The sequence below is a fragment of the Terrimonas alba genome (assembly GCF_042434975.1).
Lineage (GTDB): Bacteria > Bacteroidota > Bacteroidia > Chitinophagales > Chitinophagaceae > Terrimonas_B > Terrimonas_B alba.
Genome location: NZ_JBHMQM010000001.1, coordinates 548,653 through 663,995 on the forward strand (window position 1 = coordinate 548,653; position 115,343 = coordinate 663,995).

At 40.7% G+C, this 115,343-nt stretch carries 75 protein-coding genes and 1 tRNA gene (2 of these 76 only partly in view); 19 read left to right on the forward strand and 57 right to left on the reverse strand.

The features are described 5' to 3' along the window. Positions 1 to 358: the 3' portion of a DUF4254 domain-containing protein gene (locus ACFEL9_RS02305; RefSeq protein ID WP_385885774.1), read on the forward strand. Its footprint begins 257 nt before the window's first position; the window shows 358 of its 615 coding nt (coding positions 258-615); its start codon lies beyond the left edge, outside the window; the stop codon is at positions 356 to 358. Further along, positions 348 to 1,373 carry a glycosyltransferase family 9 protein gene (locus ACFEL9_RS02310; RefSeq protein WP_385885776.1) on the forward strand — a complete coding sequence of 342 codons (1,026 nt, stop codon included), beginning with the start codon at positions 348 to 350 and terminating at the stop codon, positions 1,371 to 1,373. Before ACFEL9_RS02305 ends, ACFEL9_RS02310 begins: the two co-directional genes overlap by 11 nt. Before the next feature lie 91 nt (positions 1,374 to 1,464). On the opposite strand, the gene ACFEL9_RS02315 is transcribed toward ACFEL9_RS02310, so the two are convergent. From ACFEL9_RS02315 to ACFEL9_RS02325, 3 genes are read right to left on the reverse strand one after another with little or no spacing between them, the layout of a single operon-like run. Next, positions 1,465 to 2,700 (reverse strand): MFS transporter, encoded by a 1,236-nt coding sequence (locus ACFEL9_RS02315; protein ID WP_385885778.1) that lies wholly within the window; start codon positions 2,698 to 2,700, stop codon positions 1,465 to 1,467. Positions 2,701 to 2,706: 6 nt separating this feature from the next. Then, positions 2,707 to 3,438, reverse strand: a complete 732-nt coding sequence (locus tag ACFEL9_RS02320) for a DedA family protein (RefSeq protein ID WP_385885780.1) — start codon at positions 3,436 to 3,438, stop codon at positions 2,707 to 2,709. Between the two features lie 17 nt (positions 3,439 to 3,455). Further along, positions 3,456 to 4,856 (reverse strand): dicarboxylate/amino acid:cation symporter, encoded by a 1,401-nt coding sequence (locus ACFEL9_RS02325; protein ID WP_385885781.1) that lies wholly within the window; start codon positions 4,854 to 4,856, stop codon positions 3,456 to 3,458. Between the two features lie 181 nt (positions 4,857 to 5,037). Here ACFEL9_RS02325 and ACFEL9_RS02330 point away from each other — a divergent pair, with 181 nt between their 5' ends. The 3 genes from ACFEL9_RS02330 to ACFEL9_RS02340 all read left to right on the forward strand — a co-directional run bounded on the left by ACFEL9_RS02330 (position 5,038) and on the right by ACFEL9_RS02340 (position 7,994). Continuing rightward, positions 5,038 to 6,690 carry an amino acid permease gene (locus tag ACFEL9_RS02330; RefSeq protein WP_385885783.1) on the forward strand — a complete coding sequence of 551 codons (1,653 nt, stop codon included), beginning with the start codon at positions 5,038 to 5,040 and terminating at the stop codon, positions 6,688 to 6,690. 139 nt (positions 6,691 to 6,829) lie between these two features. Next, positions 6,830 to 7,552 carry a YebC/PmpR family DNA-binding transcriptional regulator gene (locus tag ACFEL9_RS02335; RefSeq protein WP_385885785.1) on the forward strand — a complete coding sequence of 241 codons (723 nt, stop codon included), beginning with the start codon at positions 6,830 to 6,832 and terminating at the stop codon, positions 7,550 to 7,552. Positions 7,553 to 7,589: 37 nt separating this feature from the next. Next, complete coding sequence (locus tag ACFEL9_RS02340) at positions 7,590 to 7,994, forward strand: thiol-disulfide oxidoreductase DCC family protein (protein ID WP_385885787.1); 405 nt, start codon at positions 7,590 to 7,592, stop codon at positions 7,992 to 7,994. Between the two features lie 108 nt (positions 7,995 to 8,102). Here ACFEL9_RS02340 and ACFEL9_RS02345 read toward each other — a convergent pair whose 3' ends face one another. From ACFEL9_RS02345 to ACFEL9_RS02360, 4 genes are all read right to left on the reverse strand, one after another. Further along, positions 8,103 to 8,921 carry a PhzF family protein gene (locus ACFEL9_RS02345; protein ID WP_385885789.1) on the reverse strand — a complete coding sequence of 273 codons (819 nt, stop codon included), beginning with the start codon at positions 8,919 to 8,921 and terminating at the stop codon, positions 8,103 to 8,105. Then, on the reverse strand, positions 8,918 to 9,544 hold the full coding sequence (locus ACFEL9_RS02350; RefSeq protein WP_385885790.1) for a trimeric intracellular cation channel family protein: 627 nt from the start codon (positions 9,542 to 9,544) through the stop codon (positions 8,918 to 8,920). Before ACFEL9_RS02350 ends, ACFEL9_RS02345 begins: the two co-directional genes overlap by 4 nt. 55 nt (positions 9,545 to 9,599) lie before the next feature. Beyond that, positions 9,600 to 9,965 carry a four helix bundle protein gene (locus tag ACFEL9_RS02355; RefSeq protein WP_385885792.1) on the reverse strand — a complete coding sequence of 122 codons (366 nt, stop codon included), beginning with the start codon at positions 9,963 to 9,965 and terminating at the stop codon, positions 9,600 to 9,602. 66 nt (positions 9,966 to 10,031) lie between these two features. Continuing rightward, positions 10,032 to 12,425 carry an alpha-ketoacid dehydrogenase subunit alpha/beta gene (locus ACFEL9_RS02360; RefSeq protein ID WP_385885794.1) on the reverse strand — a complete coding sequence of 798 codons (2,394 nt, stop codon included), beginning with the start codon at positions 12,423 to 12,425 and terminating at the stop codon, positions 10,032 to 10,034. 122 nt (positions 12,426 to 12,547) lie between these two features. Between ACFEL9_RS02360 and ACFEL9_RS02365 the strand changes: the two genes are divergently transcribed. The 3 genes from ACFEL9_RS02365 (at position 12,548) to ACFEL9_RS02375 (ending at position 14,060) form a co-directional block, all read left to right on the forward strand. Continuing rightward, positions 12,548 to 12,988, forward strand: coding sequence for a DUF1573 domain-containing protein (locus ACFEL9_RS02365; protein WP_385885796.1), 441 nt, complete (start codon positions 12,548 to 12,550; stop codon positions 12,986 to 12,988). A 12-nt stretch (positions 12,989 to 13,000) separates the two neighbouring features. Beyond that, positions 13,001 to 13,402 carry a DUF1573 domain-containing protein gene (locus tag ACFEL9_RS02370; protein ID WP_385885797.1) on the forward strand — a complete coding sequence of 134 codons (402 nt, stop codon included), beginning with the start codon at positions 13,001 to 13,003 and terminating at the stop codon, positions 13,400 to 13,402. Between the two features lie 346 nt (positions 13,403 to 13,748). Further along, positions 13,749 to 14,060 carry a hypothetical protein gene (locus ACFEL9_RS02375; RefSeq protein ID WP_385885799.1) on the forward strand — a complete coding sequence of 104 codons (312 nt, stop codon included), beginning with the start codon at positions 13,749 to 13,751 and terminating at the stop codon, positions 14,058 to 14,060. Between the two features lie 58 nt (positions 14,061 to 14,118). On the opposite strand, the gene ACFEL9_RS02380 is transcribed toward ACFEL9_RS02375, so the two are convergent. From ACFEL9_RS02380 to ACFEL9_RS02395, 4 genes are all read right to left on the reverse strand, one after another. Continuing rightward, positions 14,119 to 19,359, reverse strand: a complete 5,241-nt coding sequence (locus tag ACFEL9_RS02380) for a hypothetical protein (protein ID WP_385885801.1) — start codon at positions 19,357 to 19,359, stop codon at positions 14,119 to 14,121. A gap of 5 nt (positions 19,360 to 19,364) precedes the next feature. Continuing rightward, complete coding sequence (locus tag ACFEL9_RS02385; protein WP_385885803.1) at positions 19,365 to 20,393, reverse strand: hypothetical protein; 1,029 nt, start codon at positions 20,391 to 20,393, stop codon at positions 19,365 to 19,367. A gap of 49 nt (positions 20,394 to 20,442) precedes the next feature. Next, the gene (locus tag ACFEL9_RS02390; RefSeq protein WP_385885805.1) at positions 20,443 to 22,821 is read right to left on the reverse strand and encodes a hypothetical protein; all 2,379 of its coding nucleotides are present in this window, start codon (positions 22,819 to 22,821) and stop codon (positions 20,443 to 20,445) included. 136 nt (positions 22,822 to 22,957) lie between these two features. Continuing rightward, on the reverse strand, positions 22,958 to 23,797 hold the full coding sequence (locus ACFEL9_RS02395; protein ID WP_385885807.1) for a hypothetical protein: 840 nt from the start codon (positions 23,795 to 23,797) through the stop codon (positions 22,958 to 22,960). Between the two features lie 248 nt (positions 23,798 to 24,045). Between ACFEL9_RS02395 and ACFEL9_RS02400 the strand changes: the two genes are divergently transcribed. Beyond that, positions 24,046 to 25,272, forward strand: coding sequence for a pyridoxal phosphate-dependent aminotransferase (locus tag ACFEL9_RS02400; RefSeq protein WP_385885809.1), 1,227 nt, complete (start codon positions 24,046 to 24,048; stop codon positions 25,270 to 25,272). Between the two features lie 230 nt (positions 25,273 to 25,502). Then, entirely contained in the window at positions 25,503 to 28,352 is a 2,850-nt protein-coding gene (locus ACFEL9_RS02405; RefSeq protein ID WP_385885810.1) for a TonB-dependent receptor, read from the forward strand. Between the two features lie 27 nt (positions 28,353 to 28,379). On the opposite strand, the gene ACFEL9_RS02410 is transcribed toward ACFEL9_RS02405, so the two are convergent. Then, positions 28,380 to 28,973, reverse strand: a complete 594-nt coding sequence (locus ACFEL9_RS02410) for an arsinothricin resistance N-acetyltransferase ArsN1 family B (protein WP_385885812.1) — start codon at positions 28,971 to 28,973, stop codon at positions 28,380 to 28,382. 185 nt (positions 28,974 to 29,158) lie between these two features. Between ACFEL9_RS02410 and ACFEL9_RS02415 the strand changes: the two genes are divergently transcribed. Beyond that, a tRNA-Met gene (locus ACFEL9_RS02415) sits at positions 29,159 to 29,232 on the forward strand. A 34-nt stretch (positions 29,233 to 29,266) separates the two neighbouring features. After that, positions 29,267 to 29,509 (forward strand): GIY-YIG nuclease family protein, encoded by a 243-nt coding sequence (locus ACFEL9_RS02420; protein ID WP_385885813.1) that lies wholly within the window; start codon positions 29,267 to 29,269, stop codon positions 29,507 to 29,509. A gap of 687 nt (positions 29,510 to 30,196) precedes the next feature. On the opposite strand, the gene ACFEL9_RS02425 is transcribed toward ACFEL9_RS02420, so the two are convergent. From ACFEL9_RS02425 to ACFEL9_RS02455, 7 genes are all read right to left on the reverse strand, one after another. After that, entirely contained in the window at positions 30,197 to 31,549 is a 1,353-nt protein-coding gene (locus ACFEL9_RS02425; protein ID WP_385885814.1) for an alpha-L-fucosidase, read from the reverse strand. A gap of 205 nt (positions 31,550 to 31,754) precedes the next feature. Continuing rightward, the gene (locus tag ACFEL9_RS02430; RefSeq protein WP_385885816.1) at positions 31,755 to 32,969 is read right to left on the reverse strand and encodes a DUF4998 domain-containing protein; all 1,215 of its coding nucleotides are present in this window, start codon (positions 32,967 to 32,969) and stop codon (positions 31,755 to 31,757) included. A gap of 18 nt (positions 32,970 to 32,987) precedes the next feature. Continuing rightward, on the reverse strand, positions 32,988 to 34,187 hold the full coding sequence (locus ACFEL9_RS02435; RefSeq protein WP_385885818.1) for a DUF5000 domain-containing lipoprotein: 1,200 nt from the start codon (positions 34,185 to 34,187) through the stop codon (positions 32,988 to 32,990). A 22-nt stretch (positions 34,188 to 34,209) separates the two neighbouring features. Beyond that, entirely contained in the window at positions 34,210 to 36,147 is a 1,938-nt protein-coding gene (locus ACFEL9_RS02440; protein ID WP_385885820.1) for a RagB/SusD family nutrient uptake outer membrane protein, read from the reverse strand. Positions 36,148 to 36,287: 140 nt separating this feature from the next. Next, a complete protein-coding gene (locus ACFEL9_RS02445; RefSeq protein ID WP_385885822.1) occupies positions 36,288 to 39,692 on the reverse strand; it encodes a TonB-dependent receptor in 3,405 nt (1,134 codons plus the stop codon). 207 nt (positions 39,693 to 39,899) lie between these two features. Beyond that, complete coding sequence (locus tag ACFEL9_RS02450) at positions 39,900 to 41,009, reverse strand: FecR family protein (RefSeq protein ID WP_385885824.1); 1,110 nt, start codon at positions 41,007 to 41,009, stop codon at positions 39,900 to 39,902. A 71-nt stretch (positions 41,010 to 41,080) separates the two neighbouring features. Then, the gene (locus tag ACFEL9_RS02455) at positions 41,081 to 41,647 is read right to left on the reverse strand and encodes an RNA polymerase sigma factor (protein ID WP_385885826.1); all 567 of its coding nucleotides are present in this window, start codon (positions 41,645 to 41,647) and stop codon (positions 41,081 to 41,083) included. 391 nt (positions 41,648 to 42,038) lie between these two features. Here ACFEL9_RS02455 and ACFEL9_RS02460 point away from each other — a divergent pair, with 391 nt between their 5' ends. The 3 genes from ACFEL9_RS02460 to ACFEL9_RS02470 are packed head-to-tail and all read left to right on the forward strand — an operon-like array spanning position 42,039 to position 43,311. Then, positions 42,039 to 42,371 (forward strand): hypothetical protein, encoded by a 333-nt coding sequence (locus ACFEL9_RS02460; protein ID WP_385885827.1) that lies wholly within the window; start codon positions 42,039 to 42,041, stop codon positions 42,369 to 42,371. After that, complete coding sequence (locus tag ACFEL9_RS02465) at positions 42,361 to 42,672, forward strand: PAS domain-containing protein (protein WP_385885828.1); 312 nt, start codon at positions 42,361 to 42,363, stop codon at positions 42,670 to 42,672. The genes ACFEL9_RS02460 and ACFEL9_RS02465 overlap by 11 nt, the downstream gene beginning before the upstream one ends. Before the next feature lie 33 nt (positions 42,673 to 42,705). Next, the gene (locus tag ACFEL9_RS02470) at positions 42,706 to 43,311 is read left to right on the forward strand and encodes a sensor histidine kinase (protein ID WP_385886602.1); all 606 of its coding nucleotides are present in this window, start codon (positions 42,706 to 42,708) and stop codon (positions 43,309 to 43,311) included. Between the two features lie 11 nt (positions 43,312 to 43,322). Here the strand turns inward: ACFEL9_RS02470 and ACFEL9_RS02475 are convergent, their stop codons facing one another. The 27 genes from ACFEL9_RS02475 to ACFEL9_RS02605 form a co-directional block, all read right to left on the reverse strand. Continuing rightward, a complete protein-coding gene (locus ACFEL9_RS02475; RefSeq protein WP_385885830.1) occupies positions 43,323 to 44,741 on the reverse strand; it encodes a TolC family protein in 1,419 nt (472 codons plus the stop codon). Positions 44,742 to 44,961: 220 nt separating this feature from the next. Further along, a complete protein-coding gene (locus ACFEL9_RS02480; protein ID WP_385885832.1) occupies positions 44,962 to 45,648 on the reverse strand; it encodes an ABC transporter ATP-binding protein in 687 nt (228 codons plus the stop codon). Positions 45,649 to 45,658: 10 nt separating this feature from the next. Beyond that, on the reverse strand, positions 45,659 to 48,007 hold the full coding sequence (locus ACFEL9_RS02485) for an ABC transporter permease (protein ID WP_385885834.1): 2,349 nt from the start codon (positions 48,005 to 48,007) through the stop codon (positions 45,659 to 45,661). Between the two features lie 7 nt (positions 48,008 to 48,014). Beyond that, the gene (locus ACFEL9_RS02490) at positions 48,015 to 50,480 is read right to left on the reverse strand and encodes an ABC transporter permease (RefSeq protein ID WP_385885835.1); all 2,466 of its coding nucleotides are present in this window, start codon (positions 50,478 to 50,480) and stop codon (positions 48,015 to 48,017) included. A 166-nt stretch (positions 50,481 to 50,646) separates the two neighbouring features. Then, positions 50,647 to 51,657 (reverse strand): carboxylesterase family protein, encoded by a 1,011-nt coding sequence (locus tag ACFEL9_RS02495; protein ID WP_385885837.1) that lies wholly within the window; start codon positions 51,655 to 51,657, stop codon positions 50,647 to 50,649. Positions 51,658 to 51,762: 105 nt separating this feature from the next. Then, on the reverse strand, positions 51,763 to 54,135 hold the full coding sequence (locus ACFEL9_RS02500; RefSeq protein ID WP_385885839.1) for an ABC transporter permease: 2,373 nt from the start codon (positions 54,133 to 54,135) through the stop codon (positions 51,763 to 51,765). Between the two features lie 72 nt (positions 54,136 to 54,207). Continuing rightward, a complete protein-coding gene (locus tag ACFEL9_RS02505) occupies positions 54,208 to 56,601 on the reverse strand; it encodes an ABC transporter permease (protein WP_385885841.1) in 2,394 nt (797 codons plus the stop codon). Positions 56,602 to 56,783: 182 nt separating this feature from the next. Further along, positions 56,784 to 59,189, reverse strand: a complete 2,406-nt coding sequence (locus tag ACFEL9_RS02510) for an ABC transporter permease (RefSeq protein ID WP_385885843.1) — start codon at positions 59,187 to 59,189, stop codon at positions 56,784 to 56,786. Positions 59,190 to 59,272: 83 nt separating this feature from the next. Further along, positions 59,273 to 61,633: an ABC transporter permease gene (locus tag ACFEL9_RS02515; RefSeq protein WP_385885845.1), complete on the reverse strand. Its 2,361-nt coding sequence runs from the start codon at positions 61,631 to 61,633 to the stop codon at positions 59,273 to 59,275. 66 nt (positions 61,634 to 61,699) lie between these two features. Next, positions 61,700 to 64,078 carry an ABC transporter permease gene (locus ACFEL9_RS02520; protein WP_385885847.1) on the reverse strand — a complete coding sequence of 793 codons (2,379 nt, stop codon included), beginning with the start codon at positions 64,076 to 64,078 and terminating at the stop codon, positions 61,700 to 61,702. Between the two features lie 128 nt (positions 64,079 to 64,206). Beyond that, a complete protein-coding gene (locus ACFEL9_RS02525) occupies positions 64,207 to 66,585 on the reverse strand; it encodes an ABC transporter permease (RefSeq protein ID WP_385885848.1) in 2,379 nt (792 codons plus the stop codon). A gap of 72 nt (positions 66,586 to 66,657) precedes the next feature. Beyond that, positions 66,658 to 69,078: an ABC transporter permease gene (locus tag ACFEL9_RS02530; RefSeq protein ID WP_385885850.1), complete on the reverse strand. Its 2,421-nt coding sequence runs from the start codon at positions 69,076 to 69,078 to the stop codon at positions 66,658 to 66,660. A gap of 47 nt (positions 69,079 to 69,125) precedes the next feature. After that, positions 69,126 to 71,525, reverse strand: a complete 2,400-nt coding sequence (locus tag ACFEL9_RS02535) for an ABC transporter permease (RefSeq protein ID WP_385885852.1) — start codon at positions 71,523 to 71,525, stop codon at positions 69,126 to 69,128. A gap of 93 nt (positions 71,526 to 71,618) precedes the next feature. Next, on the reverse strand, positions 71,619 to 72,176 hold the full coding sequence (locus ACFEL9_RS02540; protein ID WP_385885854.1) for an ABC transporter permease: 558 nt from the start codon (positions 72,174 to 72,176) through the stop codon (positions 71,619 to 71,621). Between the two features lie 129 nt (positions 72,177 to 72,305). After that, positions 72,306 to 73,352, reverse strand: a complete 1,047-nt coding sequence (locus tag ACFEL9_RS02545; RefSeq protein ID WP_385885856.1) for a DUF4097 family beta strand repeat-containing protein — start codon at positions 73,350 to 73,352, stop codon at positions 72,306 to 72,308. Positions 73,353 to 73,434: 82 nt separating this feature from the next. After that, a complete protein-coding gene (locus tag ACFEL9_RS02550) occupies positions 73,435 to 75,864 on the reverse strand; it encodes an ABC transporter permease (protein WP_385885857.1) in 2,430 nt (809 codons plus the stop codon). Positions 75,865 to 75,933: 69 nt separating this feature from the next. After that, positions 75,934 to 78,315, reverse strand: a complete 2,382-nt coding sequence (locus ACFEL9_RS02555) for an ABC transporter permease (RefSeq protein ID WP_385885859.1) — start codon at positions 78,313 to 78,315, stop codon at positions 75,934 to 75,936. 93 nt (positions 78,316 to 78,408) lie between these two features. After that, positions 78,409 to 80,775 (reverse strand): ABC transporter permease, encoded by a 2,367-nt coding sequence (locus ACFEL9_RS02560; RefSeq protein WP_385885861.1) that lies wholly within the window; start codon positions 80,773 to 80,775, stop codon positions 78,409 to 78,411. A gap of 27 nt (positions 80,776 to 80,802) precedes the next feature. After that, positions 80,803 to 81,093 (reverse strand): hypothetical protein, encoded by a 291-nt coding sequence (locus tag ACFEL9_RS02565; protein ID WP_385885862.1) that lies wholly within the window; start codon positions 81,091 to 81,093, stop codon positions 80,803 to 80,805. 61 nt (positions 81,094 to 81,154) lie between these two features. Beyond that, positions 81,155 to 83,551, reverse strand: coding sequence for an ABC transporter permease (locus ACFEL9_RS02570; protein ID WP_385885863.1), 2,397 nt, complete (start codon positions 83,549 to 83,551; stop codon positions 81,155 to 81,157). A gap of 85 nt (positions 83,552 to 83,636) precedes the next feature. Beyond that, complete coding sequence (locus ACFEL9_RS02575) at positions 83,637 to 86,042, reverse strand: ABC transporter permease (RefSeq protein ID WP_385885865.1); 2,406 nt, start codon at positions 86,040 to 86,042, stop codon at positions 83,637 to 83,639. A gap of 55 nt (positions 86,043 to 86,097) precedes the next feature. After that, positions 86,098 to 88,554, reverse strand: a complete 2,457-nt coding sequence (locus tag ACFEL9_RS02580; RefSeq protein ID WP_385885867.1) for an ABC transporter permease — start codon at positions 88,552 to 88,554, stop codon at positions 86,098 to 86,100. Positions 88,555 to 88,585: 31 nt separating this feature from the next. Next, complete coding sequence (locus ACFEL9_RS02585) at positions 88,586 to 90,970, reverse strand: ABC transporter permease (protein WP_385885869.1); 2,385 nt, start codon at positions 90,968 to 90,970, stop codon at positions 88,586 to 88,588. 292 nt (positions 90,971 to 91,262) lie between these two features. Next, positions 91,263 to 93,656: an ABC transporter permease gene (locus tag ACFEL9_RS02590; protein WP_385885871.1), complete on the reverse strand. Its 2,394-nt coding sequence runs from the start codon at positions 93,654 to 93,656 to the stop codon at positions 91,263 to 91,265. Positions 93,657 to 93,682: 26 nt separating this feature from the next. Further along, the gene (locus tag ACFEL9_RS02595; protein ID WP_385885873.1) at positions 93,683 to 96,097 is read right to left on the reverse strand and encodes an ABC transporter permease; all 2,415 of its coding nucleotides are present in this window, start codon (positions 96,095 to 96,097) and stop codon (positions 93,683 to 93,685) included. A 224-nt stretch (positions 96,098 to 96,321) separates the two neighbouring features. Then, positions 96,322 to 96,999: an ABC transporter ATP-binding protein gene (locus tag ACFEL9_RS02600; protein WP_385885874.1), complete on the reverse strand. Its 678-nt coding sequence runs from the start codon at positions 96,997 to 96,999 to the stop codon at positions 96,322 to 96,324. Between the two features lie 524 nt (positions 97,000 to 97,523). After that, positions 97,524 to 98,777: an efflux RND transporter periplasmic adaptor subunit gene (locus ACFEL9_RS02605; protein WP_385885876.1), complete on the reverse strand. Its 1,254-nt coding sequence runs from the start codon at positions 98,775 to 98,777 to the stop codon at positions 97,524 to 97,526. 467 nt (positions 98,778 to 99,244) lie between these two features. Here ACFEL9_RS02605 and ACFEL9_RS02610 point away from each other — a divergent pair, with 467 nt between their 5' ends. Beyond that, on the forward strand, positions 99,245 to 100,603 hold the full coding sequence (locus ACFEL9_RS02610) for a sigma-54-dependent transcriptional regulator (protein WP_385885877.1): 1,359 nt from the start codon (positions 99,245 to 99,247) through the stop codon (positions 100,601 to 100,603). 108 nt (positions 100,604 to 100,711) lie between these two features. Continuing rightward, a complete protein-coding gene (locus ACFEL9_RS02615) occupies positions 100,712 to 102,055 on the forward strand; it encodes a sensor histidine kinase (RefSeq protein WP_385885879.1) in 1,344 nt (447 codons plus the stop codon). Positions 102,056 to 102,131: 76 nt separating this feature from the next. Here the strand turns inward: ACFEL9_RS02615 and ACFEL9_RS02620 are convergent, their stop codons facing one another. The 8 genes from ACFEL9_RS02620 to ACFEL9_RS02655 form a co-directional block, all read right to left on the reverse strand. Further along, on the reverse strand, positions 102,132 to 104,528 hold the full coding sequence (locus tag ACFEL9_RS02620; RefSeq protein WP_385885880.1) for a TonB-dependent receptor: 2,397 nt from the start codon (positions 104,526 to 104,528) through the stop codon (positions 102,132 to 102,134). An 81-nt stretch (positions 104,529 to 104,609) separates the two neighbouring features. Next, on the reverse strand, positions 104,610 to 104,969 hold the full coding sequence (locus tag ACFEL9_RS02625) for a hypothetical protein (RefSeq protein WP_385885881.1): 360 nt from the start codon (positions 104,967 to 104,969) through the stop codon (positions 104,610 to 104,612). Positions 104,970 to 105,082: 113 nt separating this feature from the next. Next, positions 105,083 to 107,149 (reverse strand): alpha-ketoacid dehydrogenase subunit alpha/beta, encoded by a 2,067-nt coding sequence (locus ACFEL9_RS02630; RefSeq protein ID WP_385885882.1) that lies wholly within the window; start codon positions 107,147 to 107,149, stop codon positions 105,083 to 105,085. Between the two features lie 156 nt (positions 107,150 to 107,305). Continuing rightward, entirely contained in the window at positions 107,306 to 107,917 is a 612-nt protein-coding gene (locus ACFEL9_RS02635) for a fumarylacetoacetate hydrolase family protein (RefSeq protein ID WP_385885884.1), read from the reverse strand. A 149-nt stretch (positions 107,918 to 108,066) separates the two neighbouring features. Then, on the reverse strand, positions 108,067 to 108,636 hold the full coding sequence (gene pth, locus ACFEL9_RS02640; RefSeq protein ID WP_385885886.1) for an aminoacyl-tRNA hydrolase: 570 nt from the start codon (positions 108,634 to 108,636) through the stop codon (positions 108,067 to 108,069). Between the two features lie 131 nt (positions 108,637 to 108,767). Continuing rightward, positions 108,768 to 109,388, reverse strand: coding sequence for a 50S ribosomal protein L25 (locus tag ACFEL9_RS02645; RefSeq protein WP_385885887.1), 621 nt, complete (start codon positions 109,386 to 109,388; stop codon positions 108,768 to 108,770). Positions 109,389 to 109,429: 41 nt separating this feature from the next. After that, positions 109,430 to 110,377, reverse strand: coding sequence for a ribose-phosphate diphosphokinase (locus tag ACFEL9_RS02650; RefSeq protein ID WP_385885888.1), 948 nt, complete (start codon positions 110,375 to 110,377; stop codon positions 109,430 to 109,432). A gap of 82 nt (positions 110,378 to 110,459) precedes the next feature. Further along, entirely contained in the window at positions 110,460 to 110,678 is a 219-nt protein-coding gene (locus ACFEL9_RS02655; RefSeq protein ID WP_385885890.1) for a hypothetical protein, read from the reverse strand. 107 nt (positions 110,679 to 110,785) lie between these two features. On the opposite strand from ACFEL9_RS02655, the gene radC reads away from it, so the two are divergent. Beyond that, a complete protein-coding gene (gene radC / locus ACFEL9_RS02660; protein WP_385885892.1) occupies positions 110,786 to 111,478 on the forward strand; it encodes a RadC family protein in 693 nt (230 codons plus the stop codon). Positions 111,479 to 111,545: 67 nt separating this feature from the next. After that, the gene (locus ACFEL9_RS02665) at positions 111,546 to 111,908 is read left to right on the forward strand and encodes a four helix bundle protein (RefSeq protein WP_385885894.1); all 363 of its coding nucleotides are present in this window, start codon (positions 111,546 to 111,548) and stop codon (positions 111,906 to 111,908) included. A 46-nt stretch (positions 111,909 to 111,954) separates the two neighbouring features. On the opposite strand, the gene ACFEL9_RS02670 is transcribed toward ACFEL9_RS02665, so the two are convergent. The 3 genes from ACFEL9_RS02670 to ACFEL9_RS02680 form a co-directional block, all read right to left on the reverse strand. Then, the gene (locus ACFEL9_RS02670) at positions 111,955 to 112,266 is read right to left on the reverse strand and encodes a DUF3467 domain-containing protein (RefSeq protein ID WP_385885896.1); all 312 of its coding nucleotides are present in this window, start codon (positions 112,264 to 112,266) and stop codon (positions 111,955 to 111,957) included. Between the two features lie 84 nt (positions 112,267 to 112,350). Further along, positions 112,351 to 113,799, reverse strand: a complete 1,449-nt coding sequence (locus ACFEL9_RS02675; protein WP_385885897.1) for a SusD/RagB family nutrient-binding outer membrane lipoprotein — start codon at positions 113,797 to 113,799, stop codon at positions 112,351 to 112,353. 29 nt (positions 113,800 to 113,828) lie between these two features. Next, on the reverse strand, positions 113,829 to 115,343 hold the final stretch of the coding sequence (locus tag ACFEL9_RS02680) for a SusC/RagA family TonB-linked outer membrane protein (protein ID WP_385885899.1). The gene runs 1,686 nt beyond the window's last position; only the last 1,515 of its 3,201 coding nucleotides appear in the window; its start codon lies off the right edge, out of view; its stop codon occupies positions 113,829 to 113,831.

The window sequence follows — 115,343 nt, forward strand, 5'->3', positions numbered from 1 at the left end:
ATATATCGACAGTTATTTCCTCGGACAATATAAAAACGTCACTCCTTTAAAGGATGCATCCATCAACACGGAGAGTCCAGCCTGGGCTATCGACAGGCTGTCAATACTTGCATTAAAAATATACCACATGAAAGCAGAGGCAGAACGAAAGGAGGCCTCTGTTGAACACATTGCCAGTTGCCAGCTTAAACTTTCCATCCTACTCGAACAGCGCAAGGACCTCTCACAGGCCATTGACGAACTGCTGAAGGATATTGCCGAAGGCAAAAAATACATGAAAGTGTATAAGCAAATGAAAATGTACAATGATCCTTCTTTAAACCCGGTTCTATACCAGCAGCAAGCCAATGAAGCTTAAGCACATACTTGTTATTCGCTTGTCTGCGATGGGTGATGTTGCGATGACCGTCCCTGTTTTACAACAGTTGTTACAGCAAAATCCCGATCTGCAAATCACCGTATTGACTCAAAATTTGTTTGCTCCTCTTTTTGAACCGCTGGAAAGAACCAACATTTATGTAGCAGAAACAAAAGGGCGACACAAAGGATTAGGTGGGCTTTTCACGTTGTTTAAAGAACTAAAAAAACGATATCATTTTGATGCGGTAGCCGATCTCCACAATGTATTGCGTTCAAAACTGATCAGTTTTTTCTTCCGGGCATCCGGAATTAAAACGGCTACCATTGACAAGGGACGCCAGGAAAAAAAACTGCTCACCCGAAAGAAAAACAAAAAACTGGTTCAGCTAAAAACATCTTTTCAACGTTATGCCGATGTTTTCACTCAATTAGGCTTGTCTCTCACCTTAAATCCACAACAGGTTTTTCCAAAACAAAATCTCCCCCCCGCTGCTGTTCAGCTATTGTCAGCAACAAAAAAAAATATCTGCATTGCTCCTTTTGCAAAACATAAGGAAAAAATGTATCCGCTGGAAAAAATGAAAACAGTATTAAAAAATTTATCCTCTCAAAATAATCTGCAGCTTTTTTTCCTGGGTGGTGGTAAGGCAGAAACAGAAATACTCGCTGATTTAGAAAAAGAATTCCCCGGTAGCATTAATCTTGCCGGTAAATTTTCTTTTAAGGAAGAGCTAGCCATCATCAGCAACATGGATGCCTTGGTAAGCATGGATTCTGCTAATATGCATTTAGCGTCGTTATTTGGTGTGCCGGTAGTATCTGTATGGGGAGCCACTCATCCTTTTGCCGGTTTTTATGGATGGAATCAACCAGCAGATAATGCAATACAAATTGACCTGTATTGCCGGCCCTGTTCCGTATTTGGAAACAAACCTTGTTACAGGGGAGATCATGCATGCATGCAGCAATTGGCAGAAGAAAAAATTATTGAAAAAATCAGAGCCACGATTTGATGGATGATAAGGATTATTAGAAAATAATATCCTTCATAGGAGCTTAATCATCGAATAATTTTCGGCTTTTTAAAGCCTGGCATTTTAAAATTTACCTTTCTACAAAATTCAAATCTTTATTGAAGGTCTCTTTGGTTAATAAAGCTGCGACAATTGTTATTGCCATCAGAATTATTGCAGAATAAATGCCTCCATTTACATAGCCGACTCCCTCCATTTCACGCAACCATTTGAATAAAGGAAGGATCAAAATAGCCAACATGCCTCTTACCATGTTCGGAATAGTAGTGGCGGCAGTAGCCCGGAGGTTGGTGCCAAACTGTTCGGCCCCCATGGTAACAAAGATGGCCCAAAAGCCCGTACCAAAGCCAAGTCCGGCTGATATCCAATACATTTTTTCCGCAGAGCCATTCCATTGTATGGTAAAAAACAGCACCATAAATAAAGCAGTGATTCCATAAAAGAGGAACAATGCTTTCTTTCTGCTTTTGAACCACTGGCTTACAAAGCCAATTAGAATATCACCTACTGAGATAGCTGCATACGCATACATGATCGCCTTGCCCGGATCAATGGACTCTTTTATGCCAAAGCGTTTACCAAATTCACTGGAAAATGTTACCAATACACCGATCACAAACCATGTTGGTAGTCCTATTAAAATGCTGCAGAGATACTTTTTAAACCTTTCGGCATTATTAAAAAGCATGAAGAAGTTTCCTCGTTGCACATCCATTTTTTTTACGTCATGGAACATACCCGATTCAAAAACCGAGATGCGAAGAATCAGTAAGAGCATTCCCAAACCACCTCCGATAAAGTAACAAGTGCGCCAATGAAAATTTTCTTTCATTATAAAGGCCACTACGGCGCCGGTAAGACCAATGCCTGCAACAAGAGAAGTAGCAATACCTCTTTTTTCTTTGGCTGTCAGCTCAGAGACCAACGTAATACCAGCGCCCAATTCACCAGCAAGCCCGAGGCCTGCGATAAAACGAATCCACTTGTATTGATCAACTGTTTCAACAAATCCATTAGCGATATTAGCTAATGAGTATAATATGATAGAACCAAATAATACACTTAGCCTTCCCTTCCTGTCACCAATCACACCGGCGATGATGCCACCCAGCAAAAGTCCCCACATCTGCCATTGCAGTATTGCTTCACCGTCAGTTAGTATTTGTTGTTCGGAAAGGCCTAATGATCTAAGACTGGGAATTCGAATAATTCCAAACAATAACAGGTCATAGATATCTACAAAATAACCCAGGGCGGCAACAATCACAGCGATGTTGAAAATGGATTTGGATTTGGCTGGCTGCATAATTCGTTAGGAATTTACATTCGTATCGGTAGGTGTGGGAACAACCGGTTTTTTGGCAAAAAACAATTTATACAATACAGGCAATGTGGTTACCAGGATAATAACGATCGTAATAGGCTCGATATAATCCTGCAGGCTGAAACCGAATTCCCTCTGCACCCAACTGTTCAGAAAATATCCGCCCAGCATCATAGACGAAACCCAGGCAACGCTGCCGATAATATTATAGAAAATAAAATGAGCGGGGTTCATTCTTACAATACCGGCAACAATGGGCGCAAATGTGCGGATGATCGGGAGGAACTTTGCAAGAAAGATGGTTGCTTTGCCGTATCTATCATAAAACTCTTTGGCTCTTATCAAATGTTTTCTTTTGAAAAGCCAGGTGTCTTTTCTTTCAAAAAGTAAAGGCCCTGCTTTTTTACCAAACCAGTAGCCAGCCACATTTCCCAATACAGAAGCAAGCATTACCAATATTATGATGGTCATCCATTGATAAACCGGCACCGATGCATGATCAGGAATGTTCATATTGAAAAGCTTATTGGCAAGTTTATTCATATACACACCGGCAGCAAACAATAATGAATCGCCTGGAAAGAAAAAGCCAATGAATAAACCGGTTTCTGCAAATACAACCAGCAGGAGAACGTAAAATCCGCCGTTCTCAATTATCCACGTGATAAACGTATCTATAAACCCTCCCGACAATAAGTAGATATCCAACATCTCGGTCATAAATTTTATTCTTTTAATTATCCAATTATGGCATCAGCTTGCTTTTCATTAAAAGCCAATGCTTTCTTTTCATCAAACTCTCCCTCCCATCTTGCGATCACACAACTTGCCAGTGTATTTCCAATCACGTTTACGGACGTACGGGCCATGTCCATCAACTCGTCAATACCATAAATTGCCATGATGGGCCACAAAGGGAAATTAAACGTACTGGCCGTGGCGATCAAAATCACCAGCGATGCCCGTGGTACTGCTGCAACTCCTTTACTCGTCAACATCAGCGATAAACCGATCAGCAATTGCTCACCAAAAGAAAGATGCATGCCCGCTGCCTGCGCCACAAACACTGAGGCCAGTGAAAGATATAACGTAGTCCCATCGAGGTTAAATGTATAACCGGTAGGTATTACAAATGATACGATCTTTCTTGGCACCCCAAACTTCTCCATATTTTCCAGGGCCTTTGGCAAAGCAGAATCGGAACTGGTGGTTGCAAAGGCAATCGATACAGGTTCTCTTATCGCCTGCACAAATTTTTTGACCGGCACTTTTGCCACCCAAATAGCAATTGGCAACAACACCAATAGTATAAAAGCAAACAAGGCGAGATATAAAGTAAAGAGTAATAAAGCCAGATTCTTTAGAATATCAATGCCCAGGTGACCGACCGTTACGGCAATGGCTGCCCCCACGCCGAACGGGGCAAAGTACATGATGATATTTGTAAACCTGAACATAGTTTCCGCCAGGCTTTCTGTAAAATCAAGCATTGGCTTTTTCTTGTGTTCACTTAATAAGGCCAGAGCAATACCGAAGATCACACTAAAAACGACTATAGGCAGTACATTGCCTTCATAGATGGACTTAATGATATTCTCGGGGAATATATCAATAATGTGATCCTGCCAGCCTTTGACTTTTGCTTCGGGCAGTTCCTTCAAAAGATTCTCCGGTACAACGATACCGGTCCCGGCTTTTGTGAGATTAATAAAAATGAGACCAATGATTAACGCAATGGTAGTTACTACTTCAAAATACAAGAGCGATTTCCATCCCATTCTTCCTACCTGCTTCAGGTTGGAATGGCTGGCGATGCCGACCACCAATGTTGCGAATAATAATGGAGCAACAATTGTCTTGACCAGCCGAAGAAATATCTTACTTAAAAAGGAAAGGTTTTGCGAAAAGGCGGGAAAGTCTAACCCTATCTCCACACCTACCGCCATCGCTACTAATATCCAGGTGGTGAGAGATTTTTTATAAATGGCAAATAAAACAAGACTTGCCACCAATAACCATCGCAAACCGAAAAGTAAACTGCCTGAGAAGGTGACCAAATTTTCCCAATGCAAAAAATGAAAAATAGCTACTACGGTAAATAGAATAAGTGAGAGTAATCCGGCCTGGCGTTTATTCATATAGTGTGCTATAGTAAAGCGTCAAAACTAAAGGTTTACTTTCAAATATGGACAATTTCAACTGGTGAGTTTAGCGTTAACCGCCAATAAATCTTTTTGTTCATTTTTGGCAGAAATCATTATTTTTCCGCCTATTTTAAACAATCACATCAGAACACACTAAACATCAATCAATCTACTTATGAGTTTATTTGTCAGGAAACCCATGAATGCCCTGCTAAATGAAGCAAAGGAAACAGGTACTCATACATTAAAAAGAACGCTTGGAGCCGGAGGATTAGTTGCATTAGGTATCGGCGCTATTATCGGAGCCGGTTTGTTTTCGATCACAGGCATGGCGGCTGCTAATCATGCAGGGCCGGCCATCACTATCTCTTTTGTAGTAGCTGCACTTGGATGTCTTTTTGCCGGATTGTGCTATGCAGAATTTGCATCCATGATCCCTGTTGCAGGTAGTGCATACACGTATTCTTATGCCACCATGGGAGAATTTGTTGCCTGGATCATTGGCTGGGATCTTGTTCTTGAATACGCAGTGGGCGCCGCAACTGTTGGTATAAGCTGGAGCCGTTACCTTGTTAAGTTTCTTGAGGGATTTGATGTATATCTTCCGGTTGAATTAACAGTAGGCCCGTGGGATGGAGGCGTTATTAACCTGCCCGCGGTATTTATTATTGTATTGATGAGCTTACTGTTAATAAAAGGAACTAAAGAAAGCGCTTTTGTAAATGCGATCATCGTTGCGCTTAAGGTATCCGTAGTATTAGTATTTATTTTCTTAGGTTGGAAATATATCAACAACGATAATTACACACCCTACATTCCTGATAATACCGGCAAGTTTGGTGATTTTGGTTTTAGCGGTATTATTCGGGCTGCGGCCATAGTATTCTTTGCTTACATCGGATTTGATGCCGTAAGCACAGCAGCGCAGGAAGCAAAAAACCCAAAACGTGATATGCCAATAGGAATTTTAGGCTCACTGGCTATTTGTACAATATTATATATACTCTTTGCCCACGTTATGACGGGTGTTACCAGTTATACTACGTTTGCAGGTAAAGATGGTATTGCTCCTGTTGCCGTTGCTATTGAGCACATGGGCACACCGGGTGCCGCTGGTGTAATACAGCCGGACTATCCATGGTTGAACCGCGCAATTGTGGTAGCCATTCTTGCCGGTTATTCGTCTGTGATACTGGTGATGTTAATGGGACAAAGCCGTGTATTCTTCAGCATGAGTAAGGATGGCCTGATACCAAGAATTTTTTCGAGTGTAAATCCTAAATTTCAAACACCCGCCAAAAGCAATTTACTATTTATGCTTTTTGTAAGCATTTTTGCAGCATTTGTTCCAGCCAGGGTTGTCGGCGAAATGACCAGCATCGGAACATTGTTTGCTTTCATTCTTGTATGTATCGGGGTTTGGGTAATGCGCAAAAGAATGCCTGACTTGCCGAGAGCCTTTAGAACTCCGATGGTTCCGTTAGTCCCCATCCTTGGTATCGGTACCTGTTTATTCATGATGGTATTTCTGCCGATGGATACATGGATCCGCCTGCTTCTCTGGATGCTGATAGGTCTCGATATTTACCTGGTATATGGCGCTAAACATAGCCATCTGGGCAACGGTACTACCAGCAGAAAAGGAATGAGGATAGCACGTTTTACAGGTTTGGGCCTTTGCGTGCTGCTCGCTATTGCAGGTCTATTGCATCAATATGTAGTGGGTTTTGATACTAACAAAACCTTACTTTATATTTCAATTGCATTTGCTGCTATTCATTTAGTTGTATTTGGAAGGAAGTTGGGAAGAAAGGAACCTGCAAGTTAATTTGAGATAATTCTTTTTAACAAAAGCGACATTTTTCAGAAGTGTCGCTTTTCTTTTTCTAAGATTTTTCGTTTACCAGTATTGCCTTAATTTTGCTTCCCTTTTCAACCAGTCAACTTATCAACTAATTAACTATATAATGGGAAGGATTTTTGAAGTTCGTAAGTCTACCATGTTTGCCCGCTGGGACAGGATGGCCAAGCAGTTTACCCGCATCGGTAAAGAAATTGTGATCGCCGTAAAAGCCGGTGGACCTGATCCTGCCACCAATCCCGCCCTGCGCCGCTGTTTTCAGAATGCAAAGGCCGTGAACATGCCGAAGGACCGGGTGGAAGCTGCCATTAAGAGAGCATCGGGCAAGGAAATGGAGAACTATGAAGAGATATTGTACGAAGGCTATGGCCCCCACGGAGTTGCTATATTGGTAGAAACGGCTACCGACAACCATGTGAGAACAGTGGCGAATGTGAAATCTCATTTCAACAAAGGCGGTGGAGCTTTGGGTAATAGTGGCAGTGTGGCTTTCCAGTTTAAAAAAATGGGTGTATTCAAGCTAAAACCGGAAGGACTGAACGCAGAGGACCTGGAACTGGAGTTGATCGATTATGGACTGGAGGAGCTGGGAGAAGGAACCGGCGAAAATGGCGAAGAAGTATTGGTGATCCGTGTAGGCTTTACGGATTTTGGCAATATGCAAAAAGCATTGGAAGACAAAGGCATCACTCCTATTAGTGCTGAACTGGAGTGGATACCATCCACAACAGTTCCTGTTTCAGATACGCAGGCAGAAGATGTCAGCAAACTGATCGAACGATTAGAGCAGGATGATGACGTGCAAAAAGTATTTCATAATATGGGATAAAGCTTAACCAAGACCAACAATAAGTTGGTCTTTTTTTATGGAGGATTTGGCAACAAATATTGTTCTCTTTGACGGAGTGTGTAATTACTGCAATGCAATGGTAAATTTTGCTATCCGTCATGATAAAAAAGCGATCCTGAAATTTGCCCCGCTGCAGTCAGAAGCAGGAAGCCAGTTAAAAGAAAAGTATAAAATACCGGCTGAAATTGACAGTGTCATCTTTATTGAAAACAATATTGTGTACACCTATTCAGATGCAGCCATTCACATTGCAAAATATTTGAGATGGCCTGCAAAAATTTTATATGGCTTAATCATTATCCCCAAATTTATCCGCCAGCCCATTTATAAATGGATAGCAAAAAACCGCTACAAATGGTTTGGAAAAAAAGAAAGGTGTATGGTGCCTGATGCTGAAGTCAGGCAACGGTTTTTAGTTTAAGCCACGATGACGGAATTTATCTGCACAGCAAAAAAGGAAGGAACGGGTGCGTCCACTTTGTCTATCGGAGGTTACCAAAGTACGTTTGTCTGATTGACAACTGATGAGCTACTTGGTTTTGCTTTTTTTCGATGTGGGAACAATAAATTCCCCCTGCATATAAAATACGCACTGCCCACCCATGATCACCCGATCACCATGTTGCTCGCAATAAATATCGCCACCCCGCTGGGACAACTGTCTGGCCTGCATAATTTTTTTGCCAGTCTTTTCACTCCAAAAAGGAATAAGCTGAGAATGTGCAGAGCCTGTCACCGGGTCTTCATCTATACCTGCAACAGGTGCAAAAAATCTCGACACAAAATCGACCTTTTTGCCCGGAGCAGTAATAATCACTTTCAGCCCCATTTTCTTTAAGGCAGTAAAATCAGGATTGGCGTTTTGTACATCTTCTTCCCTGTTCAACTCCACCAGTATATCCCGGTGTTTATACACGGCTACTATTTCATTTACGCCGAGGGCTTCTTTTAAATCCGAAGGATAGTCGGTGATCATCTCAGGCTTCCAACTCGGAAAATCCATCAGCAACACATCTTTTTTCTTTTTCACAGTCAGCAAGCCGCTTTTGGAATTGAATGTAACAGACTTCTTCTTTTCCTTTAAAATATTAAACAACACAAATGCAGATGCCAGCGTAGCATGGCCACAAAGATTGATCTCTATGGCCGGTGTGAACCAACGGATATCATAATCCGCGTCTTTGCTATCAGAGGGCGCAAAAAAAACTGTTTCAGCCAGGTTATTTTCCATGGCCAGTTGTTGCATCATGTCATCGGACAGCCATTTTTTTAAAGGAACAACAGCGGCAGGATTACCACCAAATAATTTATCGGCAAATGCATCTACCTGGAATATTTTCAATTTCATGATTTATTTTTTTCAATATAAAATGCCGGCAATGAAAGTTTAAATCTGAATGCCAGCACACGAATGGTAAAAATAGCAATGATACAGATGATCCTGGCCAGGTCACCATCAACGTTTAAATATTTTAATAAAAAGTATAGCAGTCCGCCCGCAATACAGGCCATGGCATAAATCTCTTTTCGAAAAAGTAAGGGAACATTGTTAAGAAAAACATCACGGGTAACCCCACCGAAACAAGCAGTAATGGTGCCGATAGCAATACAGATACCCATGCTAAATTCCTTTTCAAAAGCCATTTCCAAACCAATAATAGTGAACAAGCCAAGCCCTAATGCGTCGAACAAAAATAAAGTAGTAGTGAATTGTTTTAGATAACGGCTAAAAAACATAGCCGCAACAGACGATGCAAAGATGACTATAGTAGCCGTTTCATTTCGAAGCCAACCTACCGGCAGGTTGCCAATCAGGATGTCCCGTAACGTACCGCCACCGATCGCTGTAACAAAAGAAAGAACCAGCACACCGAAAGGATCTAATCTTTTTTCCATGGCTGAAAAAGCGCCGGCAACAGCAAAAGCGAACGTACCCAGTATGTCAATGATATAAAGAAAATTGGTTGGCATGATTTAAAATAGACTTGCAATTGGCAATAGACAATGGGCAAAATGCAATCACCATTCAATATTTATCAGGATTATTAATCATGTGATTCAACAAACGACCCACTTCCGCATTTTTAGTAAGCAGTTCCGCATGTTTTATTTCAACAATATACTTACAGGCAAATGCGAAGTCAAGCCACCCCGAAGTCTCAGAATTTTCCATATCACTATCAGTAACTTTCGAGACAAAATGAGCCGGGTATCGCTTTTTACGATAAGCTTCAAGCAGACAAATACAAACACTGCTGGATGATCTTCGAATTTGATCAGTGAGAGAATAGGTTTCCGCTTTGGGAAAATCTTTTGAAATTTCATATATCTCCATAGCCAACTCAAATGCCAACCTATAAACCCTTGTTTCTTTAACATTCACGGCAGCCATGATTGTAATGCTCCTAATCGTTTAAGCTTTACCTATTGCTTATTGCCTATTGTCAATTGCCTGTCGTTATTCAGCCATCATTTCTTTAATGACTGCTTCAATTTCTTCTGCATTGGGCTTGCTGAAATAATCGCCATCGCTTCCGTAGGCGGGACGATGCGCCTTGCCGGTAATGGTTCTTGGGGCAATGTCGAGATATTTATAGCCGCCCTGTTCTTCCATTACCTTATTAAGCATATAAGCGGCTGCACCACCCGGTACGTCCTCGTCGATAAATACAATGCGGCTTGTCTTTTTCAGCGATTCGAGAATGCTATGATTAATATCAAAAGGAAGTAAGGTCTGCACGTCGATGACCTCACAACTGATGGCTTTCTTTTCCAGGGAAGTGACGGCTTCCTGTATAATCCGCAAGGTGGAACCGTATGAAACAATCGTAATATCATTACCCTCTTTTATCACTTCGGGAATACCAAGTGGCACTGTCATTTCTAACAAATTAGCCGGTAGTTTTTCCTTCAGCCTGTAGCCATTCAGGCATTCCACCATGATGGCTGGATCATTGCTTTGCAGCAACGTGTTATACATACCAGCTGCCTGTACCATGTTCCTGGGCACACAGACATACATGCCCCGGAGGGAATTGATCATCATCCCCATGGGAGAACCGCTATGCCAGATGCCCTCTAACCGGTGACCACGGGTTCTTACAATAATAGGACAGCTTTGCTGGCCATAGGTTCTGTAATGCAAACTGGCTACATCGTCGCTTAATGGCTGCAACCCATACAACAAATAATCCAGGTATTGTATTTCGGCAATTGGTCGCAGTCCCCGTAAAGCCAAACCAATGCCCTGCCCCATAATCGTTAATTCACGAATGCCCGTATCAAAAATTCTGTCGGCGCCATGTTTTGCCTGCAGACCACTGAAACCCTGGTTTACATCGCCTATCTGTCCAAGGTCTTCACCAAATGCAACCACTTTCTCATTGTTGGCAAAAAGCTGATCAAAATATTTGTTTAACACCTCGTATCCATTTATCGACCTGGCGTCGCTTTCGTACCGGGCTTTGACCTCTTGTACCTTTAAGGCACTCTTTACACCTTCATTGTATAAATGAGAATTATAAAACTCTTTATTTTCCTTGAGTAAGTCGTTATAGTAATCTTTTGTCCAAAATACTTTGTCGTTATTACCAGCTATGTCAATAGCATCATACAAAGCTTTCATGACATCCCTCCGCAGCGGTTCACGGTTCGTTGTAAGGTTTGATGCCACCCTTTTAATAGCCTGTGCCTGGTCAGGAATATTTTCGGCCAGACTGTTTAACAGATCTGAGGCTTTACTTACCTGCAGCTTGATAGGCGCCTGGTATTTTTGCCAGGCGAGATCGCGGCTCTGTTTCACATCTTGTTTCGCCTGCCGTTCTATTTGCGATACGGTTTCTTCATCACCCAAAGCATTTTCAATGATCCACTCCTTCATTTTTTTCAACCCATCCCATTCACGTTCCCACGCCAGCCTTTCCTGTGATTTGTAGCGTTCGTGACTACCGGATGTAGAATGGCCCTGTGGCTGTGTGATTTCTTCAACATGAAAAAGTACCGGAACATGTGTCTCTCTTGCAGTCCGGATACCTTCATCAAATACTTCGCACATGCCGGCATAATCCCATCCTTTTACTTTATAGATATGAATACCATTGGTATCATCCTCCTTTTGTAAGCCGGCCAGGGCTTCTGATATCGATCCTTTTGTGGTTTGCATTTTTTTGGGAACCGAAATTCCATAGCCATCATCCCAAACAAAAATCACCAGCGGCACCTGCAAAACGCCGGCTGCATTGACGGTTTCCCAAAAATGACCCTCTGAAGTTGAGGCATCACCAATCGTGCAGAAGCAAACCTCGTTTCCGTTATCAGAAAGGTGCTTCATTTTTTTTAGTTGTTCTACATTCCTGAACAGCTTTGACGCTAATGCCAGGCCGAGTGAACGCGGCATTTGAGCAGCAGTCGGCGCCATGTCGCTGGCTATGTTATGGCGGTTAACCAGGTCAACCCATTCGCCGTTCTCATCAGTAAGCGGGGTACAAAAATGGGACACCATTTGCCGCCCGGCATTATTGGGATCATTCTTGATATCCGGATCAGCGTATAATTGCGAGAAAAATTGCTCAACGGTAGACTGGCCTATGGCAAAATGAAAAGTCTGATCACGATAATAACCACTGCGGAAATCGCCGGGCTGAAAAAATTTGGCCATTGCCACCTGTGCGATCTCTTTGCCATCGCCAAAAATGCCAAACTTGGCTTTGCCGGTAAGCACTTCTTTACGGGCTAACAGGCTGGCTTCCCGACTGATGCAGGCAATACGGTAATCGCTAAGTACTTCTTCCCGAAATTTATCGAAAGATAATTTTATATCAACGGGGATCGTTAATGTAGTCGCATTATCCATGAGGCAAAAATAGGAGATTACGACCAGTTGTAAATTTTCTAAAAATTGCCTAAAAGCCCTGCAACCAATGTTTGCAATCCTCCATCTTTGGTGTAAATTTGGAGCTTCATAAAAACCTAATTATGAAAAAAATATCTACCCTCCTTGCCCTGTTGGCCGCCTTCTTTTTTGCCGGCGCACAAGGCACTTCCACCACAGAAGACCCCTTAAAGCTCAAACAAACAGAACATGATTTTGCCAAAATACCCCAGGGCAAACCCGTTTATTATAGTTTTGAAATAGTGAATTCAGGCAACCAACCGCTGAAACTGGATAATGTGCAAGCCAGTTGCGGTTGCACTACACCAGAATGGAGCCATGATGCAATTGCACCTGGCAGTACATCCAATATTAAGGTGGGTTACAATGCAGCAGCCGAAGGGTACTTTGAAAAAACTATCACCATCACTTACAACAGCAATCAAACTAAAGTATTAAAAATAAAAGGCACTGTTTGGAAAGCTCCTGAAGGATCTGCTCCCGCAAATGCCTCTGTTCAATTTTTAAAAAACCAAACACTTTAAAATTATACCACGATGAAGAAGATTTTCCTTTTTGCGTCTGCACTTGTATTCAGCGTAGCTGTAATGGCACAAACACAAATGAAAGCTGATGATGTTGTGAAGTTTACCAGCGAAAAACATGACTTTGGAAAGATCAAGCAAGGCGTGCCGGTTACGTATTTTTTTGAGTTCAAAAACATTAGTGATAAACCTGTTGTTGTAGAAAATGCTTCTGCAAGTTGTGGTTGCACAGTTCCCGAAAAACCTGAAAAGCCTATCGCTCCGGGCGCCACCGGCAAAATAAAAGTTCAATATAATGCTGCTGCCGTAGCCGTTTTCAATAAAGACGTTTACATTAAACTGGCAGGCATCGAGCAACCGAAGACCGTACATATCACCGGTGAAGTAGTAGCAGGAGATCCGGCAAAACAATAATTATCCCTTATAAACCATTGATAAAATCCCTTCAGCCAGCTGAAGGGATTTTTTTTAAAAAGGCGTTATTCCGTTCCTCAGCTATCTTATTTCACATGAATCTCACCGCTGTAGCAATATGGTGTTAACCTTAAAACAATCCGGCGAAAAGCTACCCGATGCCATCAAATGGGGATTATGGGAATGGGGAAAATAATGACCACCTGCCTGGCAGTTAAGATATCCCTTTAAGCCCCCTGCAAGCCTTTTTTCAATTCATTCTATTGAAATAAATGATTGTCAATCTTTCTCAACAGGCAATAAAAATCCGGCATGAATTTCTAAGCGTTATTATAAACTTGCCAACATGAAACAAGCCGAAACTTTAAGCAGGGAGACTGCTTTTTCTCTTTCCGAATTAAGAACGATTGCAGTTCTTCAACACAACTCCTTCAATTATAATAAAACTAAAACAGACCTGTACCTCCAAAATACAGTTAACAACTACCTTAAAACCCCGGAAGAAATGGATGCCGATTTTTTCCTTGAAATGAATTCACTGAAATCACATGCCAGGGATCAATACAATAAATTAGATACAACCCGACGGCCTTGGGATAGACATAATGAGTACATCCCCGATAACATTCATTCGGGATTTATGGAAGAGAACTATTAGTGCCTGTTATTAAAATATAAACTGATAGTAGCGGGGGCGGCTGAAGTTACAGCTGCCTTTATTTTGCTGAGGCGGCCATGTATCGGTTAAAAGCCGGCGATTGTTGAACATACCGGATAACCTCTGCCTGGAACTCTTCATTTTGCCTGGCCGGTCCGTTTTGAGAGGTAAAATAGATCGCATAAAACTTATTATTCCGAAAATTAAAGTTGGGGTCGGTGATATCCTTTGCCGAAATAACAACGATCAGCAATTTGGATTTGGTTTTTAATTCATCATCGCCGGTAGTACCGGTTTTTGCATAATAAAAATAAGGTTCGCCATTTTTCAACATACCACCAAGTCTTGCTGCTGTACCTGTAAATAGGGCTTCCTTCATTCCCTCAAACACATTGTCACGCATAATTGAAAGATAATGGTTATAAGAAATGCTATTATCAACATCAAAAGCCTTAAAGTCCACAGGTGCCGGATGCGGATTTAAAGTCAACGAATAGTTCCGGTTTTGACTGATCATTTTTCCAAAGGCATCCAGCATTTTAACCGGCGCCACCATTACCTGGCTACTCCCTTTTACGTGTCCCCGAAAGCAACTGGTAAATAAATCATATGGTACCCTATGATTGACGGTAGAGCCATGCTGATCAAATAATGAATATTCTGGTAAAATAAATCCGGATTTCTTTCCTGCTTTTAAAAACAGTAATGAATCATAGCCGGATGAGAACATATCAAAACTTTTATTGACGCTATGTGTGTAAATGCCATAGTTATTTAAAAGTCCGACTGTAGTAAATGAACTGTCAAGGCCAAAATCAGCTTTGCCATTCTTATAACCCGGCCAGTTTTGAAACCCATTCAGCCAATACTGTTTACCGGTATAAGTAAAATAAGGCCAATGCAAGCCGGCACCGGGTTTACTTTCCACGAAATAATTGGCAAGAATCTTTGAGGGGTCCTGTTTGGGATATGAACCCAATAGCAATACATTGGAATGATAATAATTATCAGAATATTTTAAATAATCCGCTACTCTTGTTATCCGGCCATTGTCCTTTTCAAAATCGTATTCAGGGACTTTTTCGCCGCCATAATAATTTTGCTTTTCCAAAAACCCTTCCGCACCAAACGAATCCCAGTCCCAGTTAAGCTGCGAAGCAATGGCAGAAAAAACGATCGGCTTAAAGGTAGAGCCCGGGCCAGGATTCATGCGAAGCAGGTTGATATTGCCAATTTGTTTCCTTAACAAGGATTGTGATACAAATCCGTTTTGTCCCCTGATCAGTTTATTGAAAGCAGGCTTATCATTCGGATCAGGACGCTGTGATTGACTGATAAAATCTGACAGTGCAATAATTCTTCCATCGCCATCGGCAATACAAACTCCGTATTCAGCTCCTTTCTTATACGCGGTGTCGCCAGCCATCATCGATTGAATTTTGGCGGACAAAGAATTCATGATTCCAAAATCAAGCGAAACAAAGGCATGTTGCTTCGCTTTATTGGCCGCATAATCGGCCGAAACAGCTTCCGCAAAATTTCTCGCCCAAATAAACTGTTCTTTCATCGGGTACACGTAATAGCGGCTTCCATTCACATAATAATTTTTCATGAATGCATCTGGCTCGACCGTTAATACCTGCCCGGCATTTACCGAAGTATCAGTAATGATGGCTCTGTATGGATTAGTCAATTTTATGCTGTCGTTGGTTTCCAGTAACCATTCAGCTGTCTCGTCTTTTAGCTGGAGAGGCATGCCCGACCTGTTGATGAGGTATAAATCATGGAAAAAATTATCACCCTGTGAAGATGCAAATGACAGTCGCAGATTCTTAGAAAGCATTTGCACCGGCTCACTGGTATAGTTACTCAAACTTTTTGAAACAACTGACCCATCAGCTGCATTCCACAATGAAACATTGTAAATGGTTGTATCACCATATACGTTTCCTGTCCAAAACTGCTGCAGGTGTGGCGGCGGCTCCACTCTAAAATAGTTTTCATTAACGGCCATCTGTGGATGTCCACTGTTTAAATCGAGGAATAACATATGCCGCTGATCTAAATGTTGCTGAAAACCGTTCCTCGTATACAAGTTAATCTCCCGTGCAAAAAACTTGTTGGCATCATCCAACATCCCGTTTTCTGCCATCCTGCGAAGTGAATCGCAAAACAGTCTATCTTTTTTGAAAACAGGCAGTCGCCTTGTTTTTGCAGCCGAATCAAAATAATTGAATACGGGTTGCAGTCTGACCTGGACGTAGTCATCCATTTCTTTTGCCAAATCAGCCACTGCAAACTCTTTATTCTTATTAAACCGGGGTTTGAATACAAAAAGAAGGCCCACCAATAAGATGAATACGACTGGTACCGGAACGAGTTTCCGGCGATTGGCATAACGTTCAACCGGAATTTGTTTAAACAACAACAAGGTTATGAGAATAAGCAAACCCGGAAATAAAATCGATTGCTTGCTTAGAATACTTCCAAACGGAAGGTCCTGTCCAAAGAAAATATACCGGCCTGTCGCAGCAAGAATCACCAGCAAAGCGGCGATCAGTAAATAATTGAAAACAGAAAAGCCTGTGACAACATTAGGATACTGATGATTGACACGACTGGTGAAGTCAGGATATAGTTTGTAAAATGAAATCAGTATTACGAAGGGTAACAACAATAAAGCCACATATAAAAGCACCACTGATTTTCCATGTTCGGCAATCAAAAATCGGCTCGTCACTAAATCTGTCGCCTGTGCATTATATTTTGCGCCTTTATTTTGCGGTGCATGTGGTAGCAAATGAAAGCCGGTATTTTGAACGTCCGGGTTGTTGCCCTCATAAATGAAAGTATTAATGAACCACTGGTTTTGAGCCGCCCTGATCACCGGTTCGTAAGTGGCACCTTCCTCATAGGCTCCAACAATTGCCTCATTCACCGGCGACGTCAGCACATCAATGCGGTACTTCGTCATAGCCGCCTTTTTCAAAATTTTTTCTTTGGGAAAAAAGAAAAATGCAATAAGAAAAAGGGAAACAACTGTCCCTAATCCAATGATCATTTTCTTTTTTTGTTCAAGGGCCGGTGATATTCGCAATACAAGCCAGGCGATAGCGAATGCAAATAATAAATAACCGGCTATATACATAGCCTGTGGCATGTTGAGCAGAAACCGGAATACAAACGGAGCAAAGAGAAGATTGAATACAAACAAGAGCAGGTAAACAATGCCTATTATTCCAAAAAGACCCGCATTTTTTTTATTTCCTGCAGACAAACCCGAAACGCCATAATTGATACATAAAAACGCTTCATTGAATAGTAAAAAATTTAAGAATACAATCGCAAATCCAATATCAATAAACAGAAATAACGCTAAGAGGCTTATTGATAAAATGATCTTGACGGGATTATTGATCAGCAGTTGAAATTTATTGTCCGTGCCAATTCGCCACCAGCTTTCTCCTGTAGCTACCACCAACGGGGACCGGCGATAAGAGATAAATAGAAAGAGAAAATAAGCGATCATCAACCCAATTGCAAGGTGCCGGCTCACACCCGGATCAAAATGATTAATGCCGGCAATAGCTCCGCAGGCTATCAACACAACGAACCATAGGATCATGAATTCTTTTAAACCATTTGAACCGACCATTGGAACTTTCATTCGCTGCAACCAGGCCAGGCTGTAGTCCGTTGAATTATCCCCGAATCGCTTTGCTGGCAGTCCTTTTAATGAATAGTAACAATAACGTAAGAAGCCAAATCCAAAAATGACTCCCAACAATATTATGGCGAAAACAATAATGGCGAAATTCGAAACACTTAACAACTGCTGTTGAGATGGCAGGTCCATTCCTTCAAACGGAGGAAAACTTTTATACCGCCAATAAAGAAAGAATCGGGTCGTCACCATTACTACCACAATACAGGAAAGTAATTGCCATAACCATTCTTGTTTTGCCGCAGGCTTGACAAGAGCAGTGCAAAAAACCAGCAAAATAAAAAGACCGAGACTGCCGAATAAGATGGACTGCCATTGCAAAAACGATAACTCAAAACCGGCAAACTCCCATTGAAAAGTATCCTTTATTGAAAACTTCCAATCAAACCCTCCGGCCCTGGCAGGAAGAAAAAAATTGCCGGCTTTTTGCGGAATAGCTTTCAACGGCTGATTCAATATACTAATCTTCAAATCCAACGGATCATTTCCGGGATTCTTATAATACGTAAGCAATACCGGGGCAAAACTTGCAGGCTTCTCCTCTGCTGAAAACATAAAGCCCTCTTTAAACACCGCGGGCAATTGGTGCATATCATTTGCATCCGCCATCAAAAATTTACTGACCACATGCGGTGACCAGCCAGTCCTGTTTTCTTCTGTCAACGGATAAGCGATGGGATAACGGCTGAGTAAAGAAAAGCTGTCATTCGCTCCATAGACTATTTTATATTGGTTTCGGTTGTTATCCAAAAAACCAATCCCCCAGGCTACATTAGCTTTATCAGGCAGGCTGACAGAAAAGGCCTGGTCTTTTCGAACTAAGTTTCTGCCTTCATATTTTACAGCACTGACTTCAGTAAAAAGCCTACCCGACAAAAAGAATTTCAAGTCCCTTCCTCCCTTTCGGGATACATCATCTCTTAACAAAAAGATATTTTTGAAGGCCGCAAGCAATTTCTCATTATCGAGGTGGTCTGAACTGATAAATGCATCATCGTCTTTGAAAAGATTCCATACAGAAATTCCTTTCTTTATGTCCATCTGTTTATTGAACACTTCCTCGTCGATCTTCAATTCAAACTGGTTTTCATCTTTGACCCTGATTGAAACAGATGCCTTACCTGTAACAAAAGAAACCATATGTCCTACCGCTGGATAATTAACAGACAGTATCCTGTACCTGTCCCCGGCATTTGCATACAGCGGATCTTCGGAATAAGCCGAATTGACAACTACTGATCCGGATTGCTTCCAAAACACAAAACTGTTTGTCGAATTATTCTCATAATTCACAGTATCACCTTTTCCCAGTTCTATTTTTTTCGTTACTGAAAAACCATCATGTTGCAGGAAATGATGATCCAGGTTACTAAACGTCTTCAATCGCAATGGTGCATGAAAGTTGATCCAGAGAAAAGCAACACATGCCATACTGATGGTGATAAAGATCCAGGGGAATCTCCTGCTTTGCCTGCCACCCTTTTCAAATTCACGATAGTAGGTAAAACCATATACCAGCAGTATCACTATGACCAACGTATAGAGAAAAGACAAACTTGTAAGGGTGTTGAGCATGGAGCTTAAGATAAATTCAGGTTTGTTTCATCAAAAACAGGATAAGACAAGTTTTGGATCGAAGATTTATCCAGTACCATTCGCAATACCAGTGCCCGGCTGCCATGCTCTGTATTCAATTCCTTTAGTGAAGCCGGATCGATTTGGTTTCCATTTTTCAGATTGCCGATTCGTTCCACTATTTTGCCGCCAATTGAAAGATCGCCGATGCGCAGGTATAAATATTCGCTATACAAAAGTGACAGGGAGATGAGCAGATTTAATAGTTTTTCCCGCTCTTCCGCATTGATCTTTGCAGGATTATTTTTGTTGGCATCGGCGATTGCTAATACCGGCTTTAAAAAATGTTCATAGGCATACAGGGCTACCGATCTTTCCGTATCCAACAAACTTCTTACAATTTCTGTTTCTGATTTTTCCTTGTTGAATCCCGGGTAATTCCTGATTTTATACACTTCCATCATCTGCTGCTTTACCAGGTCAAAGTCTTGCTTACTGTTTATATACCCAGCTAACTGTTCCTCCATCTCTTCTTTTTCTTTTACGGTAGCTTCCAATTGACTGGTCAAAGCTTGTATCTTTTTTTCCATCCCATTTACAGATAGCTTAGATTTTTTCCCCGTTACTGCATTATCATTCATATTTGCAGCGGCTATGTTCATCTCCAGGTGTTGTATCTGCCGGTTAAGCATCAAAACAGTGCGTCGAAATTTTTCCTGGCTCCTGAATAATTTATACAGAAAGAAAGCAACGACTAATAATACGGCCGAACCAATGATCAACAAGTACAAAGGCAATTCATTTTCCTGCGGTACCTGTTGTGTTGGTTCGTTTACTGCTTTTTGGGGCTGATTAGCCATATACAATTGGATCAACGAATCGAGCTCCGACCGCAACAAAACAGTATTATCACCGGCCTTCTCCTTTGCCGTTAATGTATCTGCAATGCGTAAGGTTCGTCTGGCGGGTTCTTGTCCAAACAGGAAAACCGTAAGCAAGCAAAATAAGAGTGATATTATGAGTTTTCTATACATCAGTATTATTTTTGGTTTGATATTCGTTTACTCATTTCTTCGGCTGCGCTCAGAATTGAAAAAATTGAAGAATCCCCGTTCTTTTCTTTTCCTGGCTGATTATACCCGATTCCTTTTCTTTCACCACATCATTGTACACGGTATTCACCGATGCCAGCTCGCCGCCATGCACCGGAAACATTGAGATCGCTCTTATATCCTGCAGGGACGAATACATTTCGCCAATCGAAACAAGGATGCTGTATAAAGATTTTACATCTTTTACTTTCTGATTTTCCATCAGTCGCAGGTAAATATTGTCGCGGGTGAAATAGATATCAACTGCTTTGTTTTTGAATACTTTGAGTTGCTGATTATTTCGCCTGACTACCGAGGTATTATAAAGAATGTCATTACCCGGCTGAATTTTAATCCCGCGATACAGGTAAAGATTATTATTCAACACATCATTGTTTCTCGACAGTCCTTCCTTCTCATCAATAGGGATACCAGTAAAATCGGTAATCTTGTAAGCTCCGCTAAAAGCGCCGTGTATGGCAATGTTTTTATTATTGAGTGCACGACCCGGCTGAACAGTATTGATTTTTACCGAGCCAAGTAAAGTTTTCAGCTCCGTTTCCAGCTTAGCTTTCAGGTCGTCAAAGTAAAAAGCCCTGCCGCTCAGCATTACCACCTTGATTCTTTTTTTGATGTCCTTTGTAATTACATCTTTTATACTGTTGATAATACTGAACACGATGCAATCTGTTGCTTTTTTTATAAGCCCTGTTAGTTCATCATCCCACCGGATATTCCTGTCTTTCAAAATTGCGTCGGCGTATTGCAGTAACATCGGCTGATCTTTATACAAAGTGCCTATTGTTCTTTCTGTACTTGCCGAATGTTCGGTCAAAGCAGCAAACTGGGTAATGCCAACGGCAGCCAATTGCTTGTACCGTTTCTTTTGGTTCTCGATAAGCTGGATAAAATTGAGCACATCCACCGTCAGGTTTTGATCCAGGATATGCCGGCTGATAAAATCTTTTACCGAAATTTCGTTGCTGCCTGGTATTGCCTTCAGAACAATTGTTAAAAAATCTTCCACGAAACCATACGACAGTACATTTCCTGCGCCTGCAAATCCTGTCCTGAAAAAACTGGAATAGTTTTCATTATCATCAGCCATTACCATCGAAATATCGGTAGTGCCTTTGCCGCAATCAATCACCAGCGCCATTTCACCGTTTGATAATTGCACATTGGATGGATTTGTTTGCTGGTAACCCATGAAAGCTGCATCGCTCTCAGAAATTGTTTCGTATTCAATATGCAACTCACCCGCATTGATATGCAAGGAAGATAAAAGGCTGGCTGTATGCTTTCTTAATTCATTCAACAATTCGAATACATCATGCTGGGTATAAATATTAGGAACCAGCAAGGTGACAATGATGCCTCCGTGTTGAAAATCCGGTTTGGTACTTATCATCAACCGCAACATTCTTAGCAAGACAGCACTAATCAATTCTTTTTTGTGCGAACGAATGCTATAATCTTCTGTGTAGTTATCCAAAACTAATTGCAGGCTTTTTTCAATTCCCAATTTCAGGTTAGGGATAATCTCATAATTATCCCTGAAAGCAAGTTGTGTGGCGCCTACTTCCTGTCTTGTGATAAACAAACGGACTTCGTCATTCAATGTATCATTGGTGAAATTGAAAGGAAAATTTGCTCTGTCCAGTCTTGTCATATTCTTCCTGACCGCATAAAAAGAACGATATAGCAGCGGTTGGCCCTGTTCATAATTTAAAAAATCTTCACGCCGCCAATTTCTTGAACTATCTCTTCTGTTCAGCTGGCTGATAATGTTTTCCAATATATCATATTGCATTACGGATGATTGCGGACCGCAGTTTTTATAGCCCACCTGGCTGGCTTCACTTCCAAAATCAATTACCACCCGCTGACATTCCCTGGAGCCGACAACTGTAAATTGAAACTTACAGGACCAGGTCTGCTGGTCTTCCATCACCAGGGTAATGTAAATATTAAAAGCAGCCTTCTCTACACGGTGCTTGTAATAATTCAAACAGATTCTTTTCTGGCTGTCGGAATAATCGAGCCTTATTCCTTTCTCCTGATCTGCGAAAGGCTGTAAAGAAAAGTTATTCGATTTTGTTATCAGTAATTCAACATCATTGCCTTTCTGCTGCAATGAAATATGACATTCCCTCAAGGGAATATCCTGTTGCTCGGACGGAGCCATTTGATTTAAAACGATCTTCCCCGGGTCTTCTATTGTCAATAAGGGTGTCACAACCCGATCATCAGCAGGAACTACAAAATTATATTCAGTTTCCTCCCTGTTACCAGTAAAAGCATCCTGATCCAGCTTGGCAATAAAATAACGATCGCTCCGGATCAACAAAGGAAGATAATAGAGTGCCATGTGTTTATTTTTAAATGAATTTGATAATGCTAAACGCTTAATGCGAAATGCTTGATGCCTAACGCCTGATCCCTGGTAACTAATGGAGCCCCGTTCTAACACATTTTCACTTCTCACCTTTCACTTTTCCCTTTCCTCAATCCCTGCAAAACCACCGGTCATTAAAATTTCCATAATTACTTTCCTTGTCGGATGCATAACAGAAATTAAACGCCTTCGCTTTCAGCGAAAGGAAAGAAACGGAAAGACTATCACCTCTATAGGCTGCATTAAGTTTTGATCTTACCGGTGCTGTATAATTGATATTGCTGAAATGAACCGTATCTGTATTAACAAGACTATTTTTTTTCCAGTTTTTCACTTCCACTGCAGCTTTATCAATGTTGTACCCGGTAGAATTATCTATCACCACTTCCAGGTTGAAAAACTTGCTGCCTGAAAGACTTGTGTCCCTGTCGGCATTCAACTTCAATTGCACCCTGCCGGGCCAACTATTGCGAATACGAAGATTAGTAGCAGTAACCTTATCCAATTTCTGCCCTCTTGTCATTTCAATCGTCCAAAGCAGGGAGTCAATATTCATAACAGGAACATTATCCGGATAGCCGGCTTCGATTGCCAGTGGAGAAGCATGACGCCATTTTTCCCGGGTAAAATTGTACACCAGGAATATGGCGCCTGCGGTAATGAGCATAATAAATAGCTTCAACGGCCATGCCGATTGCTTAGCCTTGGGTGGTTTATGAATGGCGACAGGTTCACTTTTCCGTTCAGCTTTTTCTGCTTTTTTTAATGGAGGATTGCTGGTAATGTTGTGTTTATTGAACTCAGCGAAAGATATCCACTCGCTGGTACTAAAAACCCAAATCCTTATCTTACCGGTATCGCCGGAAGCCCGTATTAATGATTGTAACTCTTCCTTTGACTGCACTTCCCTTACCACATTCGTTCCATCAGTGAACAAATATTTTTCCATCCAGGGATTATGTGTTTGGTTGTTTAATAGTAGAAAGCAGTCAAATAGGTTGTATTTTTTTAAAAAGTGGTAAAAAAATTTTGGAATGAAAAGATACATGCTTAAACAATCGGATGGCTTCAAAAATTGTATTACAACATTTTTTTATGATTTCACAAGCAGCGAAATGCAGTAAGTGCTTTTATTACATAAAATTTCACAGGGTCTACATACTAAAAGCAAATTCTTAATTCCTCTTACCTTTGGGCATGCTTACAATTTCAAAACGTGGTGAGCAGATGCCAGCCTCACCCATACGCAAACTGGTTCCTTTTGCGGAAGCCGCCAAAAAGAAAGGAACAAAAGTTTATCATCTTAATATTGGTCAACCGGATATAGAAACGCCGCCGGCCATTATGGATGCGGTGCGTCATACCAATATCAGGGTGTTGGAATACAGCCATAGTGCAGGTAATGAAAGTTATCGCCGCAAATTGGTGGAGTATTACAAGAAGGTAGGCTTCGATATCAATTATGACCAGATTATGATCACGACGGGTGGAAGTGAAGCCATTCTATTTGGATTTTTTACCTGCCTCGATCCCGGCGATGAAGTCATCATACCAGAACCCTTCTACGCCAACTATAATGGATTTGCCTGCGCCGCGGGAATCAACGTAGTACCGATCACCTCGTATATTGAAAACGGGTTTGCCTTACCTCCTATCGAAGATTTTGAAAAAGTGATTACCGCTAAGACAAAAGCTATTCTCATTTGCAGTCCTAACAATCCTACGGGTTATTTGTACAGCCGCAAAGAAATGGAAGAACTGAAAAATATTTGTCTTAAACATAATCTTTATCTTTTCAGTGATGAAGCTTACCGTGATTTTTGCTATGATGGTGATTATGTAAGTGCCATGCATTTGAAAGGACTGGAAGAGAACCTGGTGCTGATTGATACTATCAGTAAACGATACAGTGCCTGTGGTGCGAGAATCGGTGCATTGATTACAAAGAATAAAGCCTTGTATGATGCAGCAATGAAATTTGCCCAGGCGAGGTTAAGTCCTCCCGGCCTGGCACAAATTATGGGGGAAGCAGCAATTGATCTTCCCGATAGCTATTTTGCCGCACCAAAGGCCGAATATCTTTCCCGCAGAAATTTATTGGTAAGGAGGTTGAACGCAATGCCCGGCGTATATTGTCCCAATCCGGGGGGTGCGTTTTATGCCATCGCCAGGCTACCAATCGATGACTCAGATAAATTTTGTCAATGGCTGCTGGAAGAGTTTTCTTACAATAACCAAACAGTAATGCTGGCACCGGCCACAGGTTTTTATGGCACACCTGGCCTGGGCAAAAATGAAGTCCGCCTGGCTTATGTATTAAATCTTACCGCCATCAACGCAGCAATGGATTGCCTTGAAAAAGCATTGGAAGAATATCCCGGAAGAGTAGAAAAAGTAATGGAGAACGCAGCCATGGAAAAGTAATCTGCATTAACAACTTCCCATAACGATAAGGCCTGAATGAGATAAACTTCATTCAGGCCCTGTTTCTTTATCCCCTTGACGAACCTTATAATAACCTGCAAATTCCCGCATTAACTTATTTTTTTCTTAAATTGTATTGTCTTTTTTCTGCACCCAACACCACCGTCGACTGCCTGCCTAATTGGAAATTGAATGTCCCTTGAACGATTTTACTAACTAAAAAACTGTTTATGAGAAATCAACTGTTGTTACTTGCAGGATTACTTTTTTTCACTCTCACCGTGTTTTCACAACAAACTATCACAGGGAAAATAACTGACAGCAATGGACTACCCTTGTCCGGCGTCTCTGTAAAAGTAAAAGGGACCGGCCGCGGCACGCAGACCAGCAATGAAGGCAACTTCAGCATACAGGCCAATGCCGATGATGTTTTGGAACTATCAATTATTGGTTATAAAAAACAATCCCTGAAAGTTGGCTCAGGCAATAACTTATCCGTCACACTTGAATCAGAGATTACAGAGCTGGGTGAAATTGTATTTGTCGGTACACGTGGTAGCGGGAGAGCAAAAACAGAAACACCGGTGCCGGTAGACATTATCAAAATAAACCAACTTGGTTTACCCACCGCCAAAATGGATCTTACGTCTATTCTGAATGTTGCAGCACCTTCCTTTAATTACAACAAACAAAGTGGGGCTGATGGAGCTGATCATATTGATATAGGTACGTTGAGAGGCCTGGGACCTGACCATACATTGGTCTTAATTAATGGGAAAAGAAGGCATCCAACCGCTTTCGTTGGATTATTTGGCACAAGAGGACGCGGCGGTTCCGGAGTGGATATGAATGGATTTCCACAAGTAGCTGTAGACCGGATTGAAATTCTCAGGGATGGCGCTTCGGCCCAATATGGTTCTGATGCTATTGCAGGGGTGATCAATGTTATTTTGAAAAAAGATATCAATCATCTATCTGCTAATGCAGGATGGAGCGGTTATTACGATACAAAGTTTAATGCTGCCGACTTTAATGACAACAACGAGTACTATTCAGGAAACAAAATAGATGGTAACACATTTACTGCCACCTTAAACCATGGCGTCGGCCTTGGAAAAAACGGTGGGTTTATCAATTACTCTCTTGCTTTTTTAACGCAGGGAAAAACTTATCGCCAGGCTCCGGTTTCGGACGATTTATCCGATAAAGATGCATTGCCTGATGTGAATATTTATCGTCGCGGCTTTGGAGACGCATCACTCACTACAGCCGGAGTGATGTATAACCTGGAACTGCCTTCTGCTAATGCTAAAAAAACTGCTTTTTATTCTTTTGGCGGATACAATTACAAATCATCTGATGCATTTGCTTACACCCGCAACTGGGTAGATGATTGGTACACCCGGCCTAATCGCTTTCCGGTTAATTCAGATGGAACATTAATACCAACCCCATCCATTCTGCGATCGAATAGCACAGGAGTTATTTACTTTAACCCGCATATTCAAACACATATCCAGGATGCTTCATTGGCCGTGGGTTTACGTGGGGAAATGGGTAAGGATTGGAATTGGGATCTGAGCAATAATACCGGCTTTAATGATTTTCACTATTTCGGAGACAAAACTTTCAACGCATCACTGATCGGTCAAAACTATCCCAATCATTTCGACGACGGCGGCTTCAATCTTTTGCAAAACACCCTTAATCTTGACTTTACTAAAAGCATACCGTCTGTTGCCAGTGGACTCAACCTGGGTGTCGGCGCTGAATTCCGTTATGAACGATATAAGATTTATGAAGGCGAAGAAGCTTCCTGGAAATCTTATTATGCTGACCCCATCGTGTACGAAGTAGATGGCGAGACATACAATCCTGCGCCCGGCTCGCAGGGATTTCCTGGTTTTAGTCCCAATGATGAAGTAAACGCCAACCGCACCAATATCGGCGTTTATGTTGATGCGGCTTTAGATGTAACCAGTAAATGGTTGGTGGATGGAGCAGTTCGTTTCGAAAATTATTCTGACTTTGGATCCGTTATTACCGGAAAGCTGGCCACCCGGTTGAAAGCGGCAGATAATTTTAATATACGTGGATCTGTAAGCACCGGCTTCCGGGCTCCTTCACTGGCGCAAATCCATTTCAGCAATACGCTTACGTCTTTTAGCGGCGGTATACTTGTACAATCACTGATTGCACCCAACACCAATGCCATCACGAAAGCTGCAGGTATTCCTGATTTAAAGGAAGAAAAATCAGTTAACGCCAGTCTCGGCTTTACCTGGAAGCCTGCTAAATCATTTACTGTAACAATTGATGGCTATTGGGTAAAGATAGATGACAGGGTGGTGCTTTCGGGATTATTCAGCAAAGATGATCCAACACTTTCCCCGGCATTTACATCACAATTCCCGGCCGATGTGTCAACTGCGCAGTTTTTTGCAAATGCAGTAAGCACCACCAATTATGGAGTAGATATCGTTTTAGATTATGCAAAAAGATGGGGTAAAAACAACCTGAAACTTTTACTAGCCGGAAATCTGCAGGAAATGGAGATTGATGAAATACATGTTCCCACGGCATTGAGTGATACTAAACTCCACCAGAAAACATTTTATAGCGACCGGGAAGAAGCCTTCCTTGAAGCTTCGGCGCCAAATAGTAAATTTTCTCTTGGCATCAATTATAATTATGATAAGCTGGGCTTTAATGTCAACCTCACTTCTTTTGGTAAAATTGTTTTGATGGGCTTTGGTGATTCCGGTTCTCCAACGGGTGACAACCCTAATGCATCAGGCATCAATCCCCAGGTGCCAAGAGATGATGGTAATGGGTATGTTCCCGAAATATTTAATTATAAACATAAGATCACAACCGATCTTTCTGTTTCCTATGCATTCTCAAAAAAAATAACATTGTTTGTTGGGGCCGACAACCTATTCAATGTGCATCCTGACCTCGGCATAAACCCGTTGGCTAAATGGTGGTATGGTGATAATGAAACAGGCGGCGCCTGGGATTCCGTACAGATGGGCTTCAACGGCAGAAGACTATTTGCTAAGCTGGCCTTTAGCTTCTGATATTTTTGTTTGGATAAAACACTCAAATCAAAAATCTCCTTCCCCGGGAGATTTTTGATTTTCATCCAATATTTTTTTGATCACTTCATTGCTTAAGGCGTTAAACTTTACAGGCGCCGGCGGCTCGATGGTATAGTCATTTAATTGCAATTGCCACCAGCCAACATTTTTCCACTGACCCAACTTATACCCTACATTTTCATACGTAGCAAAATAGCGAAAACCCATTTTTTCATGAAAAGCCACACTTCGTTCGTTGGGAAGATTGATGACCGCATACACCGTCCTGAATCCCTGTTTCTTTAAGATTGCAAACAAGGCAGCATATAATTGGCTGGCAATTCCCGAACGCAGGTAATCATCATGAATATATACCGAACATTCGATGCTCCATTGATAAGCTTCCCTTTCACGGTACCTTGATGCATAAGCATATCCAACCACCTGGTCGTCTTTTTCATACACCAGCCAGGGCCAGTTTTCCATATAGGAGCGAATCCGGTTGGCAAAATCGGCCACGGCCGGTATAGCTGTTTCAAAAGTAATGGAGGTGCCACGGATATATGGTGTATAAATAGCAAGCAGGGCTGTAGCGTCAGTAGGATTTGCCAGGCGAATCATGGCTTAAAATTAAGACAGTCGTTGTTTCAAGAAAGTCTAAATTTGATTTTCCGTTTTAGGTCAGAATCTTTATTTTTGCCGCCCAATTGGATGCCGGGGTAGCTCAGCTAGTTAGAGCACAGGATTCATATCCGCCGCGGCGGACAGCAGTTAAGTCTGCTGTTCAATTAACGAATAAAATATTTGCCGGGGTAGCTCAGCTGGTTAGAGCACAGGATTCATAACCCTGAGGTCGGCAGTTCAAGTCTGCTCCCCGGTACTTACAAAGGTTCTGATTTCTCAGAGCCTTTTTTATGACCTATACCGTATACATATTGTTTACTCCCCAATTCAATAAACATTATACCGGCTTTACTTCAAATCTTTCCGAAAGAATGAAATCGCATAATGAATTGGGACACGACTGGACCGCTAAATACAGGCCGTGGAAACTTATCTATATCAAAGAATTTGAAACAAAAGCAGACGCACTGGCCTACGAGAAATGGTTAAAAACGGGAACTGGAAGAGATTTTATAAAAACTTTACCGCACTGACCAGGATTCATATCCGCCGCGGCGGACGGCAGTTCAAGTCTGCTCCCCGGTACTTACAAAGGTTCTGATTTCTCAGAGCCTTTTTTTATGACCTATACTGTCTATATATTATTCGCTGAGCAATTCAGCAAGCATTATACTAGCTTTACTTCAAACATTGATGAAAGATTGAAATAACATTACGAATCAGGCAAAGATTGGACAGCAAAATATAGACCCTGGAAACCGATTTACACTAAAGAATTTGAAACAAAAAAAGAAGCTATTCTTTATGAAAAATGGTTGAAGACTGGTATCGGAAGAGATTTTATTAAATCACTACCGCCTTGATAACAGATTTCATATAAATGGCGGCCTTTATTTTTACCGGGTGTACCAACCAGTCAGTTGTATTTAAATTTTCATGTTGCTTACTCCAAGGGTAAATATTATTATTCTGCGCAAAGCTTATATTGAATAATAAACCCGTTATTATCAAAAGTAAAATTCCTGAGTTATTGAACATTCTTTCTCATTAATCAATAAATATAAAGGAAGAAACTTATTCACTCCAGCGAAATATCCCTGCAGTATCATTGCATGTTTTTATTCAATTCTTTCTGACAAAAAGAACCCCACCGTGGCGGGTCTCTGCTGTTCTGCTTGCTCAAAACGATTGCCTCTTATGAGAAAAATATACCACCGGCTTTATTCAAGCATTAATTCAATTACCGGTATCTCTATGTTTGGTTTTTGCTCAGGCAGTAGAAGCACAATATCATTACCACTATCGCTCTTTTTTATTTTTATTTCGGAAGCATCATGCAAAAACTGTGCGTACTTCATTTTGTTTTTATAACCTCCCAGCGTTAAACTATGTGTTGCCGGATATTTCATCAGGTGTATATACAATCTTTTTGTTTTTGGATTGTATGTGAGTAAAGTATTTTCTGGAACATTAAAGCTTTCCGGTGCATCTTTACAACCATAAACAGAGCGGCTATTATACTTCATCCAAATGCTTAAACTGTCCAGGGCCAGCCGTGCCCGATAGTCGAAATCACCTCTTGCGGTTGGACCAACGTTCAAAATTAAGTTTCCATTTTTACTTACTGAGGTAATCAGCAGTGTCAATAACTGGTGATTGGTTTTCCATGAATGTTCGTCCCGGTAGTAACCCCATGATCCGGAAAATGTTTGGCAGGTTTCAAATGGCATTGCATCAGTTGTTTTTTTTAACTCGGAAGGTTTTACCTGCTCAGGCGATTTGAAATCAGCTCCGTCAGCATATTCACCCAGGTCGAGTCGGTCGTCCACAATAATACCCGGTTGTAATTTGCGGATCATTTTTAATAACTCAACTGAACCCCAATCGTTTTTCCCTTTTCCGTATTTACCCGGATAAGAAAAATCAAGCCACATGATATCTATTTTGCCGTAGTTGGTAAGTAATTCACGCACCTGGTTGTGTAAATAAGTTTTGTATTTGTTCCAGTCCTTCCCTTTGTTTAAACGGGCATAACCTGTATCGGAATTTTCTTTCAGTCTTTGGGGATGAGTGCCATCAATAGTAAAATCAGGGTGATGCCAGTCGATGAGTGAATAATAAAAGCCAACCTTAATACCTTCTGCTCTGAACGCAGCTATCCACTCTTTTATAAGGTCCTTTTTTATTGGCGTGTTGGTTGACTTGTAATCAGTATATTTTGAATCGAATAAACAAAAACCCTCATGGTGTTTGCTGGTAAGCACGGCATATTTCATTCCTGCGGCTTTTGCCATCTTCGCCCACTCTTTCGGATTGTACAAGTCGGGATTGAAATTGTCGAAATATTCCTGGTACTGTTCGTTTGTCAGTCTTTCATGCTGTTTTACCCATTCATGTCTTGCAGGCAGGGCATATAAACCCCAATGGATAAACATACCAAAACGGCTGTTTGTCCACCATTCCATTCGTTTTATTTTTTGTTCGGATGTTTCATTAAAAAGTTTTTTTGTTTGTGCCTGTACCAGCATTGTCTGAGACAGCAATACAGCTATTATCAATTTCAGTTTTTTCATATTGCTTGTTTAACAGATGATATAATATGTTAGATGTAGGTAATATTTTTTTTGGGTGCGGAGCTTGTTGAGTTCATAAAAATAACGGCAGCTCCGCATTACGTTGAAGTTCGTGTCAATTTATATTTGAGCTTGATTTTAAAAAGAGCCCCGCCGTGGCGGGGTCTCTGCTTGCTCAAAACTAACTGCTGCTTATGAGAAAGAGTTAAGGGTTATACCAAAATGAAATTTCACTCATATGAGATTCTGAATTATGATTATCTACCGTATGTAATACCCGTATACGGATATATCTGAATTTTTGCCCGGAAGGATTATTAAGGCTCCATTTCAGTCCCTCAATTCCATCATCAGTTCGGGTAATATTTGCCAGCAATGTCCATCCTTTGGCAATAGATTCATCCTTCCATCCGGCATCAGTGGAAGGCAATGTAGTAGCGGCCCCCGTAATATCGGCAATGCCCCACACTTCAAATTTATCCGGGTTATGGCATCCACAGTCTTGTCTTCCCCATTCAGCAAATTGAGTAAGATTATACAATTCTCCCAGGTCAATGGTAAAATGCTGTGGCATAGGGTCCCACCAACCGGAATGGTATATATTAGGATATCCCGCCGGGGAACCATCCCATATTTTTGAAAAGTTGGTTCCATAAGCATCTCCAGTAATATCATTGGGCAGGTTAAACTTTGTCCATCCTGCTTTGCTCACCGGCACATTTTTAACCATCACCGAATCTTCTGCATTGGTAATAAATGTATCAATAGCTATTGATACCGGTTTATAGGATGATCGTAAATAGATATAGGAGCCCAATTTATAGTTGGGAAGGTTAGTCGAAAAAGAATCAGCACTTACGGTTGTGGTTCGTATTGTATTGGTATTATCGGTGTACCGCACAACTGTTTCAATATTTATTGTGTCAGCTGCTATAAAATTTACAGTAACAGAACCATCACTATTAAGCACAGTAGCGTTGGATATATCAAGCCCCCGGTTATACAAGCTATTCTTATATAGGGAGCCATAAGCCTTGACAGGTGGTAGTATTGTTGAAACCGATTGATTTCCTGCATCATCCAGTGAATAGATAGTAAAATTATAGCTTGATTCCGCCAATTGATCGATGTATAGTTTTAAAGTGTCCCCGGTATTAAGTGATTTCGCATCAACTTCTTTAGAACCAGCCCCGTTATTCCAGGTGATTCGATATTTTTTTACCCGGTTATCAATTCCATGTATCCAGGCAACCAATACTCTGCCGTTGCCGGGAAATGATTGAGCGCCTACTACTGCACCGGGATATATTTTTTCACCCGCATCTGTATATTTTTTATAGTCATCAGGTTTTTGGCAGCACACTAACAGTATGGTGCTTACGAGCAGACCAATGATAGTATAATGATTTTTTCTTATCATAATTCTTGATATTTAATGTTATTGAGGATTCCCCCAAAAAGTAAGTTCGCAGGCATGAAAGAAATCAGTATTACTCCAGTTTTGATGTATCTCCATCCTGATATACCTGACAGCAGGGGCAGATAAAGGAAAAACAAATTCTTCTCCCATTCCATCAACACCCATTGCCTGTAGTTTGTCTTCTTCTGTAATTACTCCCGCAGGCTTGCCCGATGGTTTTATGGATTCACAATCCCTCAGTTTCATCCATCCATTCCAGCTTCCCGAAGCATCCGGTGTTGAGGCTGTGCCCCACATGGTCCACTTCCTCGGATTTCCGTGAGCAAATAACCACCCCCCCGGCCTTTGCATTATTTTAAACCGGCTCAATTTTGTTACCATACCCAAATCAAAAGTAAAGCGGTGTGGTTGTGGGGTAGATCCCTGCAATGTATGAAACCCCGGTTCGCCAAATTTACCATCCCACATATAATTCATTTCCCAACCCCATGCTGAGGCTTGATCATCGGGAAGCCTGTATTGCCGGAATTTTGTTTTATCTAATATTTTTTCTGCCATAGGCGTCACTGTTACAAACAACGTATCGGAATAGTTATTCCAGCGGTCTTTAATATAGGCGCCAAATATTCTTTCCGTGGTATCAAAGCCCCTTACCGAAAAAGAACCGTCTTTAATTTGCGTATAAAAAGTTTCCACCGGTACGAATTCATTATTGTGGTCTTTAGTTAAAATGACTAAGGCAATTTTGGCCTCATCCGGATTGTTGAACGTAACATTCACCCCGCCAAAATCTTCAGCTATCTGTAAGGAAGAAGCAATTATCCTGTACGGTGGGGTTGTAGGATTTACTTTTACGGTTACCGGCTCCGACCTGTTTTCACTCCTGTCAACCGCATATAAAGTGACGCTGTATTCACCAGCTTTATTAAAGCCATCAACCTGGATGGTATCACTATAGCGTGAAGTTTTTGCCTGTCTTGTTGTAGTGATGTTAATAGAGTATTCAGCCATCACATACTGCAGGTCGGCATCCTTTGGCAGGGTATAGGTAATAGAAGCGGCGCCGGGGAGGTTAGTTACTTGTACATTCGTAACCACACCGGGCTTGATACCGTCTTTTTCAATAGGTCCCTGCGTGTTCATGTCTGGTTTATTACAGCCGGCAATAACCGATGATGTAAGTATAAGAACCAGCAGATAATTAAATATTATTCGCATAAAAAAAATTTATCAGTAAAAATTACCATCCCGGGTTCTGCACCAGGTTTGGGTTAACAGTAATTGAATTTTCAGCTAAAGGCCACAAATAGTTTTTGGTGGTAAACAAAGGCGTAAAAATTTGTTTTACCCGGTAATAATTCTCGGCATTCTTTTGTTCAATATCCCATCCTTTTATAGGCATATTCAAATAGAGGTCTGCTTTTTTCCAACGCAGGATATCCCAGTAGCGTTTGCCTTCAAATACCAGTTCTATCATTTGTTCCCTTTGAATAATGTCACGCAAACCTTCTTTGGTAGTGGGTTTACCCGGGGTTTTTGAAAACCCTGCCCAGCTTTGTACCACTCCGTTTAAGCCAGCTCTGTTACGCACCATATCAATCCATTGATATGTTTCCCCCCCGGGCCCGTTGACTTCATTTAATGCTTCCGAATATAGAAGATATAATTCCGCAAGCCTTATCACCGGCCAGGGATAGTCACGCACATTATATCCTTCGGAGTTACCGCCAAAGTCGTTTTTATAATTCACCAATTTTTTGGGCCAATAGCCGGTAACTGAATACAAACCACCACCTAACCTGGCACCCAATTGTCCGCCTTTGGCTTGCAGGTACCAGGTTTTTGAATCATTATACAATCCGTGGCCATACCAGATACATCCGTCAAAACCCAGGTCAGCATAATAGCGGGGCTCCCGGTCAAAATTTAATTGTACCGTTTCATAATCTTTTTTAATATAATGCCTGTACTCATCGGTGCCAACTCTTAATTTGGTAAAGCGGTTTGCATAATCATAACTATTATCTTCTTCAATGGGTACACCATTGCTGCTGTAAAACATTTCAGCAATATGGAGCGGAGGTGCATACATGGACCGGATAGATTCATTGGTAGAAGGCGGTGTTCGAACGCTGGAGGGATCACCGGAAGTAAGCCTGGCCTGGCTCAACGCTTGTACCCACCACTGTGCGGTAGTATTTGACCCCCAAATAATTTCAGGGTTCCACTTTTCTGAAATAGCGCCACGTACATTCATGGTCACTTTAGTGGAGTCGGTCATTATTTCACCTGATGGGGTATCAAAATAAAATAGTTCTGCCCCTATCGCATGGGCCGCTTCAATAGCTGCTTTGCAGGCTTCGGCTGCTTTTTGCCATTTTTCAGCGGAATAGGTAGGATTAAATAACTGGACACCTGCCTTGTCTTTAAAATTGGCGTAATCAGGGTTTCCGTTAAACAGGGGGCTTGCTGCTGTAACCAACACCCGGGCTTTTATACTCAGCGCAATAGGTTTGGTAAGGCGCCCCAGTTCTGAAGACTCATTAAAAATTTTGTCAGGCAATTCAGGCAGGGCTTCATCTATTAATTGATCAATATAGCTTACCACGGTATCTATTGGCTCCCGTGAAGCCCTTACCTCTTCTATTGATGCGGATACCGGAAGGTTTTTGCGGATAACAGGGATAGGCCCATACATGCGCATCAGGAAAAAATGATAATAGGCTTTTAATACTTTAACCTCGGCCACCCATTTCTTTTTTTCAAAATCACTCAGATCAGGAACCTTATCCACATTTTCCAAAAAAATATTACACTCCCTTAGTGCCTGGAAATAAGGTTTGCCACCATTACTGCCGTCCCAATAGTTTGCAAACGGATTTACCACATTTTGTTCGCCCCTGGCAATCCTGTAAAGACCAGGATCAAAATAGAGACCCGGAGGATAAATAGTCGCCAGCTCGTCGCCGGTCATAAATCCCGGATCAGAACCCTCACGTCCGAATAAGGGCAAATTATTATAACAGGTAAATAAATATTTTTCGGCTTCAGTACGCATCCGGAAGGCATAGTCAATGGTGCCAATATTATCCGGAGCCACATCAAGGTATTTTTTGCATCCGGTAGCCGTAACGAGTATCACGAAACCGGTGATTAATATTCTTAGATACTTTTTCATGTGTTAATTTTTATTGTTCGTTGGTCACATGGAATCTTGCCTGTCGGCAGACAGGTTCAACATAAAAATTTTCATCGCTCCTGATATAAATTGCTCGAAAATTTTTATGCCTCATTTCATTAATGCAGTATTAAATGCTTTTAAAAATTAAGGTTTATGCCAAGGTTCACCACTTTCTGAACCGGGTAACCAAGCCCGTTGCCACCCATTTCAGGATCCCAAAGCTTAAACTTGCCAAACGTAAACAGGTTAGTACCGCTGAGGTAAACCCTGAAATTGGTAATCTTATACCTTTCCAATAATTTTTTAGGCAATGTATAACCGGCTTCTAAAGTTTTTACCCTCAAAAAGCTACCATCACGCATAAACCAGGTGCTGGTTTGATTATTGTTATTTATCGGTGTTACTGAAAGCCTTGGCCAGAGTGCATAAATGTTCCTGTTCTCTTCTGACCAATGGTTATCGGCATACGCCTTGAGCAGGGCATTTTCCCCAACTCTTCCGCCATTAATACCACCGCCGTCATAATTAACGAATGGTGCGGTAGCCCAGGGATCAATCCAAAAAGATTCCCTGGCCAATCCCTGCATGAAAATGGAAAAATCAAAATTTTTGTACCCTGCCGAAATGCCTCCGCCATAGGTAATTTCTGGTGTAGTAGGGTTGCCAATAGGCACCCTATCTAAATTGGTTATCTGCCCATCGCCATTTACATCACGATACTTGATATCGCCTGCCTGGTATAGCCCAAAATTCTGATGGGGAGAATTTTGAACGTCTTTTTCGTCAATGAACAAACGTTCCGCTATATACCCCCACGTCTGGCTTATAGACTGGCCTACATGCGATAAATATTTTTCAGCATAGTCCGGTTCTTCATATTTGGAAAACTCACCTCTTGCGTATGTGAGGCTAGCCCTTGCGGTAATCCATAAATTTTTGCCGAAATTTTGTGTATAATCCAATGAAAGATCAATACCCTGTGATTTGGCTTCGCCTACATTTGCCTGGGTTTCTACAGACAACCCCATCGTAGTGGGAATAGAAGCTCTGCGCATTAAGATGTTCTTCCGTTGCTGCTGATATACTTCCGCTACGATGTTAAATTTCCCCAGTAAGCTCAGCTCTATAGCCAGGTTGGTCTGGTACGATTTTTCCCAGGTTATATTGAGGTTGGGGTAACGGGAAATGGAGACACCGGGCCTGTTGTACCCGTTATCATATCCAAAAGAAGCGCCTCGGTCACTATTAACCAGGTTAACACTTGATAAATAAAAGAAACGGTCCTCGGATCGACCAATAGCGTCATTACCCACAAGGCCATACGAACCTCTTAGTTTTAACTTGTTGATAAAATTACTATTCCAGAACTTTTCATTGGAGACCACCCATCCCAGGCCGATGGTAGGAAAGAAACCGAATTGCTTGTCTTTATAAAATCTTTCTGAACCGTTATAACCAAAATTAAATTCACCAAAATACCGGTTGTCGTAAGAATAAGAAGCTCTTCCTGATAAACCTATGTTTCTGTGTGGCAAAGAAGATTGCAGATCCAGGTTTGTTGTAGTAGCAAGGCTTTGCTGCATGGTATAAACCAATGTGCCCCCTATATTATGTTTGCCATTGAATATACGGCTATAGTTCAGAGTAGCCTGGGCATATAGATTTGTATTCAGATTTCTGGCCCTGTTGCTTGGCAACTCCCTGATATCTTCGTGGGCTTCGGGGCCTTCGTTCTCGTTAAGCCATGACAAACTATACCTGTCAGCAGCATTATCATATATCCCTACATTATAATAATAAGGGCCATAAGCTCTGGATACCTCAAAATAGGAATACCTGTTGGTACTGAAGAGTCCCCGTAAGGTAAGACCTTTGGTAATGGCCGAAAGGTTCTGGTTTAATTCAAATTGTGCCAGCATCCTGGATTGGGAATATTCTTTGTACCCTCTTAGCATATCGGCATAAGGGTTCATATAAAAAAGATCTCCGGACCTGTAGTTACCAAATAAAATATGTTGTGCAGCAATATTGGCAGAATCGGCAGGATAAAACGGAGCAAACAGCGCCGGACTGGATCTTAAAGCTTTAAGATATACACCCGTTCCTCCATCTATAGGCCCCTTATAGTCATCAAAGGTTCCATACATTCTTATTACCAGCTCGGTCCTGGATGTCACCTGAATATTTACATTGGAACGCAACTGGTAACTGTTGAGCTTTACGTTGCTGTTGAAATTATTTCTTTTGTCAACGTTTAAAATACCATGGTCAATATTATAGGTTCCTGCCACATAATATTGAGCCACCTTACCGCCCCCGGTTAAACTCATATTAGCCCTTTGGTTGGAAGTACGTTCTTTAAACATCAGCTTAAACCAATCTGTGGTAGGATAGGCGTACTGGTTGTCTCCGGCAACGGTATGATCAATTTTATTTTGTGAATACAGAATACTGGCTAGGGGATCTCTTGTTAACTGGGCTTCGCTATACAACTGCATATGAGTGATAGGGTCAGCAATTTTGAGTTTTTGGGTAGGCGACGAAATGGAATTCTCTATCCGTATATTAAATTTCGCTTTGCCTTCTTTTCCATGCTTGGTAGTTATAAAAATCACCCCGTTGGCCCCCCTGGCGCCATACAGCGCTGTGGCGCTGGCATCTTTCAGAATTGAAAAACTTTCAATATCATCAGGTTGCAAACGGGCTAAATCAGTAGTGGTCAATTCAATATTGTCAATTAATATCAACGGGCTGCCGCTCCCATTTCCAAAAGTGGTAACACCTCTTATAAAGAATTGGGCATTGTCGGCACCCGGCTCTCCTGATCGCTGATAAGCTATCATACCGGCTATTTTGCCGGCGAAAGCGCTGGTAAGATTGCTGCTGGGGATTTTTAATTCTTTTGCAGAGATAGAAGTAACCGAACCAACAACAGCTTCCTTTCTTTGCTTTTGTCCATACGCTACTACTACCACATCTGATAAAGCTTCAGCCTCTACCAGCATGTTTACGTCTATGGTAGCATCATCACCGACTGTGACGGAGATGGTTTTATAACCCACCATCGAAAATTCCAGCACTTCACCACGGCTTGCTTCAATGATAAATAAACCGGCAGCATTGGTAGATGACCCCCGGTTTGTACCTCTTACGGTTACAGAGACATTGGCGATGCCCTTACCTGTGCTATCGGTTACTTTACCGGTAATATTTTTAAATATTTCCTTACTAATGGGTTCATCTGCCGTTGGAAAGGAAAGTATGACAAGGTTATTGTTACTTACTTTATACAAAATGCCGGTTCCTTCCAACAACCGCTTCATTATTTCATCCAGGCCGGCTTTCTGTATCCTGAGACTGATTTTCTTTTTCTCAAAAACAGGATTGTCATGATAAAGAAACCGGTAGTCCGAATTCTTTTCAATCATCGCCAGCACATTTCTCAACGGTTCCTTTTTGACCGATAAGGAAATGTCCTGGCTAAATGCCAACGCACTAAGGTGAAGGCTTAACGTGGTAGCGATAAGCAGCGAAACTCTCATAAAAAACAGCAATTTTGGGGATTGCCAAAACCTCATCTCATTGCAGTGAGTTTTGGATAAATTCATACTTTTATATTGTTAAGTTGAGCAATAGGGAACCTGGTTACAGCCTGTTCCCGGTTTACTTAGTAAGGGGGATGTTACAGCATCTCCCTTTTTCGTTGTTGTCAGATCATTAAATCATTTTCATTTTTGAGATTAACAATATTATTTGCTGATAAAAACTATTTTGTTTTCAATCTTATAATGAAAGGGAACCGAACTTCGCAAAGCTTCTAATGCTTCTGCCAATGTTTCATTTGAAAAAGAACCGGTAAAAATCAATTCACTGATAGTGGGATCAGTGAATTCGATTCTGATATTATAACGTCGTTCCATACTCCGGGCCAGGTCGGTAAATGCTTCGGAACGAAAGACCAGTTTGTTTTGCAGCCAGGCTGTTTCAGCATAACTGCTGTCAACCGGGTCTGGTTTCATGTTGTCAAGCGAAATTGTTTCTGCTTCATTTAGAACTTTTTTATCGTCCGGCAATTGCAGCAATTTATTATTGCCCTTTTTGCTGATAATTATTTTTTCATTGGGTCGTAACAGTATTTTTCTTTCCGGGTCTTTTTGCGAAATCAATTCGATAATACCTGTAAACAGGGCCGCCTCTATAGTAGAATCTTTCAGATAAGCTTTCACATTAAAGGTGGTTCCCTTTACCCAGATATCAACAGTTCCTGCATGAACTACCAGGGGCATATCAGGGTTCTTCCGGATATCAAAATAAGCTTCACCGGTTAGTTTGATCTCCCGTGAACTGATACCAAATTCCTTATTATAACTTAGCTTGCTACCTGCATTTAAAACGACAACAGAGCCATCGGGGAGATTGACCGTGGTTTTAGACCCGGCATCCGTTTTTATTTCGTTCATACTGGCCATCTCTTTACCATGTCCATTTTTTTTCCAGAAAGGAAACCATACGATTGTTACAAAAAGAAGAACAGATGCAAGTATTGCTACACCTATCCTTATTCCCTTTCTTCGGTTGCGAAATGATGTTTCCCTTTCATAATCGCTTATTATAGTTTCATTGCTATCTTGTTCGTCTCTGATACCAATAGTTTCTTTGATGGCATTTATACTTCTTCTCTTCATTGCCTCATCAGAAACAGGTTTGAACGGAAGCTCCCCAAAGCGGGACAACAACTCATTTAACTGGAAGGCGTCCCGGTTTTCACGTAATAGTAATTCCAGTTCTTCCAGCTCTTGTGATGAAATTTCGTTATTGAATTTCTTGGCTAACAGATCCCAGATGCGGTCTATAGACATTTTAGTATTCTTCCTTTCTATAAAGGAGTGAGAAGAAGTTGTTTTACCCCTAAACAGGAGAAAAAAAAATTTTAACGGGAAAATGCAGGAAGTAAAAAAGGAATGGATTGACTTAGTTTTTTCAGGGCGATACTCATTTGCGCCTCAACCGTTTTGACTGAAAGACCCAGTATCTCAGCTACTTCGCGGTACTTCAGGTTGTTTTCCTTTACCAATAAAAAAGTAAGCTTGCATTTAGGTGGCAGTTGCCGTATAGCAGCATTGATACGGGCTACCATTTCAGATGAGACCAGCATGTCTTCCGGTGTTCTTTCTATATGCAGGTCAAATTGCTGTATGTCTTCTATACTTGTAACCGGCGCTTTTATGGATTTAAGATAAGTAAAGGCTATGTTCCTGGCACAAACAAAAAGATATACTTCGGGATTTTCAACATTGCCTATTTTTTTTCGGCTTTGCCAAATTTGAACAAAAACATCATTAGTCAATTCTTCAGCCACTTCTTTGTGATGAGTTATAGAATAAATGAGTCTGTATAAGGGATGGAAAAAAAGGGCATGCAATTCCCATAAAGCAGATTCGTTTTCCACGCCAGTTAAACGCAGGAAGAGACCCCTGGCATTTTCTTTTTCTCTCATACGGCAGTTGTTGCAATCAGCTATTATCGATGTTAATTCACAATCCGGAGCAATTTTCCGTGTGCATTATAATAATACATCACAATATCAATTTTATACTTCAATCTTTTGCATGCCCTTTTATCCTATTATAATTCAATTTTAACTTTAGTTCTTTGTCTGCACCCACTACTTGATCTAAAACTATCATGCAGTCCTTTTGCCATTAACTGTTTCTTTATTAAGAATTCGAAACCCAAACGGACGAAAAACTTAGAAAATCAGACTCCGGTACGCAAAGGTTCTGATTTCTCAGAGCCTTTTTTTTATGCTCCCCTGTAATTCCATAAATTGCCATTGTAACCTGCAGTTTTTCATCTGCGTTGCCGCATAATTACGTAAACCCTTTCTTATGCTTTCCAAACTATCCCCTCCGGCAAGACTTGGACTTTACTACTTTCTCTTTGGCGCCATTTGGATAGTAGGCAGCGGCAAAGTGGCTGAATGGCTGGCCAACGATAATACAAACACTCTTCAGAAAATTGAAAATTATAAAGGACTGGCCTTTGTACTGGTGTCCTCGCTGTTTATTTATTCAGTAGCTTATAATATCTACAAAAAACTAATTCATTCACTGGAGACCAACCGGGACATGCTGAAAAAGTATAAAGCAGTGATGAATGCAACAAAAGATGGTATGTACGAATACGATATCCTGACTGAAACTGTCAAAAATGGGAAATAACATTGATGAGATTTTGGGAACTGAAGTATTACAAAACAAAAATGGAGTGTCTTACTGGGAAAACCATATTCACCCCGACGATAAACAACAGGTGATGGAAGGTATAAAAAGAGCCTATATGCCGGGACACCAGTTTTGGCAGGGAGAATACCGGTTTTTAATTCCGGGTAAAGGATACAGGGAAGTAATGCACCGCATTTATTTGCTGAAAGACAGTAACGATAAACCCTATAGCATTATTGGCGCCCTGCAGGATATCAGTGAGTACCGCCAGTTACAGCGTGAGTATCACAATCAATAGCTAAGAAGTAAAACTGAGATCACCCGAAATATCATAAAGGCTGAAGAACGAGAGCGAAACAGGTGGGCGGAAGAATTGCACGACAATATTGCTCAAACGCTGGGTGTGGTAAAATTACATGTTGGGATGATCGACAGCCATTCTGAAAATGAAAAAGAAATACTGAAAAAGACGACTGAGCTGATCCAGCAATCAATAACTGAGATCAGGCACCTCTCCGCCAACCTGAAGCCTCCTGTCTTCAAAGAGGAAGGGCTAAAAGAATCGATTCAAAATTTAATTGCCAATATCCGACGGGTAAAGGAATTGAAATTCTCGTTAATCGTGGATGATGAAAAAGTTAATCAATACCTGAATGATGAACAAAAATTAATGATCTATCGTGTAATACAGGAACAATTAAACAATATCATCAAGTATGCCGAAGCAAAAAATGTATTGATAAAAATAGACATAGACGCTCCGCAGGTGGAAATACAGATAAAGGATGACGGAGTTGGTTTTGATGCTGGTAATCTTGAAAGCGGTATCGGGTTAAAAAACATTCGCAGCAGGCTGAACCTTTTCAATGGCAAACTATCGGTTATCTCATCACCCGGTAAAGGATGTGAATTACGTTCCGAATTTTCAATGAATTAAGGAGTCAACCTTTACCACAATTGTTTCCCCTGGTAATAATCCAGGATTTTCGTTCTTAACACATAATCATATTTGGCAATGATAAGGTTGATGTTGGCCCTGTCCAGGTTGTTTTTGGCGGTAAGGTAATCAATTGAGTTGCCAACCCCTGAGTCAAACCGGATGCCCGCCGCCCTGAATGATTCATTGAATGCATTTACCTGCTCCAGGATCGTCTTATAACGGTCCGAAGCCGTATTCATATTGATATAAGCCTGGTCAATGGCCTGGCTTAGCTGTGTCTTTGTTGTGTTGGCAGACAGTTCACGGGTCTTATAAATGATCTGTGCCTGCTTAATGCGATTTCGCTGTTGCAAGAAGTTGAAGATAGGAATACGCAGGTTAAACCCAAATGAAGTATACAGGTTATTATTCAGCTGGTCATTATAATTGATTTTACTGCTGCTGAAATTATCCTGCTTGTAGATTACCGGCGATGGAGTTCCATTTATCATTACATAGTCATTGGAAGTTTTGTCGGTTGTATTCAGGTATTTACTCTGCATGGCTACACTTGAATAACTGGTGCTGACACCACCCTCGAATCGCAATACAGGGAAAAGCTGACCTCTTGCTACCTTGATAGCTTTTGCTGCGCTTTGCTTGCGCAATTCAGCGGCTTTGATCATCGCCAGTTGCTCCAATGCCGTTTGATAGATCTTATCCGGTGTCTCTTCATAACGATCAGCAAAAGATGCGGGATCTATCTTTTCCAAAGCAAGATCCTTGTTGTAAGGTATGTTCATCAACTGGCAGAGACTGATTTTTGCTGTCTCCAATAAATTTTGAATGCTGATAATTGATAACTGGTCACTGGCATACTGTCCTTTCAGATCAGAAAGATCAGATGGCTTGATGGCGCCTTCTTTGTTCAAAACTTCCAGCCGGTCTACCTGTTGCTTTGACAAAGCCGCCTGGTTTTTGGCCTGTTCCAATTGCTCTGCATTGCTCACCACCTGTAAATAAGCAAGGATAATATTAATAGTAAGATTATCTTTTTCCTGCTGCCAATCCATTTTGGACGCCTGGTAGGTTAATGAATTTTGCCTGATCGAATTCTGAATGGACAATCCATTGAACAAGGTAATACCACTACTCGCACCATAGTTTGACGAATTGAAAGATTGAGTAACGGGTGAATTGGTAAAAGGATCAATACTACGCCCCTGGTTAAAACTATGTCCTGCATTCGCATTGAGATCTGGAAAAATATTTAGCCTGGACTGCTTCCAGTTAGCTTCATCGCTTTGCAACTGCAATTCTCTTTGTCTTACATCAAAATTATTATTGATACCCGTCTCTACACATTGCTTAAGTGTCAGGGTGGTTTGACCCATGGCCTGCAATGAAAATGCTATTAATGCTAATCCTATAAACTTCTTTGTGTTCATTATCCCTGTTATTTAAAATCAATGGCTACTATTGGTGATACTTAATCAAATGCATACCAAGTTTCAGAGTTATTGAAAAATAACGTGTTAGTGAAATGCAGCGCCTTTCACCTGTCCGGTTTTGATACAGACATTGTTCGTTTTCGCAACGTTAACCGAAAAATTTTATGGTTTATCGATGATCTCAGGAAAAGTATTGATAGCATAGAACTGTCAACTGTCAACTGCCAACTGCCAACTCCACTCTCTTTTCCACCATACCATCCAGCAAGTGAATGATGCGTTTACCATAAGCTGCATTTTTTTCGGAGTGAGTAACCTGTATGATCGTTACGCCTTCTTCATTCAGTTGCTTAAAAAGATCCATGATCTCTTCACCTTGTTTGGAGTTGAGGTTGCCGGTAGGCTCATCGGCTAATAATAATTTGGGTTTCGCTATCAGTGCTCTTGCTATGCCCACTAATTGTTGCTGGCCACCGGAAAGCTGTGCGGGGAAAAGGTCCTTCTTCCCTACTATCTGAAACCTGTCAAGCATATCCGCCACCAAAGCTTTTCTTTCCGATGATTTTACATTTTGGTAAATAAGTGGAGTTTCAATGTTTTCATAAACCGTCAGTTCATCAATCAGGTGATAAGCCTGGAATACAAACCCGATGTATTGCTTGTACAGGGCTGATCGCTGTTTTTCTTTTAGTTTATGTACAGATTCATGCAAAAAGTTATATTCGCCTTCATTGAATTCATCCAGCATGCCGATCACATTCAATAAAGTTGATTTGCCTGAGCCTGATGGCCCCATAATAGAAATAAACTCCCCTTCTTTTACCGACAGGTTGATATCCTTCAAAAGAAATGTTCGGTTATTACCGGTATTTACCCATTTGTAGATATGTTTTAATTCGAGCATAATTTTATTTTTATTCAGTTCTTAATGATTTTACAGGGTTTACTGAGGCAGATCCAATAGTTTTTATCGCAATTGTAAACAACGCAATGAAAAATATCAGGCAAAAAAGAAAGATCATCAATCCAATATTTACTCCATTATTAAAGGCAAATAAATTTATAAAGAAATATCCCGCTACATAGCCTAACGGAATACAAATAGAAGCGGCAATCAAAATTAATTTTACAAAGCCTGCGGAAAGTTCCTTTACAATTGTTACAACAGAAGCACCCATCACTTTACGGATGCCGATTTCCTTAACACGTTTTTCTGTATTGTAGGTAACCATGCCGATCAAACCCATAATAGCAATTACAAAAATGATAAAGCAAACCATACCCATAAATTTCATATCTGCACCCGGATAATAACGTTCATACACTTCCTTTTCATAATTGGAAAAAGCAAGCTCTTCGTAAGGATTATATTTTTTCCATATCGCCTGCATTTTTGCTTTAAACGGCTGCTCTGCTACTGCACTTTTTGTTTTTATACTCAGCACATGAAACTGTGCCGGGTTATACTGCATTATTAAAGGCGATACCCGGAACTGGTAGAGGAAATAACAAAAATCTTTGACAACACCATTTATTATCACTTCTTTTGAATCATTCAAAATAATTTTTTTACTAATTGCTTCCCGTGGCGTGCCTAAGCCTAGAGCAAAGAGAGCCTGTTCATTAACTACTACAAAGTTTGAAGCAGAATCGCTGTTACTTTCAGGAAGATTTTTTCCTGCAACAAACTGCAGGTTCATATTGGCAATAAAATCAGCATTGGCTGCATAATAACTGGCAGAACTGTTGTTGCCCTGCTGATCATTTTTGACAGTACAGGTTGCACTTGTGCCTCCAAAAGGCGTTGAAACAAGCCCGACCCTTTCAACATCCTTATTATTTGAAATATCGTTTTTTAAAAGCTTGTAATTACCATTGGCAGATACATTGTAAATATTTCTGCGATTGAAGTTTTCATTATCGGTAGCCATGTATTTAAACTGGCTGTACAAATTTGCAATCAAAAAAATGAAACAAGCTGTAACCACAAACTGAATTACCACGAGACTTTTACGAAAATTTATCTTACCAAAAGAAGCCGGACTGACTGCTCCCTTCAGCACCTTTACGGGTTGAAATCTCGACAATATTCTTGCAGGAATTATACCCGCCAATACACCAATTAAAATGGCAAATAATATAAACACCACCCATAATATAAACTGATTGTCCACCTCCCAGGTGATCCAGTTTACATGCACAAACTGCTGCATAAATCTTAATACTACGAAACCCGTCACAAGCGATAACAATGCAATGAGTATAGCTTCACAAATAAACTGCCCGATTAATTGATGGCGCAATGCACCTGACACTTTGCGTATACCTACTTCTTTCGCCCTGCTTAAAGAACGGGCCAATGTAAGATTAGTATAATTAAACCCGGCCAATAAAATAATCGCCATTGCTATGGCCAGGTTAACTGATAGTTCCAGTACAGATTCTACTCCCATATTTCCCCTCAACTCCTCAAAGGCAGGCGATATTTTTGATAATTTCTGTCGCCGGAACTGAATTGTTTGTTTGGCCTCTGCATTCTCTTTGTTACTATTAGCAGCAAGTGTATTTATAGCAGCATCAAGGTTCCCGATTTTGGTGTTTTCTTTTAATAGAACATACGTGTAGCCAGGCAAATCTGTTTTGGAAACATTTCTATGCATCCGCTCATAAGTAGCCATTGAGATCATCGCATCTGTTTTGAGATGTGTGTTTTTCTTAAAGGGCTTTAATACACCGGTGACCTTTAGTTCCCCATAATCATGATGCGAAAGCGTTTTGCCAACAGGATCTGCATCGCCAAAAAATATTTCGGCCTTTTCGTGGGTAAGCACGATTGAATTCGGCGCTACCGGCAACGTGCCTTTTTCGAGATAGAACCCAAAAATGTCAAAGAAGGAAGGCTCCGTAAATAATACGTTTACCCTGATTGTCTTAATTCTGTTGGTAAGTTCCCATCCCATTTCCCCGATTACATTTGTTGATTGCTCAACAAACGGATAATCTGTTTTTAGCGTACGGGCTAATGCAAAAGGTGTAGCAGCATATTTTATTTTATTACCATTCGCATCTGTCACATCTGTTATTATCCTGTACGTTCTATCGGGATGCGGATGAAAGTTGTCATACTCATACACGTTCACTACCTGTATCAGTGAAAGCAAGGCGAATGGAATAGCTAAGCCCAACCCCATAATGTATATAAAGGAAAAAAGTTTATTCTTCCAGAGGTTGCGCCATGCAATTTTAAAATAACTTCTGATCATAAGTTTTTTATTCAGTCCTTAATGCCTTCACCGGGTTTTCAATTGCCGATCTTATCGTTCTTATACTTAATATCAGCATAGCTATCAGCAGCATGCCCGCACCGGTAACCGCGAATACCCACCAACTTAATGCTGTACGGTATGCAAAATCCTGCAACCAGTTGTGCATAGCCCACCAGGCCAGCGGCAAAGCAATCAAAAATGCAATTAATACAAGCGATAAAAAGTCTTTGGACAAAAGCGATACAATTTGCGCAACAGAAGCGCCTAACACTTTTCTTACACCAATCTCTTTGGTTCGGGTATTGGTGATATAAATAACCAAACCCAATAAACCGAGGCAACTGATAAAAATGCACAAACCAGCAGACCATCTTAATAAACTGGAAATATTTTGTTCTGTTTTATAAAATGAAGCGATGCTTTCATCGTAAAATTTATATTCAAAATCATCTTCAGGATAAATTTCTTTAAATGCTTTTTCCATTTTTGCTAAAGCTCTTTTCCAAAGCTCTGCATCTGCTCCACGAGGCTTTAAAGCAATGTGAAATGTGTAGCTGTTTTCAGCAGCGGCAGAATAAGCCAGTGGTTTGATGGGGTGACGGGTTGAGTTAGCATGAAAATCTCTTATCACTCCAATCACGGGAACAAAATGGTCTCTTTCGATCAGTTTGCCAACCGCATCAGCAGGGTTTTTAAAACCCAATAGTTTTACATACGTTTCATTGATCACAAACTCCTTAGCGGTATCACTTTGCTGAAGATTTTTACCCGCTAGCAATTTCATTTTATAAAGATCAAAATAAGCTGTGTCGGCATATTTTACTTCTACCATTGTTTCTATTAGTTTGTCCCCATTTTTATATTTCATCGTGGTAGTAGAAAAATTAGTTGACGCCGGAGATGAGCCTGCAAGACTTAGTTTTTCAATTTCCGGAATCGCTTTTAATTTTTCCTGTAAAACGAAACGGCGATTGTCCTTCTGATCAGAAAAGAAATTCCAGCGAGTATTAAAAAAAACAATGGCGTCACGCTTGTATCCCAAATCTTTGTTTAGTGAGTAATGTACCTGTTTACTTACCACCAGCGTTGCAATGATCAGGAATTGAGCTATTACAAATTGTGTAACCGTTAATGTTTTGCGCAGCCATGCCTTTCTTATTTGCGCTGTGCCTGAATAAGCCTGGTTTTTTAAAACCGTTACTGGTTTGAATTTCGTAAGCACCCATGCCGGATAAAAACCCGATAATAAAGTAACCAACAGCATCAGCAATACGAGAAATATCCAAACATGCAGCCGATTTAATGAAGCAAACGAAACCCCGGGCGGAATAAAATCGCTGAATACGTTCAGCAAACCAGGGGTAATGATCACTGATAAAATAGTAGCTAAAATTGTAAGTACAAATGTTTCACTGAGAAATTGAACTATCAGTTGTTTTTTTGCACCACCGATTGTTTTGCGAATGCCGATCTCTTTTGCCCTTGCTGATGCCTGTGCAGTGGTCAGGTTAATAAAATTGATACAACCCAGCAGCAATAAAAAAGAAGCCACGGCAAGCAAACCATAGAGAGAAGGCTTGCTTGCCTGGCGTTGGTTCATAGCATCATAATGAGGATTAAAATGTATATCGTTTACTGGTTGTAAAAAATGTTGGGTGTCGTCCTTCTCCGGTTCCTGCGGTCTTCTTTGCCTGTATTTATTACGAAGCGCTGCTAACTGTTTTTCTATTTGCGCCGGCTTTGTTCCCGATTTTAATTTTATAAACAATTGCGAAGCCGAATTAATACTTCCCCACTCTTCCCAACCCCAATGATTCTTAATGCCCGTGTTTTCTGCCGTTGCTCTTGATATAAATTCTTTAAAAGCAAAGTCTGTTGGTTTTGTTAAGTCCTTTACAACACCCACAACTGTTGCCTTGACAGAATCATCATAATAGATCGTTCTTCCAACAACATCATTCGGCGATAAGGTAGAAAAATAAGCTTTAAGCCTGCTTTCTGTTAATACCACCTGGAAAGGGTCCTTCATAGCTGTTTGCGCATGTCCTGCTAACCAATCATATTGAAATAGCGTAAAATATTCTTCATCGGCATAAATGATACCCTGTTGATTCTTAAAAACTGCTGGTGATTGAGCTCCGGCTAGAGGAACAGACACTTTAAAAGCGTTGCCAATAATAAAATTAGTAACAACATCAATACCTGTTGCTTCATTGCGAACGGCTTTTGCTGTAGGCACCGGCACACCGGAGTTATTAATGGTAAGATCAGGAAACTCGATCTTTGAAACGATGCGGTAAATTTTGTTGCCATCTTTATGAAAAGTATCAAAGCTGAATTCGTATTGAACGATGAGGTAAATAACCAATGCAGCGCTGATGCCAATGGCCAGTCCTGAAATATTGATCAGCGAAAAAATCTTATGGCGTTTTAAATTTCGAAAAGCGACGCTGAAATAATTTCTAAACATACATTCGGTGTATTCGGTCGGTTAGCAGTCACCAACAGGCATGCCAATAGATAAACTTATTAAAATCAACTGTTTGTATATACCCTATTAGTCAGGGTGTCCGGAAACGAACAGTTGCCATTCAAATCCGTACACTTCGTTCAGTATCACGTTGCAGACTCCTGATTCATTTTTGCTTTGTCTTTGCCGTTTTGTTCGCCGGCAATCTTCTGAACTCCACCTTTTCACCAGCCAACAATATGAAGCCTCCTACAACATCATTATTGGTCCGGGTAAACCGAACTTCGTCAATCGAATTATCGTCCCAATAAAAATTGTTATTAGCAGATGACTTTAGCTCTATTGAATTCTCTCCAGGTTTTGCAACCAACTTCTCATTTTCAACAACCATTTTTACCGTATCCTTATTCACATTATTGACATAAATACCTTCATATTCCTTTAGCAGGGATTGCGGCAGCGCCACAGGCTTAAATCGAAATCGTTTTTGGGCCACCAGCCACCTATAAAGGCTGTCATTGTTATACGTCACTTCCCAACTATTGTGATTAACATCAGGGTATAATGTAAACCGGACGTCGGAGTTATACTTTTTTAAAGCGTCTACCATTGTTTGTGATGCTGAAAGCGGCACTACGTCATCTTTAGCTCCATGAAAGCACCAAACCGGCATATGGCGCAATTTCCATACTTGCTCTGCATCACCTCCACCACAAATTGGCGCAATAGCTGCAAACTCTTCCGGATATTTCTCAGCGAGGTTCCAGGTACCATAGCCGCCCATGCTCAACCCGGTTAAATACACACGGTCATTATCCACCCGGTACTTTTTCTTCAGGTCGTCCAGCATTCCTTTTAATACTTCGGCTCTCCATCCGGTCTGCGGAGGCGCCTGCGGTGACACAACGATAAATGGAAATTTTCTTCCCTGCTCGATCAATTTAGGCGGACCGTGCACTTTTACTTTGTTTAAATCCGCTCCACTTTCACCCGACCCGTGCAGGAAAATTAATAATGGCCACTTTGTAGCGGTATCAGCAGCGTACTGCTCAGGTAGATAAAGCAGGTATTGCGTCTCCAGCACAAATTTCTCAGCGGTTTGCTGAGCTTTTGCTATGAAACCTGATACAACAAATAATATTGCCACAAGAATGTTCTTAAAAGGGGAATAGCTCATAAAGCTTATTTTAGTTTGCATGAAGTGAAAAGTTAATGATTAAAATCGCAAAGTGAATCATCTTGAATACAGGTTTGATACTATTTATTTCAGGGATCAATTAGTTTATTCGCTTCGTAAAGATTTAACAGGGTTAGCAATTGCCGCTTTAATGGCCTGGAAGCCTATAGTCATTATAGCAATCAGCACTGTGATGATGGCTGCCAAAAGAAAGATCCACCATTCCACAGAAATACGGTACGCAAATTCCTCCAACCACCTGTTCATAAAATACCAGGCAACAGGTGAAGCGATTATCACGGCAAGCAATACGAGAACCATAAACTCACCGGATAATAAACTGACAATATTTTGTACGGAGGCGCCAAGTGTCTTTCTTATTCCAATTTCCTTGGTTCGCTGTATCGCCATAAATGTTACCAGCCCAAACAAGCCAAGACAAGCAATAAAAATCGCCAGGCTGGTAAACAGTATTAACATTTGAGAAAGCCTGTCCTCAGCTTTATACAACTCATTAAAAGCATCATCCAAAATATAATAGTCAAAGGCCTTTTCGCTGTCGTATTTTTTATGGAGCTTTTTTAGTTGCTCCATCAACGAGGGAATATTGGTACCAGCATTGATTTTGGCAAATAAGCACCCTCCTTTTGCGGCCCACATAGATGTACTGTCTTCATCATTGGAAACGGATAAAATCAATCCCTCTATTTTATGCTGAAGCGACGACCAGTTAAAGTCTTTCAGCACGCCGGCAACTTCAAACTGATCAATTTTTTGATTGACCGGTTGCTGACCCAGATGTAATTTTTCAACCGCCGTTTCATTCAGGATAATGTTATTCTTTTTCTTATAAAAAAAAGATTCATCCGGCGGCAGTTTCCATTGCAACCCCAACAGCGGAATAAAATGCTGGTCCACATCCATCACCGGCATCAATACCATCTCTTTGCTACCCGGCGGCATCATGCCCATCATATCATATCCTTTAAACAGCGGATGCAATCCGAGACTGAATTGTTGAATGCCCGGAACAGATCGCAGTTCTTGTTTGAAAGCTGAATAATGTTTGGTAACACTCGTACCAAAAGGCATCATTACAATATTATCGCGGTTCATGCCCGTATCCCTGTGCCTGAAAAAATGCAGCTGCCTTTGCATTACAATACCACAGATAATAAATACAACAGCTATCGAAAACTGGATGACTGTAAAAAATCTTCTTATGCTAATGCCACCACTTTTCCCAAGCCTGCCATACAACACTAATACTGGCTTATAAGCCGACAGCAACAACGAAGGATAAGTGGCCGAAATAAGAATCGCGATCATGAACAATGCTGAAAATGCCAGTATCACCCATGGATGAAGAAGAAAGGACCGGTCAACACTAATCTGTAAAAAATTAAAAAAGAAGGGTTGGAAAAAAATACATAAAAAATAACCGAGTATAAAAGCGATGCCGGTGTACAATGCAGATTCAACGAAAAACTGAATGGCGATTATTTTACGACCGGCTCCAATTACCTTTCTCACGCCGATCTCTTTGGCCCGGACAGCAGAGCGGGCGGTGGACAGGCTCATATAATTAATCAGTGCCAACAACAAAACCAACGCAGCCACAAAGGGAAATATTTTGACGTATTTAAACCCGGAGATATCGGAGCTTGCTACCTTATGCAACTTTGTCAAAGGAGTGCTCACATAACGGAAACTAAGCTGTTCATCACCTTCCTGCATCCTGGCCAGCTGAAATAAAGCCGTTTCAATATGGGAAATCTGACCTTCCGGCTTTACCAGAAAATAGGTAGTGAAATCATTTTTTTCCTTCAACACCAGAGCCTGTTGTTCCTTAATTGCCCTCATGCTGGAAAGTGATGCCACAAAATCAAATTCGATTGTCGAATTAGAAGGAGTATTTGCTGCCACACCTGTTATGAGTAAGTCATCATTATTATTGTAGCGGATTGTTTTACCAACGGGATCATCGTTGCCAAAATATTTTTTCGCTGCATCCCGGGAAATAACAACAGACAACGGATTGCGAAGGACCTGCTCCTTACTTCCCTGTAAAAGTTGGAAAGAAAAGAAGCTAAAAAAATTGCTGTCGGCGAAAATAAATTTGCTTTCAGCAAACTTCAGGGAAGGTATAGCCGGATTTTGAATGATGGCATTTTGAGGATCTTTTCTCAGACGCAGATAACTTTCGACAGCCGGCTCCCGCTGGCTCACCATGGGCGCTGCAGAATAGTTTAAATAAGGCATGAAGACCGAATCAGTCCCGATTTTTAATTTGGTCTGCATCCAAAAAATTCCTTCGGCATTTTTATGAAAGCGGTCATAGCTTGCTTCGTGACCGGTATAAAGTACGATCAACATGCAAACCGCCAGCCCGACGGCGAGGCCTGCAATATTTATAAAGGAATAAATTTTATAACGCAACAAGTTTCTCCATGCAACAACCAGGTAATTTTTGATCATAATTTTATTTTACAATTGTTATAATAATTTATTCTGTTCGTACTGATTTCACCCCGACGCTATGGCTTGGACCTACTCGGTTCGTAAAGATTTCACCGGGTTGGCTATAGCCGCTTTTATTGCCTGGAGGCTTAAGGTAATCATGGCAATGATCAGTGAAATAATTCCGGCCAAAGCAAACATCCACCATTCCAAATGAATGCGGTAAGCAAAATCTTCCAGCCATTTATTCATCACCAACCAGGATACAGGTATAGCCACCAGCATAGAGAGCAACACCACTTTCAGCAGACTTCCTGTTAATAAAGAAATCATGCCGCTCACGCTGGCGCCGAGCACTTTTCGTATACCGATTTCTCTTACCCGCTTTCCAACCGTAAAGGTGATCAACCCAAACAAGCCCAGACAGGCAATAACTATGGTTAAAATGGTAAACCCAAGCAAAACCTGCCCCTGTTTTTCTTCTGCTCTATATTGGTCTGCGAAATTTTCATCCAGGAAACGAGAAACAAAAGGAGAAGCGGCATCAAATTTTCTGAATGTTTGCTCAACAAAGTCAAGTGATTGAGCGAGGTGATGTTCGTCCAACCGCACATACATGTCGTACTGATCTGTCGCCTTCCTGGGAAGTTCCATTATGAGGGTTTCTATTTTATGTTGCAAAGAATAAATATGGAAATCCTTTACCACGCCGATGATGTTGGCATAATGTATTTTGCCTGTGGAATCTGCCCCTCTGGAAATTCGTTTGCCCATAGCCGAAGCCCAGCCTTGTCGTTTCACAAATGTTTCATTCACCATTACCTGGCCACTGTCTGACGGAATATCTTTTGAAAAATTGCGTCCCTCCACCAGTTTGATCTGCATAGCAGGAATAAAATCAGCATCAATGGTTAAGCCATATGCAAGATTGCTGTGTTCATCCAGCACACCATTTTTTTCCACGCTGTAATCCATCATGCCAATATTGTTATTGCCAATGGGACTTCCTGCTGAAGCCACGGCCTTCACCATTGGGCTTTGCAGCAATGCTGTGCGCAACGCAGAGGCCCTTTGCCTCACCTCTCTTGAATCTAAATGAAAAGTCAGCATTTGTTTTTTATTAAACCCAAGATCGGTATTGAGTACATAATTGAGCTGGAGATAAATGATTAATGAAGCAGTGATCATTATCACGGTAACTGCGAACTGAAACATTACCAGCGACTTTCTGAAAAACGTTTGCCCTTTTACGTCACCCAACTGGTTTTTTAAAGCCGGTATGGTTTTAAATCTTGATAGGAAAAAAGCTGGATACCATCCACCAAGAAGTCCGGCAAGAATGGCAAAGCCCAGCATGTACGCAATGGTGCGGATAGTACCGAATTGCCAGACAAAAAATTGCTTTGCTGCAACCTCGTTGAACAAAGGCATGACAAGTGCTACTAACAGCATACTAATGCAGGCAGCAGAAAGTATGGTGATGACAGATTCCACAAGAAACAGCCCAACCAGGTTCTTTTTACTGGAGCCGATTATTTTTCTAACGGCCACTTCACGTAAGCGAACAGAAGCCCTTGCGGTGGTGATGTTGATGTAATTAATAAAGGCAATAATGAATATCAGCAATCCTACAATGGACAATACATAGATATATTTTACGTCACGGTTCTCACCCAATTCATAACTCAAATGAGAATTCAGATGAATAGAAGTTAACGGCTGTAGCTCAAGGGTAAATTGAATATTATTCCCTTTTACAGCTTCTATCATCATGTATTTGGTCACAAAGGCTGGCATCTTTGACCTCAATTGGTTGATATCGGCATTCTTTTTCAGCAGGATGTAGGTGAACATATTGAGACCGCCCCAGTCGCCTTTGTAATCAGCAGGTAAAGAACGGAATGCATTAAAACTAAAATGCGAGTTACGTGGAATATCTTCAATAACACCTGTTACAACAAGAGGAGTTTTGTCGATATATACTGTTTTGTCAACAGCCGAAACGGGATCGGGGAAAAGCTTTGCAGCAAGCGTTTTAGTAAGTACAATGCTGTTTGGTTTTTCTAAAGCATGTACATTACCTGAGAGGAAATGATAGGTAAATATAATAAAGAAGGAAGCATCGGAATAAAAGACCGCATCATCTTTTATTTTTTTATTGTCATACCTAATAACACCTCCTCCTCCTGGACTCATACGCACGGCATCCTCCACATCAGGAAAATCGCTTTTAAGCGCTGGTGCTGCAAGCCCCGATGTGCCGGTAATATCGAATCTCTGATCGCCCCATTTACCGTGTGTTGCCAACCGGTAAATTCTATTTTCTTTTTCATGATACCGGTCGTAGCTCAACTCATCCGCAATATAAAGTGCAATCAGCCAAACGGCAGTAAGACTCAATGCCAGCCCCGAAATATTGATGAAGGAAAAAACTTTTTGTCTTGTTAAGTTTCGCCAGGCGGTTTTGAAATAGTTTTTAAGCATGTTTATAATTTTCCGATTTGATAGTTGTCCGTAAATATGCAGACCTGTTCTTAGCATTTTGCCAAACGATTTCTCTCCTTAGGTGCAGATAGATATCTTGATATAATGGTTCAGCATATTGTTGAATTCATTCAGTTCTTAATGATTTCACCCCGACGCTGTGGTCGGGATTAAATCTTTACTCACTCTGTTCGTAAAGATTTAACAGGATTCTCCAATCCCGCTTTAATTGTTTGCAAAGCAATCAACATAATTGTTATTACTCCCAACCCTGCGATACTTATGATGAATGGCTGTGCGGTAAGACTGATACGATAGGCATAATCATTCAGCCAGCCTTGCATGATGAACCAGGCCAGCGGACAGGCAACGAAACCAGCCACGAGCATCACCCAAACAAATTCTTTCATAAAAAGAGAAATAATAGAAGAAACAGAAGCCCCCAATACTTTCCGGATCCCGATCTCCTTTGTTCGCTTTTGAATGCTTAATGAAACCAATCCCAATACCCCAAGCAAAACAATAATTAATGCCAGTACTGTTGATGTATAAGCCGCTTTCTTCAACTGCAGTTCCGATGCATACAATTTTTTCAATGTATCGTCCATAAATGTATATTCAAACGAACTGCCTGGCAGCAATTGCGACCATTTTTTTTGAATCGCGTCAATGGATGCATGAATATTTCCCGGTTTTAGTTTGAATGACAGGTAACGATAAAACGGCGAATAGCGAACATTGAAAAATAGCATCGGCGGAATTGCCTTTTGCATAGAACCAAAATGAAAATCTTTTGATACTCCTTTTATAGTGAATATGGTTGGATCACCAGGAATTCTTAATTGCTGACCTACCGCGTCTTCTGCATTTTTCCAACCCAATGCTGCCAATGCTTTTTCGTTGATCACCACTTTACCTGAATCAAGCCCCCTGTTATCGAAAAACCTTCCTGCTTTTAGCGGCACTTCATAAGTTGAAAGATAATTTTCATCTGTTTGGAGCAACTGCATGGACATAGCACCGGTTGAATCGCCGCCTGATTTGTAAACAGGCACCTGTCCTGCATTGGCGCCGTCCGGTATTTCATACGATAAAGATATACTGCTCACCTGCGGCATAGTAGCAAATTCATTTCGAACTGTTGCCATTTTCTTCACGCCGTCAATTGTCCAATCCCTCGGCACCTGCGATGAAACAATATATTCTTTGTTGTAGCCAAGTCCCTGGCCAAAAAAATAAGCTACCTGCCCGGCTACAACTGCAGCAGCCACCAATACTATAATAGCAATGGCAAACTGGAAACCTACCAATGATTTCCTCAATAGAAAATTCTGTTTTACCGTTTTCAGCTTTCCTTTTAATGAATCAACTGACCTTAATGAGGATAAAACAAAGGCGGGATATGACCCGGCAAGCAATCCAACAATAAAAACAATACCAACCGGCACCAAAACAAAATAGAGGGGAAAGGAAGATAATTCCGGGACTTGCTTACCCACTATCTGTTCGAACAATGGTTTCAGCAATGGATATGCAGCTATGGCCATTAACATGGCAATACATACCAACATGAGTGATTCGGAGAGAAACTGCAGGATCAATTGTTTTTTTAATCCGCCCAACACTTTCCTGATACCAATTTCTCTCATCCTGGCAGAAGAGCGGCTAATAGCAATATTGATAAAATTCACAATGGCCATCAGCAAAATAAAAAGCCCTGTAAAAGCCAGCGTATAAAGCATTCGTTTCACCAGGCCATTGTCCTGCTGCAAATGATAATCAGCCAATAAAACCGGTTTAACAGTGATCACTTTTTGCAATGCCGGGTTAGCATTTTGTTGTATCAATTGACTAATCGGCTTTTCAATGTCTTTGGCAGTTACGCCTTTTTTTAATTCAATATAAGAAGCGATAAATATATTGCTCCATGATTCCACATCCAATCTTCCGAAATAAGATATAGTGTTGAGGGGTATAAAAAAAGAATTCTTATAACCTTTCGCAAGTTCGGTGACGGTACTTTGCGGAATTTCTTTTAATACCGCTGCAATTTTGAAATCACGTTTGCTTCCCGAAAAGCTTTGTATAGTAATAGATTCTCCTACTACATCTGTTTTTCCAAAATACTTAATAGCCTTATCCGCAGTGATCACTACCGAATAAGGATCATTCAAGGCCGTTTTGGTATTACCATGCAAAGCTTCAAATCCGTACATGTTAAGCAAATTACTATCGCCTACCTGCAGGCCTTCCCGGAAATTCTTATCGGCTTTTGAAACCACTGATGTAATGCCATCATACCGGTAATAGTTCGCAACAAGATGAGGATAATCTTCTTTCAATCGTTTTGCCAACGGGCCAAATGTCGCCAGCTCATATCCAATGTTTGGATCTTTTGAAACAGTTGTTAGAATATATTGCCGCTGATGATTACGTAATTTTTTATTTACCTGCAGCTCGCCCCATATATAAGCGCCAATCAATAAAGTAAACAGAATACCGGTAAATAATCCCACGATATTTACAACAGAAAAGAAACGATGCCTGTTAATATTTCGCCAGGCGATTTTGATATAACTTTTTATCATAACCTTTAAATATTGTCTGACAGTTGAATTGTTTGATGGCTAACAATCATCCCGCTAGTTGTCGGAACAAACATTTAACCGTCTTATTCCGTCCTCAATGAATTCACCGGGTTAGTAATAGCCGCTCTTAATGCATTGATGACAATTACAAACAAAGTGATCAGCATCATAATAATGCCTACAATGCCAAACAACCAAAAACTGATTGCCGTGTGGTACTCATACCTGTCAAGCCAATTGTTCATAAACCACCATGCTACAGGAGTGGCGATTAAAAACGCAATGAAAACAAGCTTGACAAATTCTGCAGATACCAGCAATAACACTTGCGGGACAGAGGCACCAAGTACTTTGCGAATACCAATCTCCCTGATCCGTTTCTCAACCGTGAACGAAACAAGCCCCGCTAATCCAAGACAACAGATAAAAATCGCAAGACATGCAAAAATGTTAGTGATCCTGCTGATCAGTTCTTCGGTGGCGAACTTCTTTCCAAATTCCTCGTCAACAAACCTGTATTCGAATGGAACAGCAGGATTATTTTTTTTAAACACCGTCTCTACAGATTTCAAAGCATTGGATAAATTCACTTCCGGCTTTAATCTTATACTGATCGAGTATGTATTGCCGGGCATAAAACACATCACCATAGGCTCAACAGGATTGAAAGGCGAACCCATCACCACATTGTCAGTAACGCCGATAACAGTATAAGTCCTGTCGCCATATTTTAACTGTTTTCCAACAGGGTCTTTTAAACCCGTTGCTTCCACGGCAGCTTTATTCAGCAACAGCGAAGACGAATCGGAAGGCATACCTGAAAAATCTTTTCCCTGCAGCATCTTTACGCCAACGGTTTTGGCAAAATCAACATCGGTAGTGAGAACGGAAAATATGATATTCAGGTCTGCGGGCTTCCCATCCCAATTGGGAGCAGGAGATCGCCACCATACATCTGTGATGGGTGAAAATGTTCTTGTGATCGTTTCAACCATTCCCGTTTGTACCAACTCCTGTTTTATTACTCCAAAATTTTTCTGTGTGTCAGGTGATGTCGGTATCATAATAAGATTGTCAGGGTTGTAACCAATATCCCTGTTCTTGATATGATTGATCTGGCGATAAACAATAATGGTTGCTGAAATAAGCAATATGGAAATACTGAATTGCACTACCACCAGCATTCGCCGGGGAATAATACCCTTTTTGCCCGGCAAAAAAGTTCCTTTTAATACTTTTACCGCATTGAAAGAAGAAAGATATAACGCAGGATAACTACCTGCTACAATGCCGGTAAGAACGATTATACATGCTGCTACCAGCCAGAATAAAGGACTCGTAATATCCAATGAAAGATCTTTGCCTACAAGCGTATTGAATGAAGGAAGCAGTACATAAACAGCGGCAATAGCGAAGACAAAAGCAATCAACGCAAGTATTACCGACTCAAAGAAGAATTGCAATACTAATTGTTTTTTGTCAGAGCCCAATGTTTTTCTTACGCCGACTTCTTTTGCTCTTTTCTCTGACCGTGCCGTAGACAGGTTCATAAAGTTGACACAGGCAATCAATAAAATAATGAATGCAATAACGGTGAACAACCGAACGTATTCGATCATACCACCTGTATTTTTACCATCTTTGAAATCACTATACAAGCGCCATTTGCTCATGGGAAAAGCAAAATAGGTGCTTACCTTTTTATCATCTTTAGTATGACTGTGTTTTATTTCATTGATCTTTTTTTCAACCGCCTTCATGTTGGCGCCGGCGTTTAGATTAATATAAACATTCCAGGAAGAATTCTGCCAGTTGGTCATGGCTTGTTTAAGAAAATCATTGGAGTAGTTAAACGCATTGATAAAGTCGAACTGTAATGAGGAGTTGGCCGGCGCATCTTCCACTATAGCCGTGACTTTTGCGTCGTATTCGTTATCTACGCGTACTACTTTGTTCACCGGGTCATTATTGCCAAACAATGCCTTTGCTGTAGATTCTGTTAATACAATGGAATAGGCATCATGGAGAGCAGTAGCTGCATTGCCTTTGATAAATTTCCAGGTAAACATATCAAAGAAATGCTCACTTACGGTATAACCTTCCTGCTTCAATTTAAGATCTCCGTAAGTCAATACATGCGGCTGGGGATAGGTGGTGACCACAGCATTCTTTATTTCCGGTATTCCAGCTTGCAAAGCCCCGGCAAGTGGCAATACCATATTGCGATCAGTGAATATTTGATTTTTAAAATCACGGTGGGCCATTACCTGGTAAATGTTGCTGTAGTTTCTGTGAAATTTATTGTATGTCCTTTCATCTTTCACCCACAAAAGAATGAGAAGCGTACAGGTCATACCAATGGCAAGCCCCAAAACATTGGTGAAAGAAAAACCCTTGTTTCGGAATAAACTCCGGCAGGCGATTTTTATATAGTTTTTTATCATGATAATAATAAGTTAAGATTAAGGTTAAGCATCGTTCCCGGCTCCCAACTAACGACTCCCGACCATTTACTCCGTTCTCAGCGACTTCACCGGGTTGATCAATGCAGCTTTGATGCTTTGGTAACAAACCGTCAGCAAGGCGATTGCAAGAATCAGCAAGCCAGCCAAAGCAAACATCCACCACTCCATATTTATTTTATAAGCAAAATCAGCTAACCACTTATTCATGCTATACCAGGCAACCGGAAATGCGATAAGCATAGCAATCAAAACCGGTTTTAAGAAGTTGGCAGAAAGTAAGGAAACGATATTGGGAACCGATGCACCTAACACTTTTCTTACCCCTATTTCTTTATTCCGCTGCTCTGCAGTAAAAGTGGCGAGACCAAACAATCCGAGACAAGAGATAAACACGGCTAAAAAAGCGAAAATATTCGTCAGCTTGCTGACAACCTGTTCACTTTTGTAAAGTTTTACATACTCTGCATCTGAAAATTGATATGAAAAAGGAAATTTTGGGTTCAATGATTTCCAAATTTTCTCCAGGCTTGCGATAGCCTGATGCGTTTCGCCTGCAGTGGTACGAACTAAAATAGTACCCCAGTTCCAGTTTTCATCAAGCCGGATGATCAGCGGTTCAATGTCTTCATGCATGGAATTAAAATGAAAATCTTCTACAACACCAATCACGGTTCCCTTCCTGTTTCCCCATACTACCGGTTGACCAATGGGATCTTTAAAGCCAATTTTTTTCACGGCAGTCTCATTCAATATAAAGCTGGTAGAATCGTTGCCAAAGTCCTTAGAGAAATCACGGCCTTCTTTTAATTTAAGTTTCATGGTGCTCACAAAATCATAGCCTACTACAGCATCTGCAAAAGAAACACGTTGGTTGGGATCCTTTCCCGGCCACTCAATACTGCCCGTGTGATGTTCAATAAATGTTGGCGAATTTCTCATTTTCGAAATGGCTGTTATACTTGCTTCCTTACCAACCTGCTCTTTAAATAAGCCATAGTTTTTTAGCAACTCACCTTCGATAGGCAGATAAATAAGATTGTCCCGGTTGTAACCAAGATTCTTTGTTTGCACATATTTCATTTGCCGGTAAATAATAATCATACCAACGATGAGAATAATAGAAAGCGAAAACTGGAAAACCACTAAACCTTTTCGGAGAAAGATGGAGGACCAGGTGAATTTCAGTTTGCCTTTTAAAACACTTACCGGTTTTAATGATGAAAGAAAAAACGCCGGATAGCTACCTGCCACCAAACCGGTGACCAACATTAATCCAATAATAGTTGCATAAAAGACCGGCTGATCAACGGGAGCAGCTAAACTTTTTCCAGTAAGATTATTAAAGACAGGTAAAAGCAAAACAGCCAATAAAATTGCAATCATTACTGAAAAGAAAGTAAGCAATAATGCTTCTCCTGCAAACTGGATAATCAATGCTGACCTTTTAGCGCCTATTACTTTTCTTACGCCAACTTCTTTAGCTCTTTTTGCAGAACGGGCTGTCGCAAGATTCATAAAATTGATGCAGGCGATCAGCAAAATAAAGACGGCGACAATGCTAAAAAGACGCACATACTCTATGCGCCCACCATCAACATAGCCATTTTTGAAAGAAGAGTGAAGATATTTTTCAGGATATGATTGCAGTAATAGCTCAGTGTAAAAGCCTGCGCTTTTCTCCTGGTAACGGTAGATAAAATCCTTGATTTTCGCTCCGGTATTTGATACATCCGCATCAGCACGAAGCTGTATAAAAGTGGCCGGGCTTGTATTTCCCCAATTGTTTACCCAGTCATTTTGTGCCACAAAATCCGACCAGCTTCTCAGAAAATCAAATTGCTGCGAGGAATTGGCTGGCAAATTTTCGAAGACAGCCGTCACCAGCAAATCCTCTTTATTCTCAAAGCGAATTGTTTTATCCATCGCCTGGTCAACGCCTCCGAAAAAATATTCGGCCATCCGTCGTGAAATGGCAATACCACGCGGAGCGTTCAACGAGGTTTCTGCTTTACCTGTTAACAAAGGATAACTAAACATTTTAAAAAAATCAGCACCGGCAAACATGCCGCTCATCTTTCCCACTTTGGCACCGGCCTCAAAATTATTTTGCGTTCCGGGCGGAGCTGCATATTCAAGGCCACTCGCATATTGCACTTCCGGAACTACCCTTTTTAATTCCTGCGCCAGCAGCCCCTGCGTTGTATAACTTGCATCCACTTTACCATCATAATGATTTCGTTCGTATACCTGGAACAACTGCTTTCCATTACGATGAAATCTATCCACGCTACGCTCATCCTCCACCCACAACATAATCATCAGGCTACAGGTGAGACCCAGCGCCAATCCAGAAATATTGATAATTGAAAAAGCCTTGTTACGAAGCAGGTTTCTCCATGCGGTTTTAAAATAATTTTTGATCATGAGCTCTTCTTATTTTGATTTTTTGGGCTAACCATATACCAATACAAATTTTTTTTGCTTTTCAATCCTCTCCCACGGCTCTATTTTAAAAGTGTACAAACGGACAGATGTACATCGCACAGCGCCTTTTATTCTGTCCTCAAACTCCTCGCAGGATTTGCAATAGCGGCTCTTATCGATTTTACACTTACCGTTATCAATGCAATACCAAATGTTACCAGTGCAGCCAAAACAAAAACCCACCAGCTTACCGATGTTTTATAAGCGAAATCCTGCAGCCATTTATTCATGGCATAATAACCAACGGGCAATGCGATACACGTTGCTATCAATACAGGTTTCAATAAATCTTTTGCTAACAATACAACAATGCCCTGCACAGATGAGCCCAACACTTTTCTTACACCAATTTCTTTAAAGCGTTTGGTCGCAGTAAAAGATGCGAGTCCAAATAAACCAAGGCAAGCAACAAAAATGGCGAGCACGGCAAACACGGTTAATACAGTTTGCTGGTGAATATCTTTTTTGTATAACTCATCAAACTGCTGGTCTAAAAATTTGTATTCGAATGGATAAGATGGCGCTGCTTTATTGTAAGCATGTCTTATCAGCTCAACGCCAGCCTGTAAGCTGCCCGGTTTTAACTTTATCAATATCTGCCTTCTATCTTCCGCAGGTGAAATCACTAACGCATCAATATCTTGCTTTAATGATTGAAAGTTGAAATCATCAACCACGCCAATAATTCTTCTTTTATTTTTGTCGCGAACGGTGTTGAATATCCATTTGCCGATAGCTTCCTGTGGAGTCCATCCAAGTTTGGTCGCAGCAGTTTTGTTAATCAGCACTGCATCAGTTGTATCGATTGGAAATTGAGAAGAAAAATCCCTGCCTGCAATAATTTTTAAACCTAGTGTTTTTACAAATTCAAAGTCGGCAAATTCAGTTCTTGCATTCCATCGCTCTGCATGAGCCTCCACATCAAACATCTGTCCATCAAAAAAACCACCGGGCTCCCCGGACATTGCAGAAACGGACTGCACAGCAGTTTGGTTTTGCAGTTCGGTTTTAAAAGAATTCATGTTTTTGTAGAAGTCCCCGTTATCAATCGGCACAATAACCGTTTGCTCTTTGTTATAACCAAGTTGCTTATTCTTTACATAACTCATTTGTTTTGTAATGATGATGGTGCCAACAATTAAAAAAACAGATATGCTGAATTGAATCACTACTAATACCTGCCTGAATGATGCGCCGCCTTTGCCCAGTCTTAATTTGCCTTTTAATGCCTGTATTGGCGAGAATGCTGATAAGAAGAGTGCAGGATAACTGCCTGCTAAAAATCCAACAATGATGATAATACCAACAAGGAATAAATAAATGGGCAACGTATTCCATGATACATTTAATGAATAACCCAACAATTGATTATACCACGGCATTACCAACAACAACAAACAAACAGAAAGTATGCATGAAATGGTTGTAAGCAAAATGGATTCGCCGATAAACTGCCAAACAAGATTATTACGCAAAGCACCTAACACTTTGCGTAAGCCCACTTCTTTTGAACGCTCTGTTGCCCGGATAGTTGAAAGATTCATGAAATTGATACATGCGATAAGCAGTATTAGAATTGCAATGGAAAGAAAAATATAAACAACTGTTTTGTCCCCATGCTTTACATCGTCGCGCCCAATATTGTCAAAGTAAACGTCTTTTAATGGAGTTAATGACAAAGACCATTTAAAACCATATTTACGCAGTTCACTGCCCAGGTATTTTTCCACGAAAGCCGGCAATTGTTTTTCAACCTGTGCCTTTGATACATTTGGAGCAAGCTGTATATAGGTGTACACGCCATTGCTTATCCATGTAGTCATCCAACCTGCGTTTTTGTATCTTTCAAGAGAAGTAACGATGTCAAAATACAGGTGTGAATCAGAAGGAACATCTTTTGCGATACCTGTAACTTTCAGCGGCGTCTCTTTATTCAGTGTTATGATATTTCCCATGGCATTATCAACGCTTCCAAAATATTTTTTAGCAGTTGATTCGGTCAGCACAACACTGTTCAAATCGTTTAATACTGTTGCGGGTGTGCCTTTTATTAATGGAAATGAAAAGAGGCTGAAGAAACCAGGATCAACATCCAGTTCCTTTTTTTCATGAAAAGATTTTGTGCCAACTGTAAAAAGATTATCGTTTTGATTTACACGAACAGCGCTTACAATCTGCCCTTTAAAATCATTTAACAATGCAGGCGCATGCTGCCCTGATAAAAAAGCAACATTTATTGATTTAGCACCCACAGCTGCGCTACGCATTACACGATAAACCTGGTCTTTATTTTTATGAAAATTATCAACACTGAACTCATTCATGATGAATAAATAAATCATCATACAAACAGTAATGCCAATGGTTAAACCAAGAATGTTGATGAATGAAAAAACTTTATTCTTCATCAGATTGCGCCATGCTGTTTTGAAATAGCTTTTAAACATAGAAGTTAATTTTTGATACGATGATTTAATGCCGTCTAATTTGTTTATTCGGGATTCACGTCCCACGAAAAATCACTCTGTTCTCAGTGATTTTACCGGATTTGCAATTGCTGCTTTCACCGTCTGAAAACTTACAGTCAACAAGGCAATGATAACAATTATCAGAAACGGTATAATAAAATAACTCCATTGTATATTAATACGAAAGGCATAGCCCTGCAGCCAATTAGAAATGGTGAGCCAGGCCAATGGTGTTGCAATCAAAAAAGCTACTACCAGGAGAACTGCAAACTCCTGGTAAAGTAGCTTTAGGATTCCTGGAACAGAAGAACCCAACACTTTGCGTATACCGATTTCCTTGGTTCGCTGAAGTGTAGTGAACGATGCTAGCCCAAATAAACCAAGACAGGCAACAAATATGGCGAGCGAAGTAAACAAACCGAATACCTGCCCGAAACGCTGATCGGCTTTGTACTGCGCATCAAAATGATCGTCGAGATAAAAATATTCGAAAGTGTTTCCGGGAAAAAATTTGTTCCAGTTATTTTTCACCATACTGATAACCTGGCTGGCCTGGGAACCAGTAGATTTAACAGATAAATATCCTCTTACATCGGGAATCAACCGAAGTATCAAAGGTTCATACGCTTCACGCAATGATTGCTGGTGAAAATTATCCGTCACACCAACAACCGTATATTGCTGACCCCAGAAGTCAATTTTTTTTCCCAATGCTTCCTCCGGTTTATTGAATCCCAATTGCTCAATACCTTTCCTGTTAAAAATGACAGCATGATCATCGGTGCCAAAGTCTTTTGAAAAACTGCGCCCTGCGATCACTTTCAACCCATACATTTTTAGGTAATCATAATCAACGCCAATCACACGATATTGCTTTTGTGTTGACTCGTCGGTACCTACTAATTTTATTCCACCTGCATTCCAATCCACTGCCTGGCCGGGAATACTTGTTGAAATAGCTGCACTTTTTATAATAGTTTCCTGCTTTAATGACTCTTTAAAAGCAGTCATCCTTTGCAGATAAGTAGAATCAATGCCTACAACCGGCGGCCTTACCACCAGTGTCTGATCGATATTGAGACCCAGCGATTGCTTGCGCATGTATTGTATCTGCTTATAAACCGTCAATGTACCAATCAATAAAAAAAGAGAGGCAGCAAACTGAAATACTACTAAACTTTTTCTCATCAAGGAGCCTTGCCTTGTAGCAGTCATTTTTCCCTTTAACACTTCAATGGGTCTGAATCCTGATAAAACAAACGCCGGATATAGTCCTGAAAGAAATACACCTGCTACAAACAATCCCACTACACATAACCAAAAACTGCTTTCTCCCAATAATGAAAAAGAAAGTTGCTGGCCTGAAAGTTTATTAAAACCGGGAATAGAAAGCAACACGATCAATAAGGCAAGCACTAATGCTATCCCGTTTAATACAGCAGACTCCGAAAGAAATTGCATCACGAGCTGCCTTCTTTGCGAGCCAACCGTTTTACGAATGCCTACTTCTTTGGCCCTGCTGACAGCTCTTGCAGTGGCAAGATTAATATAGTTGACCCATGCAATAATTGCAATAAAAAATGCAATCCCCAACAGCAGGTAGGTTGTTTTACCATCACCATTCGGGGCCGGTTCGTTCATATAATGAGAATACAAATGAATATCTTCTAATGGCTGCAACCTGTAAGTAACAGATGCATTGAATCTTTTTAATAGCTCACCCACTCCCTTCTCTACGATAGGTGGAAATTTTGTTTCAACAACTGCCGGATTGGTTCCTTTCCGTAATAATAAATAAGTAAGGCATCCATCCCATGCCCATGCAGTTTCCGGATTATTATCAGGCCCCTGGAATTTCAAAAACGTAGCGTATGAAAGAAGGATATTCGGTTTAAGCTGCGTATTTACAGGTGCATCCTTGAATACCGCAGTAACAGTGTAATCGTTCTTTCCTCCGTTTATCTTAATCGTTTTACCCATCACATTTACATTGCCAAATAATGTACGTGCCGTTGTTTCGGAAATCGCTGCAGTGTAGGGCTCAGTTAATGCGGTTTTTTCATCCCCTGATAGTAATGGATAAGTGAATATGCGAAAGAAGGAACCGCTTGCAAAAAATGCCTTTTCAATTTTCAGCGGTTGATTATTGATCTCTGTAACAGCCTGGCCATGATTGACCAGTTTTACATAATCTTCTATTTCAGGTATTGACTCTTTAAATGAATTACCCACAGCATAAGCCCCTGCTGCCCACTGGGTACTTAACTTACCATTATCATACCTGTCTTGCTGTACACGGTAAATACGATCTTTATTAGCATGAAAATTTTCATAACTCAGCTCAAACCATACGTATTGCAGAATGAGAATACAAGCCGCAATGCCAATGGCCAGTCCTAAAATATTAATGGACGCATAGGCTTTTTGCCGCTTAATGTTTCGCCAGGCGATTTTGAAATAGTTCTTTAGCATACTATATGTTTTTAATTGAGACTTCTGAATTAATAATTTTGAATTGATCACTCCGTTCTCAAGCTCTTCACTGGGTTAGACAACGCCGCTTTTATACTTTGAAAACTCACCGTCAATAAGGTAATGATTAATGCCCCTGCACCAGCCGCTCCAAAAACCCACCATGCCATTTCTGTGCGGTATTCATATTTCTCTAACCACTCATGAAGGAAATAATAAGCTATAGGGACAGCTATGAAACAAGAGATGATAACCAAAACCACGAAATCTTTCGACAACATTCTCCAGAGATCAGCTACTGAGGCGCCCAATACTTTGCGGACACCTATTTCTTTTATACGTTGTTCTGCTACAAAAGAAGCAAGACCAAATAATCCCAGGCAACTGATAAGAATAGCTAATACAGCAAAGAAGCTGGCCAATTTAGCAATGCGTTCCTCGGCAGCAAATTTTTTGGCATATTCATCATTGGCAAATTTGTAATCAAAGGGAGCCGATGGAATAAGGTTTTTAAAGACAGCTTCTATTTTTGACAGTGCTTCGCCGACACTAGTAGCAGGATTTATTTTGATAAATATCCAATTCATATACCCCTGCAGGAAAAAGACCGTAGGATAAGCAGCTTTGTAAGGCGATTCCATCACCATGTCTTTGACAACTCCTATAATTTTATAACTGCCGCTTTTATACCATTCGTTTTTCCATGTTACTATTTCTCCAACAGGATTTTTTAACTCCATCAGTTTTGCCGCGGCTTCATTTATTACAAAGCCGGATGAATCGCTTGCAAATTCTCTTGAGAAATCTCTCCCGTCTGTAAATTGCCAGCCTATTGTTTTACCATATTCATGTGTGACAGAAAGCGTTCCGAAATTGGCATCCAACTTCGGGTCTTTTCCTTTCCAGTCAAAGCCGCCATTGCCTGACCATATACCAGTAACAGGGCTTGCTGATTCGGCCACTTCTGCTACAACGCCTGTATTTTTTAATTCGTTTCTTAATACATCATACTTTCCATAAAAATCAGGCGATGTCATTTGCAGCATCAACAAACCATCGTTGGAGTAGCCGATGGGCCGGCTTTTGGTGTATTGAATTTGCCGGTAAATAATTATGGTTCCTATGATCAAAGCAATGGAAACGGTGAATTGTAATACCACCAGTGCCTTACGGGGAATAGCCGCAAAACGCCCAACCCTGAAAGTGCCTTTGAGTGTTTTAACAGGATTGAAAGAGGATAAATAAAGGGCTGGATAACTTCCTGCGAGTATGCCCGTGAAGAATGTAAAGATTATACCCGTTAACCAAAACCATACATTTGTCCACAGAACGGAAATTTCTTTACCAGCAACATGGTTGAACCACGGTAAAATGAGTTGTACTTGGATTAGTGCCAACACAAATGCGAATACAGCAACCAATAATGATTCGCTGAAAAATTGCCAGATCAATTGCCGGCGTACTGATCCAACTGCTTTACGGATACCCACTTCCCTCGCCCGTTTTTCGGAACGGGCCGTACTCAGATTCATAAAATTGATACATGCCAGTATCAAAACGAAAACACCGATGATACCATAGAACCAAACAAACTTCAATGGCTCACTCATGACGGGTAATCCGTTTTCAAACTTCGAATACAGGTGCCATTTACTCATGGGATGAAGAAACACAACCGGTTTGCCAACAGCTTCTTCATTGCCGGCATTGTTCAGTTTCAAATCTTTTATTTTAGCCGAGACTTTTTCAAAATTGGTATTCGGAGCTAACTGAACCAGGATTTGCAGAAAATTATTGCTCCAATTATTTTGTTGATCCTTTATCCATTTATTCGAAGAAACATATAAATCCCAGGGAGCGGTAAAAGTTAAGTCTTTGAACTCCGTATTGTTGGGCAAATCCTTAAATACACCGGTAACTTTTACATCCAGGTTGTTATTTATCTTAACAATTTTATTAATTGGATCAGCATCGTCAAAGAGTTTTTTTGTCAATGTTTCTGAAAGCAAAATACTATTGGGTCCTTTAAGTCCATCGCGATTACCTTTCAGCATTTTCAGGGTCAGCATTTCAGGTCCTTCAGGTTGCATATAATTGCCTTTCTGCGTAAATTTCTTATCACCATATGAAATAATACTTTCTCCAATCCAGGTTGACATCACCACACGTTTAAAATCATCAACGTAAGAAGAACGTAACGCGGTACCCATCGGTAATGGTTGAGAATTGCCCTCCCCTGTTTCTCCATGCCATGTTTCCCGCCTTACCACACGGGCGATGCGATCATAATTTTGATGATATTTATCAAACGATAATTCATCATAAATCCATAAAGCAATTAATATCGCTACTGTCATGCCCACCGCTAATCCACCGATATTGATGAAAGAAGAAACTTTATTCTTAATCAAATTGCGCCAGGCAATTTTGAAATAATTCTTTAGCATACTATGTGTTTTTAATTCAGCATTCCAAATTCATAATTTTGAATTGACCACTCCGCTCGCAAGCTCTTCATCCCGATATGCATCGGGATTCCGTCACTCCGTTCGGAGTGACTTCACCGGGTTGGCAATCGCCGCTCTGATTGCCTGGTAAGCAATTGTCATCGCAGCTATAATAAACGATACGCCAATGGCTACCAGGAATATCTCAGCTTCAATATTTATTTTATATGCAAAACCTTCAAGCCAGCTATGCATAACATAATATGCAACCGGAGCAGCTATTACAAATGCAATAAAAATCAGCACGACAAATTCTTTACCGAATAAAGAAATTATGTTCAGCATGGAAGCTCCTAATACCTTGCGAATGCCTACTTCCTTTGTTCTTTGAGCAGCCGCAAAAGTTACAAGGCCATACAGCCCAAGATAACCGATAAGAATAGCAATGATGGAGAATAACCTGAAAGCTGTATAAGTTTTTTGCTCCTGCCTGTAAAAACTGGCAATGTGATCATCAAGAAATTGATACTGAAAAAGATCATTCGGAAAAAACGGCAACCACATTTTTTCAATTCCAACTATTTTGATAGCGGAAATACCCTTGTTTTTCCAAAGGTTGCGGAAGGCGCTTTTAAAATAATTCTTTATCATGACTATTTTTTACACGGTTCTTAAACTCTTCACCCCGACGCCGCGGTCGAGATTAAATCTTTACTCACTCTGTTCGTAAAGATTTTACAGGATTAGCTATCGCCGCTTTGATAGCCTACTCATTATTCATTACTTCAGTTTCAAATAAATCCTCCCGCTTCCTGCATTTACTTTCACCAATGACCCGCCTCCGTTTAATTTTCCTTCTACTTTATCATCTTCTATTTTTCCATTGAAGTTTTCCAGCTTATCCGTTTTGACCTTATCGGCAGAAAGCTCCAACTCGAGACCTTTGCTCTTAGGAAGTTCCAGATCAATGTTTCCGCCGGAATTGCTTATGCGTACGTATTTACCGGGCTCGTTCATTGCCACATCAATATTGCCGCCACTGGTAGAAGTTTCCAGGCTACAGAAAAGCGCTTCGAGATGAATATTACCCCCGCTGGTATGCGTTACTAATTCACCCGATACATTGCTTCCTTCAACATTGCCTCCGCTGGTAATTGCTTTGATATCGCCTTTCAGATCTTTAAGATGCAATGAGCCGCCGGATGTGGTGAGGCGAAGCTTGCCATCGCAATTTTTTGCATTTATGTCTCCGCCACTTGTGGTAAGTTCAGCATCATTTGATTTTGAATCCTTCAAATAAATATTGCCGCCCGATGTTCTTCCGTCCAGTTTGCCGTCCACGTTATCAATATTAAGATTCCCACCGCTGGTAGAAAATTTTTGGTCACCTGTCAAATTGGTAAGATCAATATTTCCGCCGCTGGTTGATAAATTGGCAGCAACATTTCCCGGAACATAAATTTTAAAAGAAAAACTCAGCGCTTTCCTCCAGTCCATCTTTTTATCCTTTGGCTTTGCAGTAGCTGTAAGCTTATTATTGCTCACATCGATTGTCAGCCTATAGTCGGCTTCTATTTTCTCCTTAATCTCGCTTTCAGATAGATTATTTTTCTTGTAATTATTTGGAACGGCATATACTTCAATCCTCGCCTCTGAAGCATTTACACCGGCGACAGAAATATTTCCACCGGAGGTTTCAGACAATATGTTTTTGATATTTTCCGAAGAAAGAGATTTGATAATAACCGGAGTCTTTTCTGCATTAAATTGAGCGTTGACTGAAACGGCCAGCGATGCAAGCATTAAAAAGAAAAATGTTTTTTTCATGACAAGGTGTTTATTGATAAAAAATTGTTTAATTGTTATTGTTTAATGTTTAACAATCCAGCCATCAAACCTTTTAACTATTTTATTCTGTTCGTAAACTTTTCACCGGGTTCGCAATTGCTGCTTTGATCGCCTGAAAACTCACGGTAACCAATGCAATGAACAAAGCAGCGACTCCCGCTACTACAAAAAAGCCCCAGCCAACAGGAATTCTATAGGCAAAATCCTGCAGCCATTTTACCATCGCCCACCATGCAATAGGTGAGGCAATCAGCATCGCTAACAGGATCAGTTTTAAAAAATCTTTTGACAACATTGCGGTGATGCTATTGACACTTGCACCCAAAACTTTTCGTATGCCTATTTCTTTTGTTCGCTGCTCAGCCATGAATGCAGACAAAGCGAATAAACCAAGACAGGCAATGATGATTGCCAATACGGCAAAACTGGTGAAGATGCCTCCGGTCCTTTGCACATCTGCATACATATTGGCAAAACTTTCATCGAGAAATGTGTAGCGGAAAGGCTGATCAGGCGAAAAACTTTTCCAAACAGATGCTATATAGCTGATAACATCTTTGGTATTGCCGCCGCTGATCTTTACAGAAACAATAGAAGAATTATATTTTCCCAACACAAGGCAAAGAGGCGTAACAATTTGCTTCATTGACTCAAAATTGAAATCTTCCAACACGCCTATCACCGTAAATTTTTGCCATCCGTTTTCAATGCGCTGGCCAACGGGGTTTTCTAATCCAAGCTTTGCCGCCATCGTTTTATTGATAACAGAGGCAGCCGAATCAGGCATATCTTTTGAAAAATATCTTCCTTCTGCAATATGCATACCCATTGTTTCCAGGTAATCATAATCCACTTCCCATTTTTGAGTAAAGAGGCCTATACCTTCATTCGTTTTTCCTTCTTTGTAAAAAGTATTACCGTTTCGCTTGGTTCCGGCAACAGGAAGAAAATCACCAATAGAAACTGTTTTTATCTCTGATGATTTCAATAATTCATTTTTGAAGGTCTCAATTTTATTTTCAAGTGTATTTGTGCCCTGCACCAACAGTACCTGGTCTTTGTCAAAACCAACTTTTCTGTTAAGCAAGTAATGTGTTTGGTTGTAAATAACGAGTGTTCCGATGATAAGAATAATAGAAGTAGTAAACTGGAATACAACCAATCCGTTTCGCAACATTGAGTTCTTACTTCCCCTGCTCACCTGCCCTTTTAAAACGCTGATTGGTTTAAAGGAGGATAAATAAAAAGAAGGATACAAACCTGCAACTATCCCAATGATAATTGCAGCACCGATCATTATGGGCAGCAGCCACCATGCAGTCCAGGGAGTGGTTAATGATTTTCCGGCCAATGTATTAAAATAAGGAAGTAATAATGCGGCAATCAATAATCCTAAAACAAAAGAAAGCACACTAAAGAACAATGACTCAGTAAGAAATTGTTTAACGAGGCTGAAACGATCTGAGCCAACTACTTTTCTTAAGCCAACTTCTTTTGCACGGTTAGCCGATTTTGCTGTAGAAAGATTGATAAAATTAATACAGGCAATAACGAGAATAAAAACAGCGACGGCCCCGAACAACCACACAAATTTTATATCACTCTTATCGAGACGATCATCAATATGTGACGAATAAAGATGTACATCGGTTATGGATTGGGCAAAAAGTTTTCCATTCTTTATAATAGTTTCTGCCTCCTTGATGCCATCCGCTTTTAAAGCAGGAAGATAATACCTAGTCATTATCAGCTTTAGCTTATCCTGAAATTGAGCAACATCGGCTCCCGGTTTCAATAAAACATAAGTCGGATAATTGCTCGCCATCCATGTTGCTTGTTCGCCATCCCAAAACTGATGGCCGGTCATTGTCAGGAAAAAATCATAATGAAGGTGTGAAGTGGTAGGGAAATCTTTCATCACGCCACCAACCTTATATGGATTCTTAGTATCATTATTCAGGATCATTATTTTCCCAACAGGATTTTGATTGGGAAAATATTTATCGGCTTTGCTTTTTGAAATAACCATGGTGCGTGGTTCGCTTAAAGCACGGGTCCTGTCGCCATAAACCATCGGAACCTGGAGTATGTCAAGCATGTCCTGGTCGGCAAAGCTGAATCCTTTTTCAAAACTGTTTTGCTTAACATCAGCAGGTCTCACCTGGTTACTACCTGCTTTGTCAAAAAGGGGAGCATCCATCAAACGACCTGCTCTTTCCACTTCGGGAAAATCTTCTCTCAACGCTTTTGCCATGGGCGCAGGCCAGTCTGCATTAGTTTCAATTTTGCCTTCATTATTGAATTCGCTTGTTATCCGGTAAATACGATCGGCCGTAGCCCAGTTTTTATCATAATTCAATTCATCTTTTATATACAACGCAATCAGCAAACAAGCGGCAATGCTCAATGCAAAACCGCCAATTTTTATTACTGAATACATTCTTTGTTTTATCAAATTGCGCCAGGCGATGATGAAATAATTTTTTATCATGACTCTTTCTTTTATGAGTGATCAGTGATGAGTAATGAGTAGGTGCACTCATCACTCATCACTCATTATTCATTCAGTTCTTAATGACTTCACCGGGTTCGCAATAGCCGCTTTGATTGCCTGGAAGCTGATCGTAATAATTGTTACAACGATTGCTACAATACCAGCCAAAACAAACACAACCGGATTTATATTAATTCTGTAGTCATATTGCTGTAGCCAATTTTGCAGGTAAAAAAAAGCAATGGGCGATGCAACAACACAGCTTATAATGACAAGTACAATAAATTCCTTTGAAAGCAATAACCATACTTCTGATACGGATGCCCCAAGCACTTTGCGTATGCCGATTTCTTTTTTTCGCTGCTCAGCCATGTATGCTGCAAGACCAAACAATCCCAGACAGGAAATAAAAATGGCGAGTGCTGAAAACAATGCTGCCAGTTTGCCGATAAGCATTTCTAAATTAAATTTTGCGGCATAGCTTTCATCCACAAAATGATATTCGAAAGGTGTATCAGGCCTGTACTTATCAAATATCGGTTTCAGCTTTGCCAGCGCAGACTGCGTGCTTACCGTTGGCACTAAGCGAAATGTTATATGGAACGTCCAATCGGGTTGATAAACGAACATCATTGGTTCAGCAGAAGAAAAAGGAGAATTGGTTAAAGCGTCATTAACCACACCTATTACCCGCAGGCGATTGGGCGCATTTGACAATGACCAGTTGATGATTTGGTTGATGGGCTCTTTAAAGCGCATGCGTTTTACCGCCGCTTCATTCAGTATTACACTCAGCGAATCCACAGCAAAATTGCCGGTGAAGTTTCTTCCTTCCTTTATTTTCATGCCCACCGTTTTAAAATAATCAGTGTCGGGTACACTGTTCATGGCCAGGGTCAACGGTTCATTAGGCAGCCTTCCCTCCCAGTCATCTATGTTGTTGCGTGAATAAATTTCTGTGACAGGGCTCATTGATTTCGTCATACTACTCACCACACCGGTTTGCAATACTTCCTGTTTAAGTGCATTATAATACCAGTTATTTCCTTCCGTTACCAGCAGCCGGTTAGGGTCATAACCTCTCGGCCGGGCCTTTGCATGTTGTATCTGCTGATAAACAATGATGGTACTTATTATCAGCGCTATAGAGCAGGAGAACTGCAGCACCACCAACGCCTTTCTTGGTAAAGTAGCCGACTTGCCCGTTTGCATTGCTCCCTTCAAAACCTTTATGGGTTGGAAAGAAGAAAGGTAAAAAGCTGGCCTGCTGCCTGCCAGTAAACCGGTGACTAAAACATAACCCAGCATAATAAACCAAAATGCAATGTTAGAAAAAGGAATGGTGATGGCTGCACCGGTAAGTGCGTTAAACCAGGGCAGTGATACTTGCACCAGCAGCAACGAAACCATGAATGCAGCAAATGTGATAACAAGAGATTCAATTAAAAATTGTACGACCAGGCTACTTCGCTGTGATCCTATTGTTTTGCGTATCCCTACTTCTTTTGCTCTTTTTTCACTCCGTGCAGTAGAAAGATTCATGAAATTGATGCAGGCAATTATCAAGACCAGCAAACCAATAATGCTGAACATTCTTACATAATCAATAAGTCCGCCAACCGCAACTCCATTTTTATAATCGGTATAGAAATGCCAGTCTTGTAAAGGTTGCAATGTTAGCTGTTGGTGGAAAGTATTATAGATTTCAGGCGCATACTTTTTTACAAGCATTTTTGATTTGGATGCTGCCTGCTCGTAACTGGCATTGGGTTTAAGGGCAATGTATAATCTAAAAAAATTGTGATTCCAGTTGGTGGTGGCTGCTTTTACCCAACCTCCGGAGGCAAAGGCGCTGAACGCTGTAATATAGTCGAACTGGAAGCTGGAGTTGCGGGGAACGTCTTTTAAAACAGCGGTTACTTTACGGTCTTCAGCATTATCAATACGGATGATTTTGTTGAGGGCATCTTCATTGCCAAACAAAGCTTTGGCTGTTGATTCAGTGAGCACGATGGAATAAGGGTCTTTCAAAGCGCCAGCGACATCGCCTTTAAATGCGGGGAATTGAAATATTTTCAGAAAGTCCTCGCCGCCTATTATTCCCCGGGGATGCACTTTTTTATCACCCAGCCCGAGGGTATTGGTTACCGTGCCAAAAGCAGGCGCCACCCATGCCACCTCGGGAATGTCGTTTTTTAGCACATCTGCTAATGGCAAACATACTTCGCTTTGTGTACGTATGTCTCCATCATTGTTATAGTTATACTTTACCTGGTAAGCCTGCCGATAGCCGGGAAGAAAACTATCGTAAGAGGATTGGTCATATACCCAAAGGCCAATCAGCAAAGCAACAGCCATACCTGTTGCCAGGCCAAAAATGTTTAATGCGCTAAAAACTTTGTTACGGGTCAAATTCCGCCAGGCAGTTTTGAAATAGTTTTTTATCATGTCTAATAAATTATTGCTTGCTTGTTGTCCCGATAGTCATCGGGATTATGGTCAATAATCCAACCATCAAACCATCTAACCATCTAATCAATCTTATTCTGTTCGCAACGATTTCACCGGATTAGCAATCGCTGCTTTAACAGCCTGGAAGCTAATGGTAAGCATTGCAATGCACAAAGCGATTAAAGCCGTAATCGCAAATACTGTCCACCCAATATCCGTTCTGTAAGCAAAATCCTGCAGCCATTTATTCATTGCCCACCATGCAACCGGGGATGCAATAAGAAAAGCAATTACAACCAGCACTAAAAAATTTTGTGAAAGCAACCCGACAATTCCTGAAACAGAAGCGCCTATTACTTTCCGGATGCCAATCTCTTTTCTACGCTGCTCTGCCATGAACATTGAAAGCCCGAATAGTCCCATACACGAAATGAAAATGGCAATAAAAGCAAATACACCGGAAAGCTGTCCTATTATCATCTCGCTATGATATTGTCTTTTCAGGTCATCATCCACAAATGAATAGCTAAAGGGATACTTAGAATTATATTTCTTTGAGACGGCTTCTATCGTTGCCAGCGTCTGTTTTATTTTATCCGGCCAGGTACGGATAATAGCGATACCATTTTCGGGTCCTGGAGCAAGATTAATAAACGCTGGTGCGATAGCATTGTGCAGCGAACGAAAATGATAATCTTTTACAAGCCCGATAATTTTTCCCTTCATATTGCCATGAGAAAACGAAGCCCCAACAGGATGCTGCATCTTCATGTATTTTGCTGCTGCCTCGTTTATGATGAAATTGGTTGAATCTGTAGGAAGCAATGGAGAAAAATCCCTGCCCTCAACAAGATCAATCTTCATTGTCTTCAGAAAGTCATAGCTAACCTCTACCTGCGCAAACAGTGTTTTATCCTCAGGGTCCTTTCCTTCCCATTGCATACCGGGTGACCACCATCCGACATTGGTTGGTTCTGTTCCGCAAAAAGAAATGTTTTCGATATGTCCGGATGACATCGATTCAAGTTTGAAATTTTCATAGTTCTTAACAAGATCACCTTCGACAGGCATATAGATAAGCCGGGAACGGTCAAGTCCAAGATTTTTTTTCTGTACGTAGTTCATCTGCTTATACACTACGATTGTACAAACGATCAACACGATTGATAAGGTGAATTGAAAAACAACCAGACCTTTGCGAAAAATTTTATCGGCGTTTTTAAACTTCAAACTTCCCTTCAAAACGGAAATGGGCTTTAAAGACGAAAGAAATAATGCCGGATAACTACCGGCAATAAATCCTGTGATCAATGTAAGTAAAAACAAGCTGATGATAAGTGAAGGATCACCGATATGCAAGGAAACGTTTTTTTCTGTAAGACGATTGAAGAATGGCAATAAAAGAACAACCAGCGCTATGGCGATTAATACAGACAAAAATGTGGTGATGATTGCTTCAAACACGAACTGCCTGAATAATGTGCCCTTCATGGCGCCTGCTACTTTTCTTACACCTACCTCTCTTGAACGTTTGACAGAACGAGCCGTAGCGAGATTCATAAAATTGATACATGCGATGAGCAGAATAAAAACGGCAATAATGGAAAACAACCGAACATATTCTATACGGCCTCCGTCGGCTACCCCGTTGGTGAATCGTGAATAGAGATATCTTTCCCTGAACAATTGTAATGAGATCACCTTATCATTAAGAACTTTATCCTGTTTATATAAAAAGTCTTTTAGTTTAGCATTTACGCTGGCCAGAGAAGCATCGTTGCGTAACGTCCCATAAGTGAACGGTCCAAAATGGTTCCAGCCATCAATCATCCAATGACTTTCTTCAAAACCGTGCTGAATGGGCATGACAAAATCAAATGTCAGCGTAGAGTTTCCCGGAACGTTGGCAACTATTCCACTTACCAGGTAATCTCTATTATCATTGATGCGGATAGTTTTACCGATGGGATCTTGTTTCCCAAAATATTTGTCAGCAATCTTCCGGGAAATCACAATATTATCCGGTGATGATAAAGCTGTGGCTTTATTTCCTTCCAGCAATGGGAAACTGAACAAACTAAAAAAATCAGTTCCAACATATCTTCCTTTTTCTTTACCAATCTTTTCGCCGACAGTAAATAAAAAATCATTTTCCCATATTACCGTGGCGGCCCCTGTTATTTCGGGAACCTGTTCCTTCAAAGCATCTGCCAGCAATCCCGGCGTATTGTCGTAACTATTAGTGAGGGCTCCGCTTTTGTCTTTATCGCTTACAATTACCTGGTAAAGACGTTCACTGTTTTCATGAAAATTGTCCTTGCTTTTTTCATCCTGTACCCATAGATAAATAAATAAACTTGCAGCGATGCCAAGACCTAAACCAATAATATTAATGAAGGAGAAAACTTTGTTTCTCACTAAATTTCGCCAGGCAGTTTTGAAATAATTTTTTATCATAATCTTTTCTTTTTCTTTTCATAGTTACTATGGCAAATGTTGTTTATCTTCTTCCGAAATGGCACGAAACAAACGATCTTTTGCAGTTGTGATCTCATCTTCCGTAACCTTCATTTCGATTACCGAAAGCAACAGTTCCAGGAAATACACAGCTTCATTGGCCAGTTGCTGATGTTCCGGGCTGGCAGCAATCCAGGCTTCCCATGATTTTATCGCCCTATTATCGGTCCTGTGATACCATGCCAGGAAACTATCCTCCATTAAAAGATCTTCGATCCCTCTATATTTCTTTTTGTCATTCATTTCCCAACTCTTCATTCTGACTTCCCAGATTTGCTTGTCCAATTAAAGCCTGCCGGCAAGGAGGCATTTAATCATCTTACTCCGTTTTGAGTGATTTCACAGGGTTGGTAATCGCAGCTTTTAAAGCCTGGAAACTTACCGTTAATAAGGTAATTACTAATGCACCTCCTATTGCCAGCGCAAACACGTGCCAGGTAATATCGGCACGGTATCTATAGTTATGCAACCATTCATTCATATAATAATAGGCCACCGGCACAGCTATACAACAGGAGATAATTACTAACAAGAAAAATTCTTTGGATAACAATTTCCAGAGATTAAATACCGATGCACCTATCACTTTTCTTATACCAATCTCTTTGGTACGTTGTTCTGCAACAAAGGATGCTAAACCAAAAAGACCCAGGCAGGAAATGAATATGGCCAGTATAGCAAAGAAAGCAGTCAGCTTGCTTAGCCGTTCTTCACTTTTAAACTTTTCGCCATAAGCTTCGTCGGCAAACCTGTAATCGAAAGGAGCAGCGGGAATTTGTTTTTTGAAAACAGCCTCTATTGCTGCAAGTGAAGTTTTCACCGGCTTTTTCGGATCGAGTTTCAAAATGATCCAGTTAGACATGTTATACTTCAAAAAATAAAAGGCCTGTCGTATAGGATCATAGGGTGATTCCATCAGCATGTCCTTTACTACTCCTACAATAGTGTATTTTTCCTTGTTCTGTTCGTTTTCCACCACTGTTCCGATGGGGTCCTTAAGGTTCATGAATTTCACCGCTGCTTCATTAATCACCAAGCCTGCTGAGTCTGTGGAAAAATCCCGGGAAAAATCGCGGCCCTGTGTAAACTGCCACCCCACTGTTTTTCCATATTCATGCGTTACCCAAATAGCAGAAAAATCAGCATCGGTATTCGGATCTTTACCGGGCCAGGTAAAACCGCCCCAGTTGCTCCATATCTGTGTCAACGGACTTGATGATTCTGCCATTTCAGTGACAATCCCTTTTCCTTTTAACTCATTTCGAAGCTGATCATACTTACCATTGAAATCAGGCGAACTCATCGGTATCATGATTACTCCCTTGTTATCATACCCTAAAGGCCTGTTTTTTGTATGTTGCATTTGCCGGTATACAAGAATAGTTCCGATGATCAGCGCAACGGAAACAGTAAACTGCAACACCACCAGCACCTTCCTGGGTACAGCTGCAAAACGTCCTACGCGGAATGTACCTTTTAAGACTTTTACCGGGTTGAACGATGATAAATAAAACGCCGGGTAGCTTCCGGCCAACAGGGCTGTAAGAAAAATAAATGCCAGGCTGGCTATCCAAAAAAACGTTTCATTGTACGGGAAGATCATTTCTTTGGTAGTAACCTGGTTGAACCAGGGTAAGAATAAATAAACAACCAGGCAAGCGACTAAAAATGCTAATAACACTACCAGCAACGACTCTCCAAAAAATTGCTTGATAATTTGCCAACGGACAGAACCGACAGCTTTGCGGATACCAACTTCTCTCGCTCTTTTTTCCGAACGGGCAGTGGCCAGGTTCATAAAATTGATACAAGCTAATAGCAATACAAAAATCCCCACGATGCCGAACATCCAGACATACTGGATCGGTCCGCCGGTTCTTATTCCCTCCTCCCAATTGGAACGCAGGTGCCAGTCGGCCATGGAATTAAGGAATATCTCGGCTTTGAACTTCTTTTCTTCGGCAGGCACCTCATCTTGCTTTACGTGAATGATCTTCGCATTTAATTTATTGATGTCTACATTATCTGCTACCTGCGCAAAAAGCTGGAAGGAATTATTACCCCATTGGTTTTGATCGCGGGTCTCCTGCACCCATTTTTCAGACGACACAAACAAATCCCAGGGAGCAATGAAATGAAGTTCGCTGAACCGGGTGGCGTGGGGAAGATCTGCATAAACACCCGTAACTTTTACATCAATGGTGTTTGAAATTTTCACCAGCTTATTCATCGCTTCTTCATTACCAAACAGCGCCTTTGCAATTGATGCGGAAAGAAGGATGGAATGAGGATCTTTTAATGCATCATAATTACCTTTTATCATATTCAATGTTAACATCCGTGCAACATCGCCCCCCATGAAATTGCCTTCCACCGTTAACTTCTTATCACCGGAAGACAGTATACGATCACCCTGCCACGAGGACATCACCAGGTATTTGAAATCGTTTCCATATTTGCTTTGTATGGCGGCTGTCAACGGAAATGGTATAGCGGTGCCGGTCACTTTCGTTCCATTGAAGGTCTGGTGTTGCATTACCTGCGCTATACGATCGTAATTCTTATGATATTTATTAAAGTTCAGCTCATCATAGATCCAAAATGCGATCAGCATGGCAACGGCCATACCCACCGCAAGCCCTCCGATGTTGATAGCGCTATAGCCTTTGCTCCTTACCATGTTGCGCCAGGCGATTTTGAAATAGTTTTTTATCATACCATTAAAGATTATTTTATGATGTTCAATGTCCATTGCTTAAGGACGACTCATGACTAACGACTCCCGACTCCTAACTCACGACTCACTCCGTTCTCAAACTTTTTACCGGGTTTGCAATCGCTGCTTTAATAGCCTGAAAGCTTACCGTAAATAATGCGATCAGCAGTGCAATGCCTGCAGCTGCGATAAACACCCACCAGCTTACCGGCACACGATAAGCAAAATCCTGCAGCCAGCGATTAACCCCTATCCAGGCAAGTGGCCAGGCGATGAGACTGGATACAAGTACCAACCTTATAAAATCTTTCGATAACATCGTTGTTATATTCTGAACTGATGCGCCCAACACTTTTCTTATACCAATTTCTTTTACTCTTCTTTCGGCGGAGTAGGAAGCTAGTCCAAACAAACCAAGACAGGATATCAGGATAGCCAGCCCTGCGAGTATTCCAACTACTTTACTTACCGCACGGTCTGCAGTGTACATTTCTGCAAAATGTTCATCAAGGAAACGATATTCAAAAGGAAGATCAGGATTCACTTTTTTCCATGAAGAGGAAATATGATTGATTGCATCCTGGACTTTGGCGCCGTTGATACGAACAGACACTTCGCCGTAACCCCAATCTTTCTGGCAAAAAATACTGAGTGTTTCTATCTTATGATGAAGTGAATTAAAATTAAAATCCCTAGCCACACCTGCAATAAAACCGGCTGAATCCATTCCTCCGAAACCATAATTTTTTCCAATCAATGTTTCGTACGATGCTTTAGGCTGATCTTTCAACAGCTCTTTCGCCATTGTTTCATTAATAATATACGCCCTTGCATTATCGGTAACATCTCTTGTAAAATTTCTGCCGGCAATAATGGGTATTTTATAAAGAGTAAGATAATCTGGATCAACAACTACCTGCGATGAAGTAAGCTGCCGGGCGGGACCTTCTCCATGAAATACCATACCCGCCTGGTGAAGGTTATTTCCAAGTGTTTGCTGCGATGCGGTAACCGCAGTTATTATTGTGTTCGTCAATAATTCCTGTTTCAACGTTTCATACTTTCCCGAGGCCACTCTATTAAGTGGTATGACCATTACCTGGTCACGATTGAAACCCGGATCTTTCGTTTGCATATACTGCAACTGCCTTATCGCAAACACAGTTCCTATTATCAATAATACCGCTCCGGTAAACTGTCCAATAACAAGAGCATTTCTAAATGTACTTTTACTTTTTCCAGTTTGAACCGATCCTTTCAATACACGAATAGGTCTGAAGGAAGAAAGATAACCGGCGGGATATAAACCTGCAAATATCCCAACGACAATATTTGCAACAAGTATTGATAACAATAAAGGCAGATCAGTAAGTGGCAATTCAAGTTGGCGCTGGCTAAGATTATTTATTACAGGCAAAGAAAGTTTAACAATCGAAATGGCAATTATCAAAGCCATCAAAGAAATCAAAACAGATTCACCTAAAAACTGACCGGCTAATTGGAAACGTCCTGCACCGACTGTTTTTCGTATCCCCACTTCACGGGCTCTTTCTGCCGACCTCGCAGTAGAGAGATTCATAAAATTGATGCAGGCAATCACCAGTATGACGATGGCAATAATGGAGAAAATATATGTGTATCTTTTATCAAACTTTTTATAGTTGACATAGTCATGTGTAATATCGGCAGAATCGTCATGCACTTTACTAAGCGGCTGCAGGAATAGCTCATAAAACTTCCACCCCTCGCCTTCCGCCATATACTTCTTCAGATATGCCGGAAACTTTTTCTCCAGTGCAGCTATGTTTGTGCCTTGCTGCAACTCGAGATAAGTGACCAGCCAATTGCCACCCCAGTTGTTCATATTGTCGGGACCTGCGATGGTGCTGAAGGATGCAAGACCGTCAAATTGCAGGTGAGAATTTTCCTCAACATCTTTCATAATACCAGTGACGGTAAACGTAATGGTGTCACCAACAAACTTGGTTACTGTTTTTCCGATAGGATCTTCGTTGCCAAAAAGTTTTTTGGCGCTCTTCTCGGTTAATGCAATGCTGTTAGGTTTTTCCAACAGTGATCTTTTATCGCCCTTTACAACTACAAAGTCGAACAATTGAAAAAAAGTTGAATCAACATAAAGTATAGTTGGAAAAAATATTCGTTTGTCCTTGTATGTAAGATCAAGTTTGTTTGCTTGCCTTACTCTTGTAAAATTTTTTATCTCCGGGAAATCGGCTGTTAGTGTTGGCCCCATCGGGTACATGGATAAAGCTACATTCTGCGGCTGCACCATGCCTTCAAACTTCTGTACTTCATCCAGCCGATAAATATTTTTAGTATGCATTCTGTCAAAGCTTTTTTCATAGAAAACAAAAAGCATGATCACAATACAGGCGGCCATTCCAATAGCCAAACCCAAAATATTGATAGCAGAAAAGCCTTTGCTCTTCCATAGGTTCCGCAATGCAACTTTGAAATAATTTTTAATCATGCCAATAGTTTTATTTAGTTCTTTTTTTCCTGCTTTGCTGCACCCGCAATGGCGCTTATTCTGTTCGCAATGACTTTACCGGGTTGGCAATGGCTGAACGTATTGTCTGAATACTCAACGTCAACAGGGTAATTATGATCATTGCTATACCGCTCAGCCCGAATATCCACCAGCTGATCGTAGTTCTGTATGCAAAATCTTCTAACCACTTATAAATAGCCCACCATGCTATCGGTGCAGCAATTACAAAAGCTATTAAGACTAATCGCACAAAATCTTTTGATAAAATGGAAACAATGCCGGCAACCGAAGCGCCTAAAATTTTTCTGATACCTATCTCTTTTGTGCGAACATTGGTTATATAAATTACTAGCCCAAGCAAGCCGAGACAACTGATAAGAATGGCGAGACCTGTTGCCCATTTCAACAGGCTTGATGTGTTTTGTTCACTCTCATAAAACTTTGCGATGGTCTCATCAAAAAATTTATAATTAAAATCTTCATCAGGATATATCTGTTTATACGTTTTTTTAATTTTACTGATAGCGCTTTGCCAAACGATACTACCCGTATTATTTGGTCTTAATCGTATATGAAAAGTGGAACCGCTTCTGCCTGCAAATACTATCGGGCCGATTGTTGCACGCAACGATTGCTCATGAAAGTCATTCATCACGCCTACTACCGGCATGCTTTTTCCATTAAAGTTTAGTTGCTTACCAAGTGCTTCTTCAGGTGATTGAAATCCCATTGCTTTTGCATACGTTTCATTAATTACAAATTCTTTCATAGTATCACTCTGTTCTACATTTCTTCCTGCCAGTATTTTTATCTGGTACACTCTCAGATAATTGGTATCGCCCCACCTGATTTGCACGTTAGGCTTTATTTCTTCTTTACCATTATGATAGGATATATTAGTAAAAGCAGCTCCCGCATCAGCCGGCGAAAAAAAGCCCCTGCTTGCTATTTCCACCTCAGAAATTGATTTTATTTCATTTAACAGCTGTTGACCATGACTTGCAGATGTATCAAAGGGCGTTTGAAAAGTTAGTATTGTATCTTTTCTGAATCCCAGATCTTTGTTCAGCGAATAATTAATTTGCTTACTTACCATTAACGTGGCGATGATAAAAAACTGCGCTATTACAAATTGTGACACGGTCAGTATTTTTCTTATCCCCGCACTGCGTGTTTGACCGGAATTTGTAAAAATCTGATTCTTCAGCACCAGCACAGGCTTATATCCTGATAATATCAATGCAGGATATAGGCCCGAAAGAAAACTGACAATTATTGTAAGCAATAATAAAAACAATATAAGGTAAGGTTGATGCAATAAATCAAAATGCAGGCCTGGTGGAATATAGTCGGCAAACATTTTCAGCAGCAGAGGCGTTAAGACAACCGATACAATTGTTGCGATAAGGGTAATAAAAAATGTTTCACTTAAAAATTGAAGGATCAATTGCTTTTTTGAACTGCCTATTGTTTTCCTTATACCGATTTCTTTTGCTCTTTGGGATGCCTGTGCCGATGTAAGATTAATAAAATTGATGCAACCTAATATTACCAGGAATGCTGCAATAGCAAGCAAACCATACAAAGTCGGTTTATGTGCTATTCTATAGCCAATGCCCTGGTAATTATTATTGAAATGCAGGTCGCTCAAAGGTTGCAGACGTAGCGTAATATTGTTGTTGTCGTCCTTATTGGCGTCTGGATTATATTTCTGCAATAAATTTTTTAATTGCGCCTCTGTTTTTTCTGCAGTATTGCCGTTGGATAATTTTACATACAATTGAGAATAGGCCATCCAGTCGTTCCACACATCCATCATAAACTGACTTTTCAGGCTTGTTTGTAAAATGGTAGACAGAGAGATAAATTCATCAGCAGTGAAGGCTGTATTCTCATTTAAATCTTTTACAACACCTGAAACAGTGGTTTTAATATCATCATTATAAGTAAGCTGCTTTCCGATAATATCCGCAGCAGGAACGGATGGAAAATATTGCTTAGCCCTGCTTTCGGTAAGCACTGTTGAAAACGGGTTTGCCAATGACGCCTGTGGTGAGCCCGCCAACCATTGATAAGGGAGCAAATAAAAATATTGTGGGTTGGTAAATACAATATCCGTTTGCTTCTTATAAATAACTGGCTTACTAGCATTATGCGTGCCCACAGCAACTTTGGCGGTTGCATCACCCTGGAACTGGAAAACGGGAACAGTTTGCTCAACACCTGTTACTTCATTTTGCATAGCAGCTCCTAAAGGTGCAGGTACGGCAGCACTATAACCCTGCGTGCCTGAAAATTTAGCGTCAAGAACGACTCGGTAAATTCTGTCGCCATCCTTTTCAAATTTATCAAAGCTGAATTCATAATAAACGATCAAAAAAATAACCAAAGCAGCACTGATGCCGATAGATAGCCCCAGTATATTAATAGTTGAGAAAACTTTATTTCGCCAGAAATTTCTGAAAGCGACGGCAAAATAATTTTTAAGCATAATTGTTATTTTATTCTGTTGGTAAATTGCCTCACTCTGTCCGCAATGACTTCACCGGATTAGCAATTGCCGCTTTTATAGCCTGGAAACTCACCGTAACTATAGTGATGATAAGCGCTACTACTGCAGCCAACACAAAAACAGGCCACCCTATCCTGATGCGATAATCGTAATTGGTAAGCCAATTATCGAGATAATACCAGGCAATGGGTGCAGCGATGACACAGGAAAAAATCACCAACAGTACAAACTCCGTGGAAAGTAAACGCCAGACATTGGCTACGCTTGCTCCAAGCACTTTGCGAATACCGATCTCCTTTGTCCTTTGTTCAGCTACAAAACTTGCCATACCAAACAAACCCAAACAGGAAATGAAAATGGCTAGTATCGCAAAATAAAAAGCAAGCTTTCCAATGCGTTCTTCATCCCTGAATTTGCTTCCGAATTCTTCATCTACAAATTTGTAATCAAAGGGAACTTCCGGTGTATATTTTTTTAAAACCTGGTCGATTTTACTCAATGACTGATTAGCATTTCTATTCGGGTTCAATTTTAATATCAGGTTGAACATACCATCCAATTCTCCAGTATGATAAAGCGTGGGCCGCACCGGATAGAATGGTGATTCCTGCATTACATCTTTTATAACACCAATAATAGTAAATCGCTGATCGTTCCATTTAAGCGTTTTACCTATTGGCTCCTTAAACCCTAAAAACTTCGCTGCTGATTCATTAATTATAAAGGCAGACGAATCTGTTGCAAACTCTCTGGAAAAATCTCGTCCTTCCTTAATTTGCCATCGAACAGTTTTACCAAATTCATACGACACGTTGTTATTGGGAAAGTCCACGCTGAGATTGGGGTCTTTGCCTTCCCAATCAAAACCGCCATTCGTATTCCATACTCCTGTCAATGGACTGTTGGAAGCCGCCATTTCTTCAATGGCACTTGAATTTTTCAGCTCGTTGCGTATGGTTTCGAAATGATCTCTTACTTCTTTCTCAAAGCCCATATTGATTAGACCATTCTTACTATAACCAATCGGCCTGTTTTTAGCATATTGAATTTGCTGGTAAACGATAATCGTTCCGATGATGAGCATCACCGAAACAGTAAATTGTGTTACTACCAAAACTTTGCGGGGAACGGATGCCAGTTTGCCCACCCGAAATGTTCCTTTCAACACTTTCAACGGTTGAAAAGAGGACAGGTAAAGGGCGGGATAACTTCCCGAGAGCAACCCTGTTATTAAAATGAATACAAGACTAAAAGTCCAGAAGAGTAGGTTTCCCCAGGGAATTTCAAGCTTTTTCCCCGCTACCTCATTAAACAAAGGCAGTAGTAATACAACTAAAATCAAAGACAAAACGAACGCCAGCAGCACTACCAAATAAGATTCAGCAAAAAATTGTTTGATTATTTGCCAGCGCATCGAACCAATCGCTTTACGGATACCAACTTCTTTGGCCCGTTTTTCACTTCGTGCAGTGGCAAGGTTCATGAAATTGATGCAGGCCAGCAGCAATACAAAAATACCAATCATACCAAAGAGCCACACATATTGAATACTTCCGCCTGTGTTTATCCCATTTTTAAACTGGCTATACAAATTCCATTTACTCATGGGATGGAGAAAAACGACCCATTTGTATTTTGCTTCTTCCTTATCGACATTGTCTAGCTTTGTATTTTTTATTTTAGCAGACACTTTTTCCATGTCGGCGTTTTCTGCGATCTGTACAAATGTTTGAGAGAAGTTGCTACCCCAGGGATTTTTCATTTGTTTGACCCATGGGTTTTGAATTAACCACAGCTCCCAGGGCATCATGATTTTTACGTCCCTGAATGAAGTGTTATCCGGTAAATCTTCATATACACCGGTCACTTTTACATCAAAACTCCTGTCAAGCTTTATCGTTTTGTTGATAGGCTCTTCTTTGCCAAAGATGGATTCAGCGGCGGATGCTGAAAGCATGATAGAATAAGGATCTTTCAACCCGGCTCTTGTTCCTTTAAGCATCTTCAACGTCAACATTTCCGGTGCATCCGGATCGAAAAAATTACCCACCTTGCTGATATGTTTATTGCCTACTGAAAGCAAATGCCCGCCTGTCCATGAGGATTGAATCACGTATTTAAAATTGCTGCCGTATTTGGCTCGCAGCTCAGGGCCCATCAAGGCAGGGTTGGCTGTTTGTGTTCCCACTTCTCCATTAAAGTTGGCATGCTGCATTACCTGTGCGATACGGTCGTAATTGGTATGGTATTTATTAAATGTAAGTTCATTGTATACCCATAAACCAATTAGCATAGCTACAGCCATACCTACAGCAAGACCTCCGATATTAATAACGCTGTATCCTTTACTTTTAACCAGGTTTCGCCAGGCGATTTTTAAATAGTTCTTTATCATAACAAATACTTTATTTGTTCGTCAAACTTTAACGCCGGTTTCCTTATGTGAACAAGCTACTCGCTACGCAACGAATTGGCCGGGCTTGATACTGCTGCGTTAGAGGCATTCAGGCTTATCGTAATCAATGCCATTAAAGCGTTACTACACCCACCAACACAAACACTCCGATATGTATATTGATACGATAACTAAAATTTTTAAGCCATTCATCCATTTATTACAGAAAATGATTTATTTCTAAACAAACTTCTCCACGCTACTTTGAAATAATTCCTGATCATTTTCAATTTTATTCTGTTCGCAAACTTTTTACAGGATTGGCTGTAGCGGCGCGGATGGTTTGTAAAAAAACAGTGGCGAATGCAATGCCTAAAACAATTGTTCCGGCTAAAAAGAATATCCACCAACTTAACTGTATTTTATAAACAAAACTATCCAGCCACTTACCTGCGCTCCACCAGGCTGTTGGAAAAGCAATGACAATAGATAAGGCTACCAATTTTATATAACCAGCGGTAAGCAATACAGTAATCCCTTTTACACTGGCTCCGAATACCTTGCGGATGCCTATTTCCTTTCTTCTTTGCTCCGCAATAAATGCCGAAAGCCCAAACAGACCTAAAACAGATATAATAATGGAGAGGGAGCTGAAAACCAATATAAGCTTTGATACCTTTAAATCATCTTTGTAAAGATTATCAAATGCAGCATCCATAAACTGATAGCTGAACGGTGCATCCGAAATAAAATTTTTCCATACACCCTCAATAGCCAACATGGCATTTGAAACTTTCCCAGGAACGATTTTTACAAAAAAAGAATTCTTCAACTCATCGTTATCATAAAAAACCAAAGGTTCAATCTTCTTATATAATGGGCTAAAATTATAATCCTTTACAACACCAATTATTCTACCTGTATCATCCCCATTTTTTATAAATAGTTGTCCTATTACCGGCGTTTTAATCCCCAATACATTAACTGCTGTTTCGTTCAATACAAAATTCTTTTTATCGGAATTGTCCTTATTAAGCCAGCGGCCTTCTTTTAGTTGCAAATTGAACAGATCTTTTATTCCCGGTTCAACAATCACCCGGTTAATAGAAACATTACTGCTTGTATCAATACCATTAAAATACCAGCCTTTAATGCCCGTTGAATTACCAACATCTTCAACAGACTGATCAGACAACGCAACTTCCAGTACAGAACTGCTTTTTAGCAACTCATTTTTTATTGCCCCGGTTAAACTTGCGACCTTTCCGGCTTCATAACCATATTTGCGCATTGTACTAAATGGTATGTCAAACGAAACTATTTGTTCACGGTTATATTCAGGGCCAGACATTCTTGCCAACCGCATTTGTAAAAAAATAATTACCGTGCCAATAATAAGTACAATAGCAACTGTAAACTGCACTACCACCAAACCTTTACGCAATAAAACGTTTTTAAATTTTAGTATTGACTCGCCTTTCAAAAAAGCCATTGGGTTAAAGACAGCCATCGTTATGGCCGGGTAGACGCCATTCAGTAAACCCACAAACAATAATGTTCCCAAAAATATTTTCCAAATAATTGGAGATAGTATTGCTATACGAAACTGGCTCCCGGCAAATTGATTAAAATACGGCAGCGCAAATTGGACCAAAAGCAATGACAGCACTATTGCTATAAAACTAAACAGAAACGATTCGCACATAAACTGCAGGAATAGTTGTTTGCGGCTGCTTCCGACAATTTTTCTTAGGCTAATTTCTTTTGTACGGGTACTTGCTTTTGCAATGGTCAGGTTGATATAATTAATACATGCCGTTAAAACTAGCAACACGGCAAGAATAGTAAAGATGTAAACCGCTGTATAATTTCCACGTCTGAATAACGGATCGTTTGACGTTGAGTCGAAATGCAATTTACTTATTGGCTGGAAGGCCACAGAACCTTCTTTATATTTTGATTCATGTTGGTACGTGATACTTACTTTTTGCGAAACCAACGCAGGATCGGCAGCAGGGTGCAGTTTTACAAAACAGCGATAACTGGAATTAGACCATCCGTTGTCGTTGGTATAAGTCCTTGGATTGGACAACCTAGCAGCCATAGGTATTAACACATCAAACCGCATGCTTGAGTTTACAGGATTGTCCTTAACAACGGCCAGCACCTGGTATAAAACAGTATCAACTTTTACTACCTGGCCGACAGGATTTTCTTTTCCAAAAAATTGTTTCGCTTTTGATTCGGAAAGAACAAGCGAAAAAGGATTTTTATTGAATGTATTTAAATTACCAGCCACAAAATCATACTGAAAAACACTAAACCAACTGCTATCAATGTTTACGGCATCCTTCTGTTCAAATAATCTGTCCTTAACATTTATTACTCCCCTCCATGGAACCACTCTTGTCGCTGCTTCAATCCCGGGGGTTTTCATTAACAGGTCTGCCATTGGCAACGGAGTTATCCCGTTTTTTTCCGCAGCCTTTTTAACCGAAAAAGTTTGTACCAGGTAAGTATTTTTAAACCCCTTGTTATATTTATCAAAGCTTAATTCATTTTGTACCCATAGCACAATAAAGATAAAAGCGACCATCGCTACTGATAAGCCAAATAAGTTTATCAGGCTTACAGATCTGTTGCGCCAAATATTCCGCCAAGCGATTTTGAAATAGTTCTTTATCATGGCTTCATTTTGATATCAGCATGCTGTTATTCGCTTCGCAAGCTTTTTACGGGATTAACGATAGCTGCCCGTATAGCTTTGTATCCTACCGTTATCCAGGCAATGACTATCGAGATGGCTATGGCCAATGCAAAAAATCCGATACCGAGGTCAATACGATAGGCAAAGTCCTGCAACCAGTTTTTCATCATGAAATAAGCCAACGGGGCCGCTATTAAAAATGAGATGGCAATAAGAATGGTAAACTCTTTTGAAAACAAGTACACAATATTTCCCGCAGACGCACCAAGCACCTTTCTGATTCCTACTTCCTTTACTTTTTGTACAGCCATAAAAGAAACAAGTCCGTATAAGCCAAGGCTGGAGATCAGTATGGCGAGGCAGGCAAAAATTTTATATAATAAGGACAACTGATTCTCCTGTTCATAGAAACGATTGATGCTTTCCTCCATGAACGTCCCGGCATATGCATATTCAGGAAAGAAATCGTTCCACAAAGATTGTACAGCGGCTTGTGCCTGTTGAACATTGGTTGAACGCAATTTTACCGAACTGAGCGTATAATAATTATTAAATTGGCCAATTAGCAAAGGCTTCACAGTCTCCCGCAGCGAGTTTGTTTTAAAATCCTTTACCACACCGCTGATAGTTTTCCAGGCATTTCTTCCTATCCTGATATCTTTGCCAACCGCATCCTGGGCATTCTTAAGTCCTAACTTTTGAACAAGAGTTTCATTGATGACAACTTCCTTCATAGAATCACTCTTCTCATACACACGTCCGGCGGTCAACTGCAGTCCATAAGTTTTAAAATAATCTTCATCAGCAAACTTCATGGTCACCTGGAACTTTTCATCGTCCCTGTGATCAAAGGCAAAGTTGCCGCTCCATGTATTTTCGGAAGAAGGCGCATCGCTGCTAAAACTTACCGATTGTACACCGGGAGTCTGCAATAGTTTTTGCTTGAAAGCGGGAAGTTTGGCAATGTTGAGACTATCCGAACTACCCGAAAGCATGAGTACTGCTTCTTTATTAAATCCGAGGTCGGCTTTGTTGATAAAATTCATCTGGCTTACAGCCACGATGGTCCCGATGATGAGTACCTGCGAGATGGCAAACTGCGTTATCACCAACCCACGCCGTAAAGAAATACCACCTACTTTAGCAGACGTCATATTATTTTTTAAGGCCAGCACTGGTTTGAACCCAGAGAGTATAAGTGCCGGATACAAACCAGCAAACAAGGTGCATACAACCAGTACACCAACGAGGAAAAAAATAGTTTCAGTATTGATCAAACTCAGATCTTCATTGATGGAAGCGATATGTTTTATAAAGGGAAGACATAATGTTGCTATACCGAAAGCTGCGACTCCTGCTATTAATACAACAAGCGCCGTTTCGCCCATCACCTGGAAAAATAAAAGCTTACGATCACTGCCCAATACTTTCCGGATACCTACCTCCTTTGAGCGACCGACGGCCTGCGCTGTTGCCAGGTTGACAAAGTTGATGCAGGCCATAATAATGATAAAAACGCCAACCAGCGATAATATTTTCAACGAAGATCTACTGATAACATGATCGCCAAAAGTTTCGAACCTTCGGTCAAAATGAAGTTCTGATAAAGGCTGAAGAAAATTGGAACGCTCAGAACTTGATCTCCCTTTATAATTATCATTATTGAACTGTTGCAATTGCTGATTGATATCAACAGGTCTGACATTGGAAGGCAGTAATGCATACACCTGGAAATTACTGGACGTGTTATTCCAGGATTGATAGTAGTTATATTTTTCTCCGCCATTTTTTAACGACTCCAAAGAAGCCATTACGCCGAGAGGGAAGTCAGTGTTACCGGGAACATTTTCCAATATACCCGCTACTTTCAGCGTAAGGGCATTGTCTAAGCGAATGATTTTGTCGACTGCATTTTCCCAGTTGGTGAAATATTTCTCCGCCATTTTTTTTGTCAGTACTACCATATTGGGCTCACCTAAAACTTTGGCATTTCCTGCAAGCCATTTGTAATTAAATATGCTAAAGAATTGCGGGTCGCAAAAAAAGATACAATTTTCTTCAATAAATTTTTTATTGGAAGAAGTGGATTCATTGCCGCCATCAATAGTAACCTGGCTGCCGGATGCCGAATGCATACTTCCAAACACTACATTCGGCATTTTCAACCGCAATGCATCCAATGCCGGTACGGGTATACCAGCATTATACGTAATGCCATCGGAAAATTTATCCTGTGTTACTACGCGGCTGATGTTTTTATACTCCGGTTGAAATTTATCATAGCTCAATTCATACCTTACGATTAAAAACAACAACAAGCAGGCAGCAATACCTACTGCCAGGCCTGCAATGTTAATGGTAGCGTAGCCTTTTTTGCGGATCAGATTCCTGATTGCGGTTTTAAAAAAATTAGAGATCATACTCTTGTCTCCGCCGGGAGAACTTAGATTTAAAATGGTTGATAATATTGCTCTGTTGATACGTGCGATTCGCTAAGCGGATAGGCAGCAAGGAAATATGTTGAACTCATGAAGCCTGCTACGCAACTATCAACTTTATACTAAAGAACTAATTGGCAAAAGAAATGCTTTTATGACCTAAGTCCTCCCTTTCCTTCGACTTCGCTCAGGAGGAGACAGAGGGTTTATACCATAATATTTTCCAGTACTACCTGGCCGTCAAGCATGCGAACGATACGATGACTATACCTTGCATCATGTTCGGAGTGAGTTACCATTATCACTGTGGTACCCTGTTCATTCAGATCAGTCAGCAATTGCATGACATCATTACCGTTGGCTGAATCAAGGTTACCGGTAGGCTCATCGGCTAAAATCAATTTGGGTTTGTTAACCACGGCCCTGGCAACCGCTACCCTTTGTTGCTGGCCGCCTGATAATTGTTGAGGATAGTGATTGCGACGATGCATGATCTGCATTTTATCCAGCACTTCTTCCACTCTTTTTTTCCGGTCACCGGCTTTCACACCAGTGTAAATAAGCGGCAGTTCCACATTTTCAAATACGGTCAGCTCATCAATAAGGTTAAAACTCTGAAACACAAATCCAATATTTCGTTTACGCAAGTCGGCTCTTCTTCTTTCATTGAATCTGGCTACTTCAATACCATTGAATAAAAAACTTCCTGAATCAGGGTCATCCAGTAATCCTAAAATATTCAGCAGGGTGGATTTGCCGCAGCCGGAGGGACCCATCACTGCTACAAATTCTCCTTCTTTTACTTCAAAGGACAACTTATTAAGCGCTACAGTTTCTACTTCTTCTGTGCGATAAATTTTTTCCAGGTTAGAGATATTAATCATACTGTCGTATTTAAAATTGGATTGTTTACCGTTTATATATTGACAAGAAAAAAATTGAATGGGCGCTGGCTGCGGCAAGAATTCTTTTTTTCTTTCACTGCCTTTTTTTGGCAGTCAGATGCGTCTTGCTCTTTGGACTCCACGGAAGTTCCAATTGCCATTTGCCTTGCTGATGAAAACAAACTCATGCAGCAGATGATAGCAGTGACATAAATAATTTTCCGTTTCATTGATAAGGGTTTAATGGTTAATGATCTGATGTTAAGGTCTAAGGTTTATGGTTAATGGTCTTTGATTCTTTTAAAATAAGTTGCTGCATCATCGGATATTGACCTCATCCTCTTATCCTTCTCCAAAGGAGAAGGATGGTACTACATTGCATCGCCAAACTTATTATCTACCACTTCAACATTATATCGCTATTCAACATTTTCGAAAAATCTAATTTATTATCAAACACTTTGTTTAGCAAGGGGTGCGCCTTGGCGGTCCCGACGTATCGTCGGGATCGGGATGGGGCCGCTTTATTTTTTTAACACCAACTCCTGCATATCACCATAATTTTCATAACTGGAAGTAACAACTTTGTCACCGGGTTTTAATCCCTGCAGCACTTCATAGTAATCAGGGTTTTGACGGCCCAACTGGATGTCGACTTTGTAAGCTGTTTTTCCGTCGTCACTCAGTTTAAATATCCAGTTGCCACCCGTTTGTTGATAGAAGCCGCCTTTGGCTACCTGTACTGCCTGCACCTCATCACTAAAAGCAAGTCGTATTTGCAGTGTTTGACCACGGCGTATTCCTTGTGGTACTTCTCCGTCAAATTCCATATCAACCTGGAAGCGACCATTGGTAACCTGTGTATATACTTTCTTGATCTTAAGTTTATAATCTTTACCAGCCAAAGTGAATGAGCCCAACAAACCAGTGTAGATGCGGGAGATATAATGTTCGTCAATATCTACTCTTACTTTAAACCCACTCAGCACGTCTATCTGGCCCAGTCTTTCTCCTTTATTTTTTGATTGACCTATTTCTGCGTCCAGGGAAGTCAACTGCCCATCAACAGGTGCCCTTACGATCAGGTCACCTACTTTTTTACGCATAACATTCAGAGCATTTTGTGTACGTTCATAAGATAGCCTGCCCTGGTTCAATTCCTGTTTTACAGAAATAGAATCCTGCTTCAATACCTGGTCAGTCAATTTCTTTTTCTCCAGTTGGTAATTGTAGTTGTTCTCTGATTGTTTGAACTCCTGCAAACCGATCACTTTTTGATCGTAGAGTTTTTTATTCAGTGTATAAATGCGCTCAGCTTCTTTTAATTCGCTCTCCACGTCTGTTCCCTGGTTCAGTTTGCCAATGGTATTTTGACGGGCCGCATTTTGCGAGATTTGCATTTGCGTAAGCAGGTTATAAACCGACGTTTCCTGGTTTACCAGGCTCAGTTCGAGATCCGTGTTGGACAATCGGAGTATGGGCTCCCCTTTTTTCATCACAGCCCCATCATCAACATATTTTTCTTCTACCCGTCCGCCTTCTACGGCATCCAGGTAAATGGAAGTGATGGGAAGAACGATACCGTTTACCGGAATAGTCTCCTGGAACGGCCCTGATTTTACTTCACTGACAGTTATTCTTTCGGTATCAACATTCAGCCTGCTTTTGCCGGATGTAAAGTAATAACTGGCAAATGCCAGTGCGGCTATGCCGACAACCCCGCTAATGGTTAAGATCCGTTTTTTAGTCCATCTCTTTTTTTCAACTACTCTATCCACTTTGTGTAAGCTTTAATGATTTCGAAACTGTCCATTTTTAAACGGCCGTATAATAGTTTTGGTTACAGCCTGTTTTTCCTGGATTGCCATTACACCTATATGATAAATATGCCAACTCCTAAAACATATGATTTGTAATTAGTTATAAATTTGAACGACGATAAGGACGTTCACTTCCGATACAACAACTGTCCGGTTTTGATACACCATCATTAACTGTCTTTTTCTAAAAATTTCGTTGCCAGCACTTTGCATTTATGGTATAGTTAAAGCAGTCTGGATCACAGGTTATGAGATTAAAATGATTTTTGAAGAAATTGGCTACAGACTCTCCTATTTTTGGAGTCGTATAAAAAAAGAATTGTTTGTGGCTTCATAAAATTTAACCGTACCAAAAAAGTATTAAGAAAAAACGGTTCAGTGTATCCCACAAATCCATAAAATTCCAAAAATCCCGGTTCAGACAAATGAATTTAAAGAACGCCTCCATCCTGATCATTGATGACGATACCGACGTATTGACTGCGGTAAGACTATTATTAAAAAATGAAGTAAAAGATGTAGTTACGGAAAAGAACCCGGAGAATATCCGCTGGCATCTCTCAAAGGACAATTATGATGTGATCCTGCTGGATATGAATTTTACCAGCTCCATCAATACCGGCAATGAAGGTTTGTTTTGGTTGAAAGAGATCAAAAAGCTCCGGCAGGACGCTGCTATTATCATGATTACAGCCTATGGTGACATTGACCTTGCCGTTCGTTCATTAAAAGAAGGAGCAGCCGACTTTGTGGTAAAACCGTGGCACAATGAAAAATTGATGTCAACCATCAAAGAGATTTTAAAAAGAAAAGGCGGTAAAACAAACGGACTTACATTGACCAACACGGATTCGATCATCGGAAAAGAACTATTGGGTGAATCAGAAGCCATGCAACAGATCTTTTACAAAATTGAAAAGATTGCGCCGACAGATGCCAATATTCTTATACTGGGTGAAAATGGAACGGGAAAAGACCTGATCGCAAAAGCCATCCACCAACAATCGCTTCGGGCTTCCAAACCTTATGTAAAAGTAGATGTCGGAGCCTTGACAGAATCATTATTTGAAAGCGAATTATTCGGCTACAAAAAAGGAGCTTTTACTGATGCCAGGGAAGATCGCACCGGCAGATTTGAAGCCGCCAACACCGGTACGTTGTTTTTAGATGAAATCGGCAATATACCGCTGCACCTGCAGGCGAAACTATTAAGCGTATTGCAAAACAGGCAGGTGATACGATTGGGCAGCAATGAACCTACATCAATTGATATCCGGTTGATTTGCGCTACCAATGTTCCATTAAGTGAGCTGGCCAATGAAACCCGTTTCCGCAAAGATCTTATTTACCGGATCAATACCGTAGAAATTACGGTACCGCCACTGCGCAAAAGAGGAAATGATATTATTTTGCTGGCGAGATACTTTACCAAACTGTATTGTAATAAGTACCTGAAACCGAAATTGGAGCTTGATACCAAGGCAATGGAAAAATTGATGCAGCACCATTACCCGGGAAATGTAAGAGAGTTGCAATACATTATTGAAAGAGCTGTGATCATGTCCGATTCCGATGTGCTGGAAGCCAAGGACCTGCTCTTCTCCCCTATTGAATCCAACGTTGTTGCTAACACCGAAGATGAAGCTACAAAACTGAGCGATGTTGAAAAAAACACCATCCTTAAAGTGATTGAAAAACATAATGGAAATATTACCCGGGCAGCAAAGGAACTGGGCTTGACAAGGACAGCGCTATATCGAAGATTAAGTAAGTATGATATATGAGAAATTGGCAGTTGACACTGAGCGATAGTCGAAGTGCTGTGGTAGTTCAGTTCAGTTCAGTTTTTTATTTTCACTTTTGTCTTTTCACTTTTCACACTATTACAGATTATGTGGTTTAAAAAAATAGAATGGCGGATATTATTAAGAGTGTTGGTGCTGTTTATTACATTAAGCGCAGGATCATTCCTGTTAGTAAAAGGGTTATATATATACCTGGTGCTGCTGCTACCCGTGATCATTTATGAGTTGGTTGAGTTTTATCGTTTTCATAATAAAGCGCATAAAGAATTGGATCAATTTGTTGAGTCTGTCCATTACCGCGATTTTTCCAGGTATTTTGACGTCAAGCATGCTTCTGCTGATATACAACCGTTGCGCAAAGGATTCAACGAGATCAATACTACTTTTAAAGTGATCAGCAAAGAAAAAGAAACGCAGTATCAATACCTGCAAAAGATTTTGGAGCTCGTGGATACCGGAATTCTTTCTTATGAAGAAAGTTCAGGAGAGGTCGTATGGATGAATGAGACCCTGAAAAAAATGTTACAACTTCCCTACCTGAAAACAATTCATTCATTGCAAAAAAGGGATGGGGAGCTTTACCACGAGATCATGAGCCTGAAACCCGGCGAAAATAAAATTGCTACGGCTCACCCTGAAAGATCATCTTTCAAGATATTATTATCAGCGACAGCTTTTCAAACGGAGGGAAGAGTATATAAGCTGATCGCTTTTCAAAACGTGAGCGAAGCGCTGGATGAAACGGAATCAAAAGCCTGGCAAAAATTATTGAGTGTTTTGACACACGAGATCATGAATTCCGTAGCGCCCATTTCTTCACTGGCTTCTACGCTAAAAAGCCGCCTGCAGGAATCAGTTGGTGCATTGAATAATGATTCAGGCTCTGTTGATGACCTGGAAATAGGCATTGAAACCATTAAGCGCAGAAGTGAAGGTTTGCTGAAGTTTGCTGAAACCTACCGGAACCTCAATAAGATCACCACACTAAACTTAAGAAAAGCTTATGTCAGGGATATTTTTGAGAATTTGCTTCAACTAATGCAACCTACCCTGGAACAAAAAAATATTGAGGTGGAAACAATATTAAAAGATACTGATCTTGTTGTGGAAGCCGATACCGCCTTACTGGAGCAGGTGCTGATCAACCTGGTGGTGAATGCCATTGAAGCCGTAAAAGATAAGGAAGAACCACGGATTGTATTATCAGCTTATGTATCCAGTAACCGGAAGATTGTCATTAAAGTAGCTGACAATGGTTATGGCATGGCGGAGGAATTACTGGATAAAATATTTATTCCTTTCTTCAGCACCAAGAAAAGCGGCAGCGGTATTGGCCTTAGTCTCTGCAAGCAGATCATGATGTTGCACAAAGGAAATATTACTGTACAGTCAAAGGAAGGAGAAGGAACGGCATTCCAGTTGCAGTTTTAAAACTAACGAGGATATAAATGCAAAAGCCGGTCTTAAAGACCGGCTTAATTTTTTGAATATATATATGAATGCTGTATCAGTTCCACTTAAAACTCAACGGCACATTCAGCTTCACCGCATAACTTCTTCCAATATTATAGACACCTTGCCGGCCGGTAACATTATTCACCGCTGTGTATTTTAACCGGCTTAAATGGTTTTGATACGCCACGTCAGTAAGATTATTTCCACTAAAGCTTAGTGTAAATATGGTTGACCCTTTACGAATAATATCAGTACCAATAGATGCATTGATGAGCCAATAGTCCGGTGTGTTAGTTTCTGTGTCATAGCCCGTAAATGCTTTGTTTTGCCGGAATGTATAATCGCTTTCAAGACTTACATAAAAATTACGGGCAAGACTTCCCTTCGGCAAAAAATTTCCCCGGAGTTGTGACAAGTATCTTGCGGCGGGAATATTCGGAACATTTTTAGATCCATCAATAGCTGTTGTAAATAGGGCTCTTGTGTACGAAAATGTATTTTCAAAATGCAGCCAATCCAGCGGATGGGGGTGAATATCCATATTAAACTCCACGCCATATAGATTTGCCCGTTGCTGATCAAACTCGAAAACATTTAGCAAGTCACCGCTTTCAGGATCTACAACCATTGAATCTGTACCTGCCGCATTCAACACCTTACGATAGTAAATAAAATTATTGATGGCATTATAAAAAATACCCGCTCCTAATGTGATATGCTGGCTGTTAAATTCAATGCCCGCATCTGTTTGTAAGCTGGTTTCAGATTTCAAATCCCGGTTACCCGCTTCATAACGATTGGTTCCTTCATGTGCACCATTGCTTGCCAGCTCAGCTAATGTCGGGGCCCTGAAACCCCTTGCTACATTCAATTTCAATGTCAAATCCTTGCCGGTTTCATAACTTAAACCGGCGCTACCTGACACGTTTGAAAAGTTTTTAGTGAATGGTGCAAATTTTATATCAGTACCATCCATCATCTGCTTCCCTTCCACATGCCGGTTATCAAAGCGTAAACCACCGCTCAGCGATAGTTTGTCTTTATGATATTGGGTAAAAACAAAGCCGCCTAAATCAAATAAAAGATAGTCTGGAATAATTGCTTCTTCCGCCCTGTTTTTATTGGTTTGATTCATACCAGATATACCAATACTTGTTTTCCATTGACCTTTATAGGGTACATTCAGTTTAGCGGAATAATTGACGGTCTTTAAATCGAAATAAGCAACGGGTACATCTGCATTATCAGCATCACCAAATTCTTTTCGTTGGTTTCTTTGGTAACCTGCAGCTATATCAAGTTTACTTTTACCTACATTAAAGCTATTATCCGAGGAAATTTTGAAATGTTGCACCTGCTGAAATGGGATAAAAGGATCTATTGATCTAAAATCATTTTTATTGGCAATTTCCTCGCCGCCTCCGGCAACCGCTTTTAAGAATTGTCCCGTTGCATCATCCCGTTCTCCTTCTATCATCCCGATATGCTGGTCAAAATTGCTTAACCGCAAATAGCTATGTCCCCATGATCCGCCATAGCCTAACATTCCACCAACATTCCGGTTATTGAATTTCGAATTGAATACATATCCATCATATTTATTCTTATAGTCCTGTGCGCCTTTATAAGAACCATAAGCATTGAAACTAAATCCATTTTTCGAACCGGCGACACTGCCATAATAACCCCGCAATCTGCTGTTAGTTTGATATTCACCCAGGATATTGGCGTTGATTGTTCCTTCTGCTACTGGCGCCAGTGACTGAATATTGATAACACCAGCGAGACCATCAGAACCATACATCAACGAAGCCGGTCCTTTCAGTACTTCCACTCTTTGCACACTGTAATCATCGATCTCCACACCATGTTCATCGCCCCACTGTTGACCTTCTTGTTTTACTCCATCATTCACAATCAATACCCGGTTATAACCCAACCCACGAATAAAAGGTTTTGAAATCGCAGGGCCCGTTGTTAATGCATTAACACCTGCAACATGCGTCAGACTATTTATTATATTAGAAGAGCTGATCTTTAGCAACTCGGCCTTTTTCAGCACAGCAACAGGTTGTGGTGATTGTTTTAGACGGGTAGCGGTAGACACACCCGTAACGGTGACTCCCTCCTGCTCTATAATCGCAGTATTCAATGAAAAATCTTTGGCAGTAACGCCCTTTATATTTACCCTCTCCACCGTGCTGGTGTGCCCGATATAAGATACTTCAACCAGGTAATTACCGGCAGGAATAAAGGCAGTTTTATACTGCCCGCTGTCATTCGACACAGCATCGCGGTTTATGTCATGAATGTGGATATTAGCACCCGGTAATGGCACTCCCGTCTTTTGATCAGTTACCCTGCCAGTTAAAACTGATCTCTCCTGTGCGTTAATGTTATATAGAATAAATAAACCGCTGAAAAAAAATACGATTCGCTTTTTTGTCATAATAGAATAAATTAAAAAGGAAGTCCTTTCAATCAATAAATACCAATCTTCCGGAAATAACCGGAAACACAAAAATCTATTCTAAGACATGGGCGGGCCGCGAAGAGAGGAAAAAATCAATAATGTAAAATAAACCGGTTCGGTAACCGCATTAGCCGGATTACTATAAGCTACCAATGGAGGTGTGACAACAGGTTCGTCAGCCTCAATAAAAGGCATTAAAAAATTATCAACACATGAACAGGCAAAGCTGATCTCCTTTGCATTTTCGTGTTTTTTGACCTGTGCTTGTACTGGTTGTTTTTTGTCGTGAAGGAGGTTATGAATAAATAAACCGGCGCCTATTTGCTGGAAGAAAACCAGCAACAGCATGAGTGATATCCCCCGGCGTATTGAGTTATTGTACCTCATCGACTTTGCAAAGAAAAGAAAAATTTGCAACTATATTTCATTTTACAACAAAAAACTACAATTCCGCTTTATGCCTATTTGTAATCATCCTCGAAAGCCGGTAAATGGACATGTAGCTATCATTTTACTACTAAAGCCAACAACTATTGATTCAGTAAATTTTGAATAGCCGCCATCACTCTTCCTTTTTCGGGAAGAATAGCCTGCTCCAGCAAAATATTCATAGGAATAGCGGGAACATCTGCTGCACCAACTACTGCAACAGGCGCATCTAAAAAGGAAAAGCAGTTTCTGCTAATTCTCCCGGCTAACGCCTCTGCAAATGAATTTGTCTGTTGTTCTTCTGTAACTATTAAACACTTACCATGAAGTTTTACCCTTTCATAAATTAACTCTTCATCAAGCGGGTATAATGTTCTCAAATCGACAACTTCAACCTGCCGCTGAAAACTTTTAGCTGCAGCTTTGGTCCAATAAACTCCCATACCATATGTCATAACCACACAAGTTTCTCCTTTTTCTATTGCAGTATTGCCGGCTTGCAGAACGATGTTTGCCTTGCCAAGAGGAATGATATAGTCTCTTGAAGGTTCGATAGTTTTTGCTTCTTCAGTTCCCGGCACTTTTCCCCAATACAGACCTTTGTGCTCCAGCATTACCACCGGGTTACCATCGTGAAAAGCGGCTTTCATCAATCCCTTCATATCCGCAGCGTTGGAAGGATATACCACTTTTATTCCCTTGACGGAAAGCAGCGTTGTTTCGACACAACCGCTGTGATAGGGTCCTCCGCCGCCATAAGCACCTGTAGGTACCCGAAGTATCATCGATACCGGAAACTTTCCGCAAGAGAGGTAACAGCTCTTGGAAATCTCTGTTACCAGTTGATTAAATCCCGGGTAGATATAATCAGCAAACTGCACTTCCACAATGGGTTTTATCCCAACTGCACTCAACCCTACGGTTGATCCAACAATATAAGCTTCCTGTATGGCAGTATTAAAAACTCTGTTATCTCCAAATCGATCAGCCAATGTAGCAGCTTCGCGAAATACACCACCTAATCTTTGTCCTACATCCTGGCCATATACCATAGCTTCAGGATGATCCTCCATCAGTTCACGAATAGCAAAGAGAGCAGCATCGACCATTAATACTTTTTCGCCATTTGCGGGTTCTCTTATACCTTTTTCTTCGGTAACAGGGGTGGGAACAAAAACATAATCAGTGGCGGTTGAAGGATCAGGCTCAGGCGACGCAATTGCTTCTGTAAAATCATTAGCCACTATTTCAGCAGCCTCTTTTTCTATTGCTAATAGCTCCTCTTCCTTTATCCCTTTTTCTAATAATTTTTTTCGCAGTTTTTTATTCGGACAATGTTCCAGGTGTTTGCTCCAATCCTTGTCGGTACGGTAAAACTCCTTCCTGACACCACTTGTATGGTGACCAAGCAATGGCACCTGTGCATGAACCAACCAGGGTTTTCTTTCTTCGCGAACTGAATTACACACATGCTTCATCACTTCGTATGATGCTTCAAAGTCACTGCCATCGACCTGTATGCGATTCATCCCTTTAAACCCGGCAGCAAATTCAAAGGCATTCATCGCTCTTGCTTCTTCCGCTGAAACACTAATGCCCCAGTTATTATCCTGGATCAAATAGACAATAGGCAACTGTTTTAATACTGCAAACTGGAAGGCCTCGCTTACTTCACCCTCAGTAATGCTTGCATCTCCCAACGAACACAGTACGATGGGCAACTCTTCTCCTGCTCCTTTTTTTAATCTTGTTAAATCATTTCTTTCCCAATATTGTACTCCTTGCGCAACTCCCGTTGTCGGAATTGCCTGCATGCCGGTAGCACTGCTTTGATGAATGATGGTAGGCTTATCATCTCCCCGGTAATTGGGATGTGAATAGTATTCCCTGCCACCCGTGAAAATATCATTTCCCTTGGCAAGCAATTGCAGCATTAGTTCAAACGGAGTAAAGCCTAACCCCAATAGCATGCTTTCATCCCTATAATAAGGACTTACAAAATCCTGCGGTTGCAGGTGAAAGGCAGTAGCTAATTGTATAGCTTCATGGCCACGTGAAGTAGAATGGACGTATTTGCAAATGGGGCGATTATTTTCATAAGTTTCCGCCATTTTTTTCACCAGGCTCATGGCCTTGTATGCTTTCAGTAATAATGAAATATCAGTCATGTAAGCAAGCATCCTCCGTCCCCTCGTCAAGCTCGGAGATCAGGATGAACGCAAATTTAAGGGTAACAAGTGTTAGTATGGCATTAAAACAAAAACCATCCGCGGAGCGAATGGCTATAAGCAATTGGTTTGTTTGAGTGGATTTTTCGATTGGCTTTATTTCACTTCCAATTTGAACATGCTTGTATCCTCCAATACACCCTCCAATTCGTCTCCTACAACTACTTCTCCAACGCCGGCAGGTGTTCCGGTAAAAATCACGTCCCCGATATTTACCGAAAAGTAGTTAGAGATATAAGCAACAATACTGTCAAAATCATGGATCATATTGGCTGAAGATCCCTTTTGCACCAATTCCTGGTTCTTAAACAAGCTGAAATTGATGTCTTTTTTGTTTTTTAACTCGGTCAGGGGCACCCACTTTCCTATCACCGCTGAGTTATCCCAAGCCTTTGCTTTCTCCCAGGGTAATCCCTTTGCTTTTAATTCTGTTTGTATATCTCTCGCCGTAAAGTCGATACCTGTAGTAATTGCGTCGTAGTATTTACTGGCAAATTTATCCTGGATGTATTTCCCATTTTTGCTTATGCGAAGCACCAATTCACATTCGTAATGTAACTCATTGGTAAACTCGGGATAATAAAAAGGTGCATGTGGCTGCAACATTGCACTTTTAGGCTTCATAAAAATAACTGGCTCGTCAGGAACATCATTTCCAAGCTCTTCAGCGTGAGCAACATAATTACGGCCTACACAAAAAATCTTCATAAATCTGGATGGTTGGTGTTAAAATACATCGGATACTACTCCATGGACTGTTGATCCCATATATATTCAGGTAATCTATAGGGTAAGTGGAGTTTAAAAACTCGTAGGGTCGGAGTGCTAAAATAAGTAATCAATATGACTTATCATAATCAAAACTTGTGATTATTTACCAGGTTCATAGCCGCCGTTATTCCCTGTGTACCAAAAATCTCGATTGCTTCGACAGATTTGTCAATTTTCAATTTTACCAATGGTTCTTCTTCTTTCCGCCACTTGCCCAGGACAAAATCAGATTGCCTCCCCTTTGGAAAGTTATTTCCAATACCGAACCTTAACCGCGGATACTCAATACTACCCAATGTCTCGTGAATACTTTTAAGGCCGTTATGACCAGCGTCGCTTCCTGAAGGTCGCAGCCGGAGCTTTTCGAGCGGAATTGCCAGATCATCCAGTATCACCAGCATATTTTCAAGACTTATTTTCTCTTTATCCAGCCAATACTTAATAGCCCTGCCACTCAAATTCATATAGGTGGTGGGACAAATACAAATAAATGACCGGCCTTTCCATTTTATGTCTGCAACATAAGCCAGGCGATCAACGCGAAAGATTGCGCCGTGTTTGGTTACAAAAGCATTCACTACATCAAAGCCGATATTGTGCCGGGTATGAGCATACTCGTTCCCCACATTTCCCAGGCCTACAATCAAATATTTCATAACTTATCCTGTGCAGATAATTTTAAAGAAGCGTCTTTTTAATTACCACGTTTAGTTGCCAAATATCGCATTAACCAATAAAAAACCCGTATCAATGCGACACGGGTTTGTATCAATATTCGTTTCGTTGTTTATTTTTTTGCAGCGGCAGCAGGCGCAGCAGCAGGTGCAGCAGCCTTAGCAGGAGTAGCAGCTTCTTCCTGTTTCAACTGTCTTGTCAATACTACAGAAGCAATAGGAATACGAGGTGAGTTCAATATCTCGTAATGTTCTTCTTTCACATCCTCTACCCGGATATTGCCATTCAACTCCAGTGTATCAATGGGTACTTCAATTTGCTCCTTCAGGTATTTAGGATATGTTTTTACTTTCAATGAGTTGATTTTAGCAATAAACTTACCTCCATCTTTCACCCCCTTTGAACTACCAGTAAATTTCAGTGGAATAGTAGCGATCACTTTTTTATCTTCTACCAACTCCAAAAGATCAACGTGGATAAGGCTGTCTGTGACCTTGTCAAATTGCAGATCTTTTAAGATGCATTTGTAGATTTTGCCATCTACATCTACTTCAGCTAACTGGAAACTTGGAGTGTATACTAAAGGTTTAAACGCCGCTGCAGGAGCCGAAAAGTTGATCTCCTGAGCACCTCCGTAAATTACACCCGGCACTTGTTCCTGAGAGCGGAGCTGGCGGGTGGCGGTTTTCCCGAATCCGGTCCTCAGTTGTCCTTTGATTGTAATTGTTTTCATTTTTTATGTTTGTTTATTTGTTTGCTATGTTTTCTGCCAATTTATTTATCCCGCCTTTGCGAATGGATAAAGAGACTGGTGATGCTTTTATTTTCAAAAGCGTTCCGGATGGCTACAGCAAATAGTTCTGCCACCGATATGATTTTAATTTTCGAGCTATGATTTTTCAATGGTATAGTGTCACAAACAATCAACTCCTCTAATACACTATTTTCAATGTTTTCATAAGCTTTGCCACTCAGTACCGGGTGAGTAATTAAAGCCCGCACTGTTCTGGCACCTTTTTCTTTTAAAAGAGCTGCGCTTTTTGCCAAGGTTCCTCCGGTGTCGCAGATATCGTCAATGATGACAATATCCTTGCCGGTTACATCCCCTATCACCACCATGCTTGCTATCTCGTTAGCCCTCTTACGATGTTTATCGCAAATGACCATTTCTGCATTAAAGTAGTTGGCAATCTCCCTTACCCGATTGGTAGAACCCACGTCAGGGGCGGCAAAGGTAAGGTTTTCCATCTTCAGATTCTCTATATAAGGAATAAAAACTGCATGGCTATCCAGGTGATCAACAGGAATATCGAAATAACCCTGGATCTGCGGCGCATGCAGGTCCATGGTAATGATCCTGTCTGCACCCGCAGCAACCAACATGTTGGCTATCAGCTTACTTCCGATTGCCACACGAGGTTTGTCCTTTCTATCCTGGCGGGCATAGCCGTAATAAGGTAAAACAGCAATGACCTTATAAGCCGATGCACGACGGGCAGCGTCGATCATCAATAACAATTCAAGAATATTGTCGGATGGGGAATTGGTGCTTTGTACTAAAAAAACAAAATCACCGCGGATACTTTCGGTGAAAGTTGGACACATTTCACCATCGCTAAAGTGTTGAATATTAATTTTTCCCGGCTTTGTTCCATATCTTTTGCAAATCTCCTGGGTCAATAATTCAGAGCTGGTTCCGGAGAAAATTTTCGCAGATTGCATGAATTTAAAAATGTGCGGCGAAGATATTACTATCATCGCAATCACCACACCTGCGGGCTTAAAAAATCATGCTCCGGGAAGGTTAACGTACTACTGCTGCAGTAGAAACCTGTACCGGAAAATTCTTTTGCTTAGCTGGCTGCTCAGTCTTCACCACAGGCTCATCCGCAAAGTCAGAATTAAAGCTATAAAACAACGAAGAACAAATGAAGATGGAGAAAAATAATACTACCACATACATTACTGCAAAGAAAAGAATGGGGTGTAAAGCGCCAATTGTGGAAGATCTTTTAGTTCTCATAATTGCAGGATTTAGATTTTTCAGTAAAAATTGGATTTTAGCTTTTCAGGATAGCAGTACCACTATTGTTGTATTGCAGTAATAAAAATATTAGTTAAACTTGTTTTATGCAAGAGAATAAACACTCTATTAAGCAATGGGCAAAAGACGATAGACCCAGGGAAAAATTACTATCCCGGGGTGCGGAAAACCTCAGCAACTCGGAGTTGCTCGCTATTCTTATACACAATGGATCGAAAAATAAGACCGCAGTTGATCTTGGTAAAGAGATTCTAAAACTCGGAAGAGATAACCTGGTAGAATTGGGCAAACTCTCAGTAAAGGATCTGATGAAAATTAAAGGGATCGGCGAAGCCAAGGCAATCACCATTGCTGCAGCCCTTGAGCTTGGAAGAAGACGCCAGTCAAGCGTATCGCTAGAAAAAGCGATCGTGACCAGCAGCACAGATATCGCCAATTACCTACAAACAGCTTTAAAAGATTATCGCCACGAAGTTTTTGCTGTCATCTTCTTAAACCGGTCAAACAAGGTCAATCACTTCCAGATTGTCAGCGAAGGTGGCATCACGGGCACGGTAGCGGATCCCAGGATAATATTAAAAAAAGCATTGGAACAAAATGCTGTCAGTATCATTCTTTGTCACAATCATCCTTCCGGCAGCTTGAGACCCAGTCGTGCTGATGAGGAGTTAACTACCAAAATAAAAGAAGCAGCTAAATTTTTAGATATCCGGGTACTTGATCATATCATCGTGAGTGACGATGGATATTATAGTTTTGCGGATGAAGGGTTACTTTAAGACGGGAGTCGGAAGTTCGGAGTCGGGAGCTAAGGCAAAAGTGTTCAATAACATCATAAAACAACTTATGGGACATTATAAAGATTTATTAGCTTATCAAAAAGGGTATGATATTGCTATGAAAATTTTTATTCTATCAAAAAAATTTCCCTCTGAAGAAAAATACTCACTTGCCGATCAGATAAGAAGGTCATCCCGGTCTGTATGCACAAACCTTGTAGAGGCTTTCAGAAGAAAGAGGTACAAGGACTATTTTATTAGTAAGTTAAATGACTCAGAAACAGAAAATGCGGAGACAGAAGTCTGGCTTGATTTTGCCAAAGACTGCTCTTATTTAAATGAAGTGGAATATCATGAATTGACTACATTAAATACAGAGGTTGGAAAATTGATTTGGTATATGATTAATAACCCCGAAAAATTTATTTGAAAAATACATCCCGGCTCCGAACTCCAGACTCAACTCCCCATACTCCCTAAGCCTGGGCTGTAGGCCCGCCAAAGTTCATTGGTAATTGTATTTCCTCCAGGTCCTTGATCGCACCATTAGCAGCTTCATACTTGCTAATGTTCTCAGTAATGGCTTTCATCAGTCTTTTTGCATGCTGGGGTGTGAGGATAATTCTTGATTTGACCTTACTCTTTGGTGTGCCGGGCATCACATTCACGAAGTCGATGACAAACTCCGCATGCGAATGGGTAATGATAGCAAGGTTTGCATAAGAACCTTCTGCCACTTCTTCGGAAATTTCTATATTGAGTTGATTGGGTTGGGGTTGGTCTGGCATAAAATTGATTGTTGGTAAAGATAAAATAAGAATGGCACAATACTTTGATTGTGCCATTCTTTTAAAACTTATAAAGAAACCTGATTAATTATCCCACCAAATTTTGGTATAATTATCATCTGCGCCTTGTGCAGCTACAGCAGCCGTGTAGCTTTCCTTATTCTGAGTTTGCTCAGAAACAGGATAGCCTTGTCTTACAGGTATTCCACGAGTATCGGCAGCGTCAGGAGCAGCTGTTAGAACAGGGAACCCAGTACGTCTCCAGTCGTTCCACGCTGCATAACCGTTCAGGTAGTTATGCACCCATTTTTCAGTAATAATTTGCTGAACCCCAGTCGCTGGAGTATAAACAACATTGGCTAAATATGCAGCAAAGTCAGTAGCATCATATACACCATTCATTTCCCATGATGCCTTAATAGCATCAGCATATTTAACTGCTGCAACAGCATCTCCACCGGGCAAATAGCCAATCTTATTAGCCTCTGCTTCCATAAACAACACCTGTGCGTAATTGAATACACGGGCAGGAGCAGTTTTTGTTCTAAATGCATCACCAATACGACTATAGGCATTAGGGATATTTTTTGCAGTTGAGCTGCCATAGAGCAGACCTTTATAAGGCTCTGCACCTGCTAACTCTTCAGCATACACGGCAATCCTGTTATCTCCCTTAGGCACCATGTAGTCAGTCAAAGTTTTGCTAATGGCATAGTCATTACGATTACTAACTGTGTAGTTACTATACCATGGATTCAAATAATTTGGATCATCAATGTAATGCCATTCAATATTCTCATCATTACTTTCAATCACCCCACCGCTTGCAGCTAATGCAGCATTAAACTCTGTTTTTCCCTTTGCCGGATCCTTTACAGATAAACGGAGCGCCATATCCATACGCATCGTATTTGCAAATTTCTTCCACATCAGCATATCACCACCAAGGAGCAAGTCACCCTGTACACCAAAGCCATTTTCATCTATCTCATTCACTGAACGGGCTAAAACAGCAAAAAGTGAATCGTAGATTATTTTTTGACTAGTATACGTTGGCGCCAGGTTTTCAACTCCTTTCAATGCATCTATATAAGGGATATCACCCCACCTGTCTGTCATCGTGAGGAAAAAATAAGATTTTAATATGTTCGCCACTGCTTTCTGATTCGCCGGAGCACCATTTGATGGGTCGGCCTCAGGAGCACCCGCGTCAACGAATTTAACAATGCGATCCAAGTCATAAAGCGGACCGACATAAGTTGCATCCCAGTTAAAGTTTTTAGTAGTATATAATGAGCCTCCCGGATAAGGACCTTCAGCCAGATATTGTACATACAGGTTCCCTGTAGTATTACCAAAAACTGTCGTATGAACATTTTGTAAAGCACTTGTAAGCAAAAACCTGGTCTTAAGAGCCGTAGGACTCGGTTGTCTGGTATCAACATTCAGATCATCAAATGTTTTCTTGCATGATACTAAAGATGACACCATTAAAGCCCCAACTAAAACACGATTTATTTTTTTTGATATCATAGTTGTAACTATTTAAATGTTGTTTTTAATTAAAATGTCAGTTTTAAACTAAAGCCTACCTGACGGGTTTGGCTCAACTGACCTCCCTCATTCCACGTATCTTCCAACTCTGATGGATCAATTCCAAAATCCTTAGACTCAGCATAGATCAACCATGGGTTGCTAACAAAAAAGCTCAAATTAGCACCTTTAGCATATATCTTACTAGCAAGATTTTGAGGAGCTGTAAAGCCTAACCTGATTTCTCTCATTTTTACATAAGTAGCATCATACAGGAAGTTAGAAATGTCTCTTTGTGCATTGGTGTAGTAGTAACGGCGGGCGGGTACATAAACGATACGCTCGTTTCCATTACCATCACTACCAACAACTTTAACACCACCACCCAGGGAAGGGAAACTCCTGATATCATTTCCTTTATCGTTGATACCAACTGTTTCAGCAGCTAAGCCTGTACCAGTATTAAACATTTTTGTTGTAGAGAAAAATAAGCCACCTTTTTGATAATCAATAGAGAAAGAAAGATCCAAAAACTTATAACGGAAGCTGTTAACCATACCACCCGTAAAGTCGGGAAGAATGTTACCAACTACATTGCCAGTTGTAAATGTGGGAACCCCATTCGTGCCAATAATGGGCAACCCATTTTTGGGATCGATATTCCATTTGCGACCAATCAACACACCCCATTCCTGGCCAACACGATGTTCTACCCTTGTATCACCCCAGGTAGTACCATATAAATAGGTTTGGAGACCTCTTGCCAATTCCATTAGCTTATTACTGCTTTTGGAAACGTTGAATGAGGCATCCCACGCAAAATCTCTACCCTTAGCCAACGTGGAAGTTAACACCAATTCCCAACCTTTATTTACAATCTTGCCGGCATTCACCTGCACCGCACTGAAACCGCTTGCACCAGGAACGCTCACGTCAAGAATCTGATCCTTATTAATATTGTGATAGTAAGAGAAATCAATACCGAATTTATTGAAGAATTTCAATTCAGTACCTACTTCATAAGATGTTTGAAGAGCCGGGCTGACATCACCGGGTCTAAGCGTATTACCATAAGTTACAGATGGGGTTCCTGCAAACGGAGCACCGGCAGATAATGCTGTATTAACTTTATTAAATTCAATATCAGAACCTACCTGTGCTATACCACCCCTGATTTTACCAAAGCTCAACCAGTTACCAACAGATGATGATTTAAGCAAATCGCTGAAAACAAAACTAAGAGCTCCTGAAGGATATACATATACATTTTCTGATTCAGGAAGTGTTGAAGATTGGTCACGGCGGATAGTGGCATCCAAAAACAAAAAATTCTTGTATCCTACTGTACCCCGGGCATAATGGCTCCATACCTGCGTACGTTCCAGGTAGTTAGAATAAGTCGCTTTATCTTTTGATGCATTAATATTAAAATAATTCGGTACGGTCAATCCACCATTTGTATTCATGCTCAAACCTTCATCCCGGTTTTTACGGATATTCATACCCACCATTCCATCAACACTGAAATCACCAAACTTATTTTT

What these genes read in the sequence shown, in the direction of transcription:
- ACFEL9_RS02310 (WP_385885776.1), top strand. Translation starts at nt 348, where the DNA reads ATGAAGCTTAAGCACATACTTGTTATTCGCTTGTCTGCGATGGGTGAT.
- ACFEL9_RS02315 (WP_385885778.1), bottom strand. Translation starts at nt 2,700, where the DNA reads ATGCAGCCAGCCAAATCCAAATCCATTTTCAACATCGCTGTGATTGTT.
- ACFEL9_RS02320 (WP_385885780.1), bottom strand. Translation starts at nt 3,438, where the DNA reads ATGACCGAGATGTTGGATATCTACTTATTGTCGGGAGGGTTTATAGAT.
- ACFEL9_RS02325 (WP_385885781.1), bottom strand. Translation starts at nt 4,856, where the DNA reads ATGAATAAACGCCAGGCCGGATTACTCTCACTTATTCTATTTACCGTA.
- ACFEL9_RS02330 (WP_385885783.1), top strand. Translation starts at nt 5,038, where the DNA reads ATGAGTTTATTTGTCAGGAAACCCATGAATGCCCTGCTAAATGAAGCA.
- ACFEL9_RS02335 (WP_385885785.1), top strand. Translation starts at nt 6,830, where the DNA reads ATGGGAAGGATTTTTGAAGTTCGTAAGTCTACCATGTTTGCCCGCTGG.
- ACFEL9_RS02340 (WP_385885787.1), top strand. Translation starts at nt 7,590, where the DNA reads ATGGAGGATTTGGCAACAAATATTGTTCTCTTTGACGGAGTGTGTAAT.
- ACFEL9_RS02345 (WP_385885789.1), bottom strand. Translation starts at nt 8,921, where the DNA reads ATGAAATTGAAAATATTCCAGGTAGATGCATTTGCCGATAAATTATTT.
- ACFEL9_RS02350 (WP_385885790.1), bottom strand. Translation starts at nt 9,544, where the DNA reads ATGCCAACCAATTTTCTTTATATCATTGACATACTGGGTACGTTCGCT.
- ACFEL9_RS02355 (WP_385885792.1), bottom strand. Translation starts at nt 9,965, where the DNA reads ATGGCTGCCGTGAATGTTAAAGAAACAAGGGTTTATAGGTTGGCATTT.
- ACFEL9_RS02360 (WP_385885794.1), bottom strand. Translation starts at nt 12,425, where the DNA reads ATGGATAATGCGACTACATTAACGATCCCCGTTGATATAAAATTATCT.
- ACFEL9_RS02365 (WP_385885796.1), top strand. Translation starts at nt 12,548, where the DNA reads ATGAAAAAAATATCTACCCTCCTTGCCCTGTTGGCCGCCTTCTTTTTT.
- ACFEL9_RS02370 (WP_385885797.1), top strand. Translation starts at nt 13,001, where the DNA reads ATGAAGAAGATTTTCCTTTTTGCGTCTGCACTTGTATTCAGCGTAGCT.
- ACFEL9_RS02375 (WP_385885799.1), top strand. Translation starts at nt 13,749, where the DNA reads ATGAAACAAGCCGAAACTTTAAGCAGGGAGACTGCTTTTTCTCTTTCC.
- ACFEL9_RS02380 (WP_385885801.1), bottom strand. Translation starts at nt 19,359, where the DNA reads ATGCTCAACACCCTTACAAGTTTGTCTTTTCTCTATACGTTGGTCATA.
- ACFEL9_RS02385 (WP_385885803.1), bottom strand. Translation starts at nt 20,393, where the DNA reads ATGTATAGAAAACTCATAATATCACTCTTATTTTGCTTGCTTACGGTT.
- ACFEL9_RS02390 (WP_385885805.1), bottom strand. Translation starts at nt 22,821, where the DNA reads ATGGCACTCTATTATCTTCCTTTGTTGATCCGGAGCGATCGTTATTTT.
- ACFEL9_RS02395 (WP_385885807.1), bottom strand. Translation starts at nt 23,797, where the DNA reads ATGGAAAAATATTTGTTCACTGATGGAACGAATGTGGTAAGGGAAGTG.
- ACFEL9_RS02400 (WP_385885809.1), top strand. Translation starts at nt 24,046, where the DNA reads ATGCTTACAATTTCAAAACGTGGTGAGCAGATGCCAGCCTCACCCATA.
- ACFEL9_RS02405 (WP_385885810.1), top strand. Translation starts at nt 25,503, where the DNA reads ATGAGAAATCAACTGTTGTTACTTGCAGGATTACTTTTTTTCACTCTC.
- ACFEL9_RS02410 (WP_385885812.1), bottom strand. Translation starts at nt 28,973, where the DNA reads ATGATTCGCCTGGCAAATCCTACTGACGCTACAGCCCTGCTTGCTATT.
- ACFEL9_RS02420 (WP_385885813.1), top strand. Translation starts at nt 29,267, where the DNA reads ATGACCTATACCGTATACATATTGTTTACTCCCCAATTCAATAAACAT.
- ACFEL9_RS02425 (WP_385885814.1), bottom strand. Translation starts at nt 31,549, where the DNA reads ATGAAAAAACTGAAATTGATAATAGCTGTATTGCTGTCTCAGACAATG.
- ACFEL9_RS02430 (WP_385885816.1), bottom strand. Translation starts at nt 32,969, where the DNA reads ATGATAAGAAAAAATCATTATACTATCATTGGTCTGCTCGTAAGCACC.
- ACFEL9_RS02435 (WP_385885818.1), bottom strand. Translation starts at nt 34,187, where the DNA reads ATGCGAATAATATTTAATTATCTGCTGGTTCTTATACTTACATCATCG.
- ACFEL9_RS02440 (WP_385885820.1), bottom strand. Translation starts at nt 36,147, where the DNA reads ATGAAAAAGTATCTAAGAATATTAATCACCGGTTTCGTGATACTCGTT.
- ACFEL9_RS02445 (WP_385885822.1), bottom strand. Translation starts at nt 39,692, where the DNA reads ATGAGAGTTTCGCTGCTTATCGCTACCACGTTAAGCCTTCACCTTAGT.
- ACFEL9_RS02450 (WP_385885824.1), bottom strand. Translation starts at nt 41,009, where the DNA reads ATGTCTATAGACCGCATCTGGGATCTGTTAGCCAAGAAATTCAATAAC.
- ACFEL9_RS02455 (WP_385885826.1), bottom strand. Translation starts at nt 41,647, where the DNA reads ATGAGAGAAAAAGAAAATGCCAGGGGTCTCTTCCTGCGTTTAACTGGC.
- ACFEL9_RS02460 (WP_385885827.1), top strand. Translation starts at nt 42,039, where the DNA reads ATGCTTTCCAAACTATCCCCTCCGGCAAGACTTGGACTTTACTACTTT.
- ACFEL9_RS02465 (WP_385885828.1), top strand. Translation starts at nt 42,361, where the DNA reads ATGGGAAATAACATTGATGAGATTTTGGGAACTGAAGTATTACAAAAC.
- ACFEL9_RS02475 (WP_385885830.1), bottom strand. Translation starts at nt 44,741, where the DNA reads ATGAACACAAAGAAGTTTATAGGATTAGCATTAATAGCATTTTCATTG.
- ACFEL9_RS02480 (WP_385885832.1), bottom strand. Translation starts at nt 45,648, where the DNA reads ATGCTCGAATTAAAACATATCTACAAATGGGTAAATACCGGTAATAAC.
- ACFEL9_RS02485 (WP_385885834.1), bottom strand. Translation starts at nt 48,007, where the DNA reads ATGATCAGAAGTTATTTTAAAATTGCATGGCGCAACCTCTGGAAGAAT.
- ACFEL9_RS02490 (WP_385885835.1), bottom strand. Translation starts at nt 50,480, where the DNA reads ATGTTTAGAAATTATTTCAGCGTCGCTTTTCGAAATTTAAAACGCCAT.
- ACFEL9_RS02495 (WP_385885837.1), bottom strand. Translation starts at nt 51,657, where the DNA reads ATGAGCTATTCCCCTTTTAAGAACATTCTTGTGGCAATATTATTTGTT.
- ACFEL9_RS02500 (WP_385885839.1), bottom strand. Translation starts at nt 54,135, where the DNA reads ATGATCAAAAATTACCTGGTTGTTGCATGGAGAAACTTGTTGCGTTAT.
- ACFEL9_RS02505 (WP_385885841.1), bottom strand. Translation starts at nt 56,601, where the DNA reads ATGCTTAAAAACTATTTCAAAACCGCCTGGCGAAACTTAACAAGACAA.
- ACFEL9_RS02510 (WP_385885843.1), bottom strand. Translation starts at nt 59,189, where the DNA reads ATGATAAAAAGTTATATCAAAATCGCCTGGCGAAATATTAACAGGCAT.
- ACFEL9_RS02515 (WP_385885845.1), bottom strand. Translation starts at nt 61,633, where the DNA reads ATGATAAAAAACTATATAAAAATCGCCTGCCGGAGTTTATTCCGAAAC.
- ACFEL9_RS02520 (WP_385885847.1), bottom strand. Translation starts at nt 64,078, where the DNA reads ATGATCAAAAATTATTTTAAAACCGCATGGAGAAACCTGCTTCGTAAC.
- ACFEL9_RS02525 (WP_385885848.1), bottom strand. Translation starts at nt 66,585, where the DNA reads ATGTTTAAAAGCTATTTCAAAACAGCATGGCGCAATCTGATGAAGAAT.
- ACFEL9_RS02530 (WP_385885850.1), bottom strand. Translation starts at nt 69,078, where the DNA reads ATGCTAAAGAACTATTTCAAAATCGCCTGGCGAAACATTAAGCGGCAA.
- ACFEL9_RS02535 (WP_385885852.1), bottom strand. Translation starts at nt 71,525, where the DNA reads ATGCTAAAGAATTATTTCAAAATTGCCTGGCGCAATTTGATTAAGAAT.
- ACFEL9_RS02540 (WP_385885854.1), bottom strand. Translation starts at nt 72,176, where the DNA reads ATGATAAAGAATTATTTTAAAAGCGCCTTCCGCAACCTTTGGAAAAAC.
- ACFEL9_RS02545 (WP_385885856.1), bottom strand. Translation starts at nt 73,352, where the DNA reads ATGAAAAAAACATTTTTCTTTTTAATGCTTGCATCGCTGGCCGTTTCA.
- ACFEL9_RS02550 (WP_385885857.1), bottom strand. Translation starts at nt 75,864, where the DNA reads ATGATAAAAAATTATTTCATCATCGCCTGGCGCAATTTGATAAAACAA.
- ACFEL9_RS02555 (WP_385885859.1), bottom strand. Translation starts at nt 78,315, where the DNA reads ATGATAAAAAACTATTTCAAAACTGCCTGGCGGAATTTGACCCGTAAC.
- ACFEL9_RS02560 (WP_385885861.1), bottom strand. Translation starts at nt 80,775, where the DNA reads ATGATAAAAAATTATTTCAAAACTGCCTGGCGAAATTTAGTGAGAAAC.
- ACFEL9_RS02565 (WP_385885862.1), bottom strand. Translation starts at nt 81,093, where the DNA reads ATGAAGAGTTGGGAAATGAATGACAAAAAGAAATATAGAGGGATCGAA.
- ACFEL9_RS02570 (WP_385885863.1), bottom strand. Translation starts at nt 83,551, where the DNA reads ATGATAAAAAACTATTTCAAAATCGCCTGGCGCAACATGGTAAGGAGC.
- ACFEL9_RS02575 (WP_385885865.1), bottom strand. Translation starts at nt 86,042, where the DNA reads ATGATTAAAAATTATTTCAAAGTTGCATTGCGGAACCTATGGAAGAGC.
- ACFEL9_RS02580 (WP_385885867.1), bottom strand. Translation starts at nt 88,554, where the DNA reads ATGCTTAAAAATTATTTTGCCGTCGCTTTCAGAAATTTCTGGCGAAAT.
- ACFEL9_RS02585 (WP_385885869.1), bottom strand. Translation starts at nt 90,970, where the DNA reads ATGATAAAGAACTATTTAAAAATCGCCTGGCGAAACCTGGTTAAAAGT.
- ACFEL9_RS02590 (WP_385885871.1), bottom strand. Translation starts at nt 93,656, where the DNA reads ATGATAAAGAACTATTTCAAAATCGCTTGGCGGAATATTTGGCGCAAC.
- ACFEL9_RS02595 (WP_385885873.1), bottom strand. Translation starts at nt 96,097, where the DNA reads ATGATCTCTAATTTTTTTAAAACCGCAATCAGGAATCTGATCCGCAAA.
- ACFEL9_RS02600 (WP_385885874.1), bottom strand. Translation starts at nt 96,999, where the DNA reads ATGATTAATATCTCTAACCTGGAAAAAATTTATCGCACAGAAGAAGTA.
- ACFEL9_RS02610 (WP_385885877.1), top strand. Translation starts at nt 99,245, where the DNA reads ATGAATTTAAAGAACGCCTCCATCCTGATCATTGATGACGATACCGAC.
- ACFEL9_RS02615 (WP_385885879.1), top strand. Translation starts at nt 100,712, where the DNA reads ATGTGGTTTAAAAAAATAGAATGGCGGATATTATTAAGAGTGTTGGTG.
- ACFEL9_RS02620 (WP_385885880.1), bottom strand. Translation starts at nt 104,528, where the DNA reads ATGACAAAAAAGCGAATCGTATTTTTTTTCAGCGGTTTATTTATTCTA.
- ACFEL9_RS02630 (WP_385885882.1), bottom strand. Translation starts at nt 107,149, where the DNA reads ATGACTGATATTTCATTATTACTGAAAGCATACAAGGCCATGAGCCTG.
- ACFEL9_RS02635 (WP_385885884.1), bottom strand. Translation starts at nt 107,917, where the DNA reads ATGAAGATTTTTTGTGTAGGCCGTAATTATGTTGCTCACGCTGAAGAG.
- pth (WP_385885886.1), bottom strand. Translation starts at nt 108,636, where the DNA reads ATGAAATATTTGATTGTAGGCCTGGGAAATGTGGGGAACGAGTATGCT.
- ACFEL9_RS02645 (WP_385885887.1), bottom strand. Translation starts at nt 109,388, where the DNA reads ATGAAAACAATTACAATCAAAGGACAACTGAGGACCGGATTCGGGAAA.
- ACFEL9_RS02650 (WP_385885888.1), bottom strand. Translation starts at nt 110,377, where the DNA reads ATGCAATCTGCGAAAATTTTCTCCGGAACCAGCTCTGAATTATTGACC.
- ACFEL9_RS02655 (WP_385885890.1), bottom strand. Translation starts at nt 110,678, where the DNA reads ATGAGAACTAAAAGATCTTCCACAATTGGCGCTTTACACCCCATTCTT.
- radC (WP_385885892.1), top strand. Translation starts at nt 110,786, where the DNA reads ATGCAAGAGAATAAACACTCTATTAAGCAATGGGCAAAAGACGATAGA.
- ACFEL9_RS02665 (WP_385885894.1), top strand. Translation starts at nt 111,546, where the DNA reads ATGGGACATTATAAAGATTTATTAGCTTATCAAAAAGGGTATGATATT.
- ACFEL9_RS02670 (WP_385885896.1), bottom strand. Translation starts at nt 112,266, where the DNA reads ATGCCAGACCAACCCCAACCCAATCAACTCAATATAGAAATTTCCGAA.
- ACFEL9_RS02675 (WP_385885897.1), bottom strand. Translation starts at nt 113,799, where the DNA reads ATGATATCAAAAAAAATAAATCGTGTTTTAGTTGGGGCTTTAATGGTG.